Origin of the sequence: Streptomyces sp. NPDC006743 (genome assembly GCF_040703815.1) — a bacterium.
GTDB lineage: Bacteria > Actinomycetota > Actinomycetes > Streptomycetales > Streptomycetaceae > Streptomyces.
The window spans coordinates 114921-228751 of record NZ_JBEYJA010000008.1; the positions used below are offsets into that span (position 1 = coordinate 114921).

Annotated in this window: 97 protein-coding genes, 3 pseudogenes and 1 riboswitch (2 of these 101 cut by a window edge); of the genes and pseudogenes, 44 read left to right on the forward strand and 56 right to left on the reverse strand. The window is 73.4% G+C overall.

Features of this window, described 5'->3' with window-relative positions:
- Positions 1 to 585, reverse strand: partial view of an endo alpha-1,4 polygalactosaminidase gene (locus tag ABZ719_RS09775; protein ID WP_366724684.1) — the 5' portion only. 264 nt of this gene lie to the left of the window's left edge; 585 of the gene's 849 nt are visible here — the first part of the coding sequence; the start codon lies at positions 583 to 585; its stop codon lies beyond the left edge, outside the window.
- A gap of 314 nt (positions 586 to 899) precedes the next feature.
- Between ABZ719_RS09775 and ABZ719_RS09780 the strand changes: the two genes are divergently transcribed.
- Together ABZ719_RS09780 and ABZ719_RS09785 are read left to right on the forward strand one after the other, a co-directional pair.
- Positions 900 to 1658 carry a DeoR/GlpR family DNA-binding transcription regulator gene (locus ABZ719_RS09780; protein WP_366724685.1) on the forward strand — a complete coding sequence of 253 codons (759 nt, stop codon included), beginning with the start codon at positions 900 to 902 and terminating at the stop codon, positions 1656 to 1658.
- Between the two features lie 231 nt (positions 1659 to 1889).
- Positions 1890 to 2276: an NUDIX domain-containing protein gene (locus ABZ719_RS09785; RefSeq protein WP_366724686.1), complete on the forward strand. Its 387-nt coding sequence runs from the start codon at positions 1890 to 1892 to the stop codon at positions 2274 to 2276.
- Here ABZ719_RS09785 and ABZ719_RS09790 read toward each other — a convergent pair.
- Both ABZ719_RS09790 and ABZ719_RS09795 read right to left on the reverse strand, forming a co-directional pair.
- Positions 2249 to 2632, reverse strand: coding sequence for a thioesterase (locus ABZ719_RS09790; protein WP_366724687.1), 384 nt, complete (start codon positions 2630 to 2632; stop codon positions 2249 to 2251). The two genes, ABZ719_RS09785 and ABZ719_RS09790, sit on opposite strands and share 28 nt — an antisense overlap.
- A 74-nt stretch (positions 2633 to 2706) precedes the next feature.
- Positions 2707 to 4254, reverse strand: a complete 1548-nt coding sequence (locus tag ABZ719_RS09795) for a hypothetical protein (RefSeq protein ID WP_366724688.1) — start codon at positions 4252 to 4254, stop codon at positions 2707 to 2709.
- 739 nt (positions 4255 to 4993) lie between these two features.
- Here ABZ719_RS09795 and ABZ719_RS09800 point away from each other — a divergent pair.
- Positions 4994 to 7636 carry a SpoIIE family protein phosphatase gene (locus ABZ719_RS09800; protein ID WP_366724689.1) on the forward strand — a complete coding sequence of 881 codons (2643 nt, stop codon included), beginning with the start codon at positions 4994 to 4996 and terminating at the stop codon, positions 7634 to 7636.
- A gap of 28 nt (positions 7637 to 7664) precedes the next feature.
- Here the strand turns inward: ABZ719_RS09800 and ABZ719_RS09805 are convergent, their stop codons facing one another.
- Both ABZ719_RS09805 and ABZ719_RS09810 read right to left on the reverse strand, forming a co-directional pair.
- On the reverse strand, positions 7665 to 8714 hold the full coding sequence (locus tag ABZ719_RS09805; protein WP_366724690.1) for an aldo/keto reductase: 1050 nt from the start codon (positions 8712 to 8714) through the stop codon (positions 7665 to 7667).
- 165 nt (positions 8715 to 8879) lie between these two features.
- Positions 8880 to 12644 carry a S8 family serine peptidase gene (locus tag ABZ719_RS09810; RefSeq protein ID WP_366724691.1) on the reverse strand — a complete coding sequence of 1255 codons (3765 nt, stop codon included), beginning with the start codon at positions 12642 to 12644 and terminating at the stop codon, positions 8880 to 8882.
- 410 nt (positions 12645 to 13054) lie between these two features.
- On the opposite strand from ABZ719_RS09810, the gene ABZ719_RS09815 reads away from it, so the two are divergent.
- Positions 13055 to 13495: a universal stress protein gene (locus tag ABZ719_RS09815; protein ID WP_366724692.1), complete on the forward strand. Its 441-nt coding sequence runs from the start codon at positions 13055 to 13057 to the stop codon at positions 13493 to 13495.
- A gap of 164 nt (positions 13496 to 13659) precedes the next feature.
- On the opposite strand, the gene ABZ719_RS09820 is transcribed toward ABZ719_RS09815, so the two are convergent.
- The 6 genes from ABZ719_RS09820 to ABZ719_RS09845 all read right to left on the reverse strand — a co-directional run bounded on the left by ABZ719_RS09820 (position 13660) and on the right by ABZ719_RS09845 (position 19184).
- Complete coding sequence (locus ABZ719_RS09820; protein WP_366724693.1) at positions 13660 to 13782, reverse strand: hypothetical protein; 123 nt, start codon at positions 13780 to 13782, stop codon at positions 13660 to 13662.
- A gap of 447 nt (positions 13783 to 14229) precedes the next feature.
- Positions 14230 to 15633: a cytosine permease gene (locus tag ABZ719_RS09825; RefSeq protein WP_366724694.1), complete on the reverse strand. Its 1404-nt coding sequence runs from the start codon at positions 15631 to 15633 to the stop codon at positions 14230 to 14232.
- Positions 15623 to 15716: riboswitch (TPP riboswitch) on the reverse strand. It overlaps the preceding gene by 11 nt.
- A 27-nt stretch (positions 15717 to 15743) precedes the next feature.
- Positions 15744 to 16763 carry a DUF2891 domain-containing protein gene (locus ABZ719_RS09830; RefSeq protein ID WP_366724695.1) on the reverse strand — a complete coding sequence of 340 codons (1020 nt, stop codon included), beginning with the start codon at positions 16761 to 16763 and terminating at the stop codon, positions 15744 to 15746.
- Positions 16763 to 17413 (reverse strand): pyroglutamyl-peptidase I, encoded by a 651-nt coding sequence (gene pcp, locus ABZ719_RS09835; protein WP_366724696.1) that lies wholly within the window; start codon positions 17411 to 17413, stop codon positions 16763 to 16765. The genes ABZ719_RS09830 and pcp overlap by 1 nt, the downstream gene beginning before the upstream one ends.
- Before the next feature lie 80 nt (positions 17414 to 17493).
- Positions 17494 to 18468, reverse strand: coding sequence for a DUF979 domain-containing protein (locus ABZ719_RS09840; RefSeq protein ID WP_366724697.1), 975 nt, complete (start codon positions 18466 to 18468; stop codon positions 17494 to 17496).
- Positions 18465 to 19184, reverse strand: coding sequence for a DUF969 domain-containing protein (locus ABZ719_RS09845; protein ID WP_037854922.1), 720 nt, complete (start codon positions 19182 to 19184; stop codon positions 18465 to 18467). The genes ABZ719_RS09840 and ABZ719_RS09845 overlap by 4 nt, the downstream gene beginning before the upstream one ends.
- Before the next feature lie 188 nt (positions 19185 to 19372).
- Between ABZ719_RS09845 and ABZ719_RS09850 the strand changes: the two genes are divergently transcribed.
- The 4 genes from ABZ719_RS09850 to ABZ719_RS09865 all read left to right on the forward strand — a co-directional run bounded on the left by ABZ719_RS09850 (position 19373) and on the right by ABZ719_RS09865 (position 22457).
- Complete coding sequence (locus ABZ719_RS09850) at positions 19373 to 20125, forward strand: 5-oxoprolinase subunit PxpA (protein WP_366724698.1); 753 nt, start codon at positions 19373 to 19375, stop codon at positions 20123 to 20125.
- The gene (locus ABZ719_RS09855) at positions 20122 to 20769 is read left to right on the forward strand and encodes an allophanate hydrolase subunit 1 (RefSeq protein ID WP_366724699.1); all 648 of its coding nucleotides are present in this window, start codon (positions 20122 to 20124) and stop codon (positions 20767 to 20769) included. The genes ABZ719_RS09850 and ABZ719_RS09855 overlap by 4 nt, the downstream gene beginning before the upstream one ends.
- A complete protein-coding gene (locus ABZ719_RS09860) occupies positions 20766 to 21623 on the forward strand; it encodes a biotin-dependent carboxyltransferase family protein (RefSeq protein ID WP_366724700.1) in 858 nt (285 codons plus the stop codon). The genes ABZ719_RS09855 and ABZ719_RS09860 overlap by 4 nt, the downstream gene beginning before the upstream one ends.
- 378 nt (positions 21624 to 22001) lie before the next feature.
- Complete coding sequence (locus tag ABZ719_RS09865) at positions 22002 to 22457, forward strand: SRPBCC family protein (protein WP_366724701.1); 456 nt, start codon at positions 22002 to 22004, stop codon at positions 22455 to 22457.
- A gap of 145 nt (positions 22458 to 22602) precedes the next feature.
- Here the strand turns inward: ABZ719_RS09865 and ABZ719_RS09870 are convergent, their stop codons facing one another.
- Complete coding sequence (locus ABZ719_RS09870; protein WP_366724779.1) at positions 22603 to 23391, reverse strand: alpha/beta hydrolase; 789 nt, start codon at positions 23389 to 23391, stop codon at positions 22603 to 22605.
- 161 nt (positions 23392 to 23552) lie between these two features.
- On the opposite strand from ABZ719_RS09870, the gene ABZ719_RS09875 reads away from it, so the two are divergent.
- Both ABZ719_RS09875 and ABZ719_RS09880 read left to right on the forward strand, forming a co-directional pair.
- Positions 23553 to 24473: an AraC family transcriptional regulator gene (locus ABZ719_RS09875; protein WP_366724702.1), complete on the forward strand. Its 921-nt coding sequence runs from the start codon at positions 23553 to 23555 to the stop codon at positions 24471 to 24473.
- A gap of 108 nt (positions 24474 to 24581) precedes the next feature.
- Complete coding sequence (locus ABZ719_RS09880) at positions 24582 to 24752, forward strand: hypothetical protein (RefSeq protein ID WP_037855028.1); 171 nt, start codon at positions 24582 to 24584, stop codon at positions 24750 to 24752.
- 148 nt (positions 24753 to 24900) lie between these two features.
- Here the strand turns inward: ABZ719_RS09880 and ABZ719_RS09885 are convergent, their stop codons facing one another.
- On the reverse strand, positions 24901 to 25320 hold the full coding sequence (locus ABZ719_RS09885) for a hypothetical protein (RefSeq protein ID WP_366724703.1): 420 nt from the start codon (positions 25318 to 25320) through the stop codon (positions 24901 to 24903).
- A gap of 354 nt (positions 25321 to 25674) precedes the next feature.
- On the opposite strand from ABZ719_RS09885, the gene ABZ719_RS09890 reads away from it, so the two are divergent.
- A complete protein-coding gene (locus ABZ719_RS09890; protein WP_366724780.1) occupies positions 25675 to 27147 on the forward strand; it encodes a family 43 glycosylhydrolase in 1473 nt (490 codons plus the stop codon).
- A 197-nt stretch (positions 27148 to 27344) separates the two neighbouring features.
- Here the strand turns inward: ABZ719_RS09890 and ABZ719_RS09895 are convergent, their stop codons facing one another.
- Positions 27345 to 31376 carry an endo-alpha-N-acetylgalactosaminidase family protein gene (locus ABZ719_RS09895; protein WP_366724781.1) on the reverse strand — a complete coding sequence of 1344 codons (4032 nt, stop codon included), beginning with the start codon at positions 31374 to 31376 and terminating at the stop codon, positions 27345 to 27347.
- Between the two features lie 244 nt (positions 31377 to 31620).
- The gene (locus ABZ719_RS09900; RefSeq protein WP_366724704.1) at positions 31621 to 34359 is read right to left on the reverse strand and encodes a SpoIIE family protein phosphatase; all 2739 of its coding nucleotides are present in this window, start codon (positions 34357 to 34359) and stop codon (positions 31621 to 31623) included.
- Between the two features lie 511 nt (positions 34360 to 34870).
- On the opposite strand from ABZ719_RS09900, the gene ABZ719_RS09905 reads away from it, so the two are divergent.
- Positions 34871 to 35350 carry an SRPBCC family protein gene (locus ABZ719_RS09905; RefSeq protein ID WP_366724705.1) on the forward strand — a complete coding sequence of 160 codons (480 nt, stop codon included), beginning with the start codon at positions 34871 to 34873 and terminating at the stop codon, positions 35348 to 35350.
- Between the two features lie 154 nt (positions 35351 to 35504).
- On the opposite strand, the gene ABZ719_RS09910 is transcribed toward ABZ719_RS09905, so the two are convergent.
- Positions 35505 to 36335: an SAM-dependent methyltransferase gene (locus ABZ719_RS09910; RefSeq protein WP_366724706.1), complete on the reverse strand. Its 831-nt coding sequence runs from the start codon at positions 36333 to 36335 to the stop codon at positions 35505 to 35507.
- A gap of 78 nt (positions 36336 to 36413) precedes the next feature.
- On the opposite strand from ABZ719_RS09910, the pseudogene ABZ719_RS09915 reads away from it, so the two are divergent.
- A pseudogene (locus tag ABZ719_RS09915) lies at positions 36414 to 36824 on the forward strand (MFS transporter); the annotation flags it as partial.
- Between the two features lie 59 nt (positions 36825 to 36883).
- Here the strand turns inward: ABZ719_RS09915 and ABZ719_RS09920 are convergent.
- The 6 genes from ABZ719_RS09920 to ABZ719_RS09945 form a co-directional block, all read right to left on the reverse strand.
- On the reverse strand, positions 36884 to 38773 hold the full coding sequence (locus ABZ719_RS09920) for an ABC transporter ATP-binding protein (protein WP_366724707.1): 1890 nt from the start codon (positions 38771 to 38773) through the stop codon (positions 36884 to 36886).
- 482 nt (positions 38774 to 39255) lie between these two features.
- Positions 39256 to 39564 carry an MGMT family protein gene (locus ABZ719_RS09925; protein ID WP_366724708.1) on the reverse strand — a complete coding sequence of 103 codons (309 nt, stop codon included), beginning with the start codon at positions 39562 to 39564 and terminating at the stop codon, positions 39256 to 39258.
- The gene (locus ABZ719_RS09930) at positions 39561 to 40139 is read right to left on the reverse strand and encodes a DUF488 domain-containing protein (protein WP_366724709.1); all 579 of its coding nucleotides are present in this window, start codon (positions 40137 to 40139) and stop codon (positions 39561 to 39563) included. Before ABZ719_RS09930 ends, ABZ719_RS09925 begins: the two co-directional genes overlap by 4 nt.
- A gap of 55 nt (positions 40140 to 40194) precedes the next feature.
- On the reverse strand, positions 40195 to 40410 hold the full coding sequence (locus ABZ719_RS09935) for a DUF2945 domain-containing protein (RefSeq protein WP_366724710.1): 216 nt from the start codon (positions 40408 to 40410) through the stop codon (positions 40195 to 40197).
- A 28-nt stretch (positions 40411 to 40438) separates the two neighbouring features.
- Complete coding sequence (gene murQ / locus ABZ719_RS09940; RefSeq protein ID WP_366724711.1) at positions 40439 to 41347, reverse strand: N-acetylmuramic acid 6-phosphate etherase; 909 nt, start codon at positions 41345 to 41347, stop codon at positions 40439 to 40441.
- A 131-nt stretch (positions 41348 to 41478) separates the two neighbouring features.
- Positions 41479 to 42423, reverse strand: a complete 945-nt coding sequence (locus ABZ719_RS09945; protein ID WP_366724712.1) for a MurR/RpiR family transcriptional regulator — start codon at positions 42421 to 42423, stop codon at positions 41479 to 41481.
- Positions 42424 to 42647: 224 nt separating this feature from the next.
- Here ABZ719_RS09945 and ABZ719_RS09950 point away from each other — a divergent pair, with 224 nt between their 5' ends.
- From ABZ719_RS09950 to ABZ719_RS09985, 8 genes are all read left to right on the forward strand, one after another.
- The gene (locus ABZ719_RS09950; protein ID WP_366724713.1) at positions 42648 to 43742 is read left to right on the forward strand and encodes a BadF/BadG/BcrA/BcrD ATPase family protein; all 1095 of its coding nucleotides are present in this window, start codon (positions 42648 to 42650) and stop codon (positions 43740 to 43742) included.
- Positions 43743 to 43751: 9 nt separating this feature from the next.
- On the forward strand, positions 43752 to 45314 hold the full coding sequence (locus tag ABZ719_RS09955) for a sodium:solute symporter (protein WP_366724714.1): 1563 nt from the start codon (positions 43752 to 43754) through the stop codon (positions 45312 to 45314).
- Entirely contained in the window at positions 45311 to 45658 is a 348-nt protein-coding gene (locus ABZ719_RS09960; protein WP_366724715.1) for a hypothetical protein, read from the forward strand. Before ABZ719_RS09955 ends, ABZ719_RS09960 begins: the two co-directional genes overlap by 4 nt.
- Positions 45649 to 46851, forward strand: a complete 1203-nt coding sequence (locus ABZ719_RS09965) for an anhydro-N-acetylmuramic acid kinase (protein ID WP_366724716.1) — start codon at positions 45649 to 45651, stop codon at positions 46849 to 46851. Before ABZ719_RS09960 ends, ABZ719_RS09965 begins: the two co-directional genes overlap by 10 nt.
- A gap of 53 nt (positions 46852 to 46904) precedes the next feature.
- A complete protein-coding gene (locus tag ABZ719_RS09970) occupies positions 46905 to 49874 on the forward strand; it encodes an FAD-binding and (Fe-S)-binding domain-containing protein (RefSeq protein WP_366724717.1) in 2970 nt (989 codons plus the stop codon).
- Positions 49875 to 50101: 227 nt separating this feature from the next.
- Positions 50102 to 50947, forward strand: coding sequence for a DUF1206 domain-containing protein (locus tag ABZ719_RS09975; protein ID WP_366724718.1), 846 nt, complete (start codon positions 50102 to 50104; stop codon positions 50945 to 50947).
- A gap of 104 nt (positions 50948 to 51051) precedes the next feature.
- On the forward strand, positions 51052 to 51492 hold the full coding sequence (locus ABZ719_RS09980; protein WP_366724719.1) for an ATP-binding protein: 441 nt from the start codon (positions 51052 to 51054) through the stop codon (positions 51490 to 51492).
- 109 nt (positions 51493 to 51601) lie between these two features.
- The gene (locus ABZ719_RS09985) at positions 51602 to 52504 is read left to right on the forward strand and encodes a restriction endonuclease (RefSeq protein WP_366724720.1); all 903 of its coding nucleotides are present in this window, start codon (positions 51602 to 51604) and stop codon (positions 52502 to 52504) included.
- A gap of 165 nt (positions 52505 to 52669) precedes the next feature.
- Here ABZ719_RS09985 and ABZ719_RS09990 read toward each other — a convergent pair whose 3' ends face one another.
- Together ABZ719_RS09990 and ABZ719_RS09995 are read right to left on the reverse strand one after the other, a co-directional pair.
- Positions 52670 to 54271, reverse strand: coding sequence for an SDR family oxidoreductase (locus ABZ719_RS09990; protein ID WP_366724721.1), 1602 nt, complete (start codon positions 54269 to 54271; stop codon positions 52670 to 52672).
- Between the two features lie 127 nt (positions 54272 to 54398).
- Positions 54399 to 54905 (reverse strand): MarR family transcriptional regulator, encoded by a 507-nt coding sequence (locus ABZ719_RS09995; protein ID WP_366724722.1) that lies wholly within the window; start codon positions 54903 to 54905, stop codon positions 54399 to 54401.
- A gap of 156 nt (positions 54906 to 55061) precedes the next feature.
- Between ABZ719_RS09995 and ABZ719_RS10000 the strand changes: the two genes are divergently transcribed.
- Positions 55062 to 55364 carry a hypothetical protein gene (locus ABZ719_RS10000; RefSeq protein WP_366724723.1) on the forward strand — a complete coding sequence of 101 codons (303 nt, stop codon included), beginning with the start codon at positions 55062 to 55064 and terminating at the stop codon, positions 55362 to 55364.
- Between the two features lie 27 nt (positions 55365 to 55391).
- Positions 55392 to 55901, forward strand: a complete 510-nt coding sequence (locus tag ABZ719_RS10005; protein WP_366724782.1) for an alpha/beta hydrolase — start codon at positions 55392 to 55394, stop codon at positions 55899 to 55901.
- Here the strand turns inward: ABZ719_RS10005 and ABZ719_RS10010 are convergent.
- On the reverse strand, positions 55870 to 57237 hold the full coding sequence (locus ABZ719_RS10010; RefSeq protein ID WP_366724724.1) for a PAS domain-containing protein: 1368 nt from the start codon (positions 57235 to 57237) through the stop codon (positions 55870 to 55872). The two genes, ABZ719_RS10005 and ABZ719_RS10010, sit on opposite strands and share 32 nt — an antisense overlap.
- Positions 57238 to 58153: 916 nt before the next feature.
- Positions 58154 to 58630, reverse strand: coding sequence for a MarR family transcriptional regulator (locus ABZ719_RS10015; protein ID WP_366724725.1), 477 nt, complete (start codon positions 58628 to 58630; stop codon positions 58154 to 58156).
- Positions 58631 to 58674: 44 nt separating this feature from the next.
- Between ABZ719_RS10015 and ABZ719_RS10020 the strand changes: the two genes are divergently transcribed.
- Entirely contained in the window at positions 58675 to 59598 is a 924-nt protein-coding gene (locus tag ABZ719_RS10020; RefSeq protein ID WP_366724726.1) for an alpha/beta hydrolase, read from the forward strand.
- A gap of 103 nt (positions 59599 to 59701) precedes the next feature.
- On the opposite strand, the gene ABZ719_RS10025 is transcribed toward ABZ719_RS10020, so the two are convergent.
- Positions 59702 to 60355, reverse strand: a complete 654-nt coding sequence (locus ABZ719_RS10025) for a helix-turn-helix domain-containing protein (protein ID WP_366724727.1) — start codon at positions 60353 to 60355, stop codon at positions 59702 to 59704.
- Between the two features lie 89 nt (positions 60356 to 60444).
- Here ABZ719_RS10025 and ABZ719_RS10030 point away from each other — a divergent pair, with 89 nt between their 5' ends.
- Entirely contained in the window at positions 60445 to 60858 is a 414-nt protein-coding gene (locus ABZ719_RS10030) for a DUF4345 domain-containing protein (protein WP_366724728.1), read from the forward strand.
- A 143-nt stretch (positions 60859 to 61001) separates the two neighbouring features.
- Here ABZ719_RS10030 and ABZ719_RS10035 read toward each other — a convergent pair whose 3' ends face one another.
- Complete coding sequence (locus ABZ719_RS10035) at positions 61002 to 63701, reverse strand: FUSC family protein (protein ID WP_366724729.1); 2700 nt, start codon at positions 63699 to 63701, stop codon at positions 61002 to 61004.
- Positions 63698 to 64174: a MarR family transcriptional regulator gene (locus ABZ719_RS10040; protein WP_366724730.1), complete on the reverse strand. Its 477-nt coding sequence runs from the start codon at positions 64172 to 64174 to the stop codon at positions 63698 to 63700. The genes ABZ719_RS10035 and ABZ719_RS10040 overlap by 4 nt, the downstream gene beginning before the upstream one ends.
- 427 nt (positions 64175 to 64601) lie before the next feature.
- Between ABZ719_RS10040 and ABZ719_RS10045 the strand changes: the two genes are divergently transcribed.
- The 3 genes from ABZ719_RS10045 to ABZ719_RS10055 all read left to right on the forward strand — a co-directional run bounded on the left by ABZ719_RS10045 (position 64602) and on the right by ABZ719_RS10055 (position 70328).
- Positions 64602 to 68039 carry a phosphocholine-specific phospholipase C gene (locus tag ABZ719_RS10045; protein WP_366724731.1) on the forward strand — a complete coding sequence of 1146 codons (3438 nt, stop codon included), beginning with the start codon at positions 64602 to 64604 and terminating at the stop codon, positions 68037 to 68039.
- Positions 68040 to 68160: 121 nt separating this feature from the next.
- A complete protein-coding gene (locus tag ABZ719_RS10050; protein WP_366724732.1) occupies positions 68161 to 69489 on the forward strand; it encodes an FAD-dependent monooxygenase in 1329 nt (442 codons plus the stop codon).
- Between the two features lie 335 nt (positions 69490 to 69824).
- Positions 69825 to 70328: a hypothetical protein gene (locus ABZ719_RS10055; protein ID WP_366724733.1), complete on the forward strand. Its 504-nt coding sequence runs from the start codon at positions 69825 to 69827 to the stop codon at positions 70326 to 70328.
- A gap of 245 nt (positions 70329 to 70573) precedes the next feature.
- On the opposite strand, the gene ABZ719_RS10060 is transcribed toward ABZ719_RS10055, so the two are convergent.
- On the reverse strand, positions 70574 to 71200 hold the full coding sequence (locus ABZ719_RS10060; protein ID WP_366724734.1) for a TetR/AcrR family transcriptional regulator: 627 nt from the start codon (positions 71198 to 71200) through the stop codon (positions 70574 to 70576).
- Between the two features lie 139 nt (positions 71201 to 71339).
- On the opposite strand from ABZ719_RS10060, the gene ABZ719_RS10065 reads away from it, so the two are divergent.
- Positions 71340 to 72791, forward strand: a complete 1452-nt coding sequence (locus tag ABZ719_RS10065; protein ID WP_366724735.1) for an amidase — start codon at positions 71340 to 71342, stop codon at positions 72789 to 72791.
- Positions 72792 to 72858: 67 nt separating this feature from the next.
- On the opposite strand, the gene ABZ719_RS10070 is transcribed toward ABZ719_RS10065, so the two are convergent.
- Positions 72859 to 73404, reverse strand: coding sequence for a helix-turn-helix transcriptional regulator (locus ABZ719_RS10070; protein ID WP_366724736.1), 546 nt, complete (start codon positions 73402 to 73404; stop codon positions 72859 to 72861).
- A 164-nt stretch (positions 73405 to 73568) separates the two neighbouring features.
- Here ABZ719_RS10070 and ABZ719_RS10075 point away from each other — a divergent pair, with 164 nt between their 5' ends.
- Positions 73569 to 74831, forward strand: coding sequence for a benzoate/H(+) symporter BenE family transporter (locus tag ABZ719_RS10075; RefSeq protein WP_366724737.1), 1263 nt, complete (start codon positions 73569 to 73571; stop codon positions 74829 to 74831).
- 134 nt (positions 74832 to 74965) lie between these two features.
- Here ABZ719_RS10075 and ABZ719_RS10080 read toward each other — a convergent pair whose 3' ends face one another.
- From ABZ719_RS10080 to ABZ719_RS10090, 3 genes are all read right to left on the reverse strand, one after another.
- Positions 74966 to 76456, reverse strand: coding sequence for an APC family permease (locus ABZ719_RS10080; RefSeq protein WP_366724738.1), 1491 nt, complete (start codon positions 76454 to 76456; stop codon positions 74966 to 74968).
- Positions 76457 to 76620: 164 nt separating this feature from the next.
- Positions 76621 to 77988, reverse strand: coding sequence for an aspartate aminotransferase family protein (locus ABZ719_RS10085; protein WP_366724739.1), 1368 nt, complete (start codon positions 77986 to 77988; stop codon positions 76621 to 76623).
- A 52-nt stretch (positions 77989 to 78040) separates the two neighbouring features.
- Positions 78041 to 79513, reverse strand: coding sequence for an aldehyde dehydrogenase family protein (locus ABZ719_RS10090; RefSeq protein ID WP_366724740.1), 1473 nt, complete (start codon positions 79511 to 79513; stop codon positions 78041 to 78043).
- Between the two features lie 268 nt (positions 79514 to 79781).
- On the opposite strand from ABZ719_RS10090, the gene ABZ719_RS10095 reads away from it, so the two are divergent.
- Complete coding sequence (locus ABZ719_RS10095) at positions 79782 to 80399, forward strand: TetR family transcriptional regulator (RefSeq protein ID WP_366724741.1); 618 nt, start codon at positions 79782 to 79784, stop codon at positions 80397 to 80399.
- 187 nt (positions 80400 to 80586) lie between these two features.
- Here the strand turns inward: ABZ719_RS10095 and ABZ719_RS10100 are convergent, their stop codons facing one another.
- From ABZ719_RS10100 to ABZ719_RS10130, 7 genes are all read right to left on the reverse strand, one after another.
- Complete coding sequence (locus ABZ719_RS10100) at positions 80587 to 81513, reverse strand: LysR family transcriptional regulator (RefSeq protein ID WP_366724742.1); 927 nt, start codon at positions 81511 to 81513, stop codon at positions 80587 to 80589.
- Positions 81514 to 81553: 40 nt separating this feature from the next.
- Positions 81554 to 82942 carry an MFS transporter gene (locus tag ABZ719_RS10105; protein WP_366724743.1) on the reverse strand — a complete coding sequence of 463 codons (1389 nt, stop codon included), beginning with the start codon at positions 82940 to 82942 and terminating at the stop codon, positions 81554 to 81556.
- A gap of 65 nt (positions 82943 to 83007) precedes the next feature.
- A complete protein-coding gene (locus ABZ719_RS10110) occupies positions 83008 to 84423 on the reverse strand; it encodes an aspartate ammonia-lyase (RefSeq protein ID WP_366724783.1) in 1416 nt (471 codons plus the stop codon).
- A gap of 71 nt (positions 84424 to 84494) precedes the next feature.
- The gene (locus tag ABZ719_RS10115) at positions 84495 to 85643 is read right to left on the reverse strand and encodes a M20 family metallopeptidase (RefSeq protein ID WP_366724744.1); all 1149 of its coding nucleotides are present in this window, start codon (positions 85641 to 85643) and stop codon (positions 84495 to 84497) included.
- A gap of 50 nt (positions 85644 to 85693) precedes the next feature.
- Positions 85694 to 86368: a DUF1028 domain-containing protein gene (locus ABZ719_RS10120; protein WP_366724745.1), complete on the reverse strand. Its 675-nt coding sequence runs from the start codon at positions 86366 to 86368 to the stop codon at positions 85694 to 85696.
- Entirely contained in the window at positions 86365 to 86838 is a 474-nt protein-coding gene (locus ABZ719_RS10125; protein WP_366724746.1) for a RidA family protein, read from the reverse strand. Before ABZ719_RS10125 ends, ABZ719_RS10120 begins: the two co-directional genes overlap by 4 nt.
- 10 nt (positions 86839 to 86848) lie before the next feature.
- Entirely contained in the window at positions 86849 to 88147 is a 1299-nt protein-coding gene (locus ABZ719_RS10130) for an NAD(P)/FAD-dependent oxidoreductase (RefSeq protein ID WP_366724747.1), read from the reverse strand.
- 749 nt (positions 88148 to 88896) lie between these two features.
- On the opposite strand from ABZ719_RS10130, the gene ABZ719_RS10135 reads away from it, so the two are divergent.
- The 6 genes from ABZ719_RS10135 to ABZ719_RS10160 all read left to right on the forward strand — a co-directional run bounded on the left by ABZ719_RS10135 (position 88897) and on the right by ABZ719_RS10160 (position 93535).
- A complete protein-coding gene (locus ABZ719_RS10135; protein WP_366724748.1) occupies positions 88897 to 89562 on the forward strand; it encodes a hemerythrin domain-containing protein in 666 nt (221 codons plus the stop codon).
- Positions 89563 to 89848: 286 nt separating this feature from the next.
- Positions 89849 to 90766, forward strand: coding sequence for a DMT family transporter (locus ABZ719_RS10140; RefSeq protein WP_366724749.1), 918 nt, complete (start codon positions 89849 to 89851; stop codon positions 90764 to 90766).
- A gap of 88 nt (positions 90767 to 90854) precedes the next feature.
- The gene (locus ABZ719_RS10145; RefSeq protein WP_366724750.1) at positions 90855 to 91280 is read left to right on the forward strand and encodes an HIT domain-containing protein; all 426 of its coding nucleotides are present in this window, start codon (positions 90855 to 90857) and stop codon (positions 91278 to 91280) included.
- Positions 91281 to 91654: 374 nt separating this feature from the next.
- On the forward strand, positions 91655 to 92131 hold the full coding sequence (locus tag ABZ719_RS10150) for a helix-turn-helix domain-containing protein (RefSeq protein WP_366724751.1): 477 nt from the start codon (positions 91655 to 91657) through the stop codon (positions 92129 to 92131).
- Between the two features lie 125 nt (positions 92132 to 92256).
- On the forward strand, positions 92257 to 93111 hold the full coding sequence (locus ABZ719_RS10155; RefSeq protein WP_366724752.1) for an alpha/beta hydrolase: 855 nt from the start codon (positions 92257 to 92259) through the stop codon (positions 93109 to 93111).
- Positions 93112 to 93133: 22 nt separating this feature from the next.
- The gene (locus ABZ719_RS10160) at positions 93134 to 93535 is read left to right on the forward strand and encodes a nuclear transport factor 2 family protein (RefSeq protein ID WP_366724753.1); all 402 of its coding nucleotides are present in this window, start codon (positions 93134 to 93136) and stop codon (positions 93533 to 93535) included.
- 230 nt (positions 93536 to 93765) lie between these two features.
- Here the strand turns inward: ABZ719_RS10160 and ABZ719_RS10165 are convergent, their stop codons facing one another.
- Positions 93766 to 94521, reverse strand: coding sequence for an SDR family oxidoreductase (locus tag ABZ719_RS10165; RefSeq protein WP_366724754.1), 756 nt, complete (start codon positions 94519 to 94521; stop codon positions 93766 to 93768).
- Between the two features lie 128 nt (positions 94522 to 94649).
- On the opposite strand from ABZ719_RS10165, the gene ABZ719_RS10170 reads away from it, so the two are divergent.
- Entirely contained in the window at positions 94650 to 95102 is a 453-nt protein-coding gene (locus ABZ719_RS10170; RefSeq protein WP_366724755.1) for an Rrf2 family transcriptional regulator, read from the forward strand.
- Positions 95103 to 95446: 344 nt separating this feature from the next.
- Here ABZ719_RS10170 and ABZ719_RS10175 read toward each other — a convergent pair whose 3' ends face one another.
- Positions 95447 to 95722, reverse strand: coding sequence for a DUF4190 domain-containing protein (locus tag ABZ719_RS10175; protein ID WP_366724756.1), 276 nt, complete (start codon positions 95720 to 95722; stop codon positions 95447 to 95449).
- Positions 95719 to 95889 carry a hypothetical protein gene (locus tag ABZ719_RS10180; protein ID WP_366724757.1) on the reverse strand — a complete coding sequence of 57 codons (171 nt, stop codon included), beginning with the start codon at positions 95887 to 95889 and terminating at the stop codon, positions 95719 to 95721. Before ABZ719_RS10180 ends, ABZ719_RS10175 begins: the two co-directional genes overlap by 4 nt.
- Positions 95890 to 96257: 368 nt before the next feature.
- Between ABZ719_RS10180 and ABZ719_RS10185 the strand changes: the two genes are divergently transcribed.
- Together ABZ719_RS10185 and ABZ719_RS10190 are read left to right on the forward strand one after the other, a co-directional pair.
- Positions 96258 to 97067, forward strand: a complete 810-nt coding sequence (locus ABZ719_RS10185) for an aminoglycoside phosphotransferase family protein (RefSeq protein ID WP_366724758.1) — start codon at positions 96258 to 96260, stop codon at positions 97065 to 97067.
- A 259-nt stretch (positions 97068 to 97326) separates the two neighbouring features.
- Positions 97327 to 98553, forward strand: a complete 1227-nt coding sequence (locus ABZ719_RS10190; RefSeq protein ID WP_366724759.1) for an MFS transporter — start codon at positions 97327 to 97329, stop codon at positions 98551 to 98553.
- Positions 98554 to 98797: 244 nt separating this feature from the next.
- Here ABZ719_RS10190 and ABZ719_RS10195 read toward each other — a convergent pair whose 3' ends face one another.
- A complete protein-coding gene (locus tag ABZ719_RS10195; RefSeq protein WP_366724760.1) occupies positions 98798 to 99166 on the reverse strand; it encodes a helix-turn-helix domain-containing protein in 369 nt (122 codons plus the stop codon).
- A 92-nt stretch (positions 99167 to 99258) separates the two neighbouring features.
- Between ABZ719_RS10195 and ABZ719_RS10200 the strand changes: the two genes are divergently transcribed.
- Positions 99259 to 100098 (forward strand): NAD(P)H-binding protein, encoded by an 840-nt coding sequence (locus tag ABZ719_RS10200; protein ID WP_366724761.1) that lies wholly within the window; start codon positions 99259 to 99261, stop codon positions 100096 to 100098.
- A 129-nt stretch (positions 100099 to 100227) separates the two neighbouring features.
- On the opposite strand, the pseudogene ABZ719_RS10205 reads toward ABZ719_RS10200, so the two are convergent.
- Positions 100228 to 100709 (reverse strand): annotated as a pseudogene (locus ABZ719_RS10205) (IS5/IS1182 family transposase); the annotation flags it as partial.
- Between the two features lie 44 nt (positions 100710 to 100753).
- Between ABZ719_RS10205 and ABZ719_RS10210 the strand changes: the two are divergent.
- The gene (locus ABZ719_RS10210) at positions 100754 to 101230 is read left to right on the forward strand and encodes a hypothetical protein (protein WP_366724762.1); all 477 of its coding nucleotides are present in this window, start codon (positions 100754 to 100756) and stop codon (positions 101228 to 101230) included.
- A 181-nt stretch (positions 101231 to 101411) separates the two neighbouring features.
- Here the strand turns inward: ABZ719_RS10210 and ABZ719_RS10215 are convergent, their stop codons facing one another.
- Positions 101412 to 101996, reverse strand: a complete 585-nt coding sequence (locus ABZ719_RS10215) for a phosphatase PAP2 family protein (protein ID WP_366724763.1) — start codon at positions 101994 to 101996, stop codon at positions 101412 to 101414.
- A gap of 524 nt (positions 101997 to 102520) precedes the next feature.
- Here ABZ719_RS10215 and ABZ719_RS10220 point away from each other — a divergent pair.
- On the forward strand, positions 102521 to 103858 hold the full coding sequence (locus tag ABZ719_RS10220; protein ID WP_366724764.1) for an APC family permease: 1338 nt from the start codon (positions 102521 to 102523) through the stop codon (positions 103856 to 103858).
- Between the two features lie 195 nt (positions 103859 to 104053).
- On the opposite strand, the gene ABZ719_RS10225 is transcribed toward ABZ719_RS10220, so the two are convergent.
- Positions 104054 to 105235, reverse strand: a complete 1182-nt coding sequence (locus tag ABZ719_RS10225; protein ID WP_366724765.1) for a glutamate--cysteine ligase — start codon at positions 105233 to 105235, stop codon at positions 104054 to 104056.
- A gap of 475 nt (positions 105236 to 105710) precedes the next feature.
- On the opposite strand from ABZ719_RS10225, the pseudogene ABZ719_RS10230 reads away from it, so the two are divergent.
- Positions 105711 to 106629 (forward strand): annotated as a pseudogene (locus tag ABZ719_RS10230) (alpha/beta hydrolase).
- A 240-nt stretch (positions 106630 to 106869) separates the two neighbouring features.
- Here the strand turns inward: ABZ719_RS10230 and ABZ719_RS10235 are convergent.
- From ABZ719_RS10235 to ABZ719_RS10270, 8 genes are all read right to left on the reverse strand, one after another.
- Complete coding sequence (locus ABZ719_RS10235) at positions 106870 to 107334, reverse strand: cupin domain-containing protein (RefSeq protein ID WP_366724766.1); 465 nt, start codon at positions 107332 to 107334, stop codon at positions 106870 to 106872.
- Between the two features lie 373 nt (positions 107335 to 107707).
- Positions 107708 to 108019: a hypothetical protein gene (locus ABZ719_RS10240; protein ID WP_366724767.1), complete on the reverse strand. Its 312-nt coding sequence runs from the start codon at positions 108017 to 108019 to the stop codon at positions 107708 to 107710.
- 195 nt (positions 108020 to 108214) lie between these two features.
- Positions 108215 to 108463, reverse strand: coding sequence for an MbtH family protein (locus ABZ719_RS10245; RefSeq protein ID WP_366724768.1), 249 nt, complete (start codon positions 108461 to 108463; stop codon positions 108215 to 108217).
- Between the two features lie 23 nt (positions 108464 to 108486).
- Positions 108487 to 109461 carry a TauD/TfdA family dioxygenase gene (locus ABZ719_RS10250; RefSeq protein ID WP_366724769.1) on the reverse strand — a complete coding sequence of 325 codons (975 nt, stop codon included), beginning with the start codon at positions 109459 to 109461 and terminating at the stop codon, positions 108487 to 108489.
- Positions 109458 to 111194, reverse strand: a complete 1737-nt coding sequence (locus ABZ719_RS10255) for a non-ribosomal peptide synthetase (protein ID WP_366724770.1) — start codon at positions 111192 to 111194, stop codon at positions 109458 to 109460. Before ABZ719_RS10255 ends, ABZ719_RS10250 begins: the two co-directional genes overlap by 4 nt.
- Positions 111191 to 112006, reverse strand: coding sequence for a hypothetical protein (locus ABZ719_RS10260; RefSeq protein ID WP_366724771.1), 816 nt, complete (start codon positions 112004 to 112006; stop codon positions 111191 to 111193). Before ABZ719_RS10260 ends, ABZ719_RS10255 begins: the two co-directional genes overlap by 4 nt.
- Positions 112007 to 112013: 7 nt before the next feature.
- Positions 112014 to 113297, reverse strand: a complete 1284-nt coding sequence (locus tag ABZ719_RS10265) for an MFS transporter (protein WP_366724772.1) — start codon at positions 113295 to 113297, stop codon at positions 112014 to 112016.
- A protein-coding gene (locus tag ABZ719_RS10270; protein ID WP_366724773.1) for an alpha/beta fold hydrolase crosses the window boundary here: on the reverse strand, positions 113294 to 113831 show its 3' portion. It continues 209 nt past the right edge of the window; the window shows 538 of its 747 coding nt (coding positions 210-747); its start codon lies beyond the right edge, outside the window; it ends in the stop codon at positions 113294 to 113296. Before ABZ719_RS10270 ends, ABZ719_RS10265 begins: the two co-directional genes overlap by 4 nt.

The following is a 113831-nucleotide window of genomic DNA, read 5'->3' on the forward strand; positions in this document are numbered from 1 at the left end:
CAGGCCCTTGTCGTGCGCGTGGGCGGACAGCAGCCGGATGAACGCCTTGGCGTTGGCCTCGCTGATCAGCTTCGTCCGGTCGAAGGTGTCCAGGTTGTCCGGCTCGACGGCCTTGAAACCCTTGCTCGCACACGTGTCGATCCAGGAGTTCACCTTCGCCGCGATCCGCTGCCGCTTGGCGTCGGTGCGGATGTCCAGCATGGCCTCCCCCCAGTTGTCGTCGTACACGACCTTGCCGTTCGCGTCCCGCAGCAGCAGGTCGCCCCACTGGCTCTCGGCGCCGGGCTGGGCCTGGAAGGCGTTGACGTAGCAGATGTTGTAGAGACCGGCCGCCGGGGCGGCCGTGTAGTCGCGGGTGACGACCTTCACCCCGGACGGCGGCGGATAGGCCTTGCCGATCTGGTAGTCGAAGGCGGCGTGTGCCGGGGGAAGGGTCACCGTGGCCGCGGAGGCGGCCCTGGGGGTGGTCGCGGAGGTGGCCGCACTCGCCGAAGCGCAGGCGGACAGCGGACAGATGACCGCCGCCGCGGCGGCCACCGCCACGGTGGCACGCCCGTGCGGCCGGACACGATCGAAGAGGGACATCTTTGAGCTCCAGAAGATGCGAGGGTACGTCCCCGCCTCGGACCCCACGTCCGTGCGGACGGATCCTGGCGACTTTGTCCGGACTTACGGTGTGCGCACCGTGCTACCGGCTGGGCGTACCTCTGACGCCGGGTGCTCAGCTCTGGCGTTGGAAGGAGTAAAGCGAGCAACTTTCGCCATGTCAACAGATCGAAGATGCGCATCTTGTTCATATGGGCAAAGGCGCTTGGCCGGTCGCGCTCCCGCCGGGTGGCCGGTCCCGCCTCCCCGTCGTACGGCCTTCGTGCCGCCCTTGTCCGGTCTATGCTCATCGCATGCTGAAAACTGAGCGTCATGCGCGAATACTTGAGCATGTCTCCGCGCGTGGTGCCATCGACGTCACCGAGTTGTCCCGGTTGCTGAACGTCTCAGGCGCCACCATCCGGCGCGATCTGCAGCACTTGAGCCGGCTGAACCTGCTGCGCCGCACGCACGGCGGAGCTGTCCAGGGCAGCGCCGGCCCCGAACTCCCGGTCCAGCACCGCACCGAGCGCAGCAGGCCGCAGAAGCAGGCCATCGCGCGGGCCGCGGCCCGGCTCGTGCCCCGCGGCGCGGTCGTCGGGATGACCGGCGGGACGACCGTCACCGAGATCGCGCGCGTCCTGGCCGCCCGGGGCGCCGTCACCATCGTGACCAACGCCGTCAACATCGCCGCCGAGATGGTCCCGCACCACGACGTCACGCTCGTCGTCGTCGGCGGCTACGCCCGCACCGAGAGCTACGAACTCGTGGGCCCCATCGCGGAGAAGACGCTCGCCGACCACCACACCGACATCACCTTCCTCGGCGTGGACGGCATCAGCGCCGACCACGGCTGCACCACCCACGACCAGCTCGAGGCGGCGACGGACCGGGCGTTCGCCGCCAGCAGCGACAGGACGGTCGTCGTCGCCGACCACTCGAAGATCGGCCGGGCCACCTTCGCCCGGATCTGCTCCCTCAAGGACGTCGACCACCTCGTCACCGACCAGGCCGCACCCGCCGACGCGCTCGCCGCGATCACCGGCGCCGGCGTCGCGGTGACCGTGGTGTGACACAACCCGGAGACGGGAGACGGGAGACGGGAGACGGGAGACGGGAAGCGGGAAGCGGGAAGCGGGGGACGGGCAGGGGCGCGGGGTCGGGCAACGGCCCCTCGGGGTACGGGCCTTCGGCGCCTCGGACCAGGGGTAGGCGCACCGCGCAGGGGGCAGGAGGACCGGGGGGCGGAAAACCGGCGGTGCCCTGCCGGAGGGCCGCACGGACCGCAGCGGGAGGGCTGGACCATGACAGCGGAGCAGGCCGCGGGGAGCGCGGTGCAGGCGGTGGTCGTCTACGACGGGCGGCTGCTGCTGGTGGAGGAAGAGGGCCAGGACGGCTGGGGGCTGCCGTCAGGCGTACCGGAGCCGGCCGAGACACCGCAGGCGACCGCGGCGCGCCTGGTCTACGAGTCCACCGGGTACCTGGTCGACGGCTCGTCGGCGCTCGGCGCGCCGGGCGGGGTCCCGGGGACGGAGCCGGCCGCGGTGGTGTGCCAGCTGCTGAGCGAGGACCCCTCCTCCGGGGCGCGGCTCGCACCGGAGCGGATCCGCTGGGTACCCATGGACGCGCCGGTCCCGGCGGACCTTCCCGCTGTCGTACGGGACTACCTGGCGGGCCACACACCCGCTTGAGGGTCGGGCGCGGTGGCGAGGAACCGCTGCCGGTCGACGATCGCCCGGTCGATCTCCCCGGTGGCGACGAGTTCCCCGGCGCCGTCGACGGCCCGCACGAGGAAGGTGAGCCGACGGCCCACGGCGGCGGCGGGCGCCTCCGCCACGACCTCCACACGGCCGCCCACCCGGGTGGCGCGCAGGTGCTGGACGCGGATCGCCGTGCCCACCGTCGTCTGGCCGGCCGCGGTGAACGGCGCGGCGGCCCGTACGGTCGCCGCCTCCAGCCAGGCGATCAGCCGGGGGGTGGCCAGCACGGGCACGTCACCACTGCCCACCGACGTCGCCGTGTCGGCGTCGGTCACCTCATGTCGCATGCGACCACGCTAACCGCATCGTCTCCCGCGCGCTCACCGGTGTCCCACCGGCCGCCGCCCGCGCGACCCCGGGCTCACCGCCCGCCCTCGGCCGGGGCCGGGCGCCGCCGGCGCCGCAGGCACCCGGCCGCTACCCCGGCGGCGAGCACCGTGCCGCCCGCCACGCCCCACAGCAGCGGGTCCCGGTAGGGCGGGCGGGGCAGGGCGGGCGACGCGTCGAGCGGGACGAGGGCGGTGTCGTTGCCGGGGGTGCGGTCGTACGGGTTGTGGGTGCGGACGGTGCCGTGGGCGCCGGGGACCCGCCGGTCGATGCGCAGGCGGAACCCGATGACGGTCGTGCCCCCTTCGTGCCGCACCTCGGAGAAGCCCTCGCTGCCGATGTCGCACACGAACGCCCCGCCGGGCCTGTCCGGACGCGCGCACGCCCACGTGCCGTGCGTGTCCTCGAAGGTGAACGGGACGGAGGTGACGGTGGTCCCCTCCGGCGGCACCACCTCGAAGCCGCCCAGCGCCTCGGGGGTGCCGGGCCGGCCGGGGCCGTGGTCGCGCAGCCCGAGCCGCACCGTCACCGTCTCGCCGACCCGGCCGCGCACGGTCGCCGTCACGGGCTCGTAGTCGTCCTGCACGGTGGTCTCGACGGACACCCGGCCGGTCCCGCCGGTGAGGCCGCGGCCGCCCGTCGGGACCAGCGTCAGCGGCGCGCCCGTGCCGCGCACGGTGAGCCGGCCGGGGCCGTCCGGTCCGTCCGGGCCGCCGGGGTCGGACGACCAGGCGTAGGACAGTGTGCCCGTCAGCTTCCCGGGGGCCGCGGTGAAGGTGAGCGGGGACCGGGTGCGGTACGCGGTGCCCGGCGCGGCCTTCGTGGAGAACGTGCACCACGCGGAGGTGAAGGAGGCGTCGAACCGGCAGTTGCCCGGCCGGGAGGTCAGCAGGAGACCGTCCCGCGCGGTGATGCGCAGAGCGACACCCCGCCCGGCGGTGAACCGGCTGCGGTTGGCGAACCGGGGGGTCAGCGGTACGGGACGGCCGGGCTCCACACCGCGTACCGTCGTCTCCGTCCCGGGCGAGAGCAGCGCCGGGCCGCCCACGGTCATCCGTGTGGAGCCCGTGACGGGGGCCGCGTTGCCGGCCGTGGCCGTGTACGTCACCGTCCCGCTGTCGCCCGGTTCGACACCGTCCACGCCGTGCAGGACGAAGGGCGTCTGCGACTCCCCGTCGCCGTTCTGCACGTCGCCGTACGCACAGGTGAACACCGGGCCCTCGCCGGTGCAGTTGCCGGCACCGCCCCGGACGGCCCGGGCGACGCCGGACAGTCCCGAGGTGTCCACGACGACCCGGACGTCGCGGGCCGGGCCCGCGACGCCGGCCGGGACCGCGACGGGCACGGCGAAGTCGCTGTTCGTGGCGCGGGCACCCTCGTCGGCGCCGTACATGCGGAAGGCCGCCGGGGCCTCGAACCGCAAGGCGGCCTGACCGCCGCCGGCCGCCGCGGCGGGTGGCGGGAGCAGGACGAGAACCACGGCGAGGACGGCGCCCAGGACAGCGGTCGCGGTGGTGAAGCGGGCGAGGGCGGCGACGGCCGGGACGGCCGGGCGTCCGGCGGCACGCAGGGATCGGAGCACGTCCGCACCGGGCCGGCGGCCGGCCCCGCGAGGCACCGCCGTGGCCTCTGCCCGCCTCAGCGCCGTGGCCTCCGCCCGGCTCACCGCCGTGGCCTCCGCCCGGCCCACCGTCGTGGTCCCTGCCTCCATCAACGTCGTGACCCCCGCCCGCTTCACCGTCGTGATCCCCGCCCGCCTAGCCCTCGTGCCCCCTGCCCGCCTCACCACCGGGCGGGAGTTGGGCGCCTGGCCAGTGACACCGGCAGCGACCCGGCCGCGCCCACCCTCGCACACGCCGGCGGAAGCCGGGGGGCCGCGAGCGCTGTGCCTGACCCAGACGACGGCCCGTCAGCCGCTGCGTCTGCAGACCTGTGACGGCTCCGCCGCCCAGCGGTTCACCTCCTGGGAACGGAACGGCCGCTCACCGCGAGGGACCGGAGCCCGCCGCCGACCCGGTCCTGCGGCACGGAGAACCCCGACCGTCGGGAGAACCCCGACCGTCGGGAGAAGTCCGACCGTCGGGAGGTGCCCGACCGTTCGGAGGATTCCGGCCGCCTGCCGCGCAAGGCGGCCCCGCGCCGCCCGGGGCCCACGCGCCGGTGCGCCCCGCGTGCACGCCACCGTGGCCGGCCACCGCACCCGTCCGCCGGGCCGGTCCGCTCACCCGTCCGGGCGGGCCGCGCCCCGGCGCTCACCCGTCCGGCGGGCGGGAGGCGGACGCGGACGCCGGGGCGGGCCCCTGGTGGGGCACACTGGGTGCATGGGCGATCTCAATGCCCGGGGGGCGTCCGCCCGACGGTTCCCCCCGGAGCCGGAGAGCGTGCCGCAGGCCCGGCGGTTCGTACGAGCCGCTCTCGACCATGTCGCCGCGGACCTGGTGGAGACCGCTCAGCTCCTGGTCAGTGAACTGGTGACCAACGCGGTGCTGCACGCCTGCACACCGGTCGAGGTGACCGCCTGCGCCGAGGGCGGCACGGTGCGGGTGCGGGTGAGCGACCGGCGGCCGGACCGCGTACTCGTGCCGCACGAGTGTTCGCCTTACGCCGGCACCGGCCAGGGCCTGGCTCTGGTCGGGCTGCTGGCCTCCCGCTGCGGTGTCGACACGGGCGAGGAGCACAAGAGCGTCTGGTTCGAGCTGAGCCCCGGCGAGGGGCCGCCGCGGCCGGCCGGCTGGGAAGTCACCGCGCCGCCCTGCCGCGCCGGAGCCACCGTGACGCTGATCGACGTGCCCGAGGCCCTGTACTCGGCCTCCCAGCAGCACCGCAACACCTTGCTGCGCGAGGCCACCCTGGCCGCGGCCGCCGGAACCGGCCTGGTGGGCGTGCCGGCGCACGACCTCGCCGTCGCCCACGACACCAGCAACCTGATCAGCGCCTGCGTCACCGCCGCGCTGCGCGAGCAGCCCGCCGAGGCCGGGTTCCGCTCGCTGCGCCTGGGCATGCCGCCGGACGCGGGGCCGGCCGTGCGGACCCTCTGGGAGGTGCTGGACGTGGCCGAGGACGCGGCCCGTGAGGAGTGCCTGCTGACCCTGCCGGCGCTGCCCCGCAACCGTGTCTTCCACCACTGGCTGTTCGACCAGATCGCCGGCCAGCTCGACGGTGAGAACCCCATGGCGTGGAGCGTGGTGCCCCGGGAACCGGGCGCCGGCCTGTCCGAACTGGTGCCCTGGGACGCCGGCCAGGTCAGCGCCGCGCGCGTGCCGACCATCGCCGCGGACGAGAGAAACGTGATCATCGCCGCCAACAACGCCGCGGCGGACCTGCTCGGCCGGCACCCCGACGAGCTCGTCGGCCGGCCGCTGACCATGCTGATGCCGGAGCACCTGCGCAGGCGGCACACCGGATCGTTCACGTCGCTGCTGCTCACCGGACAGCCGCGGATCCTGGGCCGTTCCGTGCCGCTGCCCGCCCTGCACCGCGACGGCCGGCTGATCCCCATCCGCCTGTTCATCCAGACCCAGGAGACCGCCGACGGCCGCACGGTCTTCGTCGCCCAGCTCAGCCCCAGGGCGGCCGCGCCCGTCCCACCGGCCGGCCCGCTCGGCCGGCCCCGCTCCGCGCCGTGGCCCCGGGAACCGGGCGGCCTCCCGGAGCCGGCCGTCCATGACGGCGCGCGTGCGGCGGGCGGCGGCCCCGCGGGCGTCTCCGCGCTGGAGCGGCTCGCGCTGATGGCCGACACCGGGGCAGCGCTCAGCAGCGCTCCCGACCTGGACGCGGGCCTTCAGCGGGTGGCCGGTATCCTCACCCGGCGGCTGGCCGACTGGTGCGCGGTCGACCTGTTCACCGAGAACGCGGAGGTGGAACGCGTCTGCGTCGTCCACGGGGCCCCGGGCGAGGCGTCACCCGAGCAGCACGAAGGGCCGCTTCCGCCGGTCTCCGTGAGCGCCCGCGGGCCGCTCGCCCGTGCCCTGCGCGGTGCGGGCCCCCTGCTGCTGACCGAGCCGCTCCCGCCGAGCCAGGCCGGCAGCCCTCTGGACGCCCACTACCTGCGACTGCTGCGCCAACTGGGCGCCGAGAGCGTCGTCGTCGCCCCGCTGCGGGCACGCCGGGAGGTCATCGGTGCCCTCACCGTGGCCCGCGGCGGGCGTCGCAGGCCCTTCACCCGGGCGGACCTGCCCCTGGTCGACGACCTCGTCCGCAGTCTCGCCCTGGGGGTCGACAACGCCCGCCTGCACCAGGAGACACGCAACATCGCCGAGCGCCTCCAGCGCTCGCTGCTGCCCGTGCTGCCGCAGGTGCCGGAGCTGCGGCTGGCCGCCCGCTACGCCGCCTCCTCCACCACCGCGCAGGTCGGCGGCGACTGGTACGACAGCTTCGTCCTGCCCGGCGGCGACACGGCCGTGGTCATCGGTGACGTCGCCGGTCACAACCTCGACGCGGCCATCGCCATGAGCCAGCTGCGCAGCATGCTCCGCGGCATCGCGGTGGGCCGCGAGGAGCCCCCGGAGACGGTCCTGCGCCGCCTGGACGCGGCGAACCACAGTTTCTACCGGGAGGCCACCGCCACCTGCATCTACGGGCTGATCAGGAGCTCCGGGGAGGGCCGGTGGGAACTGGTGCACTCCTCGGCCGGGCACCTGCCCCCGCTGCTGACCGTGCCGGGCGGCCCCACCCGGTTCCTGGAGGACGGCTCGGGCCTGATGCTCGGCGTGGACCCCGGCGTTCCCCGTACCCGGGCGTCGGACGAGATCCCGGCCGGCGCGACGGTACTGCTGTACACCGACGGCCTCGTCGAACGCCGCGGCGAACCCCTGGACCACGCCCTGGTCCGGCTGAGCCGGCACGCCGCGGCGCTGGCCCGCGAACCCCTCGACGTGTTCTGCGACGAACTCCTGATCAGGCTGGGCGCCGACGGCGAGGACGACATCGCCGTCCTCGCCGTCCGGCCCACGCCCGTGCCCTGACAGCCGCGCAGGCGCCGTGCCCCGGCCGTCACGCCGCCGAGCGGGAACCGGCCGGGCGGCGCCGGAGCGCCGGGACCGTGAGCGACGGCGGAGCCCACACGCCGTCCGGCTGGTACACGTCGGTCCCGGGCGGCACGATCTCGTCGATCCGGTCGAGCGCCGCGTCGTCGAGCACCACGGAGCGGCCCTTGAGGGCGGCGCGCAGCTGCTCCGGCGTGCGCGGGCCGATGATCACCGAGGTGACCGCCGGATGCGCGAGCGGGAAGGCGATGGCCAGCTCCGGCAGCGAACAGCCCAGTTCCCGGGCCACCGCCACCAGCCGCTCGACGGCCTCCAGCTTCGCCGTGGTCGTCGGCGCCGACGGGTCGAAGCGGTCCGGGTGCAGGGCCGGGCGCCCGGTGGTCAGATCGGCGGCCCGGTCCTTGCGGTAGCGGCCGGTCAGGAATCCCGAGGCGAGCGGACTCCAGGTCAGTACCCCCATGCCGAGGCGTTCGGTCACCGGGAGCACGTGCCGCTCGACCCCGCGGGCCAGCAGCGAGTAGGGCGGCTGCTCCGTGCGGAACCGCTGGAGTCCGCGGCGGTCGGCCACGTGGTGGGCCTCGACGATCTGGTCCGCCGGGAACGTGGAGCAGCCGAACGCCCGTATCTTGCCCTGGTGCACGAGATCGGTGAGGACGGAGAGCGTCTCCTCGACGTCGGTCCGGTGGTCGGGCCGGTGCACCTGGTACAGGTCGATCCAGTCCGTGCCCAGCCGGCGCAGGCTGTCCTCGACCGCGCGGACGATCCAGCGCCGGGAGTTGCCGCCCCGGTTGGGGCCCTCCTCCATGGGGAAGTGCACCTTGGTGGCGAGCACCACGTCGTCGCGCCGGCCCTTCAGCGCCTTGCCGACGATCGTCTCCGACTCCCCGGCCGAGTACATGTCGGCGGTGTCGACGAAGTTGATCCCCTCGTCCAGCGCGGTGTGGATGATCCGGGCGCACTCGTCGTGGTCGGGGTTGCCGATGAACCCGAACATCATGGTGCCGAGGCAGTAGGGGCTGACCTCGATGCCGGTACCGCCCAGGACGCGGTGGCGCATGCGCTTCTCCTCTTGGGTGTCGTCCGCTGGTGGGCGTGACCCTACGAGTTGGAGCCCACTTCAGGGCAAGGGCCCTGCCGTGCGGTCGTCCTGCGGGCGCCGCGCGCCGAGCGGCGCCCGCAGGAGGGGAGTTCCTCCTGCGGGCGCCGCGTCGAGGGATCCGGTTCAGCGGACGTCGTAGGCCCGGGTCACCGTCTGGGTGACCGAGTTGCCGTTCGTGTCCGTCAGGGTGGTCCTCAAGGTGACCTGCCGGCCCGAGGCGCCGGCGTGGTCCACGGTCGCGCTCCAGACGCCGTCGTGCTCGGCCGTCGCCGCCTCGGTCCAGGTGGCGCCGCCGTCGTAGGAGTAGGAGAGCTCCGCGGCGCGCAGCCCCTCGGGGTGGTAGCCGGCGTGGCCCGTGACGCCCAGGGTGATGCGCTGCCCGTCCCGCGCGGCCAGCGTCTTCATGCCGTCCTCGGGCAGTCCGTACCGCGGGAAGAGGACCGGCAGCCCCCGCGAGTACACGTTCTCCTCCAGCCGGGAGCGGAACGACCACGTGGTCTCGGTCGCCACGGACCGCTTCCAGACCTGCGCGGGCTGCCCGATCTTCATGGTCTTCAGGGTCAGTTCGTACGCGGAGTCGGCCGCCGGGACGGTGAAGGAACCGAAGGGGTAGGAGCTGGTGCCGGCCTCCTCGCCGTCGATGCGCAGCGTCATGGACCCGAGGTCGCCGAAGGACCCCTGGACGCCGCTGTGGTCGCTGTCCCCCCAGAAGGCAGGCACGATGCCGATCCGGTCGCCCTGCCGCTCGGCGGCGAGCTGTTCCCCGCCGGAGGCGTCCCGCGGCGTGGCCGGGGCCAGGACACCGCCGTACCAGCTCTCGGTGAGCTGCCGGCCCGCCCGGTAGGTGCGGACGGCGCTGGTCATGCTCTCTCCCCAGGGGAAGCTGCTGGAGACGCTCTGCGAGAAGCCGGTGCCGTCCGCGGAGTAGTACTCGGTGCGCTCGCCGGGCGCCGTGACCGGGTCGACCGAGCCGAGCACGACGTCGGTGTCCGGGCGGTGCGCGACGACGGTGGACAGGTAGTCACCCGCCGCGCCCATGGCGTGCAGGACGGACCGGGTACGGCCGAGGCGGGCGTCCCGCACGCGGTACGTGCGGTCGGAGGCGACGGGGCCGCTCTCCGGGAAGGCGAGGTTGTAGACGTACGGGCTGACCGCGGTGGCCCGCCAGTGGAGGACGACCGGTCCCGAGGCCAGCCGCTGCCGGAGGTCCTTCGCCTCCCCGGCGGGGAGTCCGAGCACCGGCAGCGGGCCGCCGGTGTAGCCGACCGAGGGGTACCAGCGTCCCGTGGCGTCGTGGTGGGTGAGGAGGGCGACGGCTCCGGCGGCCGCGGCGGCCCGCGCCTGCTCCAGCACGCCGGTGGTGCCGTCCGGGACCCGGACCAGGGCGATCTTCCCCTTGACCTGCGCCGCGGCCAGCTCGGCGGCGGTGCCCGCGCCCGCGTCCACCACGTCCGCCCGGCCGGTGCCGTCGAGGTTCACGGAGCCGGTGGAGGCCGTGACCGGGTGCAGGCCCGGGCCGCCGGTGATGCCGAAGTCCGTGATCTGCGGGGCGTAGCGGCGCCAGTAACTGCCGAACTCGAAGCCGCCGTCGTGGGCGCGGCCCTGCACGTCCGCGTAGTAGGCCCGGGTGTCGCGGCCACCGCTGATGCTGCCCGCGTGCAGCCAGGTGCCGTCCCAGGTCCGGGCGAAGGCCAGCGTGGCGCCGCGGTCCTCGGTGGGCCGGTCGGTGCGCACGGACAGGCGGTGCGCCCGGCGGGCGTCGAGGACGACGGTGGTGTCCTTGGTGATCTCCAGCTGCGGGCGGCCCTCGTACGTCACCGAGTCGTTCGCCGGGCCGTCGCCGTCGGGGGTGACGACGAAGGAGGACAGGAAGTAGCTGCCGGGTCGAATCCGGTACGTCTGCTCGGTGGCGCCGTCGTTGAAGCGGCGCTCGCCGGAGGCGTCGTCGGTGCCGATGAGGTCCAGGGACGAGGAGCCGCCGGCGGGGTGGCCGCCGCGGTCGACGAGCCGGACGCGCAGGCTGACGGTCCGCGGCTGGACGTAGAGCGAGAACGGCGTGGACACGGTGACCCTGCCCGAGGTCGCGGTCACGCGGCCGGTGACGTCGCCGTACTGGCCCGCCTTCAGCGGGGCCGCCGGGTCCAGCCGGAGCGGCACCTCGACGGTCGCGCCCGCCGGCACGGTGACGGACCCGCTGCCCAGCCGGGCGACGGCCGAGCGGACGGCGCTGCCGTCGTTGCCGGTGACGTGCTCCACGCCGAGGCGGAGCGTGACCGGCCGGTCGGTGGTGTTGGTGTAGGGCACCTCGACGGTGGTGCGGTCCGCCTCCGTCTGCGGCCAGTCGAAGCTGCCGCCTTGCACGGCGGGCGCACCGAGCACCGTCTCGTCGACCGCGGCCTTCACGTCGACCCGGCCGCCGCCGGTCTCGCGCACGTCCCCCGGGACGGTGCTGTCCGCGGAGGACACCAGCGCGGCCTTGACCTGTTGCGCGCTCCAGTCGGGGTGGCGCTGGCGGACCACGGCGGCGGCACCGGCGACATGCGGGGTCGCCATGGAGGTGCCGCTCATCTCCCGGTACGCGTACAGGCCGCGGCCGCCGGCGGAGGCGGCGAGGATGCCGACGCCGGGCGCGGCGATCTCCGGCTTGAGGGTGTGCGAGCCGCAGGCCGGGCCGCGGCTGGAGAACGACGCGGTCGCGTCGTTCCCGTCGACGGCGCCGACGGTCAGCACACTCGGCGCGCAGCCGGGCGAGGAGACCGAATCGAGGGACGGGCCGGTGTTGCCGGCCGCGATGACGAACAGCGTGTTCCTGTTGCTGCGGGCCAGTTCCTCGGTGGCGGTGGCCATCGGGTCGGAGCAGTCGGTGCGGGCCGGGTTGCCCAGGCTCATGGAGACCACGTCGGCATGCCGGGCGACGGCCCATTCCATGCCCGCGATGATCCACGACGTGTCGCCGGAGCCGGAGTCGTCGAGGACCTTGCCGATCAGCAGGTCGGTGCCCGGGGCGACACCGCGCTGCTTGCCGCCGCTGGCCGCGCCCGTCCCGCCGACGGTGGAGGCGGTGTGGGTGCCGTGTCCCTGCCGGTCGTCCGTGTCGGGCGAGTCGGTGAAGTTCTCCGTGGCGCTGATACGGCCCTGGAGGTCGGGGTGTCCGGCGTCGACGCCGGTGTCGAGCACGGCGACCTTGGTGCCCTTGCCGTCGTACCCGGCGGCCCAGGCCTGCGGTGCGCGCACCTGCCGCGTCGACGTGTCCAGGGCGGCCTGCACCTTGCTGTCCAGCCACAGCTTCTTCAGGCCCCGGGCCGCCCGTGAGCGCGGTGCGAAGACGTCCGCCCAGAAGGCGGTGGCGTCCTTCTTGCCGGCCTTGAGGGCGACGCCGTCGATGGAGTCCAGGACGAGTCCGCGCCGGGCCCCGCGCGGTGTGGCGGGGGCCTCGCGGGTCACGCCGGCGGCCTTGTCGTAGACGGCGATGAGCGGCAGCACGCCGGAGTGCGCGTCGTCGTAGCCCTGCCGCACCAGTCCGCTCACGTTGAACAGTTCCTGGTCCACGCGGTCGGCGGCGAGGGCGGCGGTGGCGCTCTCCGGGTAGACGTAGAGGTCCTCGCCCACCTGCCGGGTCTGCAGCAGCGGGGTGCTGCCGTCCTCGGCGGGCAGTGCGACCGCGGAACTGTGTCCGGAGGGATCCTCGGTGACCAGGACCCGGTCGCCGGTGACGAGCGTGACGACCGTGCCGCGCGCGGTCTGCGCCGCGGCCGCGGCGGTGCCGAGGACGGGTCTCTCGTGTGCGGTGGTGTCCCGGGGCGGTGCGGCCATCGAGGGCACGGCCGCGGTGACGGCCAGGACCGTGGCCGTCGTGACCCCCAGGACTGTTCGCGATATCGAGCGCATCGCTCTCCCGAATCTGTGCGCCGGCACGTGCGTACCGGTGTCACGTCTGCGCGATCCGCCCGTGCGGGCATGCGTGAACAGCCGGATCGCGGAAGGTGGTTGGTGCTGCGGTGGGCACCACCCTGGCAGACGGACCGCTGGTGGGAGAGGGCCGGACGAGGCGGTTTTGCGCTGTGGCCGTTTCCCGCCACCGGGACGGGCGGCGGCGCGCGGGCAGGCGCGGGGACGAGAGAGGCCGGCCTCGCGGAACAGATCCCTGCCGTCGTGTTGTTCACGACGTGTCCCGACCGCACCGGTCCCGGTGCGGTCGGGACGGTCCCACCCGGAAGCACACCTGCGGCCACACCCGAAGACGCTTCCGCAGCACCCGAAGAGCACTCAGAAACACGTACAGACAAGGAAGTCAGCCCATGTTCCACCGCGTTCTCGTCGCCGTCGATCCGAGCCCCGCCCGCCACGCCACGGTGCGGCTGGCCGGTGACGTGGCCCGGCTGACCGGTGCCAAGGTCCGGGTGCTGCACGTCGCCCCCACCGCGGCCACGCTCGCCGCCGTCGTCCCCCTGGAGAACGACGCGGAGGCCAAGACCGTCGTCGACGAGGCCGTCACCGCGCTGCGGGACTCGGGCGTCGACGCCGAGGGCGCCGTCGCGGGCGGTCTGACCACGCAGATCGCCACCGCCATCTCCGCCGCCGCCGAGGAGTTCGGGGCCGACCTCCTGGTCCTCGGCCACCACCACCGCAGCGCCCTGGAGGCGTTCATCAGCCCGCGGGTCAGCGACGCCGTCGCGCACGCCAGCCGCATCGCCGTCCTCCTGGCCCCCGAGGACGGCACCGCGACCGGGCGGAACTGACCCGGACAGGGCACCGCGGCCCTGGAGAGCTGCCCCCCAAGGGCGGTTCCGGCGCGGTCCCGCACATGACGGAACAGCGCTCCGGACGACTCACGGAGCGCTGTTCCGCCGTCCCGTCGTTCCCCTGCCCGGGCTTCGGCCGCTCCCGGACGGCCCGGCCGGTGTCAGGGCTCCGGCTGCTCCTCGTCGGGGTCGGTCGACCAGCGGGACAGGAGTTCCTCGAAGGCGTCCATCCCCAGCAGGAGGAGCATCATCGCGATCGGAGTGCACAGCGCTACCAGAACCATGGAGCCTCCCGAGGGGAGCACCGGCGGACTCTTCACCCGGCCCCGCGAGCCGCACGCGGCGAGGCACTTCTCAGTGTGGGGCCGAATGGGCTAAAGCGCACTTCGTTGCCGGTGTGACTGCTGAGGCCGTGACCGGTGCGGCAGCCGCGCCCTTGCCGCGCCCCGGGTGTCGGGGCCATGGTGCCCGCCCTCCCGCGCCTTCGAGTGGCGCGGCGCTCCCGGGGGTGGTAGCGCCGTTCCCGCCTCCGGCGCGCCGCCCCGAGCGCGTCGCGCGTGCCTGAGAGCTGCGCACAGAAGGGGCGCCCGGCTCGACGCCCGGCACGCACGCTCGCGGCGTTGCCGGAAGGCCCTGAAGCTCCGCCACAAGGACCTTCCGGCGCCTGGCGCTCGCACGCACCGGACGCCGCGAGCCGATCGGACTCCCCTTTTGCCCTTTGTTCGCGGCTCTCAGCGCAGACGCCGTGCGCGCAGCGGCGCGTAGACGAGCAGGGCCGCCACGAATCCCACCGGGTAGGCGAGATCGGCGCCGTGCAGGGACCGGGCGGCCGGGCCGGTGTACAGGCCCGTGTTCATGAACGGCACGGACACGGCGAAGGCGACGGCGAACGCGGTGAGCGCCGGCCACCAGGACTGCGGGCGGGCCGTCTCGTGCGACAGCTCGACCGGGCGGCCGCCGCGGGCCCGGGCCCGGGCCGCCCAGTCCACGATGACGATCGCGACGAACGCGGGGATCCAGTACCCGACGAACAGCAGGACGTTCTGGAAGCGGGCGGTGGTGTCGGCCGCGTGCATCCACAGCACCAGCGGGAAGCCGAGCAGGGCGGCGAGGGCGGCGGCGAGCGGCCGGGGCAGGCGTACGCCCATGGTCTGCAGGGCCAGCGACCCGCTGTAGTCGTTCATGGCGTTGCTGCACAGGGCCGCGAGCGCGATCGAGAGGAGTCCGAAGGCGCCGAGCGGGCCCCCGCCGAGCAGGGTGTCGACGCCGTGGGCGGTCTGGTCGGTGAACTCGGCGGCGCCCCACAGGCCGAGCGCCTGCACCGCCACGAAGGACAGGCCGATGCCGAGCAGGGTGCACCAGAACATGCCCGGCCGGGACGCCGAGCGGGGCAGGTAACGGCTGAAGTCACTGGCGTACGGAGCCCAGGACAGGGCCAGACTCAGTGCGACCGTGCAGGTCAGGACGAACGCGCCGGCCCTGTCGGCGCCGTGCGCGGTGCCGGCCGTGGCCGCCGGGTGGGCGTGGCTCAGGAGCTTGACCGCGAGGACGGTGAAGGCGGCGGCGAGTGCGAACGTCATCACGGTCTGCAGCCGGTGGATCGCCTCGTAGCCGAGCACGCCCAGGGCGCCCTGGCCGGCCATCATCACCAGGACTCCGGCCCAGAACGGCCAGCCGCACAACTGGGCCAGCGCCTCCCCGCCGAACAGGCCGATCAGCGCGTCCCAGGCGATGGACGACAGCCACTGCAGCGCGGCCGGCACGGTGACGGCCCCGCCGAAGGCCAGGCGGGCCAGCGGCATCTGCGCCGCGCCGGTGCGGCTTCCCCAGGTGCCCAGGTAGGCGGTGGGCACCGCGCCGAGCAGGGTGCCGAGCACCACGGCGGCGAGGGCGGTGCCGGCGTCCAGTCCGAGCGCGATGCCGACGGTGCCGGTGAACACGCCGGTCATGGTCAGGTTGGGGGCGAACCAGACGGTGAACAGCCGCCCCGGGCCGCCGTAGCGGCTGTCCTCGGGCACCGGCGTGATGCCGCGTGCCTCCATCCGCAGATCACCGGGGGCCGTCGGCATCCGTCCGTCGAAGACGTGCCGCGGGCCGGCGACGGCCGGCTCGGTGCGGGCATGCGGCCATGACATGTGACATCCCTCCGCCAGTCCTAACTGGTTCAGGTTCGACGGGTGTGATCTCAGCCCCCGCGGGGGCACCCCGTGTCCAGGTACGGCCGCCAGGATAGCCCGGCCCGCCGTCAGGCCTCGCCCGGGTCCGGCACGTCGAGCGCCAGCACGGCGAAGGTGGCCAGCCAGTGGTCGGTGGTGAAGTCGCCGCGTTCCACGGCGGGCAGGCCCGCGGCGAGGTGCGCCTCGGCCGCCTCGGCCAGACGGCCGCGGACCGGGCCGGCCGGCAGCGCCCCGGCGATCGACCGCAGCGCGGCGGCCCTGCTCAGGGCGAGGCCCAGCAGGTGACCGATCTGCGGATCGGCGTGGTCGGAGACGACGGGCACGTCCAGGAGCGGGCAGGGGGCGCCGGAGCGCAGCGCGGGCAGGAAGCGGTCGAGCCACCGCGCGAACCGCTCCGCGTCGAGCACCCGGCGCATCGCGTCGGCCTCGCTCAGCGCGGGCGACAGGAAGTCCTGGCCCGAGGGCTCCCAGTGCGCGGGGGCGTCGTGGTCGTCGGCGAACCAGGCCAGCAGGCGTTCGCGCACGGCCTCGGTGGTCGTGGCGGACAGTTCCCCGGCGTCCAGGAGGAGACCGAGCGCGAAGGCGCTGTTGGGGTGGTTGCCGTGGCGCACCGGATAGGTGGCCTTCGGCAGCCAGTCGGCCAGCAGCCGGTCGACGGCGGCGACGGCCGGTGCCAGCGCCTCGCTCCAGCGTGCGCCGGCGGCGCCCCCGTACGCCCGGCACTCGGCGGCGAGCGCGACCAGCCACGCCCAGCCGTAGGGCCGCTCGAAGGAGGGCCGCTCCAGGAGGTAGGCGGCTTCGACGGCGAGGGCGTCCGGGGTGAGGTGCCGGTCGAGCACCTCGGTGAACGGCGCCGTCCCGGCGAGCGCGGGTGTCGCCCCGTGGCGGCGCAGCATGCGCACGAGCAGCCAGTGCATGTGGACCGAGGAGTGCCAGTCGTAGGCACCGTAGAAGGCCGGGTGCAGGGTGCTCGGCCGCACGTCCTGTCCGGCCGAGGTGACCAGGTGGGCGGGGAAGTTGGGGTATTCGCGGGTGATGTTGGCGAGGGCGAGCCGGGCGAAGGGCACCGCGTAGGAGGCGAGCGGCATCAGTGGGTGGCCCCCTCGGTGGTCTTCAGGTCCTGGCCCGCGGGGGTGGTGGCGGCGGCGACCAGCAGGGCGCGCAGTCCGCGGGCGACGGTGGCGGGCTCCAGGGCCGGGGCGGTGCCGTCGGTGACCTGCTCGGGCGCCCAGGGCACGTGCACGAAACCCCCGCGGACGTGCGGGAACTCGGTGGCGATCAGGTGGCCGAGGCCGTAGGCGACGTGGTTGCAGACGAAGGTCCCGGCGGTGTGGGACACGGCGGCCGGGACCCCGGCCGCGCGCACGGCGGCGACGCAGGCCTTGACGGGCAGCGAGGAGAAGTAGGCGGCGGGGCCGCCGGGCACGACCGGTTCGTCCACCGGCTGCGCGCCGTCGTTGTCGGGGATGCGGGCGTCGTCGAGGTTGATGCCGACACGTTCGACGGTGACACCGGGACGGCCGCCCGCCTGGCCCAGGCACAGGACCAGGTCGGGGGCGCAGGAGCGGACGGCGTCCCGCAGCGCGCCGAGGGAGGTGGCGAAGACGCAGGGGAGTTCGGCGGCGGTGACCGTGAGCCCGGCGGGCGGCTCGGCGGCCAGGAGGGAGGCCGCCTGCCAGGAGGGGTTCACTGTCTCGCCGCCGAAGGGGGCGAAGCCGGTGACGAGCACACGGGTCATGGGACTTCCTTCACGGGGGGGGACGACGGGGGACGGGCCGGGCAGGCGCGGGGGTCGGCGCGCGGTGCCGGCCGGGCGGCTCAGAAGGCGAAGACCGCCATGATCACGGTGCAGCAGACCAGGAGCGGCAGTGCCGTCGGGATCTGCGCCTTGATCGGCCCGTACTGGTCCTTCAGTTCGAGCAGGGTGGCCGGGACGATGTTGAAGTTGGCGGCCATCGGCGTGCACAGCGTGCCGGCGAAACCCGCCAGCATGCCGATGGCGAGGACGGCGGCCTCGTTGCCGTGCATCTGCTCGATCAGGACGGGCCAGCCGATCGCCGCGGTCATCACGGGGAAGGCGGCGAACGCGTTGCCCATGATCACCGTGAACAGGAACATGCCGACGCAGTACGCGATCACCGCGAGGTACTTCGAGTTGTCCGGCAGCACGTCGTCGACGATCTTGCCGACCTGGGTGCCGACCCCGGCCAGCGCGAAGATCGACCCGAGGACGGCGAGGAGCTGGGGCAGCAGCAGCGCGGAGCCCATCGCTTCCAGCATGGAGCGGCCGGAGTGCAGCGGCACGGAGAGCTTCTTCTCACCCGTGACGAGCATGCCGACGACGAGGGCGACGACGCATCCGACGCCGAGGCCGATCAGCGTGGCCTTGCCCGTCTCGAACAGCCCGGAGTCGTCGAGCACGGAGGCGCACACGATCGCGACCAGCGGGATCGTCAGGGCCGGGATGAAGATCCGGCTGCCCAGCCGGGCGGCGGAGGCCTCGCGCTGCTCGGCGGTGGTGGTCACCGGGACGCCCTTGCCGAGGAAGTTGAACCCGGCGAGCACGATCAGCACGAGGACCGCCACGCCGAGCGGTTCGGCGGGCAGGGTCCAGCCGCCGTTGTGCGCCTCACCGTTGGCGACGCCGGTGCCGTAGGGGAAGGTGAGGCCGAGCAGCCCCCAGAACGCCGCGGACGTCCACCGCTTCGGATTGCTGCGGTCGGCCGCCATCTGCACGGCCATGACGACGAAGACGAGGCCCACCAGCCAGTAGAGCCATTCGACCTTGATCACTTGGCGGTTCCCTTCGGCAGCGGCAGGTCGTGCTCCGCGGCGGCGAGCGCCATCTCGCGCTCCAGTTGCCGGTCCAGGAGCAGCAGACGGGCGCCGTGGATGAGGAAGGCGCAGACGGCGAGCGGGATCGCCCACAGCGCCAGCTGGGTCGGTTCGAGTTCCTGGTGGTACGTCGAGTTCACGAAACCGGTGATGAGGAGGATCGAGCCGATCGCGATGAAGCAGTCCTCGCCGAAGAAGACACCGACGGTGTCCGCCGAGGCCGCGTAGGAGCGCACCTTCTCGCGCAGGCGCTCGGGCAGTGCCGCGCCCGTGGTCCGTTCGGCCGCCGCCTCGGCCATGGGCGCGACGAGCGGCCGCACGGTCTGCGCCGGGCCGCCGATGCTGTTGAGGCCGAAGGCCGCCGTGACCTGCCGGACCAGCAGGTAGACGGTGAGGAAGCGGCCTGCGCTGAGGCTGCCGAGACGGCCTATGAGGTTGCGGGCCTGCTCCCGCAGGCCGTAGCGCTCCAGGAGGCCGATCACGGGGAGCACGATGGCGAAGACGGTGACCGAGCGGCTGTCGGCGAAGGACCGGCCGAAGGCCGCGAGGACCTCCAGCGGGTTCATCCTGCCGAGCAGGCCGGTGACGATCCCGGCGACGCCCACGACCAGGACGGGATTGCGGCGTGTGACGAATCCGAGGATCACCACGACCACACCGAGGAGAACGATCATGCGCGGCCTTCTTCAGGCGTTGGGGACAGGGGGCCCCGCAGGGGCGGAGCCGGGCTTCCGGTTCCGGGGGGATGCACGGACCCTAGGCGATCGTTGAACGATCGAACAAGGGGTGAATTCACGTCGTCTCCTCCGGAGGGCCACGGCACCCCTTGTCGGATCGTTCAACAATCGTCTACTTTCGAGGCGTGATCGATCTCAACGCGGACCTCGGTGAAGGCTTCGGACGCTGGACCCTCACCGACGACGACGCCCTCCTGTCGGTCGTCACCAGCGCCAACGTCGCCTGCGGATTCCACGCCGGCGACCCCTCGGTGATGCGCCGCGTCTGCGACCTCGCCGCCGAACGCGGAGTACGGATCGGGGCCCAGGTCTCCTACCGCGACCTGGCCGGCTTCGGACGGCGCGCCATGGACGTGCCCGCCGAGGAACTGGCGGCCGAGACCGCGTACCAGATCGGGGCGCTGCGCGTCTTCGCCCGGGCGGCGGGCGCCGACGTGGCCTACGTCAAACCGCACGGCGCGCTCTACAACCGTACCGTCCACGACGCGGAGCAGGCCGCCGCCGTCGTGGCCGGGGTGACCCTCGCCGGCGGCGGCCTGCCCGTGCTCGGCCTGCCCGGCTCGTGCCTGCTCGCCGCCGCCGGGGAGGCCGGCCTCACGCCCGTGCCCGAGGCCTTCGCCGACCGCGCCTACACCCCCGAGGGCACCCTCGTGCCGCGCCGCCGGGAGAACGCCGTCATCACCGACGAGGACGCCGTGGTGCGCCGCGCGGTCGCCTTCGCCGTGGACGGCGCCGTCCGGGCCGTGGACGGCACCACCGTCACGGTCGCCGCACGCTCCCTGTGCGTGCACGGCGACACCCCGGGCGCCGCCCTCATCGCGGCCCGGGTCCGCGCCGCGCTGGAGAGCGCGGGCGTCGAGGTCGGGGCCTTCGCATGACCGGCGAGCGGCCCCTGAGCGTACGCACCGCAGGCCGGCACGCCCTGCTCGTCGACCTGCCCGACGCCGAGCGCACCGCCGCCTTCCACGCCGAACTCCTGCGCCGCCGCGCGGCCGGAACCCTGCCGCCGGTCGAGGAGATCGTGCCCGGCGCGCGGACCGTCCTGCTGGACGGCGTGTCCGACCCCGCGGCACTGGCCCGGCGCCTCGCCCACTGGGACGTCCCCGCGCGGGCCGCCGACACCGGGGGAGTGGCCGAGATACCCGTCCGCTACGACGGGCCCGACCTGGCCGACGTGGCCGCCCTGTGGGGGATCCGTCCCCAGGAGGTCGCCGCCCGGCACTCCTCGTACACCTACCGCGTCGCCTTCTGCGGATTCGCTCCCGGGTTCGGCTACCTCACCGGGCTCCCCGGACCGCTGCACGTGCCGCGCCGCGACACGCCCCGCACCCGGGTCCCGGCCGGCGCGGTCGGCCTCGCGGGCCCCTACACCGCCGTGTACCCGCGCGCCACCCCCGGCGGCTGGCAGCTGATCGGCACCATGCCCGACCCCGGCCGGCTGTGGGACCTCACCCGGGACGAACCGGCGCTCCTCACCCCCGGCACCCGGGTGCGGTTCGTCGCCGAGGACGGGACGGCATGAGTTCCGAGATCACCGTCGTACGCCCCGGAGCCCTCACCACGGTCCAGGACGCGGGCCGGCCCGGCCACGCCCACCTCGGCGTCCCGCGCTCCGGCGCACTGGACGCGCCCGCGCTGCGCCTCGCCAACCGCCTGCTCGGCAACGACCCCGACGCCGCCGCCCTGGAGACCACGGTGACCGGCTGCGCCCTGCGCCCCGGCCGGGCCGTCACCGTCGTGGTCGGCGGCGCGCCCTGCCCCGTGACGGTCGACGGCCGCCCCGCCGCCTGGGGCACGCCGGTGCACGTGCCCGCGGGCGCGGTCCTCGACGCCGGAACCGTCACGGCGGGACTGCGTTCGTACGTGGCCGTCGCCGGCGGTGTCGCCGTCGCACCGGTCCTCGGCAGCCGCTCGACCGACCTGCTCTCCGGACTCGGCCCGCAGCCCCTGAGCGCGGGAGACGTCCTCCCCCTGGGCGCCCCCGCCGGGCGGACGGCGCTGCCCGGCGCCGCACCCTGGCCGGCCCCGCCCGGCGAACTCGTCCTGCCCCTGCGCCCCGGGCCCCGCACCGACTGGTTCACCGCGGCCGCGCTGCGCACCCTGTTCTCGGCGACGTACCGCGTCTCCCCGCACAGCAACCGCGTCGGCCTGCGCACCGAGGGGCCCGCGCTGGAACGGGCGAGGACCGGGGAACTGCCCAGCGAGGGCATGGTCCTCGGCGCGGTGCAGGTCCCCCCGGACGGACGCCCGGTCGTCTTCCTGAACGACCATCCGACGACCGGCGGTTACCCGGTGATCGGGGTCGTCGCGGAACCCGGCCTGGCGTCGGCCGCCCAGGCCCCGGCGGGCACACCGGTGCGGTTCACGCCCGGGTGAGGGACCACGCCCCGGCCCGCCGCGGACACCCGGCGCGGGAACCTCGGCAGGTGCGTGCCGCACGCCCGCTCCCGGCGGCGGAGGCGCCACCCGGGTTCTGCACCGGCGGCAGTGGTCCGGTACTGACGACAGCGGTCGCGTATCGACGACAGTGGTCACGTACCCACGGCGGAGGTACCGTGCCGGCGCCGGCGGGCCGGTGGCGTCAGGGAAGCCGGATCGGGGGCGGGCGAGGAGACCGGACCCGAGGCCGGTATGGGGGCCCGGATCCCGTCGGGCAGAGAGGCCCGGGGCGGGACCGGCGCACCGCAAGACCGAGTCGGCGGATGCGCAATCGCGCGCATCCCCCCACCGCCCAGCCCGCACTAGCGTGACGGAATGCCGTACCACTACCGCGTCACCGCGCGCTCGCAGGCGAAGCCCGAGACCGTCTACACCCTGCTCCTCCTCGGGGTGACCTGGCCCGCCTGGTCACCGATCGACTCGGTCGAGATCGAGGGCGGCGGCGACCCCGCCGAGCGCCAGGACGTCGGCGACACCCGGATCTTCCGCACCGGCCGGGCCGTCTCCCGTGAACGCATCGTCGAGCTGGTCGCCGACCGCCGGTTCGTCTACGAGAACGCGGGCGGGCCGTTCCGCTCCTACCGGGGCACCGTCGAACTCGCCGAGGCACCGCACGGCGGAACCGACATCACCTGGGCGGCCGACTTCGAACCGAGGCTGCCCGGCACCGGACGGTTCTGGCAGTGGTACCTCACCCGCTACATGCGACGGATGGCCGAAGGACTGGCGGCCTACGCGGCCACCGCCGCCGACCACGGCACGGCCGGGTGAGAGCTCCCGCCGGGACCGGCCGCCGCGGGGCCGCCCTCCGGCCCCGCGGCGAGCCCGGCCCGGGGCGGTCCCGCGCCCGTCCCGTCCGGCGGTACCGGCCGTCACCCGCCGTGCGGCGGCCGCCCGCCGCAGGTCCGCGCGCGGCTCAGGCCCGGACGGCGACGGTCGCCACGAAGCGGCCCACCGCGTCCGCGACCGCCCCGGGAGCCTCCAGCGGCAGCAGGTGCCCGGCGCCCGGGACGACGGTCATGTCCGCGTGCGGCACGAAGGGCAGCAGACATTCGCGCAGCACGCTCGGCGGCTCCACCGCGTCGTGCTCCCCGGCCAGCACCGCCACGGGAACGTCGATGTCCCGCGCCTGAGCGGTGATGTCCTGCGCGATCCCGCGCAGCGGCCACTCCGTGCGGGCGTCGTCCGAGGCGGCGAGGCTGTCCCGGACGACCGCCTCCCGTGTGCCCGGCGGGAGCGCGACGGAGGTCAGGACGTGGTCCAGGGCGTGGCCGACGGACTCCGGTGAGTCGTAGGCGTGGGACAGGCCCTGCCGGTACTCCTCCGTCACGGCGGCGGCCGGCAACGGGGGAGCGGGTGCCACCAGCACCAGACCGGCCAGCCCCGACGGCCGCCGTGCCGCGGCCAGTTGAGCGACCTTCCCGCCCATCGAGTGACCGACGAGGACGAAGGGGCCCTCGACGCATTCCCCGGTCACCCGGATCAGGTCGTCGGCGAGCCGGTCGAGGTCGTACGGGCCCGGCAGCGCACGCGACGTGCCCCAGCCGCGCTGGTCGAAGCGGACCGTCGCCTGCTCCCGCGGCAGACGCCGCACCACCTCGTCCCACGTGCCCGCCGAGCCGCCCCAGTAGTGCGTGAACACCAGCGCGGCCGCACTGCCGCCGCCCGACGTCCGCACCCGCAGCGAGCCGCCCGCCACGGCCACCGTCCTTGTAGTATTCGACACCTTCACGTCCTCTTTCCGCTGTCGCGGCCGACGGGCCCCGTCCGGAACCGACCCGGACGGCGGGCCCCGCCTGCCTCAGTCACGAGGACGACGCTATGCCGGTGCGCCTGCGCTCCTTGCGGGAAAGAGAACGAGTGCTTGTGGAAAACGGACAGTCTGCCGTACGGCAGCTGCGCTACCTCCCCGCCGTCGGGGCCGCCTACGGCGTGGAGGTCCTCAGTTTCGCGTCCCTGCGACGGACGGACACCGCGCGGCGCCGCACGCAGCTGCAACGCCCCGACTTCCACGTCATCGCCCTGATCACCCGGGGCAGCGGCAGCCACGAGGCGGACTTCGAGCGGCACGAGCTGGGCGAGGGCAGTGTCGTGTGGATCAGACCCGGTGCGGTGCACCGCTGGAGCGACGTCGAGGACGTGGACGGCCCCCTGATCCTGTTCCAGCCGGGTTTCCTGCCCGACCCCGGCCTCGAAACGGCCGACGCCGCCGCGCCCGTCTGCCGGCGCCTGTCACCGCAGGCCCTCGTGCTGGCGGAGCTGGCCGCCGAGCACCTCGGCCGCGAACACCGCGCGGCGGTGGCCTCGCCGCGCCTGGCCTCCCCGGCGCTGCTCGCCCACCTGCTGGCCGCGCTGGTCCTGCGCGTCCGTCCCCTGCCCCGCGAGCCGTCTTCCCGCGACGCGGCCGGCCGCGCGGCCCTCCCGGCGGCGGGCGGCCGGGCGCCGGCGGTCTTTCGCGCCTACCGCACCGCCGTCGAGGAGCACTTCGCCCACTGGCACCAAGTCGCCGAGTACGCCCAGGAGCTGGGCTACGACGTACGGACCCTGACCCGGGCGACCCGGGCCGCCACCGGAACCGGTGCCAAGGCGTTCCTCGACCAGCGCATCCTGCTGGAGGCGAAGCGGCTGCTGGCCCACACCGGCCTGCCGGTCGGCGCCTGCGCGCACCGCCTCGGATTCGCCGACACCGGCAACTTCACCACCTTCTTCCGGCGCCAGACCGGCCTGGCCCCCACGGCCTGGACCGCCGCCCTCTTCGCGGGACCGGACCGGGGCGCCGCTCCGTGAGGACCTTGAGCGGCCGCGCGTATACCCTGCCCGGCGTGGAAATAACCCGCGTTCGACGGGCGTGCGGGGGTGAAGCCAGGGCATCCGGTGGCCAGGAGGTCGATGACGATGGTTCCCCTGCTTCTGGTTCTCCTTCTCGCCCTGGTCCTCTTCGGCGCGGGCTTCGCCCTGAAGGCACTGTGGTGGATCGCGGTGATCGTCCTGGTGCTGTGGCTGCTGGGCTTCGTGGTCAGGCCCGCCGGCAGCGGCGGCCGCAGGGGCCGCTGGTACCGGTGGTAGATCTGGCGCGGATGCGCGGACGGATGGGGGCCCGGCCGGTGACGGCCGGGCCCCGCGCGCGTCCGGGCGCCGTGGCGGCGCCGGGGTCGCGCCCTGGCTCAGAGCTGCGAACGCAATCGGCGCCCGGCTCCCCTTCCGTCCGCGGCTCTCAGCGGACCGTCACCTGGAAGACGGCCGAGGCCGCCGTACCGCTGACGATGCGCAGGTCGTTCTTGCCCTTCAGTCCCAGCTTGACGCCGAGCGAGTAGGAGCCGGCGCGCGAGGTGGTCACGGACGCGGGCAGGCTGACCCACTTGCCGTGCTGCTTCTGCTGGAGGGTCACCTTGCTGCCCGGCTTGAGACCGGTGGTGCGGCCCGTGACCCGGAAGAGCTGCCAGGCACGCACCGAGGTCACCGACGGCTTGGCGGTGATGCCGGCCTTGGCGGGCGCGGCCTGCTGCGTGACGGCGCCGCGGGCCGCGGTGGGCGCCGCCGGAGTGGCCGCCATCGCGGTGCCCGCGAGGGCGAGGGAGGCCGCGCCGATGACACCGACGACGGCCGTACGCAGGGAACCCCGTTTCGAGACCATCACTGATCTGCCCCTTTCTGGGTGGCAAGAGTGTTTCGCGCCGAAGGGCACCTACGTGCCGATTGGCGCAGTCACTAGAAATGAGGGCACGGCGCGGGCGGGCGTTCATCGGTGCTTTGTCCCTGTCTTGTAACAGCGGAGCGGGGGCCCGGGGACGCGGGAGTCCCTGCGCCGCGGAGCGGGCCGAAGACTTGGGCAGGCCGCCGCAGGCGCCCTCTTGACGGTGTGTCAACCCGGCCCTACGGTGGCGCATCGTCGTCATTGCATCGATGCAAAGCGGTGGGGTCCGGCGCACAGCGCGACCCGGCGTGCGGACGGACCTCCCAGAAGGAGCCTCTGATGCCCAGGCAGCTGATGCACACGCAACGCCGCGGAACCCCGTACCCCCCTCTCGCCCTGCGCCTGCTCGGCGTCCTCACCGTGCTCGGCCTGATCCTCGCCGGTACGTGCGCCCTGCGCCCCGCCACCGCCCTGGCGGCCCTGCGCACCGCCGCGGCCGGCACCTTCCGCAACCCGCTCAACACCGGCCCCGACCCGTTCATGACCTACTGGAAGGGCGCCTACTACCTCACCACCACCCAGGGCGGCAGCATCCGCATGTGGCGCTCGCCGTCCCTGAGCACGCTGCTCACCACCGCCCCCGTGACCGTCTGGACCGACACCGACGGCTCCCGCGACCGGGACATCTGGGCACCGGAGTTCTACCGCTTCGGCAACCGCTGGTACCTGTACTACACCGCCGACGACGGCACCGACGACCACCACCGGATCTACGTCGCGCAGTCCGACGGCGACGACCCGACGGGCCCCTACCACTTCAAGGCGAAGCTCGTACCGCCCAACCACGCCTCCGACTTCGCCATCGACCCCGGCATCCTCCGGCACGACGGCCGTCTGTACCTCGCCTACAGCGGCATCAACCAGTACCAGCACAACGGCATCAACATCGCGCCGCTGTCGAATCCGTACACCGTCTTTGGCGACGCCGTGGCCGTCGACGCGGCCGGCGGCTGCCCGGAGGTCCGGGAGGGCCCGGAGTTCCTGTACCGCAACGGACGCACCTGGATGACCTACTCCACCTGCGACACCGGCAAGCCCGACTACCAGGTGTGGATGATGTCCCTGCCGTCCGGCGCCGACCCCCTCGTCCCCGGCAACTGGACGCAGCACCAGGGGCCGGTCTTCTCCCGCGCCGACGGCCACGGCGTGTTCGGGCCCGGCCACCACGCCTTCTTCCGCTCGCCCGACGGCACCCAGGACTGGATCGTCTACCACGCCAAGACCACCTCGGCCTACACCTACGGCGACCGCACCACGCGGGCGCAGCGCATCGGCTGGAACGCCGACGGCAGCCCCGCCCTCGGCGTCCCGCTCGCGACGGGGGCCACCCAGGACCTGCCCTCCGGTGACCCCGGTCCCGGCGCGTACTGGATCAACGACGACGGCCGCTCCGACGGCGCCGGGACCGTCACCTACACCGGTTCCTGGAATTCCGGCACCGGCTGCGCCGTGCAGTGCTTCTGGGGCGACGACCACTGGAGCGCGACCGCCGGGAACACCGCCACGTTCACCTTCACCGGCACCCGCATCGCCCTGCTGTCCGTCCGTGACACCGGCAACGGCTACGCGGCCCTCAGCGTCGACGGCGGACCCGAGCAGCGCCTCGACTACTACGGCGCGATCCGCACCGGCGAGACGCTCCAGTTCCTCAGCCCGGCCCTGCCCTACGGGAGGCACACCCTCCGGGTGCGGGTGACGGGCGAGCACGACGGGCAGTCCCAGGCGTCGTACGTCAGCGTCGACCGGGCGGAGGTCTACGTGAACTGACACGGGGCGGTCCTCCCGGGCCCGGCGGAACACCGGGGCGGGGAGGACCGCCGCGCGACGCCGGGATCATCACGCCGCCCCGCGCCCGCCCGCGGTGCGCCGGACGGGGTCCTCACGGCACCCCTCGCGGGGCCGGCGGCACGCACCGGACGGCCTGCCGCGACCGGCGGACACTGATGCCGGTCGCGGCCGCGGTGCTACGCCCGGCCCGCCGGCGGGTAGCCCGTGGGCGGGTCGGCCACGGTGCCGTACACCCGCATCTCGGCGGCCGCCGCGAACGGCCGGCCGTTGAGGGCGTTCAGCGCGGTGAAGCGCACGTAGGAGGCGCGCACCGAGGGGAAGGAGACCCGCTGCATCTGCGGCGAGTCGACGAGCGAGCCGGCGGCCACGGTCGTCCACGTGCTGCCGTCGTCGGAGACGGCCACCTCGTACCCCGCCACGCGGCCGTTCTGCCCGCCGCTCTGCCGGTCCAGGTAGCCGAGACCGTTCACGTCGGCCGGACCGCCCAGCCGCAGCGTCACCCAGTGCGGGTAGGGCGCCTCGGACTCGGTGTAGTCGGTGTGCCAGATGGTGTCCGGATCACCGTCGAGCACGTTGGAGACCGGTCCCTCCGCCGCTCCCGAGGAGAGGTTCTCCGAGTCGGCGCTCGCCCGCATCGAGCCGGGGGAGAGGACCGGCACGCTCGCCACCGCGGCCCTGGCCGGCGCCGACACCGTCTTCGCGGCCCCGGAGCCCGTGTACGCGGCTGTCACCTTCCACGTCGCCGACGTGCCGGCCGCGCCGGCCGGCGGGGTCAGGATCCAGGTCGTGCTGACCGTCGTGCCCGGCCGCACCCGGTCGAAGGCGTTGCCGTCACGGTCCTTGACCGCCGCCGTCCAGCCGGCGGGCAGCCCCTCGAGCCGCACGAGGACGTCCGTGGCGTCGGTCTCCTCGGCGTCGGTGAACGTCGTGACGTACTCGCCGGGCACACCCGGGCTCAGGTCGGTGCCGGCGGGCGTGGTCACACTCGCGCAGGCGGCGCCGCCGCCGACCGGGCCGAGATCGGTCACCCGGAAGTCGTCGAGCACCATGTCCGTACCGGCCGCACCGCCGAGCTTGCGCAGGCCGACCCAGGTGTCGCCGCAGCCCGCCACGATCTCCTTCGCGTACGTCGCGGTGTCCAGGGCCGGCGCGAGCGCGTCACGGGTGATGTCCCGGGAGACGACCTTGCCGTCCCCGACCCGGTCGGCGCCCGTCACCCAGGCCCACTGCCCCTCGACGTTGCTCTGGTACCTGAAGGAGACCGCGTACTTGTGCCCGGCCACGAACGGCACCGTCGCGGGGACGGTGCGGTACACGAGCCCCGTGTTCTCCTCGTGCGCCTTGAGCGAGTGGCCGCCGTCGATGACGTCGTCCACCGCCTGCCCCTCGAGGGCACCGGAGTCGTAGGGCGAGTAGGTGTTCTTCCAGCTCTTCTGGCTGTAGGGCGCGTGCAGGCGGCTCACACTGGTGCGCGGGTCGGTGACGCCTCCCGCGTCGCCCTTCACGAACGGCCCCCAGCCCGGCTGGTTGCCCTCGAAGTCGTCACGGGCGATCACGTCGCCGCCCGGCGCCGGTGCCGAGGTGTCGGCCATGAGCCGGACGTCGTCCACCGTGACCGCCGCGTCCCCGGCCCCCGCGCCGGCCGACACGGTGACCTGACCGCCGGCCGGGGCGGTGAAGGCGACGGACGCGCGCTGCGCGTAGGTGCCCTGCTTGGCGTCGGCCGCCACCGTGTTGCGCAGCGGTGTGGTGTCGAAGCCGTTGCGGGCCTTCACCCCATGTCCCCGCACAGCGAGTGCGACGGGGCGGCGCTGCCCGGCGGCGACCTCGACGTCGGCGCTCAGGGTGTACCGCCTGCCGGGTGTGAGGCCCCCGACCCGCTGGGAGATGCCGGACACCCCGGTGCCCAGACGCACCACGTTGTCGCCGGTGCCGGTACGGACGAGGGCCGCCGCGCCCCGGGGGCTCCAGGCTTCGAGGTTCCCGGCGTTGAAGCCGGGGTCGGTCAGGGCGGTGCCCTCACCGTAGCGGGCCGAGCGGTGCGGAGCCCGGTCACCGTCCGGTGCGAGGACGTACGGCCGGTCCTTGTCGCCGGTGACCGTCACCTTCCCGTCCCTGGCCCGCACGCGGCCCGCCTTCACGCGGCCCTGGTCGGTGAGCCGGTACAGGGTGAAGGAGCGGGTGGCGGCGAACTGCTTCGTCAGCGTGAAGGTGTGGGTGCCGCCCGACCCGCTGTAGTAGTACATCTTGTCGGCGCGGCTCGGGGAGGAGGTGCCGTTCCCGCCCTTGGCCTCGCCCCAGGGCAGCAGATACGTGTCCCCGTCGAGCACGACCGTGCCGTCCATCGACACCTGGCGCCGCCCGTCGTCGAGGGCGACCCGCACGCCGCCGGTGAGGGTGGCGGACTTCCCCTGGTCCCAGTTCGTGATCTGGTAGTGCTGGAGGAACTTGGCCGGCAGGTTGTCGGTCCAGATGTTGCGGTAGAAGGCCTGGAAGTCGTCGTGGCCGGTCCAGCCCTCGAACTCCTTGATGCTGCTGCCGCCGAGCAGCGGGTCGACGTTCCACACGTCACGGTCGGAGTTGGCGATGAACCGCACGATGCGGGAGTTGATGCCCTTGTTGCTGGCGCCGCCGTAGTTCTTGTCGTTGGCCCAGTGCGACCACACCGAGCTGCCCTCGAACTTGTACGACCACTCGGTGGCGACCTCGAAGCCCATCTTCCGCAGTTGCGCGGCCAGTCCGTCGGCCAGCCACCCGCTGGAGTAGTAGGCGTCGATGTAGACGGTCCTGATGCCCGGCGCCTCCTTGCGCAGTCGCGCGAACCGGTCGAGGATCGCGCCGCTGCCCAGGTCGGTGCGCTGGTCGATGTGGTACGACTGGTTCAGCCAGTCCCAGCCGTTCGGCTGGCCCTTGACCAGAGCCTCGGTGAAGTTCTCGGCCTGCGGGTAGGCCTCGGTGGCGTTCACGTGCACGGCGAAGTCGGAGTTGTAGCCGGCCCCGGCCGAGGTGAGCTTGTTCAGGTCGGTGAGCCCGCCCGCCCGGACGTTGTAATTGCCGCCGTAGTCGGGGTGGGCCGAGTCGTGGCCCTCGTCGGCGTAGCCCTTCTCCAGCACCCACTGGCCGAGGTCGTCGGTGGCCATCGAGATCCGCTTGACGTTGTCGAGCGTCTTCAGGAACGGATTGGTCGCCTGGCCGGCGAAGTTGAACGGGATGTGCTGCACGACGCGCTCGGGCACGCGGTCCGCGCCGAGCGGACGGGTCATACGGTCCCGGTAGGCGATGGCGCCGTCCTGCCAGTCCGCCGTCCCGTCACCGTTGGCGTCCCCGGAGAGGACGACGGTGGCCCGGGGCAGCGCGTACGTCCGCACCCGAGGGTCGGTGGCGCCCCGGGGCGCGTACGTGTACGAGCCGACGGACAGTTCCGCGCGGCGCGCGCCGTTGCCGGCGTCCACGATCCGCGACTGCAGGCGGGTGTTCCAGTTGTCGTTGTTGTCCTGCGCGGAGTCGTCGGTCGCGTTGGTGATGACGCCGGCGGCCAGACCGCCGTCGCTCACGAAGCCGTACGGCGTTCCGACGGCGGCCTTGTCCGGTGCCGTCGCCGCGGTGATCGCGACGAACTGGTCGGCGGTGGTGGTCGAGTCCGCCGATATCCTCGTCCGCGCCAGGGTCGCCTGCGCGGCCGAGGAGTCGACCGAGACGAGCGACTGGTCGGGGATCGCCAGTTGGTCCACGGTCGACGCGGCGGCGCCCTCGATGCTCTGCACCGCGAAGACGACCGTCTGCTGATCGGTCACCGTGATCGTCGAGGTGATCGTCAGGTCGGGCAGGCCGGCGAACGTGGAGGTGTAGACGGCCCGGCCGCCGTGCGCCTTCATGGTCGTGGTGGCGGGGTACGCCTTGCCGTTGACGGCGAAGGTGTCCAGGGCGCGTGCCTGGCCGCCCAGAGTCCTGCCGTCCATCGTGTACGAGATGACCTGGGGGAACTCCTGGGCCACCCGCACCGTCAGGCCCGGACCCGTGAGTTCGACCGGTGTCGCGGGGGTGTCCGGGGGAGCGGGCGCGGCCGTGGCCGGGACAGCGGCCTGGCCGGCCTGGGCCGGCAGGGCGCCGGCGGAGAGGGTGCCGAGGACGATGAGCGCGGCTGCCGCCGCGGCGCCGGGTCTCGGGCGTCCGCGGCGCCGCGGACGTCGGGAGTGGTGCAGGGGCATGGGATCCACCTGGAGGCTTCCTCGTGGCTGTGAACAGGAGAGTGAGGAAGACAGTAAGGCAAAGTTATCGATAACAATAGGGGCCCGACCTGTTCCCTCGTGCGCCAAGCTCCCGCCCGAGTACGCCAAGTTGACGCGCAAGAGGAGGGTGGATCGGGGTGTCGCTACCGGGCTCCTCACTTGGCATCGATAACAGAAACTGTCCAGGTCACCGGGCGGCGCCATGGAGGCGGCACTCGTGCGGTCACCTCTCCGACAGCCCCGCCGGTGTCTGCTCCGACCAGATGACCTTCCCCGTCTCGGTGTAGCGGGTCCCCCAGCGGTCGGCGAGCCGGGCGACGAGGAAAAGGCCCCGGCCGCCCTCGTCGGTCGTCGCCGCGTACCGCAGATGCGGTGCGGTACTGCTGCCGTCGGAGACCTCGCAGACGAGCGTCCGGTCGTACAGCAGGCGCACCCGCACGGGGTCGCTGCCGTAGCGCACCGCGTTGGTCAGCAGTTCGCTGAGGATCAGCTCCGTGGCGAAACCCTCTTCCGCCAGGTGCCACGCGGCGAGCCGGTCGGTCACCGCGCGGCGCACGGACCCGACCGCGGCCGGGTCCCGCGGCACGTCCCAGGTCGCCACCCGGGACGGGTCCAGGACGCGGGTGGCGGCCACGAGCAGTGCGACATCGTCCTCGGGCGGCCCGGTCAGCAGGGCGGCCAGGACATCGGTACACGTCTCCTCGGGGGTGCGCCCGCTGCGGGCGAGGCTCTGCCGCAGCAGCTCCATGCCGCTGTCGGCGTCCCGGCGGCGGGTCTCGACGAGGCCGTCGGTGAACAGCACCAGCCGGCTGCCCTCGGGCACGTCGAACTCCACCGCCTCGAACGGCAGACCCCCGACACCCAGCGGAACACCGGCGGGACTTCCGGGGAAGCACACCGATCCGTCCGGCAGCGCCAGCGCCGGGCCGGGGTGCCCCGCACGGCTCAGGGAGCACCGGCCCGCCACCGGGTCGTACACCGCGTAGAGACAGGTGGCGCCGGTGGCGCCGGTCGCCTCCGGGTCGCCGGCTGCGGATTCCTGGTCGATCCGGGCGACCAACTCGTCCAGACGGGCGAGGAGTTCGTCGGCGGGAAGGTCGAGCGTGGCGAAGTTGTGGACGGCGGTCCGCAGGCGCCCCATGGTGGCGGCGGCGTGCAGACCGTGGCCCACCACATCACCGACCACCAGGGCGACACGGGTTCCCGGCAGCGGGATCACGTCGAACCAGTCGCCCCCCACCCCCGCCTCGGCGGGCAGGTACCGGTGGGCGACGTCGAGGGCGCTCTGCTCGGGCAGTCCGCTCGGCAGGAGGCTGCGCTGCAGGGTCACCGCCGTCCGGTGCTCGCGGGTGAAGCGGCGGGCGTTGTCGATGCACACGGCCGCCCTGGCCACCAGTTCCCGGGCGAACGCCTCGTCGTCCGCGTCGAATGCGGCCGGGTTCCGCGAACGCCAGAAGGTGACCATGCCGAGGACCACACCGCGTGCGTGCAGCGGGACGGAGAGCACACTGTGGAACCCGTACGCGAGGACCCGTGCGAGGCGCTGCGGGTCGTCCCTGGGCCGGCCCAGCACGGTGTCCAGGCGGGACTGCGCCAGGGAACCCCGGCTGGCCCCGCCCAGGGACTGGATGCTGGTGGGCACGATGCCGCTCACCTCGCCGACCGGGTACAGCGGGTGGTCGTCGCGCAGCGCCGTGAGCGCGGCCCTGCGCATCGGGACGACCCCGCCCTCGGATCCGCCCGGCTCCTCTCCGCGGAACACCGTCTCGGCCAGGTCGACGGTGGCGAAGTCCGAGAACCGCGGGGTGGCCACCTCGGTCAGCTCCTGCGCGGTCGTGGCCACGTCGAGGGTGGTGCCGATCCGCGAACCGGCCTCGTAGACGAGCAGGAGCCGCTCGCGCACCGCCTCCGCCCGGCCGGTCACCGCCCGCAGCTCGGTGGTGTCCCGCAGGGTGGCGACCATGCCCGGCGGACCGCCCGCGGCACCGGTGGGCCGCACGTTGACGGCGAGCAGCCGCTCACCGACCGGCACCACCTCGTCGCTGGCCGGCCGGGCCGACTCCAGCCGCTCCGCGATCCGCGGAGGCAGGCCCGCCTCGGCGACCGGACGCCCCTCGGCCGAGGAGGGGAGCCCGAGCAGCCTGCGGGCCTCGTCGTTCGCCAGGACCAGCCGCCCCCACCCGTCGGTGATCAGCACGCCCTCGCGGACGGAGTGCAGCACCGCGTCGTGGTGCTCGTACACACGCGTCATCTCGGCGGGGCCCAGACCGTGGGTCTGCCGGGACAGCCGCCGCTTCACCAGGGCCGCGCCGCCGACGGCGAGCAGGAGCGCTCCGGCGGCACTGCCGAGGATGACCGGCATCTGGCGGCTGACGGACTGGTTGATGTCGCCGAGCGTGATCTCGACGCCGACCATGCCGGCGACGGACCCGTCAGGACGGAATACCGGGACGGTCGAGTCCACGGCCGGCCCCACACTGGCGCTCAGCTCCGTCGTCTCGGGATGTCCCTCCAGCACCTTCCGGTAGGGGCCCAGGATGTGCTTGCCGATGAGACGGGGATCGGGGTGCGTGTAACGGATGCCCCGGGTGTCGGAGACGACGACGAAGGCGACGTCGGCCGCTTTGCGGACCGCCTCCGCCCGTGGCTGCAGCACGGCCGTCGGGTCGGGGCCGTCCAGTGCCGCCGCGGTGCCGGGTGCGTCGGCGAAGGTCTGCGCCACCGAGAGGGTCCGCTGCCGGGCCTCCTCGGTGGTGTCACGCCGTACCTGAAGGATCAGGGACACCGCCGCCGCGACGGCCAGCAGCGCCACGAGCACCACTTGCAGGACGAAGACCTGTCCGGCGACGCTCGGCGCCGCCGGCCCGCCTGCGCGGAGTCCGCTTGTCCGGCTCCGGGCCGGGGAGGTTCTCCTCCGGTACAGACGAGTCAGAGGCCCGCGAACCGGACGATCTGCTGCCATAGCCACATTATGGGCGCGGTGCCGGGCGGACCGTGCCGGCCGTCCCCGGCGGCACCACGCCGAGCCGCTTGCCGGTCGAGTCCCCCGGCCGCCGTGCACCGGGCGGACCGCCGCCGCCCGGAGACCGCAGGGGGGCGGCATGCGGCATCGCTGCCGCCCACCGCACTGAGGTGACCGAATCCGGCCCGCGGTTCACCGTCGCGGAGAGGGGCGGGAGACAGGCCCGGGCGGGGCCGGGGAGGCGGGCCGTCCGGGGCGTACGGCGCACGCTGCGGCCTCTCCGCGCGGTCGCGCACGGCACGACGGTGCGACGCGCAGTCGTAAAGCCGTACGGGCCGGGTACTCGCGGACCATGCCGGACGGGCGGGCCGTAGGTCCCCCGCGGTCGGTCAGGCGGAACCTGACCGGCGAGAGCCGGTCAGCAGGACTTGACCGGCGGAAGGACCGGCAGGAAGCGATCAGCAGAGTCTGGTCCGCAGAAAGTGACCAGCACAACCGGAGGCGCACGGATATGAGCACGGTCAAGGAAACGGTGGAAGTCGACGTCCCCGTCCACACCGCGTACAACCAGTGGACGCAGTTCGAGTCCTTCCCGCACTTCATGGACGGGGTGGAGGAGATCCGGCAGCTGGACGACCGCCACAACCACTGGGTCACGAAGGTGTCCGGCGTCACGCGCGAGTTCGACACCGAGATCGTCGACCAGCTCCCGGACGAGCGCATCACCTGGCGCACCACCAGCGGCGACACCCGGCAGCGCGGCTCGGTCCGCTTCGAGCGGGTCGACGACTCGCACACGCGCGTCGAGCTGGTGATGGACATCGAGCCCAGCGGCATGGCGGAGAAGGCCGGCGACCTGCTGGGTGTGATGGACCGGCGCGTCAAGGGAGACATGAAGCGGTTCAAGAAGTACATCGAGGAACGCGGCGGCGAGAGCGGGGCCTGGCGCGGACGGATCACCCCGGGCGACACCGGCGGCACGCCTCTGTGACCCGTCGGAACGCCGGCGGGACCCCTCCGTGACCCGCAGGGGACCTCTCCGTCGGCATCACCTCGACAGCAGCACCTCGGCATCACCGCGGACGCCACCAGGCGCACCGGGGTGAGGACCCACCGGTGTGAGCCCTGCGCACCGGTGTGAGGACCTAGGCCTTCCGGGCCAGCCCGGCGGCGATGAGCCGCTCCCAGACGGGGAGTTCAGGCTCGCCGCCGGGCCCCCCGGGGCCGTCTGTGGGGCCGTCCGCGGTGCCGGGACGCCACAGGGAGGCCGGGACGATCCCGGGCTCCAGGATCTCCAGGCCGTCCAGCAGGGAGGCGATCTCCGCGTCCGTGCGCCACCGGCCGCGTCCGAACGTCTGCTGGAGCACCCTCTCGGCCTCCGCGGTCTCCGCGTTGTGACCGGACCGGAAGTGACTGACGAAGAAGTAGCTTCCCGAGGGGACCTGGTCGCGCCAGTAGCGGACGATCCCCGCGGGGTCCTCGTCGTCGTTGACGTGGTGGAGGATCGCGCTGAACACGACGGCGACGGGGCGGTCGAAGTCGATCAGCTCCAGCGTGTCCGGATGGGTGCGGATGACCTCGGGACGGCGTACGTCGGCCGCGATGACCCGGGTCCGCTCGTTCTCCTGGAGCAGCGCGCGGCCGTGCACCAGCACCTGCGGGTCCATGTCGACGTAGACGACCCGGGAGTCCCCGGCATGCCGCTGCGCGACCTGGTGGACGTTGTCGGCGGTCGGAAGGCCGCTGCCCAGGTCGATGAACTGCCGTACCCCGGTGGACGTCGAGATCTCCGTGACGGCGCGGGTCAGGGCCGCCCGGTTGGCGAAGGCGATGGCCACCGAACCGGGCAGGTCGCGCTTGAACACGTCACCGATCCCGCGGTCCACGGCGTAGTTGTCCTTGCCGCCGAGCAGGTAGTCGTAGACGCGCGCGATACTCGGTTTGGTGGGGTCGATCGAGAGGCCTTCATCCGTCATGGCGGCCATCCTGCCCCGGCAGACCGCCCGTTGACCACCGGTTCGATCAGACCGTGACCTCTGGCTGCCCCCAACTCCCGCGCCAGCCTCGTGCTGTCCGTGACGCTCCTCGCGGGCTCGGCGGGAGCGGCGGCCATCGCCCTCGTACCGCACCTGTGGAGCGCCGTGGTGCTGGCGGCCGTGATCGGGCTGAACGCGGGCGTCTTCGGCGGCCTGGACAATGTGCTCGTCCAGACCGCGGCGGACCCGGCCTTCCTCGGCCGGGTCACCTCCGTCGTCATGCTCACCATGGTCGGGCTCGCGCCCCTCGGCTACCCGCTGGCCGGGGCCGCCATCGGCGCCTGGGGTGCCGCCCCGGTGTTCGTCGGCTGCGGCGTCCTCGGTGCCCTCGGCGCGACCGTCACCCTCGCCTCCGGCGCGGTACGGCGAGCCGAACTCCCCAGGGCCCCGCGCCCGTCGAGTAGGCGCCGCGCCGACAGCCGCCGCTGAAGCCGTCACGCACGCCCCGCCGGACAGGTGCCGCCGGCGGGGCGTGGCACGGTCAGTGGTCAGCGGTCCTGGGACAGGCGCAGGAGCGCGGCGAAGGTGCCGCTCGCGTGGACGAGATCCTCGTAGCGGCCGTGCTCGGTCACGCGACCCTCCTCCATGACGACGATGTGGTCGGCGACCTTGGTGTTCTCCAGACGGTGGGTGACGATGACGGTGATGCGGTCGGAGGCGATGGCCCTGATCCGCGTGAAGATGCCGTGCTCGCCCCGCGGATCCATCTGCGAGGTCGGTTCGTCCAGGATCAGCAGGGGCGTCTGCCGGTAGAGCGCGCGTCCGCAGGCCAGCCGCTGCCACTGGCCGCCGGACAGCTCCGCCCCGCCCCACAGTTCCCGGGCGAGCAGCGTGTCGAGCCCCTGGGGCAGCTTGTCGACCGCCTCGCGCATGCCGACGGCGTCGACCGCCTCCCACACCGGGCCGTCGTCGAACGTCCTCGGCTGGCCCAGGGTGATGTTCTCGCGGGCGCGCAGCGGCCAGCAGGCGAAGTTCTGCGGGACCAGGGCGGTGCGCCGCCACACCGCGTCGGGGTCCGCGCCGGCGAGGTCGGTGCCGTCCCACAGGACGCGGCCCTTGTCGGCGAGCAGGATGCCGGTGATGAGCTTGACCAGCGTGGACTTGCCCGACCCGTTCTCACCGACGACGGCCAGGATCTCACCGCGGCGCAGCGTGAGCGACACACCGTGCACGGCGGGTTCGTCCTTACCGGGGTAGCGGTAGGTGACGTCGTCCAGGCGGATCTCGTCCACGCGCTCGGGAACGGCCAGTTCGCCGCGGCGCGGGGCGCGTGCGCGGGCCATGTCGAGGAAGGACCGCATGTCGGCGAGGTACAGGGAGGTGTGGAACAGGGCGGCACCGTGCATGACGAACTGGGAGAGCGCGCCCAGCGTGGTCTGCACGGCCACGACCGCGGTCGCCGCGACCGGCAGGGCGACCCGTCCGGTGGCCGCCAGCCAGGCGAGGGCCGCCCAGGCGGCGAGCAGGAACACCCCGCCCAGGGCGCTCGTCGCCAGGGTGATGCGCAGCATGCGGGGCGCGGCGGCGAGCACCCGTGCGTCGATACGGTCCGACAGGGCCCGGTACCAGTGGATCAGGTAGCCCGTCATGCCGTTGGCCCGGACCTCGTCCCCGTGCCGGGAGTAGGTGGCCCACCAGCGCATCATGCCGCGTACGTTGCGGTCACCGACGTTCAGGAAGTGGGTCTCGTAGTCGACGCGTGCGGTCAGCACGGCGCCCGCGCCCGCCGGCAGCACGGCCAGCAGGAGCAGCGGCAGCATCAAAGGGTGCAGCACGGTGATGACACCGCCCGCCGCGGTCATGCGGATCAGCGCGGCCATGAACCGCTGCGCGTCCTGGACCATCAGCCGGGTCCGGGTGACGCCGACCTCGGCCGCCTCCTGCCGGTCGGCGAACCCGTCCTCGCCGTAGGCGGACGCCTCGACCCGGCACACGGCGGCGACCAGGGCGATGTCCGCCTCGGTCGTCAGCAGCGGGGTGATCCGCCCGTCCGCGTAGGAGGACAGAGCGCCGCTGATCCGGCCGACGCCCGCGGCGGACGTGACGACGATCAGCGCGGGCAGGGCGCCGTGCAGGCGTTCGGGCACCGTGCCGGTGCCGAGGATGTGCGTCATCGCCCGCGCGGTGAACGCCAGCACGAGCGCGGCGGTGACACCGCCGAGGCCCTGGCAGACCAGGAGGAGGACGACACCGGGCCTGTCCACGGCCCAGGCCATGCGCGCGGTGCGTCCGAGCACCCCGGGAAGGCGCCGGCACAAGGCGCCGAAACTGGCGTCCGCCAGGGGGTTCTTCCCGTGCCGGCCCTCGAAGGTGATGGTGGCCGGCGGTGGAGGCGGCGGTGTCTGGGCGCTCGGTGCGCCGGCGTCGGTCGCGGTCATCCGGGTTCCTCCTCGTGGGTCGGCGCCGCGCCCGCGTGGCTCGGCGGTGCCCGGCTCAACGAGGAGGAACGGGAATCGAACGCGCTCGGTCTCGGACGCCGTGGACCCCTTGGAGGACAAGGGCCCGGCCGCGCGGCCACCGTGCTCAGGCCGCTGCCGCGGTGCCCCGGGTGGCCGAAACGCCGGTCTTCACCCTCCTGACGCCCCGGCCGGGGTCCCGTCCGCGGACCTGCACCGGGCGTACGCCACAGACGTACGCCCCCGCCGTACGCCCGATCGGTCACCGCGGCCGGCGGGCGGTGGCCGGCCCGGAGACGGTGACCCGACCGGGGAGGAGACCGTCATCAGCGAGGCAGGAGACCGCCATCGGCCGGGTCCGCACGGCTCGGACGGCGTGCGCCCGGCGCGCATCGCAGCCAGGTCCAGCGACTCCCGCCCGGTCGAGGCCGCAGCGGTCCGTGCCCGCACGCGCGTCCGGAGCGTCACCGCCCGGGAACACCCCCGGCCCAGGGCTCCCGGTGATGCCGCGCCCGCGCCATGTCCACCCGCGTCCCGCGCATCGGTGTGCCTTCAGCGATGAGCAGTTCCCGCGCCCGGCCGCCGTGACAGGTGGCCGGGGTCCCGTCGGCGTGCACGACACGCCACCACGGGACGCCTTCGTCGAGCAGGCCCATGACCCGCCCCACCTGCCGCGGTCCCGCCCCGATCCACCGGCCGACGGCACCGTAGGAGGCGACGGACCCGGCCGGGATGGTGAGGACCGCTTCCCGGACGTCCTCGACGAGACTCATCGCGCCCTCACCGCAGGGCCGGGCGGATCCGGCGGATCTTGTGGGCCCGCCGGGTCCGGCGGGTAGGTCAGGCGCCCGTCGCGCACGCGCGCGTTCGGGTTCAGCACCGCGGGCTTCGCCGTGGTGGCCGACATGATGTGCACCACCTCCGCGCCCGCGACGATCAGAGCGTCCGTGATGAGCCTGCGGTGGCAGCGCCAGGGCACCGCCTCGCTGCACATGATCGCCGGGCTTCCGTGCTCGGCCAGCTCGAGCAGTTCCTCCAGCCCTTCCGTGAACGCGTCGGTCGCCATGTAGTCGGCGTAGTCGCGGAAGGCCTTGACCCGCCACGCCCCGTTCGCGCTCGGCACCCCCTTGGGCGTGTGCCGCCGGCCGCCCAGCCGGGGGATCCACCGGTAGCCGATGTCGGGAGGCAGGGACTCGACGATCGCCGGCTGGTTCCACTGCGGGTACTTCCTGGACGACGGGAACGAGCGGACGTCGGCCAGACAGGTGATCCCGTTGCCGCGCAGCATCTCCAGCACTTCGTCGAAATCACGCGTGGAGTGCCCCACCGTGCAGATGCGGTTCGTCATCCCTCGTCCCGCCGCCTCGCCCGCGAACACCCCGTCGCCGTACCCCGTCGCCGTCCTACAGTTTCGTCAGCGCGCCGCCTTTGTGCAGCGCGATGTGACCGGTCCTGTCGCTCTTGATCTCGTACTGCGGGTCGCTCTCGGAGCAGCGGTGCACATGCCCTTTCCAGTCCACGTCCCGCGTGTGTTTCCTGATGATGACGCCCTGGACGTGTCCGGCCTCGGAATTCCAGCGGACATGGTCTCCGACGGCGAACTGCTGCGTGTGGGACATGCCGGGCGGGTTCCCGCGCGCCGTCCCTTCATGCTCCGCAAGGGGCCGCGGCGACGGCCGCCCGCGTGTCGCCGCCGGCCCGCTCCAGGCGCCGGGCGGCCTCTTCGGCGGTGCAGTGGGCGAGGAGCATGACGATGGCGGTCTTGGCGTGGCCGCCGGCCCGGCGCAGGGTCTCCGCCGCCGTGTCCGGGCCGGCTCCGGTGGCCTGCTCGACCATGCGGCGGGCGCGGTCCACGAGCTTGTCGTTGCTGGCCCGCACGTCGACCATGAGATTGCCGTAGACCTTGCCGAGGCGCACCATCGAGGCGGTCGAGAGCATGTTGCAGACCATCTTCTCGGCGGTGCCGCCCTTGAGCCGGGTCGATCCGGTGACCACCTCGGGCCCGGTGGGCACCTCGATGGGGATGTCGGCGTAGCGGCTGACGGCCGCGTTCGCGTTGCAGGCGACCGACACGGTCACGGCGCCCTTGGCGGCGGCGTGCTTGAGGCCGCCGATGACGTAGGGGGTACGGCCGCTGGCGGCGAGTCCGACGACCGTGTCCCGGTCGTCCACGCCGATCTCGTCCAGGTCGGTGACGGCTCGGGCCGGGTCGTCCTCGGCGCCCTCGACCGCGACCGCGAAGGCGCCCGGGCCGCCGGAGAGCACGCCCACGACCTGGCCGGGGGAGGTGCCGAAGGTCGGAGGGCACTCGACCGCGTCGAGGAGGCCGATGCGACCGCTCGTGCCGGCGCCCAGGTAGATCAGACGCCCGCCCCGGCGCAGCGACTCGGTGACCGCCTCGACGGCCGCCGCGATCTCCTCGAGAGCGCCCCGAACGGCCAGGGCGACGCTCTGGTCCTCGGCGTTCATCACGGAGAGCAGGTCCAGGACCGGCATGCGGTCCAGTTCGGTGGTCCGCTCGTTGCGGGTCTCGGTACCGAGTGTGCTGAGGTCCACGGCGCGGTCGTCCTTTCGGGGCGGGCGGGGGCTGGGCGTGGTGAGGGCCGGCGGTGATGGGGGCGGGGGGTGAACGGAGCGGTCCGGTCAGTCGCCGGTGGTGCGGGCGGGGGTGAACGGAGCGGTGCGGGTCAGTCGCCGGTGGGGGAGCGGCGCTGCGACGGGGAGCGTCTGCGGTGCTGGACGGCTCCGTAGGTCTTCTCCAGCGCCGCCGTCGTGGCGTCGTAGGACCGCTGGGCGACCCCGACGAACAGGCAGTCGATGACGGCGAGCTGGGCGATGCGGCTGACGGTCGCGCCGGAGCGGAAGGGGGTCTCGCGGGCGCAGGTCGTCAGCACGAGGTCCGCGCCCCTGGCCAGCGTGGAACGCGGCACGTTGGTCAGGGCGATCGTGGTGGCACCGTGTGCGGCCGCGGCCAGCAGCGGTTCGACGGTGTCCTCGGTCTCCCCGGAGTGGGAGATGGCCAGGGCGACGTCACCGGGGCCGAGGAGGGCGGTGGCGGTGAGGGCCGCGTGCCGGTCCGTCCACACGAACGCCGTACGGCCGATGCGGTGCAGTTTCTGGTGCAGGTCCTGGCCGACGAACGCGCTCGCGCCGACACCGAAGATGTCGATCCGCCGGGCCCCGGCGACCGCGTCCACCGCCCGCCCCAGCACCTCGGTGTCCAGCGCGGCCCCCGAGTCCTGCAGCGCGTGCACCTCGTTGTAGATGATCTTGCCGACGATCTCGTCCAGCGTGTCGGTGGCGCTGATGTCGGTGACCGGGACCGGGCGCTCCCCGCCGAGGGCGTCCTCCCGGGCGGCCGCCGCGGCCAGCGCCAGGCGCAGCTGCGGGTAGTTGGCGATCCCGATGGTCCGGCAGAAGCGCATCACCGTGGCCACCGAGGTGTCCGCCCGCCCGGCGAGCGCGCTGATCGACAGCTCCGACGCCTGCGCCGGATCGGCCAGGACGGCCTCGGCCACCCGTCGCTCGGAGGGGGCCAGGGCGGGCAGTGCCGCCCGGATGACCGCCAGTGTTCCGGCCGCGGCGGTGTCCGGCGCCGGCGGGGCGGGACGGGATGGTTCCTGCTGGGGCATGGGCGCCGTTCCCTCCTGGGTGGGTGAGCGACACGGTAATCACACCGCCGGGCGACGTCAAAAAGTTACGGACCAACTTTCGAGAGGTTACTTATTGACATGCGGAGGCCGGGGTTCTGATACTCACTGGACCGCGATCCGCGCCCGTCACCGCGGCGGCCGTCCCCGGCCGTGCCGTGACCGCCCGACGCGACGGATCCCCGGAGCACACGAAGGCGTGTTGTATGACATCAGCAGTGGCGGTGGACCTCGGCAAGACCGGCTGCCGTGCCGTGCTGTGGGACGACGGCGTTCCCGCCCACCCGCTCGGCCGGGTCCACGAGGTGCCCGGCGCCCCCGGCCTGGCCACCGCCGACGGGGTCGCGGCGGCGCGCGCCGCCGTGCGTGCCGCCGTCCTCCCGCTCCTGGAACGGGTGCCCGCGTTCCGTCCCGACGCCCTCTGCGTGGGTGCCGCGGGCGCCGCCAGCGCCCCGGAGGCCGCCCGGGACCTGGCCCTGCGGCTCCTGGAGGACCTGCCGGCGCAGGAGGTGGCCGTCACCAGCGACGCCGTGACCGCGCACGCCGGCGCCCTCGGCACCCGACCCGGTGTCGTGCTCGCGCTCGGCACCGGCTCCGTCGCGATCGGCATCGGGGACGACGGAACGTACGCCCGCGTGGACGGCTGGGGCCCCTGGCTCGGCGACGAGGGCAGCGGAGCGTGGATCGGCGCCGCCGGACTGCGGGCCGCGCTGCGCGCCCACGACGGACGCGGCCCGGCGACCGCGCTGCTGGCCGCCGCCGCGGAACGCTTCGGCGACCCCGAGCGGCTGCCCGCGGCCCTGGACCGGGACGGCAACCCCGCCCGTACCGCCGCCTCCTTCGCACCGGACGTGGCACGCGTGGCCGCCGCCGGCGACGACCGCGCCGCGGCCGTCCTGCGCGAGGCCGCCGCGGCACTCGGCGAGGCCGTCCTCGCCGCCGCCCGCCGCATCGGCGGCGCCGCCGCCCCGTCCGCCGCCCCGACCGGCCCGCCGGCCGGCAGGCCCCCGCTCGCCCCGCCCGCGCCTGCGTCCGGCACCGGAGCCGCCCCCCTGCCCGTCGCCCTGACCGGCGGACTCGCCGGGCTCGGAGAACCGCTGCTCGGCCCGCTGAGGGCCTGCCTCGCCGGCTCCCCGCTCGCCCTCGACGTGCGGCCCGCGCTCGGCGACCCGCTGGACGGCGCCCGCCTGCTGGCCCTGGACGCCTCGGCACCCCACGAACCCCACGTCGCCCGCGTACGGCGGTCGGCGTCCTTCACCACCGTCCCCACCCCGCCGGTGACCCCGCCGGTCGTCGCTTAGGAGCTGATCGTGCGCCAACTCGACCTCGTGGTGGTCGTCGTCTACCTGGTGGCGATCGCCGTGATCGGCCTCAGGCTGGCGGGCCGGCAGAAGACCGCGAAGGACTACTTCGTCGGTGAGGGCCACATGCCGTGGTGGACCGTCGCGTTCTCCGTGGTGGCCACCGAGACCAGCGTGCTCACCGTCATCAGCGTCCCCGGCGGGGCGTACGGCGGGCAGGGCTTCGGCAACGTCGAACTCGCCCTCGGCTACGTGATCGGCCGCGTCGTCGTGGCCGCCGTGCTGATCCCGCTGTACAAGCGCGGCGGATTCGTCAGCGCCTACCAGTACCTGGGAAGCCGGTTCGGGCTGAAACTGCAGGGGCTCGCCTCGGTGACCTTCGTCTTCACCCGGCTGCTCGCCGAGGGCGTACGGCTGTTCGCCTCGGCCATCCCGATCAAGCTGCTGCTCGACGAGTTCGGCGTGCACGCGAGCTACCGGGTCATCATCATCGCCGTCACCGTGATCACCGTCGTCTACACCTACCTCGGCGGCATCAAGGCCGTCATCTGGACCGACACCATCCAGATGGCGCTGTACGTGGGCGGCGCGGTCCTCGCGATCGCCGTCCTGTCCGCCCACGTCGGCGGTGCCGGCTTCGCGGACGCCCTGCACGCCGGCCGGTTCAGGCTCTTCGACACCGACTTCGCCCCGGCGCACATCCTCACCAGCTCCTTCGCCCTGCCCACCGCCATCATCGGCGGCGCCATCTTCGCCATGGCCAGCCACGGCTCCGACCAGCTGATGGTCCAGCGCATCCTGGCCACCCGGACCCTGCGCGACGGACAGAAGGCCATGATCGCCTCGGGTGTCTTCGTCACCCTCCAGTTCGCGGCCTTCTCCCTCGTCGGCGCGCTGCTGTGGTCGTACAACCAGGGCAAGGACTTCAAGGCACTGGGCCTGAGCAGCTCCGACAACCTCTACCCCGAGTTCATCCTGCACGGGCTGCCCGTGGTCATCTCCGGCCTGCTCGTGGCGGGCATCCTCGGCGCCGCGATGGGATCGCTGTCCTCCGCGCTGAACTCCATGTCGAACTCGACGGTCGCCGACATCATCCACAGCTTCTTCCGCGGCACACCCTCCGAGGAGTTCCTGCTCCGGCTGGCCCGGGTGATGACCCTGGTGTGGGCGGTGCTGATGGCCGTCTTCGCCTGTGCCTTCAGCACCAGCACCGGCAACGTCTACCTCACCGGCCTCACCATCGCGGGCTACACCTACGGCGCGCTGCTCGGCGCGTTCCTGCTCGGACGGATCGTCCGGCGGGCCGGTGAGGCCGACGCCGTCGTGGCGTTCCTGGTGACGGTCGGCGTGATGACGTACATCGTGCGCGAGGTGAAGATCGACGTCACCGTGGCCGGCGTCACCGTGCCCACCGGGATCGCCGCCCAGTGGCTGGTGCCCATCGGCGTCCTGGTCACCCTGGCCGTCGGCGGCCTGACGAGCCTGCTGCACCGTGCCCCGGCGGCGGACACCGGCGCCGGCGAGCCGGGCGCCGGCCCCGAACGCGTCACCGCCGCGGCGGGCCGGGAATGACGGCGCGCGCCCCGCGCCCGGCCCGCGCCGCCCCGGCCGCCGCCTCGGCCACCTCGGCTGTCCTGATCCCCTCGGTGACCTCGGCCGCCCCGACGGCTCCGGTCGCCTGGGCCGCGCCGGTCACCTCGGTCGCCTCGGCCGCCCCGACGGCCCGGGTCACCAGGACCGCCCCGGCCACCCCGCCTGCCCCGGTCGCCCCGGCGGCCCCCGGACCCCCGCGCACCCCCGCCCGTCCGCCGGGCGCCGCCCGCCCCGAACCGCACCACGACCTCCTGGGAGAGACCATGCCGCAGCACACCCCGCCCCCGGGGCGCACCGTGCACCGGGAGGCGCCGTGCGTGTGATCGGCCTGATGTCGGGCACCTCCTACGACGCCATCGAAGCCGCCGCCGCCGACCTCACCCTGGACGGCGACACCCTGCTCCTGCGGCCCCTGGGACACCTCTCCGTCCCCTACCCGGCGGACGTACGGGACCGGATCGGCGCCACCCTGCCGCCGGCCGCGACGACGACCCAGGCGATCTGCGCCCTGGACACCGGCGTCGGCCAGGCCTTCGCCGAAGCCGCCGGGCGGGCCCTGCGCGAGCTGTGCGAGGGCGCCGCCGACCTCGTCGTCTCGCACGGCCAGACCATGCACCACTGGGTCGAGGACGGCACCGTCCGGGGCACCCTCCAGCTCGGCCGGCCGGCCTGGATCGCCGAGGCCACCGGCCTCCCCGTCGTCTCGGACCTGCGCAGCAGGGACGTGGCCGCGGGCGGGCAGGGCGCCCCGCTGGTCGGCATGACCGACACGCTGCTGCTGCGCGCCCTGCCCGGCACACCCGCCGCGCTCAACCTGGGCGGCATCGCCAACGTCACCGTCCTCGCGCCCGGTGCCGAACCGCTGGCCTTCGACACCGGCCCGGCCAACGCCCTGCTGGACGCCGCCGTACGCCACGTCACCCACGGAGCCGCCGCCTACGACGAGGACGGACGCCGGGCCGCCGCCGGCCGTACCAGCCCCGCACTGCTCCGCGTCCTCCTCGACGACCCCTACTACCGCAGGCCCGCACCGAAGACGACCGGCAAGGAACACTTCCACCTGCCCTACCTCCAGCGCGCACTGGAGGCGGTGCCCACCCCGCGCACCGACGACGTCCTGGCCACCCTGACCCGGCTGACCGCCGTCACCGTCGCCGACGCCTGCCGCGCCCACGGGGTCACCGAACTCGTCGTCTCCGGCGGCGGCCTGCGCAACCCGGTGCTGATGCGCATGATCGCCGAGGAACTGCCCGGCGTGCGGCTGCGCCCCAGTGACGAGCTGGGCGTGCCCGCCGACGCCAAGGAGGCCCTCGCCTTCGCCGTCCTCGGCTACCTCACCGTCAACGGCCTGCCCGGCACCCTCCCGTCGGCCACCGGCGCCCGCCGGGCCACGCTGCTCGGCAGCATCACGCCCGGCCACGGGCCCCTGCGTCTGCCCCCGCCGGCGGCCCGCCCACCGCACCGGCTGCGCATCACCGGCCCGGTCCCCGCCACCGGCCGGCCGCGCACCGGCTGACCCGGCGCACCCGCCGGCGCCATCCCCCGCCCGCCTCCTTCCCCCGAGGACCCATGAGCACCTCCGCCGCCCCACCCCCCGCCGTCCCGCCCCGCCGCGCCGCAGCCGAAGGACCCGAAGGACCCGACGGAACCGCAGGGCTGACCGGAGCCGGAGGACCCACCGGAACCGAAGGGCTGGCCGCGCTGCTGGCCCGGTGCGTCGGCGACCCGGCCAGGGTGACGACCGAGGTGCCCCGCCGCGTCGCGGCCGCCCACGACGCCTCGCCCTACCTGTTCACACCGCAGGCCGTCGTGCGCGCCGCCACCGCGGCCGAGGTGGGCGCGCTGATGGCGGGCGCCCGCGCGGCGGGAGTGCCCCTGACGCTCCGCTCGGGCGGCACCAGCCTCGCGGGGCAGGCGGGCGGCGAGGGCATCCTCGTGGACGTACGCAGCCACTGGCGCGGGGCCGAGGTCCTCGACGACGGCCTGCGCATCCGGCTGCAACCGGGACTGACGGTCCGTCAGGCCAACGCGCGGCTCGCCCGGTACGGACGCCGGCTCGGCCCCGACCCGGCCAGCGAGTCCGCCTGCACCATCGGCGGCCTGGTCGCCAACAACTCCAGCGGCATGAACTGCGGCACCCGCGACAACGCCTACCGCACCATGGAGTCCCTCCAGTTCGTGCTGCCCTCGGGCACCGTCGTCGACACCGCCGCCCCCGACGCGGACGAGGCGCTGCGCGCCCGCGAGCCCGAACTGCACGCCGGGCTGCTGCGGTTGCGCGACCGCGTACGGGGCTCGGCCGCCTCCCGCGCCACCGTGGAGCGGCTGTTCTCGATGAAGAACACCATGGGCTACGGCCTCAACGCGTTCCTGGACCACACCGAGCCGGCCGACGTGCTCGCCCACCTGATGATCGGCAGCGAGGGAACCCTCGGCTTCGTGGGCGAGGCGGTCTTCCGCACCGTCCCCCTGCTGCCGCACACCGCCACCGGACTGCTGGTGCTGCCCGGCCTCGCCGAGGCCACCGACGCGCTGCCCGCGCTGCTGGCCGCGGGGGCGCGCACCGCCGAACTCCTGGACGCGGCGTCCCTGCGCGTGGCGCAGCACGCCCCGGACACCGTCGACGCGCTGCGCGGCCTGCGCGTCGAGCGGCACGCCGCCCTGCTGGTCGAGTTCGCCGAGGACAGCGCCGAACTGCTCGAGGAGCGGATGACGGCCGTGCGGCCGGTCCTGGACCGCCTGCCCGCCGTCGGCGGCACCCGGCTCGTGCGCGACCCGCGCGTGCGAGCCCGGCTCTGGCACCTGCGCAAGGGCCTGTACACCGCGGTCGCCGGGGCCCGCCGTCCGGGCACGACCGCGCTGCTGGAGGACATCGCGGTTCCCATGGAGCGGCTGACGGCCACCTGCGACGGCCTGACCGGCCTCTTCGACCGGTACGGCTACCAGGACGCGGTGGTCTTCGGGCACGCCCGTGACGGCAACCTGCACTTCATGCTCACCCAGGACTTCGACTCCGCCCGGGAGGTCGAGCGCTACGCCCGGTTCACCGACGCCATGGTCGATCTCGTCCTGGACGCCGGCGGCACGCTCAAGGCCGAGCACGGCACGGGCCGCGCCATGGCCCCCTTCGTCCGCCGCCAGTACGGCGACGAGCTGTACGAGGTCATGCGGGAGCTGAAGCGGCTGTGCGACCCGCACGGCGTGCTCAGCCCGGGCGTGCTCCTGGAGGACGACCCGACAGCCCATCTGCGCAACTTCAAGAGCGTCCCGGAGGTCGACCCGGCCGTCGACGCCTGCGTGGAATGCGGCTACTGCGAGCCGGTCTGCCCCACCGCGGACGCGACCACGACACCACGTCAGCGCATCGCCCTGCGGCGCGAGATCGCGCTGGCCACCGCCGCCGGCGACGACGAACGGCGCCGGGCCCTGCAAGCCGACTACGCGTACGCGGCCGTCGACAGCTGCGCGGCCGACAGCCTCTGCGTCACCGCCTGTCCGGTCACCATCGACACCGGCGCGGTCATGAAGAGGCTGCGCGCCGAGCGCCACGGCGCCGCCGCGCAGCGGGCCGGTGCGGCCGTGGCCCGCCACTGGGCAGGTGCCGTCAAGGGCGTGCGGGCCGCGCTGAACACCGCCCACGCCGTGCCCGGCCCCGTCGTGCGCGCCGTCACCGGCGCGGCCCGCGGGCTCGGCGCGTCGGACCTGGTGCCCGCCTGGGCCGACGACATCCCGCGCGGCGGCCCGGCCCGCCCCGGTCCCCGGCGTCCCGCCGGTGCGCGGGCGGTGTTCTTCGCCGCGTGCATCGGCAGCGTCTTCGCTCCCCAGCCGGCGCCGCAGGAGGCGTCCCCGGGGACTCCCGGAGGGGCGTTCGAGGGGGCGGGCGGTTCGGCGGCGGCCTTCCTGCGGCTGTGCGAGCGCGCGGGCGTCCCCGTCACCGTGCCCGACCTGTCCGGCCTGTGCTGCGGCACCCCCTGGCAGTCCAAGGGGTACACGGCCGGACACCGCACCATGGCCGCCCGCACCCTCGACACGCTCTGGGAGGCGACCGGCCACGGCAGGCTGCCCGTGGTCTGCGACGCGTCCTCGTGCACGCACGGACTCGGACAACTCGCCGGCGCCCTGCCGGAGCCGGAACGGTCCCGCCTCGCGGCCCTGGACTTCGTCGACAGCGTCGTCTTCACCGCCGAGCACCTGCTCCCCGCGCTGCCCGAGCCCCGCCGCCTGCGCAGCCTCGCCCTGCACCCCACCTGCTCCACCGCGCACCTCGGCGCCGACGACGCCCTGCGCACCGTGGCCGCGGCCGTGAGCGAGGAGGTCACCGTTCCCGACAGCTGGGGCTGCTGCGCGTTCGCCGGCGACCGCGGTCTGCTCCATCCGGAGATCACCGCCGCGGCCACCGCCGCCCAGGCCGCCGAGATCACCTCGCGCGCCCACGACGCGTACGCCTCCTGCAACCGCACCTGCGAGATGGGCATGGCCCGGGCCACCGGCCGCCCCTACCGGCACGTCCTGGAACTCCTGGACGCGGCCACGGACTGAGAACTGCGGACGAAAGGGGCGCCCGGCTCCCCTTTCGCCCGCAGCTCCGCCCGCAGCTCCGCCCGCAGCTCCGCCTGCGGCGGACCTCGGGCCGCTCCGGCGGCCTCACGCACCGCCGGGCCGCAGACCGGCCGCGCGCCGAACGACGGGACCGCGAAGAAGGCCGGTGCACCGGCCACTTCGGGCCGCACGGGTGTCACACGCGGGTCCGGGGGCATCGGGGACCCATGGACACAGGGGCAATGGCTTTGCGGGGACGGGGGCAGGCCCGCCGTGCGGCCGACAGCACGGCGATGGCTGTCGCGGCCCGGGCGGGCTTCGCGGCCCGTGGACTGATCTATGTGCTCGTGGGCGTGATCGCGCTGCAGATCGCGTTCCACGGCGACGGCGACGGCCGGCAGGCCGATCGCGGCGGCGCGCTGGGCGAGCTGGCCGGCAAGCCCCTGGGCTCGGTGATGCTGTGGGCCGTGGGCGTCGCGCTGGCGGGCATGGCGCTGTGGCGGCTGTCGGAGGCCGTGGTCGGCGGAGCGGGCCCGGACGGCGCGAAACCCGCCAAGCGGGCGGCGGCAGCGGCGCGTTTCGTCTTCTACGCCTTCGTGTCCTTCTCCGTGCTCTCCTACGCGGCCGGTGACAAGGGCAGCGGCAGCGGATCGTCCGACCGGCGCACCGACGACGTCACCGCCACGGTGCTGGGCTGGCCGACCGGCCAGTGGATCGTCGGGGCGGCGGGCGCCGCCGTGGTGGCCGCCGGGTTGTGGATCGCGGTGCAGGCCGTCCGGAAGAAGTTCCGCGAACGGTTGCGCACCGAGGCCATGTCGCCTCGGGCCCGGAAGGTCACCGACGTCCTCGGGGTGGCGGGCGGCACGGCCCGCGGCGTCGTGTTCGCCGTCGCCGGGGTGTTCGCCGTCGTGGCCGCCGTCCGGCACCAGCCCGGCAGGGCCAGGGGGATGGACGACACGTTGCGCTCGTTCCGGGATCTGCCGGCCGGTCCCTGGCTGCTCGCCCTGATCGCTCTGGGGCTGGCCGCGTTCGGCGCCTTCTCGTGGTGCAGCGCGCGCTGGCGCCGACTGTGAGGACACGTCGGGAAGCACCGGCCGGGCGCTGGGGAACCGCGCCCGGGGTAGGAGCCGGGAGCAGGCACACGCAGGCACGGCATGGATCGACCGAGGAGGAACTCGTGAGCGGAGCGTCCGTACGCGCGGTGGGCTGGGCACGGTCGCTGCCCGTCTCGAGCGGGGTCAGGACGGCCCGGGAGTGGGCCCGCGGCCACCTGGAGGACCTGGGCTGGACCACCAGTCTGCCCGAGACGGCGGACGACGTCCTGCTCACCGTCTCGGAGCTGGTGACCAACGCCCACGTCCACGCACGCAGCAGTGCCCAGCTCGTCATGACCTGGGACCAGCGGTGCCTGCACGTGAGCGTCCACGACTCCTCCCCGCACCTGCCCACGCCCCGCCCGCCCAGCGCCGGACGCACCGGTGGACGCGGCCTGTTCCTGGTCGACGCGCTGGCCGACACCTGGCAGGCCCACCCGTGCCCCGACGGCAAGATGGTCACCGCCTGCTTCCGGCCGCCGGCGCCGGACCCGTCCGACGCCGGTCGTCCCGGCGAGGCGTGAGGCGACGCCAGGTCGCTCGCACAGCAGCACGGCCGGCCGTGGCCGCCGTCGTCTCGGACAGGCGTGGAGGACCGGTCCCGGCCGCCGCGCAGGAGGAAGGCAGAGCCGCATGACCCAGCCCGTGAGCCGCATACCCAGCGTGCGCCGCGACCGGCGATTCGATCTGCGCACGACCGCCCTGTTCTTCCTGCTGCTCGCGATCCTGCTGTGCGTCTTCGCCTTTCTCGTACGGCTCCTGCTGGGCGTGGTCGAGCGCCGCCCGCTGTGGGCCGGTGAACTGGCCCTGGCCGGCATGGTGGCCGTGGTGCTCTTCCGTTCCCGGTGGCGCCGCTTCTCCGCCGCGAGATACGCGCGCCGGGCCGCAAGGGCGCTGGAGGAGGCGGCCGAGCGGGCGTCCGACAGCCTCGGCGAGACGGCGGTGGAGGAAACCGCCCCGCCGGCCGTGGGGGGCAGCGCACCGGCCGCACCGGACGTCGTCGTCGAGCCGGCCCAGGCCGTCCGCGGCGGGACGCGGGGCATCGCGGAAGCGGCCCCGACGCGGGCGGTCACCTTCGCGCCGTATCTGGACGAGGAGGCGCGGACGGTTCCCCTCGACCAGGTGGCGGTGCACGCCGCGCTCGACCCCGACGGCTTCGAGCGGGCCGTGGCCGACCTGTGCGCCCGTGATGCCTGCCGGGAGGCCGAAGTGGTAGGCGGAGCAGGTGACTTGGGGGCGGACGTCACCGCGGTCGCACCGGACGGACGGCGCGTGGTGATCCAGTGCAAGCACTACGAGGAGGCGAACAAGGTCGGATCGCAGGACCTGCAGCGGTTCGGGGGGACCTGCTTCACCATCCACGAGGCCGACGTCGCGGCGGTGGTGACGACCAGCGACTTCACCGCGCCCGCGCTGGAGTACGCACGCCAGTGCGGCATCATCTGCGTCAACGGCCGCGACCTGCGGGCGTGGTGCGACGGCACCGGACCGGCGCCCTGGGAGTGGACGGGCGTCGAGCTCCCGGACGGGCGGTAGACCGGGCGGGTGGCGGCGCGGCCTTCGGGCCCGGTCTCCTGGAAGCGCGACGCGGGGTCCCGGCGCCGATGTCCCGGAAGCCTTCCGCGCTCTCCGGGCCGGTGTGCCGACGCGTGAGCCCGGCTCCCCGGCCGCTGCCGTCTTCCCGGCACGCCGTGGACGCTCCTACCGACCTGTCCGCCCCGAGCGGGAGGGGCGGAGGCGCCCTGCGGACGAGCGTGGTCCGCGTGCGCTCATCCCCTTGGCGGCGGCCTGGGTGATGTTGCGGGCCATGCCGCCGAAGACGAGGGCGTGGAAGGGCGAGACGGACCACCAGTAGGCGTGGCCCAGCAGGCCGCGCGGGTGGAACAGGGCGCGCTGGCGGTAGCGGGTGCGGCCCTCCTCGTCCGTCTCCGCGCGCATCTCCAGCCAGGCCAGGCCGGGCAGCCGCATCTCGGCGCGCAGCCGCAGGAGGTGGCCGGGCTCGATCTCCTCGACCCGCCAGAAGTCCAGTGAGTCACCGACGCGCAGCCGCTCGGCGTCACGCCGCCCGCGGCGCAGGCCGACACCGCCGACGAAGCGGTCCAGCCAGCCGCGGACGGCCCAGGCCAGCGGGAAGGAGTACCAGCCGTTGTCGCCGCCGATGCCCTCGATCACCTTCCACAGGGACTCCCGGGACGCGTTCACCGGCATCTCGCGTTCGTCCTCGTAGAGGCTGCCACCGGCCCAGTCCGGGTCGGTGGGCAGCGGATCGCTGGGCGCCCCGGGCAGCGCGGCCGACGACCACCGGGTGGCGACCTGCGCCTCGCGCACCTTGCGCAGCGCCAGGGCGAGCGCCTCGTCGAAGGGCAGCGGCCGGCCCGGCAGGTCGGGGACGTAGCGGGAGATGTCGTGCTCGGCGCAGACCACTTCGTGGCGCAGCGACTCGGTCAGCGGCCGGGCGATCGAGGCGGGCACCGGCGTGACGAGGCCGACCCAGTGGCTGGACAGCCCCGGCGTGAGCACCGGCACCGGCAGGATCAGCCGGTGCGGCAGCCCCGCGACAGCCGCGTAGCGGCGCATCATGTCACGGTAGGTGAGGACGTCCGGACCGCCGATGTCGAAGGCCCGGTCGACGTCCTGCGGCATGGCCGCCGAGCCGACGAGGTAGCGCAGCACGTCGCGGATCCCGATGGGCTGGATGCGGGTGCGCACCCAGCTGGGGGTCACCATCACCGGCAGCCGCTCGGTGAGGTAGCGCAGCATCTCGAACGACGCCGAGCCCGAGCCGATGACGACGGCCGCCCGCAGCACCGTGGCCGGGACGGGGCCCTCCAGGAAGATCCGCCCCACCTCGGCGCGGGACCTCAGATGCGGGGACAGGGCGTGCTCCGGGACGCCCTGCGGGGTGAGCCCTCCGAGGTACACGATCCGCCGCACGCCGGCGACCCGTGCCTGCTCGGCGAAGGTCCGGGCCGCGCGGCGGTCCGTGTCCTCGAACCGGGACCCGGTACCGAGCGCGTGCACCAGGTAGTACGCGACGTCGATCCCGCGCATGGCCGAGGCCAGGGAGGCCGCATCCGTGACGTCGCCCCGGACCGTCTCGGCGTCCGGCGCCCAGGGGTGGTCGCGCAGCTTGCCGGGGGAGCGGGCCAGGCACCGGACCCGGTGGCCCGCCTCCAGCAGTTCCGGCACCAGCCGTCCGCCCACGTACCCGGACGCCCCGGTGACCAGGCAGTGCAGGCGTTCACCACTTCGCTCCGAGTCCGTGCCCACGCGTGCCTCTCCCACCGATCGGTCCGACGGCATGCCGCCCGTTGGGTACGATCATCGGCCCCACGGCGCGTGCGCGCCTCCCGCGAGCAGCCGGTGCGCCGGTCCCCGCCGCCCGTTCCCGTCCCCACCGGCCGGTGCCGCGGCTCTCACCGCCCGGGCTTCACCGCCCGGCGGTGCCCTCTCGCCCGGCCTCTCGCGCCGCGGCGGTGACCTCGCGCATGGCCAGCAGAAAGCGGCGTACCACCGCCAGGTCGGCCGCGTCGAAGGAGTCCATCGAGGCGATCATCTCCCTGATCAGCGGCCCGAAGAACGACCAGCCCAGGGCGACGGCCTTGTCGGTGACCGCGAGCAGGACCCGCCGGCGGTCGCGGGTGTCGCGTTCGCGGCGGACCAGGCCCAGCCGTTCGAGCCGGTCGATGAGCGCGGTGGTCGATGCCGAGTTGATCCCCAGCTGCGTGCCCAGCCGCCCGGCGGTGGCGGTGACGCCCTCGCGGTCCGCGTCCAGCAGGTGGATGAGCGCGCGCACGTCCGTGGGGTGCAGCCCGTTGTCCGCGGCGAACTCCGCCGCGGACAGGTTCAGTTCCACGGTCACGGCGCGCAGCAGGTGCACCAGCTGCAGGCCGGGCTCGTCGTGGTCCACCGTCTCCTCCGATCGGACTCCGGACATCTCGGTGATCGAGAACTTCAATGTCCGAGAACTTCAATATCTCGGTGGTCGAGATTATCGTAGGTCGAGCAATCACCGGGCGAGGCGTCGGGGGCGGGGACCGTGGGCGAGAGGACGGAGCCGAAGGTGACGGATTCAAGGGGGACGGAGCCGAGGGTGACGGGGGTGCCGGACTTCTCCGAGGCGTACGACGCCGTCCTGCGGCGGTGGCCCGTGGAGGTCCTCAGCAGGCAGGTCACGTCGGCTTACGGGAGCACCCAGGTCCACGTCTGCGGGCCGGAGGACGGCACCCCCCTCGTGCTGCTGCCCGGGGGCGGAGCGACCTCCGTTGCGTGGTTCGCGGCCGTCGGCCACCTGGCTCGCACCCACCGGGTCCACGCCCTCGACCTGATGGGCGACATCGGCCGCAGCGTGCACGACGGGACACCCCTGCGCGGCGCCGCCGACCTGACCGCATGACTCGACGGCGTCCTCGGTGAACTGGGCCTGGACGGCGTCCGGATGTGCGGCCACTCCTACGGCGCCTGGATCGCCCTGATGTACGGGCTGCACGCGCCGCACCGGGTCCGGCGGCTCGCGCTGCTCGACCCCACCGGTTGCTTCGCCGGTCTGCGGGTGCGCTACCTCGTACGGGCGCTGCCGATGCTGCTCAGGCCCACTCCCGGACGGATCCGGGCGTTCCACCGGTGGGAGACGGGAGGGGACCCGCAGGATCCGGTGTGGGGCGCTTTCCTGGAGAGCACCGCCACCGCCCGTCGGTCCCAGGTCGTCGCCATGAGACGGCCGGCGGCACAGGATCTGAGGGAATTCACCGTTCCGACGCTGGTGCTCCTGGCCGGACGCAGCCGGGCCCACGACGCGCGACGCGTGGCCGCGCGGGCCCGGCGCCTCCTTCCCGCTGCCACCGTCGGGACCCTGCCCGGCGCCTCGCACCACTCCCTCCCGACCGAGCGGCCTGACGAACTCAACCGGATGCTGGGGGAGTTCCTGGCCTGAGCGGTGCTTCGGGTTCCGCCCGGTCCGAGCCGGTCCCGAGATCCTGTTCCCACCACACGGTCTTGCCGTCGTCGGTGCGGTCCGCGCCCCAGCGGCAGCCCGGCATGCTGACGATGTGCATGCCCCGCCCGCCCTCGTCGGCCGGCCCGGCCAGCCGCATGTGGGGCAGCATCCGGCCGTGGTCGGACACCTCGCAGCGCAGCCGGTCCAGGCGCAGCAGCCGCAGCGTGATGGGCGGGGTGCCGTGGCGTACGGCGTTGGTGACCAGTTCGCTGACCAGCAGCTCCGTGACGTCGATGAGGTCGTCGAGGTGCCAGGCGGCCAGTTGCCGGCCGACCAGGTGCCGGGCCTGGCGGGGGGCGCCTGGGTCCGCCGCCAGGTCCCAGGAGACGACGTCGTCGCGCGGCAGTGTCCGCACCTGTGCCACCAGCAGGGCGACGTCGTCCTGGCGCCGGCCGGCGACGGATGAGCCGACCAGCCGGTCGCAGAGGGCCGCCACGTCACCGCGGTGGTCGCGCACCGTGTCCCGCAGGGCCAGGCGCTCCTGGCCGGCCCGGGCCTGGGCGGCGACCTGTTCACGTGCGGTCACGTCGGTGACGTCGACACCGACGCCCAGGACCCGGTCCTGCGGGCCCTCCAGCCGGTACCAGCGGGTGTTCCACCAGCGGCCGTTCGGCGCCACGGAGTCCGGTGCGGAGGTGAACAGGGTGTCCTGCGCCGGTGTGCCGGTGCGCCTCACCTCAGCCGCCACGGCCTGCACCCGGGCGGCCTGCTCGGCGGTGAAACCGAAGGACAGCAGCATGTCCGTGATCGACCGGCCCAGGTGCGGCGGCTCGGGGAGGCCGTTGACCGCCTGCAGGGCGCGGTTGACGCCGACGTAGCGCAGGCCGGCGTCGAACACGGCGGTGGGGACGGGTGACCTCTCGAAGGCCGCGGCCAGCAGCTCGCTGCGGTCGTCCCCGCGCACCGGGGCGGTGGCGTCCGAGAACACGGCGGCCACGGTGCCGGGCGGACGCAGCGGGTGCAGCCGGACGACGCGGCGTCCGGCGGTGCGGGGGAGCGGCAGGGGCTCACCGGGCTCGCCCGAACGTGCGGCGCGGTCGAGCGCACGGGCCAGCCGGTGGCGGAATCCGTGCGAGGACGCGAGCACGTCCGCCAGCTCCCGCCCCAGCGCCTCGCCCGCACTGATCCCGGTCAGCTCCTCGGCCCCGACGTCCCAGCGGTGCACCCGCCCCCGGGCGTCGGTCAGCGCGACCCCCGTGCGCGGCGGGCGGCGCGCGGCCGCTTCCGGGGGGGAGCGGAGCCGGCCGGGTCCCGGGGCGCCGCGCGGCGGCATCGGCCATGCGTGGTCCTTCCAGGCGCAGCGGTGCCCTCGCCGAGGTCTGCCCGCTGCCGTCGTGACCCGGCGGCCGGTCACGCCGCCGGTCGCTCCGTGACACAACTCCTCCTCCACCGGCGGGCCACCTCGTCCCCGTCCGCACGGCGCGCGCCGTGACCCGCCTGCCACGGCGCGGGGTCCGGCCGGGACGGGTGCGCGGCGGGCGCCCCGGGCACCCGCCCTCAGCACGCCCGATGCGCCCCTCGGTGCAGTGCGAGCTTCTGTGCCGCCGAGCCGTCGCAGTTCCAGACGCGCAGCCGGGTGCCGTTGTCGGTGGCACCGTCGGAGGCGACGAAGCAGCGACCCGACCGCGGGTCCGACAGGGAGCCGTCGGAGCGCTGCTGCCAGACCTGCCCGCCGACGCCGGAAGAAAAGCGAGGACGCCCAGGACGATCCCCCGGACGCCGAGGACCGCCACGAAGGGCCGCGGCGGCCGGCCGCCACCGGGTGGCGACGGCCGCCCGGAACGTGCCGAGGGGGAGCAGGCGGGCGGGAGCGCTTCTTTCGCGCCTGACGTGCTCCTGGTGGTGGGGGACGGAGCCCGACTCCGCGCCACGCGAGACACGTCGGCGCTGCCCCCGAACCGCTCGCAAGGTACGCGCGCTGGTCGAACACATCCATGTCCCTTGCTTTCAGGCCGTGTTGAGATCAGCGAGTGTCCGAATGTGTTGCTTCCGGGGTGGGTTGATACGGGCGACCGGCGCCCGGCGTCCAGTAATCGCAACCGGCGACCGGCGACCGGCGACCGGCGACCGGCAACCGGCAACCGGCGGCCGAAGACCGGCGACCGGCAGCCGACGCGAAGGCTGCCCGGCGCGCCCCGGCGTGGCGTGCCCCGCGCGGCGTACCCCGATGCGTCATCGTCCGGAGGCGGTCAGCCGGTGGGCGCGCCGATCCGGTTGTCCTCGAGGGCGGAGCGCAGCGTCGCGAGGGCCCGGGCGACCGCGGCCACCGAGGAGCCGTCGAGAGCGTCTCCGATCAGCTCGGCCAGCGCGTCGCCGAACGTCTCCTCCGCCGCGTCGACGAGCCGCGAGCCGTCGTCGGTCAGGGTCAGCAGGGAGGACCGGCGGTCGGACGGATTCGGCTGCCGGACGGCCCACCCCTGTTTCTCCAGGCGATCGACGCTCTTGCTGGTCGCCCCGATGCCGATGGCGAACTCGGCGGCGAGGTCGGCCACCCGGGCCCCGGGGTGTTCGCGCAGGTAACGCAGGGCCTCGAACTGCGAGGTGACGATCCCGTGCCGCTCACGGAGGCGGTCGTTGAGGGCGTTGTACAGACGCGTCTCGCACCGGACGAGGTCGGAGAAGAGGACCGGCAGGTCGACCGGGCCTCCCGTTGATTTACCTTCCATGGCATATAGTGTACGGGAAGGTACTTCGTGAGGGGAGCACACCCATGAGCAAGGAACAGCGTGCCCGGGTGGACGCGATGATGCGGACGCCGAGGCCCGAGGGCCCCCAGTCGCCCGAAGCGCTGCGCGCGGGCTTCAGGGCGCTGATGGCGCAGATGGCCGTGCCCGGCGACATCCGTACCACGCCCGCCACGCTCGGCGGCCGGCCCGCACTGCGTGTCGAGCCGGCGAGCGGGCGGCGGGCCGGGACGATCCTGTACTTCCACGGCGGCGGCTGGGTGTTCGGGTCCCCCGAGACCGCCCTGTCGCTGACCGGACACCTGGTGGCCAGGACCGGATTCCAGGCGCACTCGGTGGACTACCGGCTCGCCCCGGAGCATCCGTTCCCCGCCGCGATAGAAGACACCCTCGGCGCCTACCGCGCGCTGCTCGACGGCGGCGAGGACCCCTCGGCCATCGCGTTCGCGGGGGACTCCGCCGGCGGCGGCCTCGCCGTCACCACCTGTCTGGCCGCACGCGACGCGGGCCTCCCGCTGCCCGCCGCCCTCGTGGCGTTCTCCCCGGGGCTCGACGCCACCCGGACGGGTGAGAGCATGGACACCAAGGAAGGCATCGACCCGGTCTTCACCCGCAGCGCCCTCGAGCACACCGGGGCGATGTACCTCGCCGGTGCCGACCCGCACCAGCCGCTGCTCAGTCCGGCCGTCCTGGCCGATCTGACCGGCTTCCCCCCGATGCTGCTCCAGGTGGGCACCAACGAACTCCTGCTGGACGACTCCACGCGGCTCGCCGCGCGGGCGAGGGCGGCGGGCGTGGACGTCGTCCTGGACGTCACCGCCGGCGTGCCGCACGTGTTCCAGGCGTTCGCCGGTGTCCTGGACGAGGCGGACGAGGCGCTGGACCGCGCGGCCCTTTTCCTCACCCAGCGCATCCGCGCGAAGGACACGGCGCGGCCGGCGTCGGCTTGAGGGACGAGGGCGCGGACCGGCTCCTTCCCGGTACCGCGTCACCACCCGGTCCGCCCTGCGGACCTTCCGGCGCAGGCGTCGGTCCCGCCGGCACGCAGGCGGTCTACTCGCCGCGGTCCGGCGCGTCGCCGGCGCCCGCACCGGGCCCGTGCCGCGGCCAGTCGGGGGCGGGGTCCTCGGCGAGCAGCGGCCGCAGCGCGCCGAGCACCGCGCCGATGCAGACGTCGCGCAACTCGGCGCGCGTACAGGTCTCCCGGGCGAGCCAGTCGACGCACAGGACCTGGACGAAGACCAGCCAGCTCTTCAGGACGCCGGACACGGCCTCGCGCGTGCCCTCGTCCGCGAGGGGGAGCACGGCCAGCAGCCGCGCGCGGAGCGCGTCCAGCTCGTTCGTCATGATGGTCTGGATCACCGGGTCCCCGGCGAGGACCCGGTTCGCGGCGAGGACGGCGTTGCGGTTGGCCACGAAGTAGTCCAGATGGACGTCCATGCCCTGGACGAGCTGCTCGACCAGGGAATCGGCGGGGTCGAACCGGGTCTCGGCGAGCAGCCGGTCCGCCGCCTCCCGGTAGACGGCCGCGAACAGCGCCTGCTTGCTCGGGAAGTGACGGTAGAGCAGGGCGCGGGAGACGCCGGCCTGTTCCGCGACCTCTTCCATCAGTACGTCGGCGTAGGGGTGCGCGGCGAAGAGCCGTGCGCCGACGGCGAGGAGCTGGGCGCGGCGGGCGGCGGGAGTCAGTCGCTGGCGAGGAGGCACGGACGAAGCATAGTTGACAGACGTCTACCAGCGATCCCAAGCTAGGAGACACGTGTCAACCAAGCTCCGCCCCACAGCCTGGAGGCGTCATGGCCACAGCTCTGCGCTTGCTCACCCGGTTGACGGGCTGGGCGTGCGTGGCGATCGGCCTCTTCCACGTGGCACTCGGCAACGCGGCGATCCCCGGAGCCGGTTCCGCCGGGACGACCGTCGACAGCTGGGGCCGGTTCATGGGGGCCTCCTTCGCCGGCTACGGACTGGCCTGGCTCTGGGCCGCCCGGCAGCGCCCGATCCCCGCGCAGGCGGTGCGGTGGCTGGCCGCCGTCTTCCTGCTCGGCGGCGCGGGCCGGCTCCTCTCGCTCGCCCTGCACGGCCCGCCGCACTGGTTCCAGATCCCGCTGACGGTGATCGAGCTGACCCTGCCACCGGTCTTCTTCTGGCTGGCCGCGGCGGAGGAACGCTCCCCGCGGAGCGGGACGGGGGCCGTGCCCGCCGCCCGTTGAACGCCCGGGAGCCGTGCCGGGCGCACCACCGGCGCACCGTGTCCGGCCGGCGGTCGGTGCGCCCCGTAGGCCCGTGCGCCCCCCAGACGGGGCCCGCCGAGCCGGCATCGCCGTCGATGCCGTACGGGCCTGCGGGGCGGCTACTACAGCCGGACGTCGAGGCGTATCCCCGGCTGTGCGGCGTGCACCGTGACGGGTTCCGCGCGGGGGGAGTGATCCGGTGCTGACACGACGACGGTGTGGTGCCCCGCAGGCAGGGTGAGCCGGTAGTGGCCCGCGTCGGTGTACGTGTGGGCGATCCGCTGTCCGCGTGCGTTCACCACGGTGATCTGGGCGGAGCAGCCGCCGGGGTGGGCGGCGCAGCGGACCGCGCCGGTCACGGGCACACCGGCCGTGGCGTCCGTCGGCTCCGCACCGGGGCCGGGAGCGTACGCGGTGGCGGTGGGAGCGGCCGCGGGCCGTGCCGACTGCGGCCGGCACCGGTCCGCCGCCGAGGACCGGGTCTGCCGCGGCAGGGCGGCGGGCGTCGGCCCGTCCTCCCGGCCGGCGCCGGAGGCCGGCGGCAGTCCGCACTGTTCGGCGAAGGCGGCCAGGGCCGCGTCGAGGGCGCCCAGCTCGCGCAGGGCGGTCTGCAGCCGCCGCGCGCGGGGACCGGGCGCGGCGGGCCGCAGCTCCCTCTGGAACTCCTGCACGAGCGGGCCGACGGGATGCCAGGCGCCCTGGGCGGTGCCGTTGGCGAGGTGGTGGTCGAGCGCCCTCAGCGAATCGGTGAGGGTGCGGGTGATGAGCCGGGCGCGTTCGGCCAACGGGGACGAGAGGTCGATGTCGACGTCCGCCGCGACCGCCAGCGCCCGGGCGTGCGCGGCGGCCGTGTTCAGCAGGGCCATGCGCTCGTGCGGTGCCCGCCCGCGCACCCCGAGCGGCATCCGCACCACGGGCCGGGACACCTCCGTGACCTCGAACAGCGCGGCGTCGACGGCGCGTGCCGCGCCACGCAGCCGGACCGGGCTGTCCGGCTCCTCCCAGCGGGCGCAGACCTGCGTGAGCAGGTTCTGCACCGCCCGGACGTACCCGTGCTCGGCCTCGCGGACGACCGCCCGGGTGGACAGGGGGAAGATCAGGGCGGCGCAGGCCGTCGCGACCAGCACGCCCAGGCCGTTGTCCAGCAGGCGTTCACCGAGCAGGTGGTCCATCCGGCTGTCGGGGGTGGTCAGTCCGTAGAGCTGCACGAGCGCGGTGACCAGCCCGGCGACCCACAGCGCGTAGGCCCGCTGCAGTCCCCAGGAGCCGAAGGAGAGACCGGCGACGATGACGGCGAGCGTCCAGTAGATGTGGTGGTGGCCGGTCACATGGAGCAGCAGCACACCGATCACCGCGCCCGCCACCGTGCCGATCATGCGGTGGCCGAACTTGCGCAGCCGCTCGTGCGTGGTGTTCGTGCCGAACAGGGTGATCATCACGCCGACCAGGCCCCAGTAGAAACGCTGGGGATCGATGGCGTCCGCGATCGGGCAGACGATCGCCGCGGCCACCCCGGCGTGCAGGGGAGCCCGTACGAAGGGCACCGCACGCTGCCAGCCGCTCCGCGTCCGGGCGGTGAGCGCCCGCCGCATCGGCGCGACGGAGCCGGGTACGCGGTTGTTCTCCAGCGCGACGGCGGGCTGGAAGGGCACCGCGCCGGGCGACTCGGGCGCCCGCTCGCCCAGGGCCAGCCAGCTGACCAGCGAGTCGGCCAGCGAGTCGAGGAGTTCGGCGACCCTGCGGGCGAGGGCGGCGGACTCGGCGGCCCGCGGGCCGGCCCCCGGGTCCCGCAGGATCGCGTCGGCCTGCTCACGGATCGTCGCCACAGCGGGCCGCAGCCCGCCGGCCCGGGCCGGCGGGGTGTCGCGGGCCAGCAGCATGCCCACGGCCAGCGCCTGGCGCAGCCGTTCGGGCGGCGACTGGCCGGCCAGCACCCGCACCGCCTGGGCGATGCCCCGCAGGGCCAGCTCGGCGTCGAACAGGTGGCGGTGCAGCAGCTCGGCCACCGCGGGATCGGTGGCCGTCTCGGGCTGCGCGAGGCGGCCGTCGATCGTGATCGTCACGATGTTCAGGCGGCGCAGGGAGCGGTTGGTCCGGCGCTCGACCCGGGCCAGGTCGGCGTCGGGGTCCAGCGCCTCGACCATGGTGTCGGCCAGTCTGCGGGCCTCGACGACGAAGGCGCGCTGCGTGCGGAGCAGGTCCTCCCGCGGCATCGGACAGCACAGCAGCAGCCGCGTGGCCAGCACCGCCGCGGCGGACACCAGGGCGACGGCGAACGCCTGCCACATCATCGCCGAGGGGATCTTCGCGATGATGCCGACCATGAGACCGTTGAACATCATCATGCCGGTCAGCAGGGCCAGCGGGCCGAACCGGGCCAGCAGGAACGTGAGCGCGAGCGCGGCGGCGTCGAGGCCGATCTCCAGGGCGCGGTCGTCGTGCAGGGCCGCGGCGAGCCAGAGCACCGCCGTATAGGGGAACGGCATCCACAGGATGGGCCTGGCCAGCTGGAGCCACGTGTTGCCGGCGACCGCGAAGGCGCTCATCAGGCCCATCATCCCGGCGACCATCATGCCGGTCATCGTCGGCACGGACAGGGCATGGGCCATGCCGTAGCCGACCGCGAGGGAGGTGACCATGGCGACCAGCGTCCGCCAGCCGGCCTGCAACTGCCCCAGTCCGGGATCGGCGACCAGCACCCGGTCCCACCATCGGTGCGGACCGGTGACCCGTCGTGGGGCGACATCGGCACGCTTACCCCCGGCGGGGCTCGCGCCGGTGTCCTGCCCCAGTGGCCGGCGGGCGGTTTCCGAGCTGGTCAAGTGGCCTCCGGTTCCATGGCTTCGACGAGCACCGCGACGGACTGCCGGGCGGCGCACACGGCTGCTTCGCAGTCGTCGACGGGTGTGGTGTGCAGGGCTGCCAGCAAGGCCTCGGCCATACGCTGCCGTCCCTGGTCGAGCAGACGCCGTCCGGCCGGGGTGAGGGCGGTCTCCACCGCGCGCCGGTCGGTCGCGCACCGCCGGCGCACGACCAGTTCCCGGCTCTCCAGCTTCTGGAGCAGCACGGTGACACGGGGCTGGACCATCCCGGTGCGTCCGGCGAGTTCGGTGACGCGCAGCGGCGCGGCCGCCAGGGCGTCGAGCACGGACACTTCGCTGCGGGTCAGCCCGAAGTCACCGGCGCGGAACAGCGCCCGGTTCAGTCGCCCGAGGTCGCGCAGCAGGCCGTGCGCGGCGTTCTCGATCCGCTGCCCGGGCGGCGGACCGCTGTGGGCGCCGGAAGGTACGTGCATATGGAAAGTATATATCTCCGCCTCTTGGCTCCCGCCTCCTGGGTCCCGCCCGCCGCCTCCCACCGGAGGGCCGCCCCGGCCGCTGCCTGTGAGGCGGGCGTCGCCCGGCCGTCCCGGGAATCGGTGGCGAGCCCGGGCGCATGAGTGGGCCGGCGGGCGAGCGCCGGAACCCGGAGAGGCGGGCCGCGTCAGGCGCGGAGGCGGCGCCGGGAGCGCCGAGGCGCCGGCTCCGGGTGCCGAGGCGCCGCCCGGGGGTGCGGCCGCACCGGCGGCGCCGCCCCGTGGGCGCGACCGGCTCGGCAAGGGCCGCCCGCCCGGGACCCGCCGCCGACGGCAGGAGAACGCGGGATGTCGTTGGCTGAACGGCCGGAGAAATCCCGCCGCACACGCTTATGGAGCGCTGTGAAGACGATCTAGCCTACGGCGCATGTCTGATGTCTCCCGCCGCAAGGTCCTCGGCACCCTCACCGGGGGCGCCGCGCTCTCCCTCCTTCCCCCGTCGCTGCACCGGGCGATGGCCGCGCCGATGCCGCGCGGCGGGATGCGCGCCATCGAGCACGTGATCGTCCTGATGCAGGAGAACCGGTCCTTCGACAACTACTTCGGAACCCTCAAGGGCGTCCGCGGCTTCGGTGACCGCACACCGCTGCGCCTGCCCACCGGAGCGAGCGTCTTCGAGCAGCCCCGGCGCCAGGGCGGCGAGGTGCTGCCGTTCTCCGCCCGTCGGGCGGCCGTCGACGCGGGCCGTCAGGAGAGCGACATCCAGTACCTGGGGTCCCTGGCGCACGGCTTCTCCGACGCCAACCAGGCCCGCGCGAAGGGCTGGTGGAACGACTGGGTCGCCGCCAAGACACAGAGCACCATGGCCTTCTACGACCGCCGCGACATACCGCTGCAGTACGAACTGGCCGACCGCTTCACCATCTGCGACTCCTACTTCTGCTCCGTCTACGGCTCGACCAACCCCAACCGCCTCTACCTGTGGTCCGGCACGACCGGTTACGAGGCGGACGGCGTCAGCCGGGCCGTCACCAACGCCGCGTACGACTACGCCCACCCCGGTTACACCTGGACGACGTACCCCGAGCGACTGGAGGCCGCGGGCGTCTCTTGGCAGATCTACCAGGAGTGGGACAACTTCACCGACAACGCGGTCGAGTACTTCCGGCCGTGGAAGGAGATCGGCCGGAAGATCCTCTCCAAGGTCACCGGCACCTACGCCACCACCGAGCAGTTCTACGACAGCCTGTGGAAGCGGACCCCGGAGCAGCGCGAGTCCGCGCTCGCCGAGTTCCAGCGGGGCGTCGACGCGTTGACCGAGGCGGAGCGCCGGCTCTTCCTGCGCGGCGCCTACCGCTCAGAGCCGGACACGCTCGTCCAGCGGATCCGGTCCGACATCGGCAACGGCACCCTGCCGAAGGTCAGCTGGGTGGTGCCGACGGCCGCGCTCTCCGAACACCCCAGCAGCTCCACCCCCGTGGGCAGCGCCAACCTCGTCTACGACCTCCTCGACGCCCTCGCGAGCGACCCGGAGACGTGGTCCAGGACGGCACTGTTCATCAACTTCGACGAGAACGACGGCTATTTCGACCACGTCCCCGCCCCCGTCGCGCCCCAGCCGGCCTCCGGCAACAGCGACGACTGGTTCAACGGCAGCCCCATCGGCCCCGGCCCGCGCGTGCCGATGACGATCGTGTCGCCCTGGACCGTCGGCGGGTTCGTCAGCTCGCAGGCGTTCGACCACACCTCGGTCATCCGGTTCCTGGAGAAGTGGACCGGCGTCCACGAGCCCAACATCAGCGCCTGGCGCCGCAGCGTCTTCGGCGACCTGACCTCCGCCTTCGACTTCCACCGCGGCCACCGCAGGCCCGAGGTCCAGCAGCCCGGACCGGTACCCGCGGCGGTCGCCCGCTGGAACCCCGTACCGCCGCAGAAGCAGACCCTGCCGAGGCAGGAGAGCGGCACACGTCCGACCCGCCCCCTGCCCTACCGGCTCGGCCTGCGCACCGACATCACCGGCTCGGCGGTGCGCCTGCGGCTCGACAACCAGGGCACCGTCGCCGCCACGCTCACCGCCTACCCCGCGGACGGCACCGTGCCGCGCGCCTGGACGGTGCCCGCCCGCGAGAGCACCGACACCACGGTCGAGTACGGTGCCGAAGGCTACGACCTGCGGGTCCACGGCCCCGGCTGGTCCACCTGGGAAGTGCGCGGACGCGGCGCGGGAGCCGAGGCGCACCTCGTGGAGCATCCGGCCGCCGGCCAGGTGGACGTCGTCTGCTCCAACCCCTCCGCCGCCACCCGCACCCTCCTCGTCGGCGAGTCGGTCTACTCGCACCGGCACGGCGGGCCCGTCCGCACCGTCACGCTCGCGCCCGGCAGGTCCCGTACCGTCCGGCTCCGCCTGCCGGACCACGGCTGGTACGACATCGCGGTCCTGGACAGGGACGACCCGGCGTTCCTGCGCCGCATGAGCGGCAGGCCGGCCGACGGCGAGCCCGGGGTCACCGACCCGGCGACCGGCACCGCACCGGCGCTGACCGCGGCGATCGCCCTGCCCGCCGCGCTTCCTCCCCTGGGCACCCCGCTCACACAGGGCAATCCGGCCGAGGTCGTCGTCACCGTGCGGAACCAGGGCAGCGGCCGGCTCGACGGGCTCTCCGTCGCCCTGCTCGCCCCCGCCGGCTGGTCGGTCGAGCGGGCCGGTACGGTCCCCCGAGGACTCGGCGCCGGGAACTCGGCCGACGTGCGCTTCACGGTCACCCCTGCGGACGGCGCCACCGCGGGCCGGCTGGTCGTCGCCGCGCACGGCGAGGGCGGCGGCCTGCTCAGGCTCGCCGACGCGCGCGTGCAGACCACGGTCGCCCCCGCCCTGAGCGTCACGCTGACCGGGCCCGCGGCCTCGCCCGGGACCGACGGCACCGTGCTCTCACCCGGCAGGCCCGCCACGGTGACGGCCACCGTCACCAACGCCGGCAGCTCCCCGCTCACCGGCCTGGCCGCCGCACCGGCCCTGCCGGAGGGCTGGAGCGCCACGGCGAAGGGCGCCGCACCGGCGTCCGTCGCGGCCCGCTCGTCCGTGACCCTGGCATGGGACGTCGTCGCACCCGCCTCGGCGGCCCGCACCACGGGCAGCATCAGAGCCGACGTCACGGCGAAGCTGAACGGCCGGCCCGTGCGGGCGTCTGCGTCCCTGCCCGCCAGGACCGGCCCCCTGATGACCGGATACCTGCTCGCGGAGGACTTCGAGTCCGTCGCGGGCGCCCTCGCCCCGGCGGCCGATCTCAGCCGGCCCGGCCTGCTCGGCTGGACCCGGACCCCGCCCGAGGGCTGGACCGTCACCAACGCGACGGGCATGCCGCAGGGCACCAGGGAACTGCAGGGCTGGACCTTCCTGTCCAGGCAGTTCTGGTTCCCCGCCGGGCAGGACCGCTCGGGGTTCACCCGCTCCCTCGGCGTCGTCGCCGTCGCCGACCCCGACGACTGGGACGACACCGGCAGCCCGTCCGCCCGCGGCCGCTTCGACTCGACGCTGACCAGCCCGCCGGTGCCGGTCCCCTCCGGCACCGCCACCCTGTACCTGGGGTTCGACTCCCACTACCGGCAGGAGAGCCCCCAGGAGGCAGAGGTGACCGTCGAGTTCGACACCGGCGCGCCGGTACGGCTCCTCCACTACAGCGGCGCCTCCACGGGCAGCACCAACCAGGGGCATGACCAGCAGAACCGGCTGGTGCGCCTCTCCTGTCCCGTGCCGTCCGGCGCGACCTCGGCGAAGGTCAAGTTCCGGATGTTCAACGCGGGCAACAACTGGTTCTGGGCCATCGACAACGTCCGCCTGGGCACCGGCCCGATCACCGACGCCTGACGGCACCTGCGAGTTCCGGCGGCCCGTCCGGTAGGTGACGGGCCGTCAAGTACCCGTCGGACGTGAGGGACGCCACTGCCGATCGGTGAACAAAGATCCATTTCATCCCCGTCCCCTTGTCATGGAAACGAAATCGCACACTGCCACCGGTCACGCGGTCGTCATCGGCGGCAGTGTCGCCGGTCTCCTGGCCGCACGCGCACTGAGTTCGTCGTTCACGCACGTCACCGTCTTCGAACGGGACACGTTCCCCGCACAGACCGTCTCCCGCCGCGGCGTACCGCAGGGCCGCCAGGTGCACGCGCTGCTCACCCGCGGCGCGGTCGGACTCGACGGCCTCTTCCCCGGCTTCATCGACGCCATGACCGCGGCCGGTGTCCCCAGTGGTGACGGGCAGGCGGACTTCTCCTGGTTCCTCGACGGCCACAGGATGGCCCGTGCGGTGTCCGGGCTGCGCGGCTTCGGTGTGAGCAGGCCGCAGGCGGAGCAGATGATCCGGGACCGCGTCCGGGCCCTGCCGAACGTCTCCCTCGTCGACGGCACCCAGGTCGACGGACTCCTCCTCGACGACGGCCGGGTGGCCGGGGTGCGGGTGCGGCGGCACACGGGCGCCGAGGAGACCGTGCCGGCCGAACTGGTGGTGGACGCGGCCGGACGCGGTTCCCGCGCCCTGTCCTGGCTCCGGGAGTCCGGCCACCCGGTCCCGCGGCGGACGGCCGTCAGGACGAACGTCGTCTATGTGACGCGGCACTACGAGGAGGAGCCCGGCCTGCTGGACGGAAGGCTCGGGACGACGGTCGTGCCCTTTCCCGGGCAGCCCCGCGCCGCAGTGGTGATACGGCAGGAAGCCGGCCGCGTCGCGGTGCTGCTGGCCGGCCTGCTCGGCGAGGAACCTCCCACGGACGACGCGGGGATGATCGAATTCGCCTCGGCCCTGGCGGGGCAGGACGCCGCCGACGTGCTCCGTTGCGCCACACCCGTGGACGAAGCCGTCAAGATGCGCTACCCGGAAAGCACCCTCCACCATTTCGGCGAACTCGACCGTCACCTCGGTGGATTCCTCGTCGTCGGTGACGCGCTGTGCAGCTTCAACCCGATCTACGGTCAGGGCATGACGGTGGCGGTCATGGAGGCCGAGCTTCTGGAGTCCCTGCTCCAGGACGGCGACCGGCAGGATCTGGCGCCGCGCTTCTTCAAGGCGGCGGCCGCGCTGCTCGCCGAACCGTGGGCCCTCGCCACCGGCGGCGACCTGCGTTTCCCCGAGGTCGAGGGCGAACGCGGCCCCCAGGACGAGGAGATCAACGGCTACCTCGACCGCTTCCGCGCCTCCGCCGCGATCGACCCGGTCCTGGGCACGGCGTTCCTCCGGGTGGCCAACATGATGGCACCCGTGACCTCGCTGCTCAGCCCGGATCTGGTCGAACGCACCCAGCGGCCCCGGGCGCAGTAGAGACCCGGAACCCGGCCGTCGCGACCCACCGCCGAGGGCCGGGGCCGTTCCCCGAGGGACCGCCTCTCACCCAGGAGATCGTCGAGCGCACCGCACAGGCCCGTCGGTGTGCGGCGCGGGCGGGGGAATCACTCCCAGCCGTTCTTCGCCGGGGTGCGGGTGCGCGGCGGTGTCCCGGAACCCGGTGCCTGTCCGACCTCGGCGCAGGGACGACGAAGACCTGGACGGACGGCAACACCTGCGCCTGAGACCGGCCCGGGCCGGGCGGCTCGCGGCGGGCTGATGTCCCTGAAACCGTTGGACCGCAGCTCAGGACACCTGTCAGACTCCTCCTCGTGCAGATTCTCGACGTCCTGACCGGCATGGCGAAGACGGGCCGGCTGGGCCCGGTGTCCATCGGAGCCGAGTGGGGGGACGTGACCGCGGTACTGGGCGAGGCGTGGGACATCGGGGCGACGAGCCGGCGCCGAAGATGGCCGAGGCTCTTCGCCTACGGAGATCTTGAGCTGAGTGTCTGCCGCTGCCGGAAGGTCTCCCTCATCAGCCTCCAGACCTGGCGGGACACAGTCGAACTCCCTCCCGCGGCGGTCGGGGGGACGGGCACCTTCCCGGTGGGGCTCACGTACCGGGACGTCGTCTCCGCCTTGGACGACGCCGGCTGTCCCTGGGAGCCCTGTCCGTCCCTGACCTTCGGTGACCAGTGCTCGCTCGTGGCGATCCCGTCAGCAGCGAACTTCACCTTCGCGATCCCGGAGGGCGAGGAACCGGTACTGAACCTCATGGGACTGCCGGGCGACGGCCATGTCTGTCCCGTACGCGGGCCGAGCGAGGATCACTGACCGCACGACTGTCTCAGAGCTGCGAACAAAACGGGCTCGCGGCGTCCCGCACGCACGCTCGCGGCGTTGCCGGAAGGTCCTGACAGCTCCGCTACAAGGCCTTCCGGCGCCTTGCGATCGCACGCACCGGACACCGCGAACTGATCGGACTCCCCTTCTGTCCGCAGCTCTTGGAGCTGCGGACACCGTCGGCGTGGCGCGGGGCGTGGGTGAGGCGGTCGGCCTGGAGCGTCGTGCGAGGCCGGTCACCCGGCCCCCGTCGGTGATGCGTCGCGTTCGGTGCGGTGCCGGTCCAGGATTCCCTCGACGATCCGCATCAGCCGGTCCGCGGTCCGGTCGATGCTGCCGTTCTGCGTGCTGACCTGCGCGCCTTCGAGTACGAAGGTGATCTCGGCGGCGGCCTGCTCGGGGTCGGCCAGACCGGCCCCGGCACACATGCCGACCAGCCGGCGCGTCTGGTCGGCCTTGTGCTTCTCGATCACCTGCCGTGCCGGATGGGCGCGGTCGGGCAGTTCGGCGATGGTGTTGATGAACGGGCAGCCCCGGTGCGAGATCGCCGGCAGCCCCTCGGCGATGAAGGAGGCCAGACCCAGGATCTGGTCCCTGGGCCGGCCGGGGTACTCGGCCTCGACCCGGTCGAAGGCCGCCTGGTACTCGGCGGCCACGATCCGCATCCACTCCGCGACCAGTGCGTCCTTGGTCTCGAAGTGCCGGTAGATCGCCATTTTGGTGGTCTCGGCCTTCTCGGCGATGGCTTGGACGCCCACCCCTCGGACGCCCTCGCTGCGGAAGAGTTCCTCGGCGGCGTCGAGGATGCGCTCGCGGGGCGGCAGTTTCGCCACCCGGGTCGGCCTGCCGGCGGTCGATGCCATGACTGCTCCGGGTCTCCGGTCGATGGTCGGCCCACTCTCCGACTCCTCCACGACGATACCACTGCGGGCCGGGTGATACCGACTGGTATCGTCTGGGACTCAGCGGTATCTTCTTCGTCCTGTCCAGTGAGGAGAGACAGTGGAAACATCTGAGTATGTGAAGTTCGACGCGGTCGGGCTCGCGGAGCTGGTGGCCGCGGGCGAGGTGACCCCGGCCGAACTGGAAGCGGCCGCACGCCGGGCCGCGGAGGCGGTCGGCCCGCGGATCAACGCCATCGTGGAGACGTGGCCGGCCGACGACGAGCCGGGCCCCGGCAGCGGGCCGCTGGCCGGGGTGCCCTTCCTGATCAAGGACATCGGAGTCTCCATGGCCGGCAGGCGGATGGAACTCGGAAGCCGTCTCGCGGCCGGGCACGTCGCCGGGGCCGACTCGTCCCTGATGCGGCGCTTGCGCGGCGCCGGCCTCGTGACGTTCGGCCGTACCGCCACACCGGAGCTGGCCTACAGCATCACCACGGAGTCCGTGCTGCACGGCGTCACCCGCAATCCGTGGGACCCCGCACGGAGCGCGGGCGGATCCAGCGGGGGATCGGCCGCGGCCGTCGCGGCCGGGGTGGTCCCCCTCGCGCACGCCACCGATGCCGCCGGCTCCCTCCGCATCCCCGCCGCCGCCACCGGTCTGTTCGGACTGAAACCCACGCGTGGCCGCGTCTCCATGGGGCCCTACGCCGACGAGACCTTCAGCGGCCTGGCCGTTCACGGCAGCGTCAGCCGCACCGTACGCGACAGCGCGGTACTGCTCGACCTGATCGGCGGACCGGAACCGGGTGACCCCTACTTCGCCCAGCGGCCGGCCCGGCCCTACGCGGAGGAGGCCACCCTGCCTCCGGGCTCCCTGCGCATCGGTGTCCTCACTGAGGCATGGGGTGGGCGCCGCACCACCGCACCGGTCGCGGACGCCCTGTCCCGCACCGTGCGTCTGCTGGAATCCCTGGGTCATCGGGTGGAGGAGGTCACGGTCGGTCTCGGAGTCACCTGGGAGGCGTTCGTCCTGGCCGTCGCGCAGGTGTTCACGGTCAACCTCGCCGCCTCGGTCGACGAACTGGCCGCCGCCTTCGGCCGGCCCGTCGACTCCTCGACCCTCGAACCGGTGACCCTCGCCGGCTACCACTACGGGCAGCGGGTCGGCGGCGCCCAGTTCGTCTCCGCTCTCGCCGTCCGGAACCAGGTCGCCCGGAGCCTGGCGGGGTTCTTCGCCACCCACGACCTCCTGCTCACCCCGACCCTGCCGGAGCTTCCGGCGCCCTCGGGCAGCCTCACCGAGGGCGCCCATGCGCTCGACGGCCTCGGCTGGATCGACCGCGTCGCCGACCGCTCGCCGTTCACCCTGCCGTTCAACATGGCGGGCACGCCCGCCATGTCCGTGCCGGTCACGGCCGACACCGGGACGGGGCTTCCGGTCGGCATGCAGTTCGCCGCCGGATTCGGCCTGGAAGGCCTCCTCTTCCGCCTCGCCGGCCAGCTCGAGCAGGCGAGCCCGTGGTCGGGCCGGACCCCCGCGGTCTGGGCCGGGAACGGCACGGAGCACTGAGCCGGGCCCGAAGTCTGCGGCGGTGTCCGGGCGGGCGCGGCACCGCGCCGCGCCGCCGGCCCTCAGATCACGGTGCGGTCGCCGGGTAGCGCACGAAGAGGATGCCGTGCACGTCGCCGTGCGGAGCGCTGTAGAGGTGCACGGTGTCGGCGGGCCAGCACACCGACCCGCCCGGCCCGACGCTGCTGGGCGCGGCCGGATCTCCCACGACGGCCGTGCCGCTGAGGATCATCAGGCTCTCCGTCGTCCCCGCGACGTGCGCGGCGGACTCCTGGGTGGCGCCGGCGGCGATGGTGATCCGGAAGACGTCGGTGAGCGCCTCGGGTGTCTCGTGCCGTTCGATCAGGACCGCCGTGACCGCACTGCCGGAGACGGCGGCCTCGTGCCGTCCGGCGCCGGACGGCAGGTCGTCGCTGAGTACCGCGCTGAGCGGCCGGTTGAGCGCGGTCGTCAGCGCGTAGAGGGTTTCGAGCGTGGGATTGCGCGTGCCGCTCTCCAGCTCCGAGAGGGTGCCCTTGCCCACTCCGGAGCGCCGCGCCAGCTCCGAGAGCGTCAGGCCCCGGGCGGTGCGCAGCGCGCGGAGCCTGCGCCCCACTTCGTCGTTCAGCCCCATCGCCGGATCGCGCTCCCGCTCTCGTCGCCGTCGCCGTGGTTGACGGGTCTCGGCCCTCCTGCCTAGTGTTCCACAAACAGAACGTTCTGTTTACGGAACGCTCAGGGCGCCTCTCCCGGGCGCCCGCCGCAAGCCGCCGTCCCGTCCGCCGGAAGTTGCCCCGTATGCCCTCCTTCACCGACCGCGTACGCGCGGCCGCCCCGCCCTCGGCCGTGGCCGCCGGCCTGATCGCCGTCACCGTCGGCGTCACCAGCTCGGCCGCGCTCGTGTTCACCGCGGCGAAGGCGGCCGGCGCGGGCCCGCGGGAGATCGGCTCCTGGATGCTCGCGCTCGGCGTCGGACTCGCCCTCACCTGTGTCGGCCTCTCGCTGCGCTATCGCGCACCCGTCGTCACCGCCTGGTCCACACCCGGCGCGGCCCTCCTCGCCACCAGCCTCACCGGGGTGCCGATGGCGCGGGCCGTCGGCGCGTTCGTCCTCTCGGCCCTGCTCGTCCTTCTCACCGGCCTGACCGGGTGGTTCGCCCGCGCCATGGACCGCATCCCCGTACCGCTCGCCTCGGCTCTGCTCGCCGGAGTCCTGCTGCGGTTCGGCACCGGCCTGTTCAGCACGATGCACGGCAGTTTCACGGTCGCCTTCCCCGTCTTCGTTCTCTACGTCGTGGCACGCCGCATCGCTCCCCGGTACGCGGTGCTGATCGCCCTCGCCGGCGGTGTCCTCGCCTCGGTCCTCACCGGGGGATGGCGCCTGGACACGCTGCGGGTCTCGCTCGCCACACCTGTCTTCGTCGCGCCGGAGTTCGACTGGAAGGTCCTGATCAGCGTCGGCGTGCCGCTGTTCGTGGTCACGATGGCCTCGCAGAACCTGCCCGGAGTCGCCGTGCTCCGCGCCTCGGGCTACAGCGTCCCCGTGTCCCCGCTGATGACGTGGACCGGAGCGGCCAACGTCCTGCTCGCCCCCTTCGGTGCGTTCGGGCTGAACCTCGCCGCCATCACCGCCGCCATCTGCACCGGTGAGGAAGCGCACCCGGACCGGAACAAGCGGTACACCGCCGCCGTGTGGGCCGGAGTCTTCTACCTCTGCGTCGGCGTGTTCGGCGCGACCGTCGCCTCCCTGCTCACCGCCATGCCGCACGCCCTGGTGCTCGCGACGGCGGGTGTCGGTCTGCTGGCCACCATCGAGAGCTCCCTGACCACGGCCCTGTCCGACAAGAACTCGCGGGAGGCCGCCGTCGTCACCTTCCTCGCCACCGCCTCCGGTGTCACCCTCCTGGGCGTCGGCTCCGCCTTCTGGGGACTGCTCGCCGGTGCTCTCACCGCACTCGTCGCGAACGTCGGACGACGCCGCGGCACGCGGACGCCCGCGGCCCCGACGCCGGCGGCCCCGGCGCCCGCACAGAACCACCCGGCCGAGGCTCCCTCTCCGTAGGCGCCCCCGGCCCGGCGCCGACGGGCCCGGGCGCACCGCGGCGAGTTGCCCGCCGGGCCGCCGCCGCACCGTGCACGCCCGGCCGGTGCGGCAGGCGTCCGCCCGGCCGGGCACGGGGTCGCGTGCCCCTGCGTCTACCGTCCTTCCACCGCGTCCTCCCGGCGTGCCACCGCCACCCCGACGGCACCCACGACCAGCAGTGCGGCGACGGTGCCCAGGGTGAAGGTCTCGAACGAGGCGCGGGAGACGCCCCAGACGTCGTGGAAGGCGTAGCCGATGCCGAAGAGGTGCTCCAGCACCCCGGGGAAGAGCGCCGACCAGGACCCGATCACGATCCAGGCGTACACGAGCGCCGCGCACAGCAGGAAGCCGCGGGTGCCGAAGGGGACGCGGTAGGGCCGCGGGACGTCCGGCCGGCGCAGCCGCAGCAGGACCAGGGCGGGCACGACCACCAGGTAGGACAGCAGCAGGGTGGTGACCGCGACGGTGAGCACCACGGCGAAGACATCGGCCGCGTCGCCGTCCGCGAGCCGCATGGCGGCGAGCATGAACACGGTGGCGACGACACCGGAGAGCAGATTGGTGCGCACCGGCGTGCCGAGCCGCGGATGGAAGGTGCCGAGGGCGCGGGTGAAGAAGCCGCCGTCGGCGGCGGCCATGGCCTGCATGCGGTCGCTGACGATCATCCAGGCGCTGCCCTGGGTGAGCAGGGCGAGGACGAACATGACGGCGGTGATCTTCAGCAGGGGGCCGTCGGCGGCGCCGTAGACGCCGAAGACGAGGCGGGCGCCTTCCATGAAGCCCCCGATGCCGGTGACCTGGCGGGCGGGGACGACGGCCAGCAGGGCGAGGACCGGCAGCAGGTAACAGCAGGCCGCGACGGTCGCCGAGCGGCCGAGTGCGGCGGGCACGTCGGCCTGCGGGTCGTGCATCTCCTCACCGGCGGCGTTGGGCGCCTCGAAACCGACGTAGGCGAACAGCAGGATCGGCACCAGGGCGAGGAAACCGGCGGTCGTCGGGGTGAAACTGGTGCCGGTCAGGCCGTGGAAGCCGTGCCGCACGCCGTAGAGCACCGCGGTGAGGGTGAACAGGGCGAGGGCGAGGACCTTCATCGCCGCGCCCGCCGTGGTGATCCACTTGCCGCGCCGCAGGGAGACCACGGCCGTGAGGATGGCGACCCAGACGAAGAGGAGCTTGAAGACGTAGTCGGCCACCGTGCCCGAGCCCAGGTGGAAGACGAAGCCGTCCCAGGTCTGCGCGGCGAGGAAGACCAGGGAACCGCCCAGCCAGATGGGGTTGGTGACCCAGTACATGAGGGTCGTCAGCGCGGCGGCCGGACGGCCGAGGGCGAGCTTGACCCACACGTACGGGCCGCCCTCCTGGGGGAAGGCGGCGCCGGTCTCGGCGAACAGCAGTGCGTAGGGGACGAGGAAGAAGAGGGCGATGACCGCCGTCCAGGTGGCGGCCTCGCCGCCGCCGGTGGCGATCTGCCCGACGGTGTCGAAGGAGATCACCGCGGCGATGGCCATGGCGGTGATGTCGAAGCGCTTGAGGCTGCGCTGCAGGGCGCCGCCGGCCTCGGGCCGCGACGCTCGGGGATCGGTCGTCGAGAGGTTGGAGGACACGGGCAGTTCCTAGGAGGGGAGAGGAATGACTGCGAGGAGGCGCGGGGAAGGGCGCCGCTACGGTGTGGGGTCCGTGTCGGGTGGAGCGGGGCAGGACACCGGCGGGGGAGGCCCGGTCGTCACGGGCCGGACCGCCCCCGAAGGCGCCGGACGCGTCCAAGGCGTCAGGCGGCGCGGATCTCACCCGTGGGCCCGGTGCGCTCCAGCACACCGCGCAGCGCGCGGGCCACTTCCCCGGCCTCGGCCTCGGTCATCACGAGCGGCGGGGACAGCACGAGGCTGTGCGCGGAGTCGCGTACGATCACGCCGGTCTCACGGCGGATGACGTCGTGCGGCATCCGGTCGGGGTGCAGCGGCAGGGGTGCGCGGGTGGCGCGGTCCTGGACGAGTTCCACGGCGAGCATCATGCCGACCGAACGGATCTCCCCGACGACGGGCAACTCGCCGAGCTGCGCCTGGAGTTCGCCGTGGAGGAAGGCGCCCAGGCCGGTCGCGCGGGCGAGCAGTCCCTCCTTCTCGATGATGTCCAGGTTGGCGGTGGCCACGGCGGTGGCGACGGGGTGCCCGTTGTAGGTGTAGCCCATCGGGAAGCCGTGGTCGCGCAGCAGCACCTCGGCGACGTGGTCGCCGACCAGGAGCGCGCCGAGCGGGACGTACCCGGAGGTGATGCCCTTGGCGGTGACGATGATGTCCGGGGTGACGCCGAAGTACTGCGCGGCGAACCACTCACCGACGCGGCCGTAGGCGGTGACGACCTCGTCGAAGATCAGCAGGATGCCGTGCCGGTCCAGGACCTCGCGCACCCGGGGCCAGTAGTCGGCAGGCGGGACGAGCATGCCGCCGACGCCCATGATGGGCTCGCCGATCATCGCGGCGATGTTCCGCGGGCCGATCTCGGCGATCCGCTCCTCCAGCTCGCGGACCAGGAAGTCGGTGACCTGCTCGGGGCTCAGCGGCCGCTCCCCGTACAGCTCGCTGCGGTAGGGCCACGGGGGCGTGAGGTGGGAGACGTGCGGCATCATCGGGGCGAAGCCCTCGTGGTAGACCGGGAAGCCGGTGGCCGAGCCGCCGCCGTAGCCGATGCCGTGGTAGGCCTTGCTGCGGGCCAGGATCCAGGTGCGGCTGCCCTCTCCGCGCCGGTGGTGGTGGTAGCGGGCCATCTTGATGGCCGCCTCGTTGCCCTCGGAGCCGCCGGAGGTGAAGTAGACGTGGTTCATGCCCTCGGGGGCCAGGGAGGCGAGGCGGGCGGCGAGTTCGATGGCCCGCTCGTTGGAGAACTCCCAGAAGCTGGTGAAGTACTCCAGCTTCTTCATCTGCTCGTGGGCGACGTCGGCGAGTTCGGTACGTCCGTGGCCGACCTGGGCGAGCCACAGGCCGCCGGTGGCGTCGAGGTAGCCGCGGCCCTTGGTGTCGGTGAGGCGGCAGCCGGAGCCGGCGGTCATGACGACGCGCTCGGTGGCGCTGCCCGGCAGGTAGGGGTGGATGATGTGGGCCCGGTCGAGGCGGGTGAGATCTGCGGTGCCGAGGGTCATGAGTGCTGCGTCCTTTGTCCGTGACGGTGGGCGGATGGTGTGGCCGGTGCGGTCAGGAGTGGGCGATCCAGGTCGTCTTCAGACCGGTGTACTTGTCCAAGGAGTGCAGGGAGAGGTCGCGGCCGTGGCCGGACTGCTTGAAGCCGCCGAAGGGGGTGAACGGGCTGAGCGCGTCGACGGTGTTGACGGAGACGGTGCCCGCCCGCAGGGCGTCGGCGACGCGGTGCGCCCGGCCCAGGTCCCGGGTCCACACGGAGGCGGCGAGCCCGTACACGGAGTCGTCGGCGAGGCGGACCGCCTCCGCCTCGTCGTGGAAGGGCAGCACGGTCAGCACGGGGCCGAACAGTTCCTCCCGGACGAGCGGGGCACCGGGTGCGAGGCCGGTGACGACGGTGGGGTCGAGGTAGGCGCCGTCGCGGCCGGGACGGGTACCGCCGCACACCACGGTGCCGCCCGATGAGCGCACGGCCCGCAGGACGCGGTCCACCTGGGCCTCGTCGACGAGCGGTCCGAGGCGGGTGGCCGGGTCCAGCGGGTCGCCCGGCAGCCAGGCGCGGGCGTGCTCGGCGACCCTCGCCGTGAACTCCTCGGCGACGGACGCCTCGACCAGCAGGCGCGTGGTGGCCGAGCACACCTGCCCGGCGTTGTAGACGAAGCCCCAGGCGGCGCGCTCGGCGGCCGCCTCCAGGTCGGCGTCGGCGAAGACCACGCAGGGGCTCTTGCCGCCGGCCTCCGGCCAGACCTGCTTCATGTTCGACTCGGCCGCGTACCCCAGGAACCGCTTGGCCACCGCGGTGGAGCCGGTGAAGACCAGCGAGTCCACGTCCGGGTGGAGGCCGAGGGCCCGCCCGGTGGTCTCTCCCGGGCCCGGTACGACGTTCAGCACGCCGTCGGGGAGGCCGGCCGCCGAGGCGAGTTCGGCCAGCAGCAGTGCCGACAGCGGGGACTGCTCGGCCGGCTTCAGCACGACGCTGTTGCCCGCGGCCAGGGCCGGCGCCAGTTTCCAACTGGCGATGTCCAGCGGGAAGTTCCACGGCACCACCGCGCCGACGACACCCAGCGGGGCGCGGCGCACCAGGGCGAGGTTGCCGGGCGGGGCCGGGGCGACCTCGTCGTAGAGCTTGTCGACGGCCTCCGCGTACCAGGTGAAGACGCCGGCCGCGCCGGGCACGTCGGTGCCGTACGACTCCGCGACGGGTTTGCCCATGTCGAGGGTGTCGCACAGGGCGAGTTCCTCGCCGTTCTCCTCGATGAGGCGGGCGAGGGCGAGCAGGACCCGCTTGCGCTCCGCCGGTGCGGTGCGCGACCAGCGGCCGTCCTCGAAGGAGGCGCGGGCCGCGGCCACGGCCCGGTCGACGTCGGCCGCCGAGCCGGCCGCCACCTGGGCGGTGGTCTTGCCGGTGGCGGGGTTCACGGTGGGGAACCACCGGTCGCCGTCGGGGTCGGCCCACGCGCCGTCGATGAACAGCCGGGTGCGGGGCGTGAGGTCGGCGGCGCGCTGCCGCCAGTGGGCGTACGTCTGCATGCTGTGGCCTTCGATCGCTTCGTGGACGCCGGGCCGTCGCGAACCGGTGCGGGCGGGCCGGTGCCGGCCGGGCCCTCGCGGGGGCGCCGCCCGGAGGTGGCGGAGGCGTGCGAGCGGGGCAGGGCCCGGCGGAACGGGCCCGCCGCGGCTCTCCTTCGGTTCCTCGGTTTCTTTGAGCCGAGATTCAAACAATAGGTGAACCCACCGTCAATGCCCTTGGCACGAACTTCTTGCGAAAACTGACTCCGGTGGCAGAGAATCGGCCGACATGGGGAAAGCGGGCAGACCACGCAACCAGACGGCACGCAGGCAGGCCCTCGTCTCCGCCGCGGGACGGGCCATCGCGGAGCGCGGGCTGGAAGGGCTGCGCATCAAGGACATAGCGGACGCGGCGGGCGTCTCGCAGGGCTCGGTCCTGTACTACTACCCGGAGCTGGACGACCTCGTCCTGGAGGTGCACCGGGGCGCGGTCGAGAACTACCTGGAGTCGCGGCAGCGCGCGTACGACGAGGCACCCGCGGCAGGGCCCGCGGCGCGGCTGCGGGCCCTGCTGCACAGCGGCCTGCCGGCCATGACGGACGATCCCGTCCACGGGCTGCTGTACGAACTGCACCGGCGCGCCGGCCGCAGCCCGGGCCACGCCGAGCTGATGACCTCCCTGTTCGCCCGGGAGGTGGCGCTCTACACGACCGCCCTGGAGGTCGGCGCCGCGACGGGCGCGTTCTCGCTCGCCGCCTCCGCGCACGACCTGGCGCACGGGCTGGTGGCCCTGGAGGACGGGTACGGCCTGCACGTCGTCAGCCGCAACGCGGCGCTGCGCCCCGAGCGGGCCCAGGAGCTGATCCTGGCCCACGCGAGGGCGGTGACGGGCTGCGCAGGACTGTAAGAGCTGCGAACAAAAGGGGCGCCGGGCTCGCGACGCCCGGCACGCACGCTCGCGGCGCCGCCGGAAGGCCCTGACAGCTCCGCCACAAGGACCTTCCCGCGCCCTGCGATCGCACGCACCGGACGCCGCGAGCCGATCGGACTCGCCTCTTGTCCGCGGCTCCAGGCCCCCGCGAGCGGCCGGCGGCTCAGGCCCCGCCGCCCTGGGCGGCGATCTCCCGCAGCAGGTCCATCACCGCCCGGGCGCGGGCGGTCTGGTTCACGCCCCCGAGGGTGGCGATCTTGACTTCGAGGGCGGGGCCGCCGTCCCGGAGCCGGAGTTCCGCGACCTCGCCGCCGCCGTAGGTCTGGCTGGTCGCGGGCCGCTGGTTGAGCACCGAGTAGCCGAGTCCGCGGGCCACCAGGGAGCGCACGGTCTCGTAGCTCTGGGTGCGGTAGCGGACGTCGGGCGCGGTGCCGGTGGCGGCGACCAGCGAGCGGAAGTAGTCGCGGCTGTGGGGCAGGTCGAGGAGGACGAGGGGTTCTGCCGACAGTTCGGCCAGTTCCACACTGTCCCGGCCGGCCAGCGGGTGGCCGGCGGCGACGATGACGTAGGCCGGGGCGCGGGCGATCGTCTCGCTGTGCAGCTCCGGATCGGCGGACAGACCGAGGCCGTAGGTGAGGGCGAAGTCGATGCGCCCGGACGCCAGGGCCTGGACGAGCCGGTCGGTCTCCGCCTCGACCACGTCGATCTCGATGCCGGGATGGCGCCGGGTGCACTCGCTGAACAGGGGCGGCAGGTAGGAGGGGGCCAGCGTCACGAAACAGCCGACGGCGACCGGCCCGGAGAGGGTCTCGCCGTCTCCCCGGGCCTCCCGCTCGATCTCGCGGGCGCGGGCCAGCAGGTCCCGTGCCTGCTGCCGCAGCCGCTCCCCGGCGGGCGTGAGGGTCAGGCCCCGCCCCCGCCGGCGGATGAACAGCTGCACCTGCAGGTCCCGCTCCAGGTTGTAGACGGCCGTGGAGACGGCGGACTGCGCGATGTGCAGCTGTGCCGAAGCCTCCGTCATCGAACCGCGTTCGGCCGCCACGAGGAAGTAGCGGAGCTGAACGAGCGTGAAACCCACTGGTGCCGTCATACGTGACCCTCGCGCCTGGTGAACGGTGTCGGTGCCGACCCTATGCGGCACTGTCCACCGGGGTCTCGCGGGCGGGCCCCTCGGCCACGTCCTCGGGGTGCAGCAGCGCGCACCCGGCGGTCTCCCGCAGGGTCAGGGCGGCGACCAGGCCGGCGAGCGCGAACACCATCAGGTACGGGCCGGGCACCAGGGTGCTGCCGGTCGCGGAGATGAGCACGGTCATCAGGTAGGGCACGGTGCCGGCGAACAGGGCGGCGGTGATGTTGTACGAGATGGACAGGCCGCTCTGCCGGGTCCGGGTCGGGAAGGCCTCCGCCGACCACACCGCGTACGTGCCGAGGATCGCCGCCAGGATCACGCCGAGCAGCAGACCGGCGGCCCATGTCCCGGCGAGTCCGGTCCGCATCAGGAGGAACGCCGGGGTGGAGACGACCAGCAGGGCCGCCGTCGCCCCGACGAACACCGGCTTGCGTCCCACCCGGTCGGACAGCATGCCGAACAGCGGCACGAGCGCCAGCCCCAGCAGCGAGATCACCGTGGACAGCAGGGCGGCGCTGTCGGCGGAGTGGCCCAGGTGGTCCGTCTCGTAGGTGACGAGGTAGGTCAGCACGGCGTAGAAGGGCACGTGCATGGCAGCCATCAGGCCCGCCGCCTGCAGGAGCTGCCGCCGGTGCGAGCGCAGCAGCTCCCGCACCGGGCTGCGCGGGACGGAGTCGCCGGCCTCCAGCATCCGGAACTGCGGGGTGTCCTCGATCTTGCTGCGGATGACGAAGCCGATGACGCCCAGCGGCGCGGAGACGAGGAAGGGAATGCGCCAGCCCCAGGACGTCAGCTGGTTCTCGTCGAGCCCGGCCGACAGCAGCAGGAACACGAACGAGCCGGCGAGGAAGCCCAGCAGGGAGCCGGCCTCCAGCCAGCTCACACCGAAGCCGCGGCGGCGCCGGGGCGCGCTCTCGGCGAGGAAGCTCGCCGCGCTGCCGAACTCGCCGCCCGCGGCGAATCCCTGCACCAGCCGCAGGACCAGCATGAGCACCGGCGCGGCGATGCCGATCGACGCGTAGCCGGGCAGCAGGCCGATCGTCAGGGTCGCGCCGGACATCATGAAGATGACCAGGGACAGGGTGCGTTTGCGGCCGATCCGGTCACCCAGCGGCCCGAACACCAGAGCACCGATGGGCCGGATGCCGAACGACACGGCGAACACGCCGAACACCGCGAGCAGCCCGGTCGTACGGTCCTGGGCCGGGAAGAACACGGTCGCGACGGTGCCGGCGAGATAGGCGTAGGCCGCCCAGTCGAACCAGTGCACGAACACGCCGACGGCACCCGCGATGACGCTCCTGCGCAGTGCGACGACGTCGGTCGCCGCCTCGACGTCGGTCGTCGTGCCGGCACCGTCGTGCGGGCCGGCGCTGTTGTAGGTGCGCATGCGCGCCTCCTTGGGGGATGGGTGGAGAAGCCGGAGCTGTGCGGGTGCTGCCGACGCCGTGCCCTTCAGAGCACGGGCAGGCCGGTGAGGGAGGCGGGACTGGTCAGCTCGCGCAGTTGCGCCTCGGTCAGCAACTCGCGCTCGCGTACGAGGTCGAGGGCGGGTCTGCCGGTGTGGTGGGCCTCCAGCGCGAGGGCGCATGCGGTCTCGTGGCCGAGGGCGGGACCGAGCGCGGTGACCAGGCCCACGGAGGCCGCCACGGTCCGCGCCAGCCGGTCGCGGTCGGCGGTGATGCCGCGTACGCAGTGTTCGGTGAGGACGGTGATCCCTGCGGTGAGGTGGGCGAGGCCGGCGCTCAGACTCCGGAACACGACCGGCTCGAAGGCGTTGAGCTGGAGCTGTCCGCCCTCGGCGGCGAGCGTGACCGTCACGTCGTTGCCGATGACCTCGAACGCGATCTGGTTGACCGCCTCGGGGATCACCGGGTTGACCTTGCCGGGCATGATCGACGAACCGGCCTGCCGCGCGGGCAGGCCGATCTCGCCGCACCCGGCCTGCGGCCCCGAGGACAGCAGCCGCAGGTCGTTGCAGATCTTGGACAGTTTCACCGCGATGCGCTTGAGCACGCCGGACAACTGGACGAAGACACCGACGTCCTGGGTGGCCTCGATGAGGTCGGGCGCGGACACGAGCGTCCCGGTCCCCGTCAGCCGGCGCAGGTGCTCCAGGGCGCGTTCCCGGTAGCCCGGACGGGCGTTGAGTCCGGTCCCGATCGCCGTCCCGCCGAGGTTCAGCTCGTGCAGCAGCACCCTGGCCTCGGCGAGCCGCTGCTCGTCCTCGGCGAGGGTCGCGGCGAACGCGCCGAACTCCTGGCCCAGCGTCATCGGCACGGCGTCCTGCAACTGGGTGCGGCCCATCTTCAGCACGTCGGCGAACTCGGCGCCCTTGGCGGCGAACGCCTCGCGCAGGCGGGCCAGGGCGGCGAGCAGTTCGCCGGTGTGCGCGTCCAGCGCCAGCTTCACCGCGGTCGGATAGACGTCGTTGGTGCTCTGGCCCAGGTTGACGTGGTCCAGGGGGTGCAGGACCGCGTACGCGCCGCGGGGGTGACCGAGCAGTTCCAGGGCGCGGTTGGCGATCACCTCGTTGGCGTTCATGTTGGTCGAGGTGCCCGCGCCGCCCTGGATGAGGTCGACCACGAACTCCTCCCGCAGCGCGCCCTCGCGCAGTTCGGCGCAGGCGTCCGCGATCGCCGAGGCGAGGGCGGGGTCCAGGGCGCCGACCTCGGCGTTGGCGAGGGCCGCGGCCTGCTTCACCGCCGCCAGGGCGCCGATCAGGTGCGGCCGGGCGGCCACGGTCTCCCCGGTGATCGGGAAGTTGACCACCGCCCGGGCGGTGTGGGCCCCGTAGTAGGCGTCCGCCGGCACGTCGACGGCACCGAGCATGTCGTGTTCGGTGCGGTACCTGTCCGTGCCGGCGGGCATGCCGTGCCGGGTGCGGTACCCGTCCGTGCCGCCGGGTATGCCGTGCCGGGTGCGTGACCCGTCCGTCCCCGTCATGCCACCGCTCCTTCGTCCGCCGTGCCGCGGTCCACGCCGGTCCACGCCAGCGCCGTCGCCCCGTCGAGCAGGGCGCGCCGGGCCGTCCCGCCCACGCAGTACGCGGCGAACTCGTGCTGGTGGTTGGTGGCGGGCAGGGAGCCGATGCCGATGTAGGGGTGGATGGCCGGCACCACCTGCGAGACGTTGCCCATGTCGGTGGAGGCGCGGTTCATGCGCGCGGCCTGCCCGGGCGGCGCGAACTCCCGTCCCAGGGCGAGGGCGTTGGCGCGGTAGTGCCCGAGGGCGGACTCGTCCGTACGGAACTCCGCGTACGGCTTGCTCTCCGGTTCGATCTCCAGCTCGCAGCCGGTGGCGAGGGCACCGGCCTCGAAGGCCCGCATCACCCGCGGTTCCAGCTCGGCCAGTTCGGCGAGGGTCTCCGCGCGGACGTACCACCGGCCGCTCGTGCGCTCCGGGATGGCGTTCGGGGCGTCCCCGGCGTGGGTCACCACTCCGTGCACTCTGGCCGACGGCGGCAGTTGCTGGCGCAGCAGGCCGATGGCGACCTGGGCCACGGTGAAGGCGTCGGCCGCGTTGACCCCGGCCTCCGGGTAGGCCGCGGCGTGCGCGGACTTCCCGGTGTACGAGATCTTCGAGTGGCTGACGGCGAACGGGCGGGCCTCGGCGACGTCGACCGGCGCCGGGTGCACCATCATCGCGAGGTCCACCCCGGCGAAGGCGCCCCGCTCCAGCATCTCGATCTTGCCGCCGCCGCCCTCCTCGGCCGGGGTGCCGTAGACCTCGACGGTGAGGCCGGCCTCGTCGGCCACGGCCGCGAGGCCGAGCGCGGCCCCCACCGCGGACGCCGCGATGAGGTTGTGCCCGCAGGCGTGGCCGAGGCCCGGCAGCGCGTCGTACTCGGCGCACAGCGCGATCCGCACCGGCCCGCTGCCGTACCGGGCCAGGAACGCCGTCTCCAGACCCAGGTAGGACGAGGTGACGTCGAACCCGGCGCGGTAGAGCGGCTCGGGTACGGCGGCGGCGGCCCGGTGCTCCTCCCAGGCGGTCTCCGGGTCGGCGTGCAGCCGCTCGGACAGCGCGATCAGCTCCTCGGCGCGCCGGTCGACCGCCCGCCGGGCCGCCTCCTTCAGCGCGCCCCGCACGGACCGCTCTTGCCGCGTGCCTTCCACCGGCCGCTCTTCCCGCGCGCCCATCACAGGTCGCCCGGGACGCCGTAGGAGGGAGCGGAGGCGGGGTCGAGTCCGCGCCGCACGTAGTCGTCCCGCTGCGGCAGCCAGACGCCGAGGAGTTCGGCGAGCCGGTCCACCGGGTCCTCGGCCCAGTCCACCCGCAGGTCGGTCACCCGCCACTGCACGTCCGCGACGACCGCGAGGCCCGCGGAGTGCACCGGCCCCTCCTCGCCGCCCGCCGCGACGGCGGCCTTCAGGGCGGTGAGCAGGCGCTCCTCCAGCTCCCCGGTGGCCGCCGCGTAGGCGTCGAGGAGGACGCCCGGGACGTGCTCACCGGACAGCAGGTTGCCGGCGGCCACCGCGCCGTCCGCGGTGGCCGAGGCGTACGTGCCGAGCGTGCGCGCGCCGCTGTGGGCGAACCCGGGCCCGGTGCGGCCCAGCACGGTCAGCTGCCGGTAGTCGATGGTCTTCGCGTTCCGCGCGGCGCCGGTGACGCCGGCCAGGGCGCGCCGCGCGTCCCCGTGCTCCGCCAGCCCGTCCAGCAGGTCCGTGCCGAGCGTGGGGTCGGTGATGTTCTGCGAGGTCGCCGCGCCCACGCCGGGTCGCAGATGGGTGACGCGGGCGGCGACCGCCGGGGACGACGAGCAGGCCACGATGCCGAAGCGTTCGCCGTCGCGTACCACCAGGGACATCGTCATGCCCGGTCCTCCCCGGGGATCACGGCGATAGCGTCGATCTCGCACAGCCACTCCGGGCGGGCGAGGGCGGAGACCACGAGGCCGGTCGAGATGGGGTGCACACCCTTGGTCCAGCGGCCCACGGTGCGGTACACCGCCTCGCGGTAGCGCGGGTCGACGAGGTAGATGGTCAGTTTGACCAGGTGCTCCATGCGGCTGCCCGCCTCTTCGAGCAGCATCTTGATGTTGGCCATGGCCTGCTCGGCCTGGGCCTCGGCGTCGCCGATGCCCACGGACTCGCTGGTGTCCAGGTCCTGGCCGATCTGCCCCCGCACGTACACGGTGTCGCCGGCGACGACGGCCTGGCAGAGGTCGTTGTCGAGGTTCTGCTCGGGATACGTGTCACGCGTGTTGAACGGACGGATCCGGGTGTGCCCGCCCGCGACGACCGGGTCCTTGGCCCGGCCGCGGCCCTCGCTCGTGGAAGTCATCGACTGCTCCTCAGCTGTTCTGGATCGCCGGCGTGAGGCCGGCCCGGTCGGTGGTGCCGTACGAGAGGTAGCCCCGCTGGGTGACGATGTGGTCGGCGACGTACCTGGCGTCGTGCCACACGCCCCAGATGAAGCTGGACCCGCGGCGCGACAGCCAGGGCAGGCCGAGGAAGTAGACGCCGGGCTCCGTGGAGACTCCTCGCCGGTGGTCCGGCCGGCCCTTCTCGTCGAACGCGTCGGCCTGGAGCCAGCCGTAGTCGGTGGCGAAGCCCGTCGCCCACACGATCGAGGTGACACCGGCCGCGGCCAGGTCGATCTCCAGGCGGGGGCTGCGGACGCAGTCCGGGTCCGGGCCGAGGACATGGGCCTGCGGCTCCTCGGGGAGGTCGAGCCCGTTGCGCTCCACATACGCGTCGGCCGCCTTCAGGAACGCCAGGTACTTGTCGTCGCCGAGCGAGATGTTCGCGGCGAGGTCCGGCGCGAAGCGCAGGACGCCGTCCTCGTACGACGCGGTCATGCCGACCAGTTCGATGCCGGTGCCGGCCAGGGCACGGAAGTCCACGGTGTGGCCCCCGCGGGCGCCGCTGACCGCGATGGTGACGTGTTCGGCCCCCTGGGGAGGCGTCTGCGCGTCCCAGATCCCGAGCACGCCCAGCCACCAGCAGAAGTCACGTCCGCGGTACTGGCGCGGAGGACGGTCGTGCGGGCCGACGGACAGGAGGACCCGGCGGCCGGAGCGGCGCAGCTCGTCGGCGATCTGGACCCCCGAGGAACCGGCTCCCACGACGAGGACCGCACCCTCAGGCAGCTGCTGGGGATTGCGGTACCCGCTCGAATGGATCTGCACGGGAACGGCGCCGTCCGGGACGATGGGCGGGATCACGGGCCGCTGGAACGGCCCCGTCGCGGCCACCACGAAGCGCGCGTCGATGGCGCCCTGCGACGTCTCGACCCGGAAGCCGGGGCGGCCGGTCCGCTTGCGCACCGAGGTGACCTCGACACCGCACCGGACCGGAGCGCCGATCTTCTCGGCGTACGCGACGAGGTAGTCCGCGACCTGCTCCTTGGAGGCGAAACCGTCGGGATCGACGCCGGAGAACTCCAGATTCGGGAACCGGTCGTGCCAGGCGGGCCCGTTGGCCACCAGGGAGTCCCACCGCTCCGAGCGCCACCGTTCGGCGATACGGTGCCGCTCCAGGACGATGTGCGGTATGCCGTGGGCGCCGAGGTGCTCACTCACCGCGATACCCGCCTGGCCCGCCCCGACGACGACTACTTCAGTTTCTTCACTGGGCACTTCAGCCTCCACTCAGGCGGTAGTCCATCCCGGCGTCGCGTTGACTGCGCTACCGCATGACACATCCTTGAGCGGCACGGAAAACCTGTCCAACAGATGTTTCCGTTGAAGGCGATCTGATTTTTGGATCCACGGCCCCGGCCGAGGACAGGTGGGGGAGGGCGAACGGCGTCCGGAGCGGACGGCCCGGGCGGGCCCGGGGACGGCTGGACGCGGTCCCGCCCGGGCCGCACCGGTGCGCGGAGCCCTACAGCCCTCGGTCGAACGCCGGTGTCCCCCTGAGCAGTTCGGACCCGTCCGACCCGGAGGCGGATCTCCCACGGGCCCGCGGTCTCCCACGGGTCCACGTCCCACCGGAACAGCCGGGCCGGGCGCGCGCCGACGGCGGTGGCACCGCCGTCCGCCACCCGCAGCCAGAAACCCTCGCACAGGCCCAGGACCGGTACGCCGTCGACGGTGCGCAGCGTGGGCGCGGCCATGCCGGTGCCCGCGCCGGCGCCCACCCGGACTGGGACCTCCGCGGGGCTCGGCGCCGGCCGGCCGTGACGACGGAGCCACGCCGACCACCCTGCCGCCGCGTCGGACCACCTGCTGTGACCGGCTGTCGGCGTGGCCCGGCTCCCCGCAGTCGTCGGCCTGCCGCTGACGGACCGGCCGGGCCCCCGGAAGCGGATGACACCGCCGGGCCCGGGGTACCCAGCACCTTTGACCCGGACGTCCGGGGTACCCAGCACCTTTGACCCGGAAGTGAGGAGGCAGCCATGGGAAAGCTCGGCAAGACGGCAGCCGTGACCACGGCGACCAAGCCCCTGTGGACCGCCAGGGCCGCGGCGAAGGCGGGGAAGACCGCCCCCGCCTGGTCCGCGAAGGCGGTACGCGTCCTGGGTGGCGAGGACGCCGTCGACGTGCTCACCCGCCAGCACCGGCAGATCAAGATCGGCTTCCTTCGGGCCGCTCTGCCGGGACCGCCGCGGCGCCGGAACTTCGACCGGCTCATGCGCCTGCTCGCCGTGCACGAAGCCGCCGAAGAGGCACACGTGCACCCGGTCGCACGCCGGGCCCTCGAGCACGGCCGCGAGCTGGCCGCCCGCCGCCGGCAGGAGGAGAAGGAAGCCAAGGAACTGCTGGTGGCGCTGTGGCGCACCGGACCGGAAGGACGTGGATACCTGCGGCTGCTGAACCAGGCGCGGCGCGCGGTCACCGGCCACGCGGCGCGCGAGGAGCGAGAGGAGTTCGCCGCCCTGCGCGAGGCGGTGAGCGCGACTCGGCTGCGGATGCTCGGCGCCGAGGTGAAACTCACCCAGGCCTACGCGCCGACCCGGCCGCACCGCTGGGTCAACAACGAGGCCACGAACAAGCTGGCCGCGCCCCTCCTGGGCCCCCTCGACCGGGCCCGCGACGCCGTCCGCCACCGCATGGCACGCTGACGCCCGGCCGCGCCCCGCACCCGGGCACCGGCCTGACGGCACCGGCTCGACGCGACTGACCTGGCGGTACAGGCCTGGCGGCATCGCCATGAGTGACAGGAGGTACGGCGGGGACCCGGTCGAGAGAGCAGTGTGCAGGCCGCCGATCCGCACCGCTCCGGACGTCTCGGAGACCGAGGGACGGGGTTGGCCGCCGGTGCCTCCCGCACCGGACAGGAGATCAGCGCGGACGTGACAGCCGCGGATCACCGCGGTGATCGCCACCCGCTGGACGAGGAGGTCCAGTGTGCTCAGTCCCCTCCTCGCAGTGCTGGCCGCCCTGGCGAACGCCCTGGCGTCCGCGCTTCAGCGCAAGGCCGCACGGGAGGAATCCACCACGCAGAACCTGCGCCTTCGCCTGGTGTGGCATCTGCTGCACCGGCCCGTGTGGCTCGGGGGAGTGCTGTCGCTGATCGCGGGTTTCCTGCTGCAGGCGGTCGCTCTGGGATCGGGTCCGATCTCGGAGGTGCAGCCGCTGCTCACCCTGGACCTGCCGGCGGCCCTGATCCTCTCCGGATTCTTCTTCGGGAGCCGGCTGGGCCGCCGCGAGTGGGCGGCCTCGGCGGTCATGGCCGCGGGCGTGGCCGGGCTGCTGCTCGCGCTGGGGCCCGGCCACGGCATGTCCTCGTCGGTCTCCTGGACCGGCTGGCTGATCGGCGGAGGAATCAACGTGCTGCTGATCGTGGCCGGTGTCCTGTGGGCGCGCCGGGCCTCGGGCACCCGCCGGGCCGCTCTGCTCGGAGTGACGACCGGATGCGCCTTCGGGCTGACCGCCGCACTCATCAAGGCGGTGACGAACACCTATTCCCACGGCCTGGCCGCTGTGTTCACCGGCTGGGAGCTGTGGTCCATGATCGCGGTCGGCGCGTGCGCGATGTTCCTGCTGCAGTCGGCGATGAACGCGGGCGGCCTGCTGGTCACCCAGCCCGGCCTGACGATGGCCGACCCCGTGATCGGCATCCTCTGGGGCGTGCTGGTCTTCCGTGAGGAGGTGCGTGGCGGCCTGTTCATCCTGCTCGCCGTCGCGTGTGCCGCGGCGGCCGGGACGGCCGTGATGACGCTGTCCCGCTCGCCGCTGCTCAGCGACACGTCGGACGGCCAGGAAGAGGCCGGCCGGGCCGGTGAGGGCGCGGACGGCGCCGCGCGGCCGGAGGGCACGGGCTGAGCGGGCGCCCCGAGCGCTGTTCCCACCGATCGGCGACCGGGGACCGCGGGGCCCGGGCGCTCAGCCGGCATGTGGCAATGTCATCGGCATGTCATGCCCCTTCTGCCGGCTCATCCGTGAAGACAGCGCCCAGTGGGTGGCCCGCGCGCCGTCCGCCTGCGCGTTCACCCCCCTCAACCCTCTCGCCCCCGGGCACACCCTGGTGATACCGACCGCTCACCACGCCGATGTCTTCGACACTCCCGCCGAACTCCTGGCCGAGACCGTCGCACTGGTCCAGCGCCTGGCCCGCGCCATGCGCTCCGCGCTGCACGCGACCGGCGTGAACGTCCTCAACGCGAGTGGTGCGGGATCGGAGCAGTCGGTGCCGCACCTGCACTTCCACGTCGTCCCGCGGTGGCCGGACGACGGCATCTCCACCTGGCCGGCCGGGCAGTCCCGGCATCGGTTCGCCGGCGACCCGGCCACCGAACTCGCCCATGCCCTGGCCGCTGAGGAGCGTCCCTGGAACTGAACCAGGAGCGACGTTCGTGAACGAAGCCACGGTGCCGTGTCCGGCGGCCGCGCTCGCGGACGATCGGGCAGGAGCATCAAGGTAACCAGCCGCTCACCGGGGCCCGCCTGGGTCAGCGACCGGTGCGAAGCTGATGAGGGCATAGGGGGAGGCCGGGGATCTCGCGCACCCTCCCCGGGATCTCGCGCACCCTCCCCGGGACCTCGCGCGCCCTCTGCGGAACCTCCGCGCGCTCCCGGTCCTCACGCGCTTTCCCAGGTCCTCACGAGGTGCTGCCGACGTGTATCAGCGCACGGAAGGCGAGTCCCCACGCCGGAACTAGTATGGGAAGCGAACTAGTACCGATCTGCGCCTAACCTCATACAGGGAGTGTCATGTCCGGCAGCGAGAACCACGTGACCTTCAGGCACGGCCAGGAGTTCCTGGCCGCCATCTCGGAGCGCTGGAACTACCAGATCCTGCGCGAAGTGTTCTTCGGTGTCGGCCGATTCGGCGAACTCAAGCGGGCGCTGGGCATCTCGGCGAACATCTTGACCGCGCGGCTCAACAGCCTGATCGAGCTGGGCCTGCTCACCAAGCGCGCATACCGCCAGGACAAGCCGTGGTACGAGTACCAGCTCACCGACAGCGCCCGGGAGCTCGTCGTCCCCGCCATCGCGGCCGTCACCCGCTGGGCCGAGGCCCATGCGAGCGACGGCGACGGCGCGCGCCACCGGTTCCTGCACACCGTGTGTGACAGTCCGACCGATCCCTACCTCGCATGCAGCAACTGCCACCGACCGGTCGAGGCGTCGACCCTGCGCCCCCTGCCCGCCGAGCAGGGTGACACGGAGACGACGGGCGCCGGCTGACCGCGCGGGATCCGATGGGACGTGATCCGGACCACGAGGCAGTGTAGTAGCGTTTCAGGACTAGTTCGAATACGCTACTAGTCAGCGGCCGGATCGCGCCGCGCTCCGACTCCTGGAGGACGATCATGCCGAGCACCCCGAACCGGCTCGAAGGCGTCACCGAGAGGCTGATCCCCACGTCACTGGGCCTGATCAACGTGCGCGTCGGCGGCCGCGCCGACGGCCGGCCCATGGTGTTCTGGCCGAGCCTGATGATGGACGGCACCATGTGGGAGTACCAGTACGAGCACTTCGCCCCGACGCACCGCGTCGTGCTCATCGACAGCCCCGGGCACGGCAAGTCCGACGCGCTGCGGAAGATCATCGACCTGGAGGACTGCTCCACCGTCCTCGTCGAGATCCTCGACGCGCTCGGCATCGGCAAGTGTGTCCTGGTCGGCAACAGTTGGGGCGGCATGCTCGCCGGGGTCTTCCCGGCCTACCACCCGGAGCGGACCGCGGCGGCCGTCGGCATCAACTGCACCGCCTCGCTGCCCACGACGTTCGAGAGCGTCTGGGCCACCGCTCTGGCCGCGTTCCTGTCGCTGAACTCGACGATGCCCGCGCTTGCCGCCAAGGCCGCGCGCCGCGCGTTCGCCGGGCCGAGTGCGGAGGCCTCGAATCCCGGGTTCGTCGAGTTCACCAAGGTCGTGCTCCGGGACGACCCGAAGTCCGTGGCATGGGCACTGCGCAGCATCCTGATCGGCCGCAAGGACGAACACCGCCGCCTCGGCACGATCAAGGACGTGCCGGTCCTGATCATCGCCGGCGAGGAGGACAGCCAGTTCCCCGTGCACGTGGTCCGGAAGATGGCCGAGGCCATCCCGGACAGCGCCTTCCGCGTCCTCGGGCACACCGCCCACCTCGCCGCGCGCGAGAACCCCGCTGCGGTCAACGCCGAGATCGACGCCTTTCTCGCCGCCCTGCCCACCGCGGCCTGACCACGACGGAGCGCACCACGCCATGGCGAACACGGCACACCCGACGAACGTCCCCGCCTGGGTCCTGAAGTTCATGGACGCCATCGACACCCTGTCGTTCGACGAAGGCTTCGCCCCGCTCACCGACGACACCGACCTGTACTTCGGCACCGCGCACATCCACGGCGTCGAAGCCATCAAGGCATTCTTCGTCAAGATCGACGAGCCGTTGGACATCACTCACGAGGTACTGGAGTTCTGGACCGCGGACAACGGCGTCAGGCTGCTGCGCGGCGAGGCGACGATGGCCAAGAAGAGCGAACCGGACCGCGTCGTCCGCGCCCCGTTCACACATATCTTCTACCTGGCAGCGGAGGACGAACCGGTCCGTGTCCGCGAACTGCGCATCACCGCGGGCCCGTTGGAGACCCATGCGGTCATGTGACTCCCTCCGGCACACGGTGCCCCGTCCTCCGGCCGTGAAGAGGGCGGGGGCCCGGAAGACCATGCGCCCGTCTTCGACCGGGCGACCGGTGACGGACCGGTCGACCGGCGGCGACCGGTCGCGGCTCCCCCTCTTTCGCGCGCCGGCGGGACCGTCCGCGCACGCGCGGGTCGTCGGCGGTGCGCGCCCGAAGGCGCGATGTCCTGCGGGCGCGCCGCCGGGGTTCCGGTTCAGGCGTTGTAGCCACCGTGGGCGTCCAGCACCGCGCCCGTGATGTACGACGCGGCGGGGCTCGCCAGGAAGGCGATCGCCGCGGCGATTTCGTCGGGGTGACCCATGCGCTGCAGGGACAGCGAGCTGACCAGGGCCTTGAGGGTCTCGGCGTCCGGCGGCTCCATGCCGCCCTCCATCAGTCCGGCCTCCACGACGTTGGCCGTGATGTTCCGGGGCCCGAGGTCCCGTGCGACCCCCATGGTGTACCTCTCGATCCCCGACTTGGTCGCCGAGTAGTCGGCCAGGCCCGGGGCGCCGACCCGGGAGCCCAGTCCCGAACTCACCGTGATGATGCGGCCGCCCGCGCGCAGCACTCGGGAGGCGGCCCGGATGACGGCGATCACGCCGAGGTAGTTGGTCGCGTGCATCCGGTCCAGTGCGGCGGTGTCGGCGTCGGGGTCGTCCACCCTGCGGCCCTGCTCCACCGAGATCGCCGCGTTGTTGACGAGGATGTCCAGGCCGCCGAAGTGCGCGACCACGTCGTCGATCAGCGCCGGCGCCCGGCTCGTGTCCGCCTGGTCGGACTGGAAGGCGACGGCCTTCGCTCCCTTGCCGTGCACCTCGTCGACGACGGCCTGCGCCTGCTTCTCGGAGCTGACGTAGGTGAAGGCGACATCGGCGCCCTGCTCGGCCAGCAGTCGCACGGTCGCGGCTCCCAGTCCCCGCGACCCGCCGGTGACCAGGGCGACCTTGCCCGTGAGTGGCTTGCTCATTCTTCTCACCTCGTTGATTGACCGTTCCCGGCAGTCGCAACATTAATTGTTACGACAGCTTGATGCAACCTTCGCTGTTACGACTGTGCTGCCGTAGCATGAAGCGTCGCGGCTGAGAGGAGGGGTTCATGAGCGCCAACAGCAGGCTGACCATTGCCGCCCACGCGCTGACCTGGATCGGTCTCTACCAGCGCCAGGGCCATGAGGTCGCCACCTCCGAACAGATCGCGACCAGCGCGAACACCAACCCCGTGGTGATCAGGCGCCTGCTCGGCGAACTGCGCAGGGCCGGGCTCGTGGAGTCCCGCAGAGGCGTGGGCGCGGGCTGGTCACTGGCGCGCGAGCTGGCGTCGATGACCCTGCTCGACGTGTACGAGGCGGTGGAACCCGGCCCGCTGTTCGCGATGCACCGCACCACCCCGGACCAGGGATGCGTGGTGGGTCACGGCATCCAGCCGGCGATGCAGGGCATCTACGCGGGCATCGAGGAGACCCTGAGACACGAGCTGGCCCGCGTCACGCTCGAGAACGTACTCCAGGACGTCCTCGCGGCACCTCGTCAGTCTCCCGTCGAAGCCTGACCTCACCCTGGCGGCAACTCCGGCCCTTCGAGCCGGAGTTCGGCTCCGGGCGGGCCTGCCGTCCGTGGGAAACGCCGGACCGGACCCCACAGCGCACGGCGACGCGAGGGCGCCGCCCCGGTCCGTAAGGGTGAGCACCCCGGGGCACCGGCGGGCCGAGACACACGCCGGCCCAGACGCCCACCGGCTCACCGGCAGGACCTGCGGCAGAGTCTTGCAGTCGTTGACGATCCGCAGGGCGGCTCCGGCCGCTTCGGCCGCCCTGGGTAACTGGCGTGCACGAGACGGCCCTTGCGTGGCACCGCCGAGCGCCGGAAGGTCCTCGTGGTCTTGTCCGCCTCCCGTCAGCCGCCCCACACCGACCAGGGCGCCGATCCGTGTACGGACGCCAGGATGCCCAGCACGGCGAGGTCGGCGATGCCCAAGCCCAGTCCCAGCAGGGCGCGGAAGCGACGGGGCGTGCCCCGGCGGAGCGCGACGAGGGCCAGGACGATCGCGATCGGGCCCAGGAGGACGTTGAGGACGAGCAGTCCGACGAGGCCGAGCACGAAGGAGGCCACCGCCATCCCCTCGGTGTCCCGACGGCCCGTCGCCTGGGAGGCAGGCGCGGTCAGCCTCATGCCCGGGCCCTCCTCGGGTCGTGCCGGCGCCTGCGCTCGCGCACGGTGAAGACCGCGAGCCAGACGAGAATGACCGCTGCGAGGACCAGGGTGACGGGCCACGGGAGATAGGCGGCCGCTCCCACCAGGAGCCCCAGCAGGAGCAGCGCGACGACCAGGAAGAGCATGCTCACCTCCCCCGGCGGGGGCGGCCGCACGACGGGTGCGGGCCCGGTGACGGTGAGTCCGATGTCTTCCTCAGCCCCTTGCTCAACGCGTTCATGACACTCAAGTGCCCGCGCCGCGCATCCTCACGCCGGTCACAGTGGCATCACGGGCCTACGGGGCCCACCGAGTCGACGGTGGGTACAGCCGGTCCGGCATGGAGACCGTCGGCCCTACCGCGGCCCGGCATCTGCGGGCTGCTGGTTGCGCGTAGACGAGGGTCTCCCTGGCAGACATCGGCTCGGGTGGCCCTCGTCCGGGGTGCGGGCCTTGGGGGCCTTTCCGCGTTGAGTTCGCGCCCCGGACCGCGCGGGGTCGATCTGGAGATAGCGTGATCCCCGTGACGGCTGAACACGAGGCGCTGGTCGGCGGGATGATGAACGCGGGGGCGGTCTTCCGCCGGGGGGAGTCGGTGGAGCGCCCTGCACCGCGCAACGCGCGCGCCCTGCACGCCTATCTCCTGGCGCTGAAGGAGCACGGCTTCGACGCGGCCCCGGTCCCTGTCGGTCTCACCGCTGACGGCCGTGAGCAGTTGACCTTCATCCCGGGCGACGTGGCTCTGCCGCCGTACCCGGACTGGGCCATGACCGACGCTGCCCTTGAATCGGTGGGGCGCCTGCTGCGGCGCCTGCATGCGACCAGCGCGGCTGTGGCGGTCGACCGCGATGCCGAGTGGTCCCGGGATCTGGCCGACCCGGAGGGGGGAACGATGCTGTGCCACAACGACGTGTGCCCGGACAACGTCGTCTTCCGTGACGGCCGTGCCGCCGCCCTGATCGATTTCGACCTGGCGGCTCCCGGCCGTCCCCTGTGGGACGTCGCCATGTGCGCCCGGTACTGGGTGCCCGTGCTGGATCCTCGATCCGCGGCCGCTGTCCACCCCGCTGGGCTGGACGCGCCTGCGCGGCTGCGGATCCTTGCCGACAGTTACGGCCTCCCGGCGGGTGACCGCGCCGACTTGCCCCGCGTCATCGAACAGGCCACGGAGGTCTGCCGGGCCTTCGTCGCCCGCCGTGTGGCCGCCGGTGACCCCGTCTATCTCCAGGCGTTGGCCGAACGTGGTGGATGGGAGCGCTGGGACCGTTTGCAGACCTGGCTGGCCGACCACCGCAAGACGTTCACGGCCGCCCTGCTGAACTGACCGGCTCGCACGTTTCCGCCCCGGGCGCGACGCCGCCGTCCACGCTCCGAGGTCTTCGCCCTGGACGACGACCTGCCCCGCGGTCGTCGGCAGTGTCCTGCCACGACCTCGTGACGTGGACCGGCCGTAGGCACGTGCACGAGCAGATTCACGACACCGTCCTTCCGGACGGCGCTGATGTCGCAGACCTGCCAGCCGGTGCCCCGCTCCGCCTGCTGAACTGATCGTGCAAGAGCACACACATCACAGGACGGATTCCATGGCTGCATCCACCACCGCCACCAGGCGCGGTCCTGGCGGGGCCGGTTCACCGCCCCGCTCCCCGGTGACCGGCTGGCTGGCCGTCGTCGCGGTCATGCTGGGCATCTTCTCCATCGTCACCACAGAAATCCTCCCCATCGGACTTCTGACCAGGATCGGCGCCGGCTTCAGCGTCTCCGACGGCATGTCCGGGCTGATGATGACCATGCCCGGCTTCCTCGCGGCGATCGCCGCCCCCGTCGTCACCGTCGTGACCGCGCGGATCGACCGCCGCCTGATGCTGTGCGTCTTCATGGCCCTGCTCGCCGCAGCGAACTTCCTGGCGGCAGCAGCCCCCGACTACTGGCTGGTCCTGGTCTCCCGCGTCGTCGTCGGCATCGTGATCGGCGGCTTCTGGTCCATCGGCGTCTCACTGGCCGAACGCCTGGTACCCGCCGAATCCGTCGGCCGAGCCACAGCGGTGATCTTCTCCGCAGTGCCGTTGGGCTCCGTGCTCGGTGTGCCGGCCAGCACACTCCTCGGCGAACTGGCCGGTTGGCGCACCGCGTTCACCGCCATGGGCGGGCTCACCGTCGCCGTCCTGGTCATGCTGTTGATCGTCACGCCCCCACTGCCACCTCACCGGACCACTCGCCTGCGCGTACTGCGCGGCATGCTCGGCAGCATCGCCACCCGATTCGCACTGCTCCTGACCGTTCTGGTCGTGCTGGCGCACTTCGGCACGTACACCTACGTCACACCGTTCCTCGAGCAGGTCACCGACGTCAGCTCCGGGCTCGTCACCGTTTTTCTGCTCGTCTACGGAGCAGCGGGCATCCTCGGCAACTTCCTGGGCGGCTCCCTGGTCGCGCGCCACCCCCGGGCCACCTTCGGCACCGCCGCCGCCTTGCTTGCTGCCGCCACCTTGCTCCTGCCCGTTCTGGGCCATGGGAAAGCGGGAACGGTCGTCCTCCTCATCGTCTGGGGCGTGGCATACGGGGCAGTCCCCGTCTGCTCCCAGACGTGGTTCATCAAGGCGAGCCCCGACACCCCCGAAGCCGCTTCCGTCATGTTCACCGCGTCGTTCCAGGCCACGATCTCCCTGGGCGCTCTGACCGGTGGACTCGTCGTCGACGCCGGCTCGCCCTCGACGGTCATGCCCCTGGGCGGCGTGACAGCCGCCCTTGTGGTCGTTGCCGTAGCGGTCCACTACGCCCGACGCCTGCCATGGCCGGACGACGCCTGACCGGCCTCGGCTCTCATGGGCAGGCAGGGATGGTCAAGCGCCGCTGGAAAACGCCCTGTTCAGCAGGTACGGCACAGCGGAGCCGCCCTTCAGGCCGTCCGCGGGCCGGGGACTGTCCGTCCAGGAACCGGCTTGTGCGCAGTCGCCGGTGAGTCCGGTGCGTTCGGTGAGTCCGGTGGAGGCGACGAAAGGCTCTGGCCTCCTCGGCCGGGGCCGAGCACTCCCACCAACCACTACCGAACTGTCACGGGCTGTGCGGCGGTAGCCGCCGCGTGATCCGGTTGAACAGGTCCGTCAGCGGCTCGCCGACGTACCGACCGAACTCGGTCAGCCCGTAGGTGACCTGCGGCGGCGTCGTCGGCTCCACCTCCCGCCGGACCAGGCAGTCCTGGACCAGCGCGCGCAGGGTCTGAGTGAGCATCTTCTCGCTGATCCCCTGGATGCTGTTGCGCAGCTCGTAGAAGCGAAGGTCCTTGCTCCGCAAGGCGATCAGCACCCAGACACCCCACCTGCTGGTCACGTGGTCGACCATCTCGCGCGCGGGGCAGTCAGTGTGAAACACCTCATACTGGTTGCCTGCCTCGGCCTGCGTCACCTGCGCGCCTTCCTTCATGTTCGGAGCTTACCTCTGGGTATGTCCTTACGGAAAGTAAGAGCGCTTCCTAGTGTCAGTCACCCCAGTTCACAACCGACCAGGAGTTGAACATGATCGTGGTGACCGGAGCCACCGGGAATGTGGGCCGACCTTTGACGCGGGCCCTGGCTGACGCGGGCGAGCAGGTGACGGCGGTGTCGCGGCACGCGATGGCGATGCCGGACGGAAGCCGGCATGTGGCGGCCGATCTGGCCGAGCCGTCGAGTCTCGCACCCGCCTTGGACGGGGCGAAAGCGCTGTTCCTCCTGCTGTCCGGCGACCTGCACGCCCCCGAGGCCAGTCCGGCCGACATCATCGCTCTGGCCGCCGCCAGCGGGGTCCGCCGACTCGTCCTGCTGTCTTCGCAGGGCGTGGCGACCAGGCCGCTCGGCCCGTCAAGGGTCGCGATGCGCGCGGTGGAGGACACGCTGCGGGAGTCCGGCCTGGACTGGGCCGTCCTGCGACCGGGCGGCTTCGCCTCCAACGCGCTGGCCTGGGCGCAGTCCGTCCGCACGCAAAAGACGGTCGCCGCGCCCTTCGGCGATGTCGGGGTGCCGGTCGTCGACCCGGCGGACATCGCCGAGGTCGCGGCGGCCTGCCTACTGGACGACCGGCACACCGGCAAGGTGTACGAGCTGACCGGCCCCGAGGTGATCACACCACGTCGGCAAGCGGAGACGATCGCCGCCGCGCTCGGCTCGCCCCTGTCGTTCCACGAACTCACCCGCGAGGAAGCCAAGGCCATGATGACCCGGTTCGTACCGGCTGAACTCGCGGACGACACCTTGGACATCATCTCCGCCCCGAACCCGGCCGAACTGCGGATCAGCCCGGACGTGGAACGAGTCCTCGGGCGTGCCTCGCGCCCCTTCGACAGCTGGGTCGCCCGCAACATCGCTGTTTTCCGCTGAGGCACGACTCGACCGAAGCACCCTGGCGGCCTCGTGCGGCTCCGGCCGCGCGAGGCCTCGTCCACCTCCGCAAGTGTCTGTTCCACGCAGGGATGGCAGCCAGGACCGCGCGGCCGACAACGTCCTTGGTGCTGCGGACGGTTCCCACGCCTCGTGGTCGTTGCGGTAGCCGGGCAGCGGCCGGCCGACGGCGACGACAAGGGGAGTGTCAGCGTCGTTGACGGCCCGGTGGTGGGGGAGTGCCGGCAGTCCTTCGACTGCTCGGCGATGATGCGGTCAAGGGCGGGCACCAGGATTCCGTCCGTGATCAGTGCGGTGGCCTCGCGGAACCGTCTGCGCGGCCGGAGCGCGAGCGACGGCCCGAGGCGGTCGATGAAGCGATCGGCCGTGGAATCCGAGCTGTCGAACGGCGCCGCGAGCTGACGTTGTGTCAGAGTGCCGCGCCGGTGTACGACGACGAGCAACGCCCGTTTCTCCAAAAGCATTTACGGCTGGCCCTTGCTGACCGGTCCGCGCCTTCGCGCCGAGGCTCGGTGACCGGCTTGTCGAACTGACGCGGACTGAGCCCGCTGAACGAGGTGCTTCCAGGACGGCTCGCAAGCAGTGATCACCCCAGCCGCGGCGAGATGGTCTCAAAGATCGACGGCATGGCACGATGACCGCCATGTCAGGTCAGGTCTGGGTGTCACTCATATCGCTGGGCGGCGTCGTCCTCGGTGGTTCGTTGTCCTATCTCGTCCAGCACAGGACTCAACTCTCGGCGGAACGCGCTGAACAGCAGCGGCAGCGGATCGCTCTGTCGGAAGCCCGGCGCGGGGAACGGCTGGCGCTGCTGGAGCGGTTCATCGAGGTGTCGGCAGAGGCCGAACGCTGCGCCTACACCCGGCCGGCGGAGTGGGACGACACCCATGCCTGGTACCTCGCGACCCGGAAAGTCATGGCCAGGTTCTGGGTCGCGGATCGGCTCATCCGCATCCAATTCCCCCTGCGCGTGCACGACGCCGCACACGCGCACTTCCTCGACCTCAACCGGACGGTGTGGGAAGGCCTGCCCGACGGCGAGAGCGTGCGGGACTACTTGGAGGGCAACCGACTGGCGTTTCTGGACGCGGCCCGTGCGGTCATGGGGTAGCCCAGCACATACCTCGCTACGTGGCCAGCCCCTGGTGTGTGAGGAGAAAAGCCGGACGACGGCCGATCACAGCCATGTCAGCTGATGACTGAGGTGGTCTTCACTGAGGCGATGCCCGGCGGAGGCGGCGGCGCTCAGGAGACCGGTCTCGCTGACCGGGGCGGGACCCGTGCCGGCCCTGTCACCGCCACCTGCGCGGTACCCGCTCCGGCAGACGCCTGACCAGCCACGCGCTGAGCAGGCCGAGAGCGGCACCGGCGACGACGTCACTGGGGTAGTGGGCGCCGGACTGCACCCGCTCCAAGGCCACCAGGGCGGCTGGTACCGCGCAGACCGTCCCGGCCGACGGCCACGAGGGGGTGACCGCCGCGGTGAACGCCACGGCTGCCGCGGTGTGCCCGGAGGGGAACGACGAGGAGCTGGGGCGGTCCTCGACCTCGTCGTGAGGAATCCATTCCTTGGGCGGCCGAGGCCTCCCACTCACCTGCTTGCACACGCCGTTGGACACCAGTTGCGCCAAGAGCAGAGCCGTCACGCCGGCGACCGCCGCCTTGCGACCCTCCCTTCCACCGACCCAGGCCATCGCCACGGCGGCACCGCACCACAACTTGCTGCCTTCCGCCGCTTCCTCCACCGCCGACAGCGTGCGGTGAAGCGCCGGCTCCCGCCAGGAGGCCATCCGCTCGGTCAGACGCCGGTCCATCTCGCGCACTGCGGCCAGCAACCTCATGACCTGCTGGTATCCCGCGTTCATCAGATCACTCACGTATCTCGAGTGATGAGTTCCCACAGTGGAGCACCCGGGGTGTCTGTCTCACGCATGCTCTGGCTGCCATGGTTCGGCGCCCGTCAGTCGGCACGGCGGATCATGCGCTGCCGGGTACCGGCAGCGGCCCCTCGTCACGCCTCCCGCCCGCTGGCCACGCTCCGGCACGTCCACCGCGCCGTGGCTCTCCCAGCGGTGAGGAGGCGCAGCAGGCCAGGATCGAGCCGATTCGCCGCGAGCCCGCCCCGCGGGCGTCCGTCGCATGCGCGAGGTATCAAACTGATGTTCGTATCAATGGTCTCTCGATGGCCGCCCGCGCGCGCTGCACGGGGCCTGAGCGAGTTCACCGGCAGGATGCGGACGGACCTCACATCGCCTCACTGACGGTGGAGGGGGGGCCAGGGCCGGCGATCGCCCAACGACAGGCCTGCCGCCGGTGAGGTCGTCACCGGCATCCTCCCAGCAGCTCCCGCGTCCCCTCACATCCGTCCGGTCCGCATCGGATCTCTGGGTACACGTGCCGGGTGACCATTCCCTCCGCGCCGACGTCCAGCGACTCGTCCCAGGGCGAGACCCCCGTGCTCAAGAAGGCACTGACGACGCCTCTGCTCTACTTCTTCATCCTCGGCGACGTGCTGGGCGCGGGCGTCTACGTCCTCGTCGGCCAGATCGCCGCGAAATCGGGCGGCGCCGTGTGGGTGCCGCTCCTCCTCGCCCTGCTGCTGTCACTTCTGACGGCCGCCTCGTACGCCGAACTCGCCACCAAGTATCCGCGGGCCGGCGGCGCCTCCCACTACGCGACCCTCGCCTACGGGCCCTTCACCGGCTTCCTCGCCGGATACTGCATGCTCGCCGCAGGCATCGTGTCCGTCGCGGCACTGGCCCGGGGGTTCGCCGGTGACTATCTGACCACCTTCGTCACCCTGCCCGTCGTGCTGGTGGCAGCCGTGTTCCTGGGGGCCCTGGCCCTCCTCAACGCCCGGGGCATCAGCGAGTCCACCCGGGCCAATCTCGTCGCCACCCTCGTGGAGGTCGGCGGTCTCCTGCTCGTCGCCGGCCTCGGCGTCTGGCTGTTCCTGCGCGGCGACGGCGACCCCGGCAGGCTCACCCGCCTCGGCACCCCCGGCACGGGGGCCGCCGCCGGAGCCCTGGGCGGAACGGTGCTCGCGTACTACTCCTTCGTCGGCTTCGAGACGTCCGTCAACGTGGCCGAGGAGACCCGTGACCCGCGACGCTCCTACCCCCGGGCCCTCTTCGGCGCCCTGGTGACGGCGGGGGCCGTCTACGTCCTCGTCGGGGTCGTCGCCTCGGCCGCCGTTCCCACCGCGACACTGGTCCACTCCAGTGGCCCGCTGCTCGAAGTGGTGAAGGAGGCGGGCGGTGTGCCGCCGAAGCTGTTCAGCGCCGTCGCCCTCGTCGCCGTCGCCAACGGCGCGCTGCTCACCGGCATCATGAGTTCCCGACTGGCCTACGGCATGGCACGCGACGGCCTCCTTCCCCGCTTCCTGACCCGGGTGCTTCCGGGGCGCCGTACCCCCTGGGCCTCGATCGCCACCACGACAGCCGTGTCCTTCCTGCTGGCGCTCACGGGAGACGTGGCGACGCTCGCCTCGACCCTCGTGCTCCTGCTCCTCGTGGTGTTCTTCATCGTCAACACCGCCGTCCTCGTCCAGCGGCGCGACCGGCCGGCCCGGTCGCACTTCCGGGCGTACACGGCCGTCCCCGTCCTCGGAGCAGTGTCCTGCGTGGTGCTTGCCACCCAGGTGGAGGCCGAGGTGTGGCTTCGCGGGCTGGGTGTCATCGCGGTCGGCGTGGTTCTGGGGGCCGTCGCCACCGTGCGCCGGCGCCGGTCCGCGTCCTGAACGAGGGCCACCGGGCGCAGGCTGCGGGCCACTTCCCGCGGAAACCTCACGGGCCGCGAGACCCGCCAGATCCGGCGACGATCCGCGCCTTCGCCGTACCGCCCCCGCCCTTTTCTGCTGCTGTCGCTCGCGTCTCCTCGTACGCCGCGACGGGATCGTCGTCGCCCACGCGCGAGAGGGCGCGGGACGACTGGGTCAGTGGGTCTGCTGGGGGCAGGTGGCGTGGATGACGTGGTCGACGACGTCGTGGAGGCTGGAGCGGTGCCGGTAGGCGGCGCGCTGCCGGTCGGCTCCGTTTCCCCGGGTGCGCAGGCGGTCCCACTGGGTGCGTACCAGGTCGAGGTCGCCGTTGCGGTGCAGGGCGTGGGAGATGGCGCGCAGCATGTGCTCGGTCTGCCTGGTCTGAGGGAGCAGCCGGCGGGTGACGGGGTCGAGGGCGTGTCCGCTCAGACCGTCGCGTGCCGCCCGCCAGCAGGCCGCGCGCAGCATCTCGGGGGCGGGCCGGGGTGCCGGATCGCCGGCGCGGACGGCGGTGAGGGCGGTGGCGGTGAGGGCGCGGACGACGGCGGCGAGCAGGACGGTGTCCTCGGGGGTGAGCCCCGCGTCCGCGACGCGTACCTCCATGGTGGGCAGGTGGTGGGAGGGGCGGATGTCCCAGTAGAGGCCGCCGCGGTCCATGACGGTCCCCGTGGCGATGAGCTCTTCGACCAGGCTCCGGAAATGGGCGGGGGACTCGAAGTAGGGCGGTGGGCCGGCCACCGGCCACCGCCCCCAGGTGGTGGTGCGCCAGCTCGCGTAGCCGGTGTCGCGGCCGGCCCAGTACGGCGAGTTCGCGGTGAGCGCGATCAGCGTGGGCAGCCAGGGCCGCAGGTGGTTGCTCACTTCGATCGCTTCACCCGGATCGGCCACGCCGACGTGTACGTGACACGCGCACGCGCTCTGCTCGTCGTCCAGGGCGCGGAACAGGGACAGGCTTTCCGCATAGCGCGGGCCCGGGGTGAGGGGCACGGGGGTGACCAGGCCGAGGACGGGGGATCCGCTGGACGCGATGCGCAGGCCGCGGCCGGCGGCGGCGCGTGCCAGGACCGCTCGCGTGGCGCGCAGCTCTTCGGCTGCCTCGCTCAGGCGGGTGTGCGGCTCGGTACGCCCTTCGATCTGATAGCGGGTCAGTTCGGTGCCGACGCGGTGGCCGAGCTGACCGGCGGCCGTGGCGGCGACTTGCGGACCCTGGGGACTGACGGTTCTGGTGACGGGATCGACGAGGAGGAACTCCTCCTCCACCCCCACCGTCAGCGGAGCGGCCACCCCCACCGGGGCGGCGGGGCGGATGGCGGGGACGTCGTCCGGCGGTGACTGCTGCTGCGGCTGACTGGTCATGGTGGTGCACTGTGGCAGAGGACGCTGCCTGACACGAGGCGAAACGGCGCACTCGTCCGGTTCGGGACCGAGCGAGGGAACGCACGCCCGCGTGCGCCCAGCAGGCCGGCCACCTCCCCTGGCCCGGCGTCGGCTGTTCGCGGAGCCGGTCAAGGGCAGGCGAAGGCAGCGGTGACACGTCGGTCCGCACGGTCTTCCCGGCTGGTCACGGTGCGTAGCACACTCCTTGGTCAGGGGCACCTTCCTCGCAGCGTCGCCGGTCCCAGGGGCCGCGTGTCAGCAGCCATATCTCCTCGGACCGGGTGAGCGCGTCCGTGACCTCCCTCCGGACCCCTGCCAGAGGCACGAGCGCCGCCTCTCTCGCATCGGGACCCTCGGCTACGAGCCCGAGCGGGACTGCCGGCCGGGGCGACGCCCGTGTAGACGGAGCGCTTCGGGGCAGGCGAGGCGGGACACCTGGGGCGTAGGAGGTTGCGTGTTCGAGGGCTTCGAGCTGACACGGTGCGAGGGGAACGGTGCTCGTCTGCGGGTGCGTCACGGCGGCGGGGGACCGGCAGTGCTGCTCCTGCACGGTCACCCGCGCACCCACGCGACCTGGCACCGCGTCGCCCCCTTGCTGGCCGCGTCCGGTCACACGGTGGTCTGTCCCGACCTGCGCGGCTACGGTCAGTCCGACAAGCCCCCTACCGACCCGGACCACCGGCCGTACTCCAAGCGAGCCATGGCCGACGACTGCCTCGCGGTCATGCGTCGCCTCGGACACGAGCGGTTCGCCGTCGTCGGACACGACCGGGGCGCGTACGTGGCCACTCGCCTCGCCCTGGACCACCCGGAAGCGGTGTCGGCCGTGAGCGTCCTGGACGCCGTCCCCCTCGGGGAGGCCCTGCGACGCTGCGACGCGGCGTTCGCCGCGAGCTGGTGGCACTGGTTCTTCCTCGGACAGACCGACAAGCCCGCCGAACGCGTCATCAATGCCGACCCCGACGCCTGGTACAAGGCCACACCCGATCAGATGGGCGCCGAGGCGTACGAGGACTACCACCGCGCCGTTCACGACCCCGCGACCGTGCACGCCATGTGCGAGGACTACCGCGCCGGTCTCGGTGTCGACCGGGAACATGACGACGCCGACCGTCGGGCCGGCCGGCGCATCGAATGTCCGCTGCAGGTGCTGTGGGCCACCCGCGACGACATGGCCGACCTCTACGGCGACGTGCTGGGCGTGTGGCGGGACTGGACGGGCAATCGGCTGGAAGGGGGTTCCGATCGACTCCGGACACCACATCGCCGAAGAGGCGCCCGAAGCGCTCGTCGTCGCCCTGCGGCAGTTCTGGCGGAGCACCGAAGGGCACGGCCCCCGCCAGGAGCACACACCCGGCCCGCGCAATCGCTGAGCGGCCGGTCGAAGCGCCGGGTCACCGTCCGCTGACGCTTGCCGGACCGGACCCGGACCGGACCGGACCTGGACCCGGGCGCGGGGCCGTCATGGACCACGCGTGTCATGACGGGGAACCCGGAGCCGGGTTACTCGGGCGTTCGGGAGCACTCGCCGGGAGGCAGGCTGCCGAGCGGGTTCCGCCGCTGTCCTCCCGCACCCGGGAGCCGCGCGAGCTGGACCGCGCCTGCTGCCCTCGTCAGGGGGTGGGGCCGGGGACGGGGGCGGTGGCGTAGCGGCTGGAGATGCGGCGGTCGAGCTGCTCGTCGAGTTCCTCGCCCTGGGCGAGGGCGTCGCGCAGGTCGCGGAAATACTGCACGAACAGGTCCGGGGTGAAGGTGGCCAGGAAGGTGGCCGGTTCGTCAGCGGGGTTGGCGAAGGTGTGCGGCGCTTCGGTGGGCGCGAGGACCAGGGTCCCGGGCGGGGCGTCCCAGGTGCGGTCGCCGGTGGTGAAGCGAACCGTGCCGGACAGGACGTAGAAGCCTTCGTCGTGCCCGGCGTGGCGGTGCAGCGGCGGCCCGCTGCTGCGCGGTGCGAGGGTCGCCTCGCACAACGCGAGCCGGTGTCCGGTCCTGCCGCCGTCCTCCAGGACGCGGATCCGGATCGGCCCCAGTTCGATGACCTCTCCGTCGCCCGGCCCCACGATCGATACTTCCTGTGCCATGCGCTCACGTTACGGCCCGGCAGCCGGCCGGCGGGATGGACGCCACGAGGCGGGCCGCCCCCCTGCGCCCGAAGTTCAGCCGGTCGGTCCACCCGGCGGCCGGACGGTGCGCGAGCCCGGTCCTGCGCGGCACGATCGGCCCGAGGACGGCGAACGGAACGCGGCTCGGCCGGCGGTGACGAGTCCGGCCTTCATGGCAGACCGGCCGGTCTTGTCCTCCTTCTGGCTGCCCCGGCGACCGAGGGGACCCGCCCGCTGCGTCTCGGCTCACCTCACGGCGGGCCGGGCGCCGAGGCCGAGAAGGCGCAAGGGCCTGACGGACGCACAGGACCGGCGTGGAGCCGTTCGGCGAAGTGGCGTGGCCCGTCCGGCATCAGCGCGCGACGCCGCGCATCAGGTGCTGGAGGCCGCGTTCGCCGGCCGGAGTCCGCGCCCCTGCCCGCACGCCGGCGCTGATGAGGTGTTGAGCGGCCGGCACACGGAACGTGGAGGCCCAGGCGTCGTTCTCACGGCGGAGACGTTTCCGGAAGTCGCGGACGGGCAGCGAACGCTCGGCCGCTTCGATGACACCGCCGGGCACCGCGGCGATGTTGCGGGCGACACGGTCGGCGTACTCGTCGAGCTCTTCAGCCGGCAGGGCCCGGTTGATCCAGCCGTAGGACGCCGCGGACTCGGCATCGAACAAGTCGGCGGCGAGGACCACCTCCGGCGCGGCGGTCGCGCCCCACGCGGTCCCGGAGGTACTGCGTTCCGCCTCCGCCGGGGACGCTGCCCATGAGCGCTCCGGTCTGACTTTCAACCCCCTGTGCGCTGACGTCGGCCCGGCGGACGCTCGGGGCACCGATGTGCCCCCGCGTCCGCCATGCCGTGGCCCCGCTGCTCAGACTGCGGTGGCACCAGACGCCAGGGTGTCCCCGTCGGCGCCGTCCAGGGCCACGGCCAGGCTCCGGGGGCGCATGTCGGTCCACGTCTGTTCGATGTGGTTCAGGCAGGCGCGGTGACCGTCCGGGCCGTGCACGACGCTCCACCCGGCGGGCACGGCGAAGCCTTCCGGCCACAGCGAGTACTGGCCCTCCTCGTTGCGCAGCACGAGGAAGGTGCCGTCCTCGTCGTCGAAGGGGTTGCTCATGGAGTCCTCCAGGGACGGTCGGGTCAGGTCATCGCGACGAGTATGCGGCGCTCGCCGGTGAAGGGCTCGCGGCCGTGTGCCATCCGCATGTTGCTGACGAGCATGATGTCGCCCTGCCGCCAGGGCAGCGCGAGCGAGGCACGGTCGTAGGCGACGCGGACGGCCGCCAGATCGGCGTCGGGGATCGGACTGCCGTCCCCGAGCAGGGCGTTGCGGGGGAGGCCGTCCTCGCCGTAGGTCTCCAGGAGCACTTCGCGCAGGTCCGGCTCCAGGCTGGACAGGTGGAACAGGTGCGCCTGGTTGAACCACACCTCGGCTCCGGTGCCCGGGTCGACGGCGGTGGCCGGGCGGTGGTGGCGGGTGTGCAGGATGTCGCCGTCCCAGGAGAACTCCTGGCCGTGCGTGCGGCAGTGGCGTTCGACGTCGCCGCGGTCCTCGGTCTGGAACGCCTCCTGCCAGCTCAGTCCCATGTCGGCGCGGAACGTACGGGTGTAGACGACCCCCTTGGCGAACCGCTCCCTGACCTCGGCCGGGATCAGGTCGAGGACGACGCGGCCGTCGGCGATGGGCGTGGCACCGCCGAAGCCCGGCGCGGTGTGGCAGAAGAAGTACACCGCGGACGGCCAACTGGCCGCGTAGGAACTCTCGTTGTGCATCGGGATGGGCTGGTCGGCAGGGTACTCGGTCGAGGTGTAGATGTTCCCCTTGACCGCTCTGCGCGGGGTGGACCGCTCGGTGTAGCGCAGCAGGTCGCCGCCGACGGACCCGACCACGTCGTGGAAGCCGTCGATGCCGTCGCCGTCGGTGCGCAGGCCGTGCAGCAGGATCAGTCCGTCGGTGGCGAGGCGCTCGCGCAGGTGCGGGCCGTGGGAGCGCACCCAGTCGGGGCCCGCGTCGCCGAGCGGCCCCAGGTCGTATTCGGCGCCGGTGGTGAGTCCGCCGCCGCGGGGCCGGGGGGAGATCCCGCCGAGCGGCGTGAGCGTTACTGGCCAGGTCACTTGGGCACTCCTTCGGCGATGAGCGGTGCGGCGTCCGGCTGGGCCGCGAGGATGCGTCGCACGGTGCGTTCGCGCAGGACGGTGGTGAGTTCGAGGCGGATCCCGGCCCTGCGGGCCCCGGCGACCAGCTTCAGCGCGGTGATGCTGCTCCCGCCGGATGCCACGAAGTCGGCGTCGGCATCGATCCCCGGGACACCCAGGGCCTGCGCCAGCAGCTCGCACAGCGCGGTCTCCGCCGGGCTGCGGGCACCCGGCGCGGCCTCCTGAGCAGGGGGCTCGGGCAGCGCCGCACGATCGAGTTTCCCGCTGGGGGAGAGCGGCAGTGCGGGTACCGTGACGAACGCCGACGGCACCATGTACGGCGGCAGCTTCTCGGCCGCGTACCGCGCCGGCGTGCTCACGTCGGGCGAGGCCCCGGGGCCCGGAACCAGGTAGGCGACGAGCCGACGGGCGTCCGCCCGGCCGACCGCGACGACCGCGCAGTCCGCCACGCCCGCATGGCCGCGGAGCACGGCCTCGATCTCGCCGGGCTCGATCCGGTACCCGGAGATCTTCAGCTGCTCGTCCGCGCGTCCGAAATACTCGAGGTCACCGTCGGGGCGTTCGCGCACCAGGTCGCCGGTCCGGTACATCCGGGAGCCGTCGGCGGCGAACGGGTCCGGCACGAAGCGTTCGTCGGTCAGTTCCGCGCGCCCGAGGTAACCGCGCGCCAACTGCCGCCCCGCGACGTGCAGTTCACCCACGTCGCCGGTGGCGACGCGGCTGCCCTGCGCGTCGAGCACGTACAGGCGTGTGCCCGTGAACGCCCGCCCGATGGGGACGGCGCCGGGACCCATGGCGTCGCCGGGGCGCAGGACGTGTGCGCAGCAGCCGACGGTCGCCTCGGTGGGCCCGTACTCGTTGACGACCGTGACGCCGGGGTGCGCGGCGCGCCACTGCCCGAGCGCGGCGCCGGTCAGTGCCTCGCCACCGATCACGAGCTGCCCGGTGGGCAGGCAGGAGTCCGGGAGCAGGCTCAGCAGGGGCAGATGCGACGGGGTGATCTTGAGGAAGGTGGGGCGTGCCGCGTCGGCGGGCGGCGGCTGTTCGCCGGACGCGACCGCCTTGAGGTCCAGGACGTGGATCGCGCCGCCGCTCACGAGCGGGCCCCACAGGCTGGTCACCGCCATGTCGAACGACACCGAGGAGTGCAGCACCGCCCGTCCGGCCAGCCCGTCGTAGCGCGCGCGGGCCTGCGCCAGATAGGTGCCGAGCGCGCCCTGCTCGACCAGCACGCCCTTGGGCCGTCCGCTGGAGCCGGAGGTGTAGATCACGTAGGCCGGATCACCGTCCCTCACGGGAGCCGCGTGGAACGGACGGGCGGGCGCCGACGCCTCGTCCAGGGTGAGGGTGCGTCCGTCGTCCGAGGGGCGCTCGGCCAGCAGCAGCGCGGCGGCGCAGTCGTCGAGGATGTGCCGCTGCCGGTCCTGCGGGTCGTCCTCGGAGAGCGGTACATAGCCCGCCCCCGTCAGCGTGACCGCGAGGAGCGCGGCGACCAGTTCGGGGCCGGGCGCCAGGCGCACCGCCACCAGCGTGCCGGGGCCCGCCCCGCGTGCGGCCAGCGTCCGGGCGATGCGCCCGGCACGCCGTTCCAGCTCGCGGTACGTCCACACTCTGCCGCCGTGGACGACGGCTTCGGCGCCGGGGGTCCGGGCGGCCTGGTCGAGGAAGGCGTCGCGCAGGGCCAGGGTCATCGGCTCGCCTCCTGTTCGCGAAGGAGCGCGGCCAGCGCGTCGGCGACCTGCGGGGAGTTCAGCAGATCGGCGCGGGCGACGTCGAAGCCGTGCTCGGTGTCGGTGAAGCCGGTGCCCCGGTGCTCACGGGAGGTGAGCGAGGTGGCGGTGCGCCACTGCGGGGCGGGCGGCACGTCGAGCGCCGCCGTCAGATAGGCCAGGTAGGAGTCGAGGATGGCGGCCAGTTCGGCGCCGAGGGAGGCGTCCACCCCGAGCCGTTCGCAGAGCATGTCGCAGCCCTTCCGGTACAGGGCGGCGTACTGCTCGGCGACCGGGACCAGTGCGTCGGGCGCGTGCGCCTGCCGGATCGCGGTCATCTCGGCCAGCAGACCGGCGCGCTCCTCGTCCGTGAGGACGTCCATGCCGGCGACGAGGCCGCGGAAGTCACGGGTGAGCGTGGCGACGCCGGGTGCGCCCGGGTTGAAGAGCACGACCTGGGGCCGGTGGCCGTCCCGCTCGGCGAGGACGTCGGCGAGGGCCGAGGCGAAGACGCCGCCGGCGCAGTAGCCGACGACGGCCCGCGCCGGCTGCCCCGCCAGGACGGTGTCGAGCCCTTCCGTCCACCAGCGCAGATACTCGGCGCCGGTGGCGGCGGACCAGTCGCCGTCCGGGGTGGGCGCGACCGCGTGCCAGACCTCGACCGGATCGTGGAGCAGGTCGCACAGGTGGCGGAAGGTGGCCTCCTGGCGTCCCGTTCCGTAGAAGTCGACGGCGAGTACGACGGGTGCGTCCCCTGTGCGTATGCGCGACCAGTTCGCCGCGTTCTCGGACACGATCGGTTCACTCCTCGGCTTCGACGGGTGCGGTGCGGTCGGCGGATGCGGCGGCGGCCGGTCCGGTGTCGCCGGCTTCGAGGACCAGGGTCCGGCGGCGCACCACGGTCGTGACGGCGGTCGCGGCGGCCACGGCGAACGCGGCGGTGACGGTGAGGGCGGGGCCCTGGGAGTCGAGCAGCACACCGGCGGCGGCGCTGCCCGCGGCGAACCCTCCGTTGTTGGCCGTGGACACCCAGGTGTTGGCCTCGGTCGGAGCGGTCCTCGACGCCGTCACCAGGTCGTTGACCAGCAGGTAGGCGGTGGTGAACAGCGGAGCGAGACACAGTCCTACGAGGAAGGCGAACGCCCCGGCCGGCAGCGGGTTCCCGGTCAGGCACAGGGGCAGCACCGTCAGCGTGAACCCGGTGACGAGCACCGCGAACCGTCGCACCGGTGTGGAGCGCCAGCCGATCCGCCCGTAGGCGAGGCCGCCGACCGCGCTGCCCGCGGACAGCAGAGCCAGCAGGACACCGCCCGCGCCGGGCGAGCCCGCCCGGTCGGCGATGAACGGCAGCACGACCTGGAGCACGCCGACGACCAGGCCCACCCCGCCGAAGGACAGCACGATCGTGCGCATCCCGGGCAGGGCCATGGGCCGGCCGTGCGGCTGTGCCTCGTCGGGCCGGTCCGAGGCGGGGGCGGCGGCGGTCGCGGCGGACAGCACGAAGCAGACGGTTCCGGCCGCGATCAGCACCATGACCGTGATCATCGAGGCGAGGGGCGCGGCGACCGCGATCAGACCGCCCGCCAGCAGCGGCCCCACGGTGAACACCAGTTCCTCGGTGACCGAGTCGAGGGCGTAGGCGGTGTGCAGCAGGGGCTGGCGGCCGTGCAGGATCCTGGCCCACAGGACGCGCATGGTGGGCCCGAGCGGCGGCGCGAACACACCCGCGGCGGCGGCCGCGACGAGCAGCGCCGCGGTGGGTGCCCCGGCTTCGGCGAGCGTGATCAGCGCGGCGAGGCCCAGCAGATAGGGGACGGTGAGCCAGATCAGTCCGGTGCGTGAGCCCTTGCGGTCGATCAGGCGGGCGCGGGCGGGCGCGAACACGGTCAGGGTGGCCGACAGCGCGCCGGAGGTGAGTCCGGCGACGGCGAAGGACCCGGTCGCGTCGCGGACCGAGAGCAGCAGCGACAGCGGCAGCACGGCGAAGGACATGCGGGCCAGGCAGCTGCCGAGGAGCGGCGAGCGGGCCTCGCGCACGGCCAGCACCGCGAGGTAGGTGGGCCTGGCGTCGGCCTGTGTGCTCATGCCGCCACCTCGGCGAGGTCCACGGCGAGGCGGGCGAGGACGGCGGCGCGCTCGGTCTCCACGAAGTAGTGGCCGCCGGGCAGGACGACGATCTCGCAGTCCCGCGCGGTGCACGCGCGCCAGCCCAGGATGGTCCGCCAGTCGGTCCCGTCGTCGTCGGCGCCCACGTAGACCTTCAGCGGCAGGTCGAGCGCGCCCGGCTGCGGGCGGTGGTAGCGGTCACCGGCCGCGATGTCGGCGACCAGGGTGGGCAGCACCGCTTCCCTGAGTTCCTCGTCCAGCAGGGCCTCGTCCCAGGGCCGTTCGTCCCGGAGCGTGGCGGCCAGCTCGTCGTGCGTCGCGGGGCCGGAGCCGTCCGGCGGAACCTGCGGGGGACGGCAGCCGGCCGCGATGAGCAGGCTCGGGGCCCGGCCCCGGGCCGCGAGCCGCGCCGCCAGTTCGTACCCCAGCAGGGCGCCCATGCTGTGGCCGAGGACGACCGTGGGCACGTCACCGGCAGGCAGCGCCGCGCACAGCTGCTCGGCGGTCTCCTCC

Coding starts and splice junctions, on each gene's coding strand:
- ABZ719_RS10070 (WP_366724736.1), bottom strand. CDS start 73,404: ATGGGGCTGAACGACGAAGTGGGGCGCAGGCTCCGCGCGCTGCGCACC.
- ABZ719_RS10050 (WP_366724732.1), top strand. CDS start 68,161: ATGGAAACGAAATCGCACACTGCCACCGGTCACGCGGTCGTCATCGGC.
- ABZ719_RS09845 (WP_037854922.1), bottom strand. CDS start 19,184: ATGATCGTTCTCCTCGGTGTGGTCGTGGTGATCCTCGGATTCGTCACA.
- ABZ719_RS10120 (WP_366724745.1), bottom strand. CDS start 86,368: ATGACGATGTCCCTGGTGGTACGCGACGGCGAACGCTTCGGCATCGTG.
- ABZ719_RS10010 (WP_366724724.1), bottom strand. CDS start 57,237: ATGCCGCCGCGCGGCGCCCCGGGACCCGGCCGGCTCCGCTCCCCCCCG.
- ABZ719_RS10110 (WP_366724783.1), bottom strand. CDS start 84,423: ATGCCCGCCGGCACGGACAGGTACCGCACCGAACACGACATGCTCGGT.
- ABZ719_RS10045 (WP_366724731.1), top strand. CDS start 64,602: ATGTCTGATGTCTCCCGCCGCAAGGTCCTCGGCACCCTCACCGGGGGC.
- ABZ719_RS09780 (WP_366724685.1), top strand. CDS start 900: ATGCTGAAAACTGAGCGTCATGCGCGAATACTTGAGCATGTCTCCGCG.
- ABZ719_RS09990 (WP_366724721.1), bottom strand. CDS start 54,271: ATGCCGTCGGACCGATCGGTGGGAGAGGCACGCGTGGGCACGGACTCG.
- ABZ719_RS10170 (WP_366724755.1), top strand. CDS start 94,650: ATGAGCGCCAACAGCAGGCTGACCATTGCCGCCCACGCGCTGACCTGG.
- ABZ719_RS09925 (WP_366724708.1), bottom strand. CDS start 39,564: ATGAGTCTCGTCGAGGACGTCCGGGAAGCGGTCCTCACCATCCCGGCC.
- ABZ719_RS09785 (WP_366724686.1), top strand. CDS start 1,890: ATGACAGCGGAGCAGGCCGCGGGGAGCGCGGTGCAGGCGGTGGTCGTC.
- ABZ719_RS09830 (WP_366724695.1), bottom strand. CDS start 16,763: ATGCCGCTCGCCTCCTACGCGGTGCCCTTCGCCCGGCTCGCCCTCGCC.
- ABZ719_RS09935 (WP_366724710.1), bottom strand. CDS start 40,410: ATGTCCCACACGCAGCAGTTCGCCGTCGGAGACCATGTCCGCTGGAAT.
- ABZ719_RS10175 (WP_366724756.1), bottom strand. CDS start 95,722: ATGAGGCTGACCGCGCCTGCCTCCCAGGCGACGGGCCGTCGGGACACC.
- ABZ719_RS09960 (WP_366724715.1), top strand. CDS start 45,311: ATGACGGCGCGCGCCCCGCGCCCGGCCCGCGCCGCCCCGGCCGCCGCC.
- ABZ719_RS10085 (WP_366724739.1), bottom strand. CDS start 77,988: ATGACCCTCGGCACCGCAGATCTCACCCGCCTCGACCGGGCCCACATC.
- ABZ719_RS10060 (WP_366724734.1), bottom strand. CDS start 71,200: ATGGCATCGACCGCCGGCAGGCCGACCCGGGTGGCGAAACTGCCGCCC.
- ABZ719_RS09910 (WP_366724706.1), bottom strand. CDS start 36,335: ATGACGGATGAAGGCCTCTCGATCGACCCCACCAAACCGAGTATCGCG.
- ABZ719_RS09880 (WP_037855028.1), top strand. CDS start 24,582: ATGGTTCCCCTGCTTCTGGTTCTCCTTCTCGCCCTGGTCCTCTTCGGC.
- ABZ719_RS10255 (WP_366724770.1), bottom strand. CDS start 111,194: ATGACCCTGGCCCTGCGCGACGCCTTCCTCGACCAGGCCGCCCGGACC.
- ABZ719_RS10245 (WP_366724768.1), bottom strand. CDS start 108,463: ATGAGCAACCCCTTCGACGACGAGGACGGCACCTTCCTCGTGCTGCGC.
- ABZ719_RS10020 (WP_366724726.1), top strand. CDS start 58,675: ATGAGCAAGGAACAGCGTGCCCGGGTGGACGCGATGATGCGGACGCCG.
- ABZ719_RS09810 (WP_366724691.1), bottom strand. CDS start 12,644: ATGCGCTCGATATCGCGAACAGTCCTGGGGGTCACGACGGCCACGGTC.
- ABZ719_RS10090 (WP_366724740.1), bottom strand. CDS start 79,513: ATGCAGACGTACGCCCACTGGCGGCAGCGCGCCGCCGACCTCACGCCC.
- ABZ719_RS10150 (WP_366724751.1), top strand. CDS start 91,655: ATGTCCGGCAGCGAGAACCACGTGACCTTCAGGCACGGCCAGGAGTTC.
- ABZ719_RS09950 (WP_366724713.1), top strand. CDS start 42,648: ATGACATCAGCAGTGGCGGTGGACCTCGGCAAGACCGGCTGCCGTGCC.
- ABZ719_RS10165 (WP_366724754.1), bottom strand. CDS start 94,521: ATGAGCAAGCCACTCACGGGCAAGGTCGCCCTGGTCACCGGCGGGTCG.
- ABZ719_RS10135 (WP_366724748.1), top strand. CDS start 88,897: ATGGGAAAGCTCGGCAAGACGGCAGCCGTGACCACGGCGACCAAGCCC.
- ABZ719_RS10030 (WP_366724728.1), top strand. CDS start 60,445: ATGGCCACAGCTCTGCGCTTGCTCACCCGGTTGACGGGCTGGGCGTGC.
- ABZ719_RS09820 (WP_366724693.1), bottom strand. CDS start 13,782: ATGGTTCTGGTAGCGCTGTGCACTCCGATCGCGATGATGCTCCTCCTG.
- ABZ719_RS10235 (WP_366724766.1), bottom strand. CDS start 107,334: ATGGCACAGGAAGTATCGATCGTGGGGCCGGGCGACGGAGAGGTCATC.
- ABZ719_RS09985 (WP_366724720.1), top strand. CDS start 51,602: ATGACCCAGCCCGTGAGCCGCATACCCAGCGTGCGCCGCGACCGGCGA.
- ABZ719_RS10155 (WP_366724752.1), top strand. CDS start 92,257: ATGCCGAGCACCCCGAACCGGCTCGAAGGCGTCACCGAGAGGCTGATC.
- ABZ719_RS10160 (WP_366724753.1), top strand. CDS start 93,134: ATGGCGAACACGGCACACCCGACGAACGTCCCCGCCTGGGTCCTGAAG.
- ABZ719_RS10200 (WP_366724761.1), top strand. CDS start 99,259: ATGATCGTGGTGACCGGAGCCACCGGGAATGTGGGCCGACCTTTGACG.
- ABZ719_RS10265 (WP_366724772.1), bottom strand. CDS start 113,297: ATGAGCACACAGGCCGACGCCAGGCCCACCTACCTCGCGGTGCTGGCC.
- ABZ719_RS09860 (WP_366724700.1), top strand. CDS start 20,766: ATGAGTTCCGAGATCACCGTCGTACGCCCCGGAGCCCTCACCACGGTC.
- ABZ719_RS10105 (WP_366724743.1), bottom strand. CDS start 82,942: ATGCGCACCTACAACAGCGCCGGCCCGCACGACGGTGCCGGCACGACG.
- ABZ719_RS09970 (WP_366724717.1), top strand. CDS start 46,905: ATGAGCACCTCCGCCGCCCCACCCCCCGCCGTCCCGCCCCGCCGCGCC.
- ABZ719_RS09865 (WP_366724701.1), top strand. CDS start 22,002: ATGCCGTACCACTACCGCGTCACCGCGCGCTCGCAGGCGAAGCCCGAG.
- ABZ719_RS10195 (WP_366724760.1), bottom strand. CDS start 99,166: ATGAAGGAAGGCGCGCAGGTGACGCAGGCCGAGGCAGGCAACCAGTAT.
- ABZ719_RS09855 (WP_366724699.1), top strand. CDS start 20,122: ATGACCGGCGAGCGGCCCCTGAGCGTACGCACCGCAGGCCGGCACGCC.
- ABZ719_RS10125 (WP_366724746.1), bottom strand. CDS start 86,838: ATGACTTCCACGAGCGAGGGCCGCGGCCGGGCCAAGGACCCGGTCGTC.
- ABZ719_RS10210 (WP_366724762.1), top strand. CDS start 100,754: ATGACCGCCATGTCAGGTCAGGTCTGGGTGTCACTCATATCGCTGGGC.
- ABZ719_RS09885 (WP_366724703.1), bottom strand. CDS start 25,320: ATGGTCTCGAAACGGGGTTCCCTGCGTACGGCCGTCGTCGGTGTCATC.
- ABZ719_RS10075 (WP_366724737.1), top strand. CDS start 73,569: ATGCCCTCCTTCACCGACCGCGTACGCGCGGCCGCCCCGCCCTCGGCC.
- ABZ719_RS09800 (WP_366724689.1), top strand. CDS start 4,994: ATGGGCGATCTCAATGCCCGGGGGGCGTCCGCCCGACGGTTCCCCCCG.
- ABZ719_RS09890 (WP_366724780.1), top strand. CDS start 25,675: ATGCACACGCAACGCCGCGGAACCCCGTACCCCCCTCTCGCCCTGCGC.
- ABZ719_RS10015 (WP_366724725.1), bottom strand. CDS start 58,630: ATGGAAGGTAAATCAACGGGAGGCCCGGTCGACCTGCCGGTCCTCTTC.
- ABZ719_RS09805 (WP_366724690.1), bottom strand. CDS start 8,714: ATGCGCCACCGCGTCCTGGGCGGTACCGGCATCGAGGTCAGCCCCTAC.
- ABZ719_RS10145 (WP_366724750.1), top strand. CDS start 90,855: ATGTCATGCCCCTTCTGCCGGCTCATCCGTGAAGACAGCGCCCAGTGG.
- ABZ719_RS09995 (WP_366724722.1), bottom strand. CDS start 54,905: ATGTCCGGAGTCCGATCGGAGGAGACGGTGGACCACGACGAGCCCGGC.
- ABZ719_RS09815 (WP_366724692.1), top strand. CDS start 13,055: ATGTTCCACCGCGTTCTCGTCGCCGTCGATCCGAGCCCCGCCCGCCAC.
- ABZ719_RS10180 (WP_366724757.1), bottom strand. CDS start 95,889: ATGCTCTTCCTGGTCGTCGCGCTGCTCCTGCTGGGGCTCCTGGTGGGA.
- ABZ719_RS10190 (WP_366724759.1), top strand. CDS start 97,327: ATGGCTGCATCCACCACCGCCACCAGGCGCGGTCCTGGCGGGGCCGGT.
- ABZ719_RS10100 (WP_366724742.1), bottom strand. CDS start 81,513: ATGACGGCACCAGTGGGTTTCACGCTCGTTCAGCTCCGCTACTTCCTC.
- ABZ719_RS10095 (WP_366724741.1), top strand. CDS start 79,782: ATGGGGAAAGCGGGCAGACCACGCAACCAGACGGCACGCAGGCAGGCC.
- ABZ719_RS10040 (WP_366724730.1), bottom strand. CDS start 64,174: ATGCACGTACCTTCCGGCGCCCACAGCGGTCCGCCGCCCGGGCAGCGG.
- ABZ719_RS09900 (WP_366724704.1), bottom strand. CDS start 34,359: ATGGCAGCAGATCGTCCGGTTCGCGGGCCTCTGACTCGTCTGTACCGG.
- ABZ719_RS09945 (WP_366724712.1), bottom strand. CDS start 42,423: ATGCCCCAGCAGGAACCATCCCGTCCCGCCCCGCCGGCGCCGGACACC.
- ABZ719_RS09975 (WP_366724718.1), top strand. CDS start 50,102: ATGGACACAGGGGCAATGGCTTTGCGGGGACGGGGGCAGGCCCGCCGT.
- pcp (WP_366724696.1), bottom strand. CDS start 17,413: ATGACCCGTGTGCTCGTCACCGGCTTCGCCCCCTTCGGCGGCGAGACA.
- ABZ719_RS09825 (WP_366724694.1), bottom strand. CDS start 15,633: ATGTCATGGCCGCATGCCCGCACCGAGCCGGCCGTCGCCGGCCCGCGG.
- ABZ719_RS09895 (WP_366724781.1), bottom strand. CDS start 31,376: ATGCCCCTGCACCACTCCCGACGTCCGCGGCGCCGCGGACGCCCGAGA.
- ABZ719_RS09920 (WP_366724707.1), bottom strand. CDS start 38,773: ATGACCGCGACCGACGCCGGCGCACCGAGCGCCCAGACACCGCCGCCT.
- ABZ719_RS10225 (WP_366724765.1), bottom strand. CDS start 105,235: ATGACCAGTCAGCCGCAGCAGCAGTCACCGCCGGACGACGTCCCCGCC.
- ABZ719_RS09905 (WP_366724705.1), top strand. CDS start 34,871: ATGAGCACGGTCAAGGAAACGGTGGAAGTCGACGTCCCCGTCCACACC.
- ABZ719_RS09930 (WP_366724709.1), bottom strand. CDS start 40,139: ATGACGAACCGCATCTGCACGGTGGGGCACTCCACGCGTGATTTCGAC.
- ABZ719_RS09790 (WP_366724687.1), bottom strand. CDS start 2,632: ATGCGACATGAGGTGACCGACGCCGACACGGCGACGTCGGTGGGCAGT.